Raw genomic sequence first — 115,343 nt, forward strand, 5'->3', positions numbered from 1 at the left:
GGGCCCGAAAAAGAGTCCAACTCAGGCCTGCCTTGGCCAAACGGCCTTCACTCCCGGCTGACTCTTTGCCACCTTGGTCCCATGCGGAATTACCGTTATTCCGGCATCCGGTGCGAGGGAACCTGAAACTGGCTGGGCCGAAACCCTTCCATCACTACATAGCCCTGGTAGGCATCTGCCCCATCGGCCGAAAACTCAAACACATACACCGTATGCCAGTGCCAGCGTCCTTGCGGGTCTTTCAGCTTGTGCGCGCCACGGGCAATGCTGAGCAATTGCAGACCGAGATGTTCGCAGCGTTGCTCGATAAACCGCTGCGCAAACTCGGTCTGGCGGCGCTGTTGCCAGTACAGGTAGCCAAACAGCGCCAAGAGTAAAATTCCCAGTAGATTATCCATTCGTTGTTATTTATCCATCCGTTGATGGCCTTTCGTCCCCGCTAGGGGCTTCAGGCCTTGCCGCGGGCGTGCTGCTGAAGTTTGGTGATGGCCTCAACCAGCGCCGGATCCGCCTGACCGTGGAGAATTTGCAGCATCATACCCCGCAGGGCCGGCAGCATCACCAAGTCGGCAAAGAGTTGGTTGAACAGGGCCTGATCGCCGGTCTGTGCCAGACGGAGCAGGAAGGTCCGAGCAATGTCGGGGTTGGCCAGTCCCTGCCAGCAGCGTCCGGCAATCGCCACCAGAATTTCCGGGTGACACAGGGCCGGGTTAGCCAGCAGTTGCGTCAGCTGGTGTTGTAGCTGGGTTGGCTCGGCACCGGACAGGGCGCGGATCAGCGCCGAGATCAGGAACAGATCCGGCTCGGCTTGCTCGACTTCGCGCGTCAACCGCTCGAGCAGGCGTTGGCTGAGCGCCTCCGGTAGCTCACAATGCTCCAGGCAGCCCAGTAGCGCATAAAGCGGGGTCATCGGCAGGTTATTGACGGCTTTGCGCAGTTGGGTGCTGTTGTTTTCCTGTTTCATCCGGGCACACACATCCGCCAGGCCCTGCAGGCCGACGCCCTGCCACTGGTCCCAGCCTAAATCACCGGTCAGGTAATGCTGGGCATGCTCGTAGTACTGGCTGGCCGGCAGAGCAAGCTGGTGACGTAAATGGGCATGGAACATCGCCATCTTGTCGTCTTTGGGCTTGAAGGTGTACGGGTTGGCGGCCAGTTTTTCCTGCTCTTCTTCCGTTGGCGTGCTGTTGAGCGTCGCGCCCATGGCTTCAATCACATACTTGATGAAATCCCCGACGGCCGCTTGCTTGAGCAGGCCGCGCTCATCGAGCGGCAGGCGCAGAAACCAGATCCACGGTGGGTTGCCGGCTTGCCAGAAAGAGATCGACAGGTGCGCATGTTGCTGCAAAGGCCATGGATAGGGCTGGCGGTTCTCTTCGACCGCTTTGAACTGGTCGATATCGATTTCACTGACACGGCGGCCGAGATCAAAAATTGTATACTGGCAACCGGCGTTATCCAGTAGCTGGGTCAGGGTATGAAATTTATCCATGGACATCATGCTTACTCCTCAATGATGGGCGGATTATAACCTTAACTTCGCTCAAGATGCTCGTCTGCACACGATTTTCTGGGGCCGGGCGGTGCTAGGGGCTGGCGCGTTTCGATGGTATCCTTGCGCGCTTTCTGTAAGGAGAATGGGGCTTTGAGCAGAGTGAATGCGTACTGCGGGGAAAATATGATGGATAAATATCACCAGTGTCAGGCTTTGCTGACGGCACTTGAAGCCGCGTTGCGTCAGGCCGGGTTGTGGGAGACCGACGCGCCGACGCCGACCGCGCTGGCCAGCACCGCACCTTTTGCAGTCGATACCCTGACAGGCGGTCAGTGGTTGCAGTGGATTTTTCTGCCGCGCATGAACGCGCTGATCTGTGCTCAGGCGCCGCTGCCGGACCAGTTTGTCATTTCCCCTTATCTTGAGGAAGCCCTCAATGGGCATGCCGGTTGTGATGCTGTGCTTGCTGTGACCCGTCAATTGGATGCGCTGCTCGGCGCCCGTGAAAAATTGAAAGCGAAGAAGTGATGGAATTAGAAATCCTGTATCAAGATACCGATCTCGTGGCGGTGAATAAACCGGCCGGGATGTTGGTGCACCGCTCCTGGTTGGATCGGCACGAAACACAATTTGTGATGCAAACCCTGCGCGATCAGATCGGCCAGCATGTGTTTCCGTTGCACCGTCTGGATCGCCCGACTTCCGGGGTATTGCTGTTTGCCCTCTCCAGCGAGGTTGCCGCACAAATGATGCCCAAGTTTGCCGGACGCGACATCAAGAAAACTTATCACGCCGTGGTGCGGGGATGGATTCAGGAAGCGGCGGTCCTGGACTACCCGCTCAAAGAAGAGCTGGATAAAATTGCCGACAAGCAGGCGGCTCAGGATAAGGACGCTCAGGAAGCGGTGACGGCCTACGCGCCCCTGGCGCATGTCCAAACGGATATTGCGATCGGCCGCTACCCAACCAGCCGTTATACCCTGGTCGAGATGAAGCCGGAAACCGGGCGAAAACACCAGCTCCGCCGTCATATGCATCACCTCAGCCACCATATTATCGGCGATGTGAATCATGGCGATGGCCGTCATAACCGCAGCTTCCGCCAACATTACGATTGCCACCGGCTGATGTTACACGCTTCCCGATTGCAGTTGGTGCATCCGTGCACCGGCGAAGCGCTGGATATTCGCGCCGGTACGGATGCTGCCTGGGGGCGGGTGATGGGCGCTTTTGATTGGGGCAGGCACCTGATGCAACCCCGCGATTAACGGTCTCAGCGCCGGGTAAGGAGCGCATCCCGCGAGGTGGGTGTCTCTTCGGACAAGGTGTGATAGCCGATTGATTTTTCAGGCGGCTTTGGCCGGCAGTCGGGATTTTCATTTGCATCCGCTGGCGGGAACCTTCACAGTAGGGAGACGTTGGGCAACACGGAGCAGCAATCGATGGCAAAAATCGGCGTATTTGTGGGAACGGTATACGGCGGCGCGGAGGAAGTGGCGCATGACGTGGTTGATCAACTGATTGACAAGGGCCATGCCGCTCAGCTTTATCTCGAACCGCTGCTGGAGGATTTTCTTGAGTATCAGCATGATGTGGCGCTGGTGATCACCTCAACCACCGGTCAGGGGGAGATCCCGGAAAATCTGTTGCCGCTGTTTGTGGCACTCAAGGACCGTTTTCCGTTGATGCCGGCGCTTCAGTATGCCGTGATCGCGATGGGCGATTCCAGTTACGGGGAAGAACGGTATTGCGGGGCCGGTCGGCAGTTTGACGAATTGCTGGCGGAGTTACAGGGCCAATCGCTGGCCGTGCGGCTGGATGTCGATGCCTGTATCCATTTTGACCCGATGGAAGTCGCTCAGCCCTGGCTGGAGGCGCTGGTGGTGGCACTCAGCTAAGTCTGGCGGTCATGGGGCGGTTTTTTTCAGCCGCTCTTCGTTCCGCTCCTTGATGATGGCCCTTTCATCGCACTCCGTTTGCAGCGACCTTATCATCGCGACCTGTTTAGCGAGCTGGAAACTGAGGTGTCAGGGGAGGTTGAGAGAGGAGGCTGCGCCGTCACAGGTTCAGATGACGCAGCCGCTCGGGGATCATTTCAGCTTTTCTAAATCCGCTTCAATTTCGGCAATCTTGTGAGTGACCACCTGCTCCAGATGACGTAAATCCTTCAGGATCTTCTTCTTCAGATCGACCTCGGTGTGCTTGCGCTGGGTGATTTGATCCAGCTCATCAATAATAAACGTCAGGTTGCGGTTGATCTCCGTGATTTCTTTATATTCGCGACTGCCGCTGTTGACCACCACCGACTTGCGCTGGCGCGGGAATTTGAATTTCACGCTTTTGGCGAACAACTCCCCTTTCTGCTTGGCAAAATAGACCTTCAGAATGTCGTTGGCCGCTTCCTGGCGCAGGCTGTAGCGTTCGATGGATTTTGGGTTTTCAATACCGATACTGGTGAGGTGTGGATACATAGGTGCCTCGTTGCTTCTACTGCATGGTTTCTACTGCTTGGATGTTGTTCAATGTAGCAATTACCGCAGAGGCTGTCTTGAAGTCGCGCGTCAGGTTGTGAGGTGGGTGTCATCGCAGCACGAGAAGCTGCCGGACCAGGGGGAGCCGGTCCGGCGGGTGGCTATTTTTTCGCCGCATCAATCCGGGCGATCAGGGCTTCGCGCAGCTGGGTTTGCTGGGCGTCACTGAGCTGGGTACCTTCTTCGTTGACCAGGATAAAAAAGTCTTCGGCGCGCTCGCCAATGGTAGTGATTTTGGCGGCCTGGAGGCTGATTTTCTGGCGGGCAAACACCGAGCCGACCCGGGCCAGTAACCCGGGCATGTCCAGGGCGACCAGCTCCATCAGGGTTTTCTTACCGGTTTTGGTCGGCAGGAAATCGACCTGAGTGTTGACGTTGAAGTGCAGCAGTTTGCGCGGCGGGCGTTTTTTCTTGCGCTCTGATTTCATGTGGGTCAGGGCCTTGGTCAGCGCCCGGCGCACGGTACTGTGGCGGTTGGCGCTGAGGGCCTCGCCGTTGTGATCCAGCACCATAAAGGTATCGAGGGCGAAACCGTCCTTGCTGTTCATGATCTGGGCATCATGGACGCTGAGGTTTTTCTTATCCAGCTCGGAGACCACAATCGCAAACAGTTTGGTTTTGTCTTTGTTGTAGACGAAGACCTCGGTGCCGCCCCGGGTGGCTTTCTCGCTGATCAGGATCAGGGGCTTGTCCGGATCCTCGTGGCTGAGAATCGCCGCGGCGTGCCAGGCGATTTGTTTGTGGGTGTGGCGCAGGAAGTAATCGGCTTTAAAGCGTTGCCACAACACTTCGATCTCGCGCGGGGTAAAGCCCTGGCTGCGCAGCAGGGCCGAGGCCATCTGCTGATTGTGGCGGATCCGCTCCCGCACATCCGGCGGATTTTCCAGTCCGCGGCGCAGAGCTTTCTGGGTGGAGTAATACAGCTCGGCCAGCAGGGTGCGTTTCCAGCTGTTCCATAGCTCCTGGTTGGTGGCGCAGATATCGGCCACCGTCAGGCAAATCAGGTAGTCCAGCCGCTCTTCGTCCCGGACTTTGGTCGCAAAGTCGGCCACGACGTCCGGATCATAGATATCCCGGCGTTGGGCGGTGACTGACATCAGCAGGTGCTGATTGACCAGCCATTTGACCAGGTTGGCTTCCGGCTTTGACAGGCCGTGCTGAAGGCAGAACCGGTAGGCATCTTCACCGCCGAGTTCGGAGTGGTCGCCGCCGCGCCCTTTGGCGATATCATGGAAGATCGCCGCTAAAATCAGCAGCTCTTTCTTGACAATCCGCGGGTAGACTTCGCAACAGATCGGGTGGCGCTCGCGGTTGGCCGGATCGCTGAACTTGTTGAGGTTTTTCAGCAGCCGGACACTGTGCTCATCGACAGTATAAACATGGAACAGGTCAAACTGCATCTGGCCGACAATCTGGCTCCATTCCGGCAAATAAGCCGACAGGACACCGTGGCGGTGCATCAGACGAAAGGCGCGTTGCAGGGCGTTGGGCTCGCGCACCAGATCCATGAATTTTTCCCGGGCCGCCGGAATATCGACCAGAAACCGGTTGAGCCGGCGCCGGGCCGTGCGCAGCTGGCGCAGGGTCGGGGCGGCAATGCCTTCGATGGCGCTGTTGCGTGCCACATGCAGGCACATGTCGAGAATGGTTTCCGGGCGGGCCTGGAACAGAGCGGGCTTGGTCGCCTCGATCAGGTTGCCGCGCAGTTGGAAATCGTCATCGAGCGGGGTGGCCTCGACAATCTGGCCGTTGTTGAGGATGGCCTGATCAAACAGTTGCAGCAGCATTTTGTTGAGTTCGGAGACCCGCCGCAGGGTACGGTAGAACTCTTTCATCATCATCTCGACCGGGCGGTTGCCTTCGCCCTGGTAACCCAGCTGACGGGCGACCGAGGCCTGATGCTCAAACGTCAGGCGGTTGTCGTAGCGGCGCAGCTCGCAATGCAGGGCAAAGCGGATCCGCCACAGGGAGTCCTGGCACTCGACCAGCTCGCGGTATTCGGCATCGGTCAGAAAACCGAAACGGCTCATTTCCAGCAGGCTGGTGGCGCCAAAGTGGCGACGAGCCACCCAGCTCAGGGTATGGATATCCCGCAGCCCGCCGGGGCTGGATTTTATGTCCGGCTCCAGGTTGTAGGTGGTGTCGTGGTAGCGGGCGTGCCGCGTGCGCTGCTCTTGCAGCTTGGCCTGGTAAAACGCTTCGCTGGGCCAGAACTTACCGGAGTTCACCTGCTCTTCCAGGCACTGGTAGGTTTCCGGATTGCCGCACAGCAGGCGGGCTTCCTGCAGGTTGGTGGCCACCGTCAGGTCGGTCAGGCCAATCTGGATGCAGTCATCAATCGTACGGACGCTGTGGCCGACTTCCAGTTTCAAATCCCACAAGAAGGTGAGAAACGCACTGACGGTTTGGCCGCTCTTTTCATCCAGGGGCGTGGCACTGAGCAGTAGGATATCCACATCGGACAGCGGGTGGAGCTCCCCGCGGCCGTAGCCGCCGACGGCCACCAACGCTAATTCGGGGTGGGTGTCGAGGCCAAAATGCAGCCACAGGCGCTGCAGCAGGCTGTCAATAAAACCGGCCCGCGCTTCAACCAGCATGGTGACTGGGGTATGCTCGGCAAACAGTTGCTGCTGCTGGGCACTGAACTGTTCTAGCTCCTGGCGCAGGGCGCTCTGGGTCAGGGGCGTGGCAGTAGGTTGGGGAGAGGCTGAGAATGTATCGGTCATCGCAATCCGTGCCATGTGGTGAAGTGATGGTCTTACTATAACGGTAAAGACTGAAATGAAAAGGTGTAAAAAAGCCGGCGGGATGCCGGCTTAGGGATTCAATCGTTGTGATTAGTTGTGCATGATGCGCGGAATACTTTCTTCCTGGCGCAGGGTCAGTACTTCACAGCCGGTGTCGGTCACCAGCAGGGTATGCTCCCACTGGGCCGATTTCTTGCCGTCGACCGTGTACACGGTCCAGCCATCGTTGTCATCGATGTCACAGCCGAATTTGCCGGCATTGATCATCGGTTCGATGGTGAAGCACATCCCGGCTTTCAGCACGGTGCGGTCGCCGTTTTTGTAGTGCACCACTTGCGGCTCTTCGTGGAACTCGTTGCCGATCCCGTGGCCACAGAAGTCTTTGACGATAGAGAAGCGGCTGTTGCCGTTTTTGACAAACTTCTGGATTGTCGTACCGATTTCGCCCAGCTTGGTGCCCGGCTTCACTTTTTTCATCGCCAGATACAGCGATTCCTGGGCCACGCGGCACAGGCGCTTGTCTTCCAGCGACACTTCGCCCACTTCAAACATCTTCGAAGTATCACCGTGGTACCCGTCTTTGATCACCGTGATATCGATGTTGATGATGTCACCGTCTTTTAATACAGCCGGTTTATTGTACTTGTCACTGACAGCCTCGTCCTGCTCGGCCGGAATGCCGTGACACACGACATGGTTGATCGAGGTGCAGATCGATTTCGGGAAGCCATGGTAGTTCAGCGGTGCCGGGATCGCGCCTTGCTCTTTGGTAATGTACTCATGACAGATGCGGTCCAGCTCTGCGGTGGTCACGCCTGGCTTGACGTGCGGCTCAATCATCTCCAGCACTTCGGCAGCCAAACGACCGGCGACGCGCATTTTTTCGATTTCATCAGCCGTTTTGATCTTGATGGTCATTCAATCTTCTCTACATGGACTGTTGCTCTTGTTTACATGGTAACAGTGAGGGGCCGGGATGGAAACCAAGTTTATCGGCCTCAACTATAATTAGGCTAGATTTTAGCTGGCAAAATATGGTATAAAGCGCGCCGGAATTGTCTGATGTGCGTTTCAGCCCGTCAGTTAATTTCGGTTAACTTTTATATTAAATCACTCACACATATCGACACATTCTCCGGGGTGCCCATCAGCCGAATGGCTGTCCGTTTGCCGAATCTGGCAGGCAATATGGGTCGGTAGAGTGGGGTATGTGGACGCCTAACCCCATAGAGGAATTTTCAATGGCAACTGTATCAATGCGCGACATGCTGAAGGCTGGTGTACACTTCGGTCACCAAACTCGTTACTGGAACCCTAAGATGAAGCCGTTCATCTTCGGTGCTCGTAACAAGGTGCACATCATCAACCTTGAGAAAACTGTACCAATGTTCAACGACGCTTTGGCTGAACTGAACAAAATTGCTGCCCGTAAAGGTAAAGTACTTTTTGTTGGTACAAAGCGCGCAGCCAGCGAAACAATCAAAGAAGCTGCAACCGGCTGTGACCAGTACTACGTAAACAACCGCTGGTTGGGTGGTATGCTGACTAACTGGAAAACTGTTCGTCAGTCTATCAAGCGCCTGAAAGACCTGGAAGTTCAGTCTACTGACGGTACTTTCGACAAGCTGACCAAAAAAGAAGCGCTGATGCGTACGCGCGAAATGGAGAAGCTGGAGAAATCTCTGGGCGGTATCAAGAACATGGGCGGTCTGCCAGACGCAATGTTCGTCATCGATGCTGATCACGAGCACATCGCAATCAAAGAAGCGAACAACCTGGGTATCCCAGTATTCGCGGTTGTTGATACAAACTCTAACCCAGACGGCGTTGACTTCGTTATCCCAGGTAACGATGACGCAATCCGTGCAATTCAGCTTTACACTGGTGCGGTTGCTCAAACTGTGACTGAAGCTCGTAACCAAGACATCGTTGCTCAAGCTGAGCAAGACGGTTTCGTAGAAGCTGAGTAATAGCCGGCTCCTTTGAGCATCTTAAGTTACCTTGTGTAAACTAAGAATGGTTACCAGGGGCCGATCATGGCCCCTGATTTTTACACCAAGTATTCAAAACTGAGGATATAACAATGGCAACAGTTACAGCTGCCCTAGTTAAAGAACTGCGTGAGCGTACTGGCGCAGGCATGATGGAATGTAAAAAAGCGCTTGTTGAAGCGAACGCTGACATCGAGCTGGCGATCGAAAACATGCGTAAGAGCGGTGCTGCGAAAGCTGCTAAAAAAGCAGGTAACGTAGCCGCTGAAGGCGCAATCCTCATCAAAGAAGGTGAAGGTGTAGCTGCACTTCTGGAAGTAAACTGCCAAACTGACTTCGTTGCAAAAGACGGTAACTTCCTGGCGTTTGCAAACGAAGTAGCAGAAGCTGCTGTTGCAAACCAATCTGACGTTGCTGCGCTGCAAGCTGATTTCGAAGAGAAGCGTGTTGCTCTGGTTGCTAAAATCGGTGAAAACGTTTCTATCCGTCGCGTTGAGTACATCCAAGGCGAAAACATTGCTTCTTACCGTCACGGCGACCGCATCGGTGTTGTTGTTGCAGGTAACGGCGACGCTGAAACGCTGAAGCATATCGCGATGCACGTTGCTGCATCTCGTCCAGAGTACGTAAACCCAGAAGACGTACCTGCTGACGTTGTTGCCAAAGAGCGTGAAGTTCAGGTTGAAATCGCGATGAACGAAGGCAAGCCTCAGGAAATCGCAGAGAAAATGGTTGAAGGCCGCATGAAGAAATTCACCGGCGAAGTTTCTCTGACAGGTCAGCCGTTCATCATGGAACCAAAGAAATCTGTTGGTGAGTTCCTGAAAGAAAAAGGCGCAACAGTTTCTAGCTTTGTACGTCTGGAAGTAGGCGAAGGCATCGAGAAACAAGAAGGCCTGAGCTTCGCTGAAGAAGTAGCACTGGCGCAAAAAGGTTAATCCTTAGCGAATTTGCTTATACAGAAGACCGTGGCCTTGGCTGCGGTCTTTTTACAACTCCCTATCTCAAAGTAAGCCTGGAAGGTATCATTAATGACCACGAATCCTAAACCGACTTATCAACGAATTTTGCTTAAGCTGAGCGGTGAAGCGCTGCAGGGCGATGAAGGTTTTGGTATTGACGCAAATGTTCTTGACCGTATGGCGCAAGAAATCAAAGAATTGATCGAACTGGGTGTACAAGTTGGCTTGGTTATCGGTGGTGGTAACCTGTTCCGTGGTGCAGGCCTGGCTGAAGCAGGGATGAACCGAGTTGTGGGCGACCACATGGGCATGCTGGCGACCGTGATGAATGGCCTGGCCATGCGCGATGCGCTGCACCGTGCCTATGTGAACGCCAAGTTGATGTCTGCAATTCCGCTGAACGGTGTTTGTGACAGCTACAATTGGGCTGATGCGATCAGCCAGCTGCGTCAGGGCCGTGTGGTGATTTTCTCTGCCGGTACCGGCAACCCGTTCTTTACCACAGACTCTGCTGCCTGCCTGCGCGGGATCGAAATTGAAGCAGATGTGGTGCTGAAAGCGACAAAAGTTGATGGTGTGTTCACAGATGACCCAGTGAAGAACCCAGAAGCTGTTCTTTATGATAAGCTAGGCTACAATGACGTTCTGGACAAAGAACTGAAAGTAATGGACTTAGCGGCGTTTACGCTGGCTCGTGACCATGGCATGCCAATCCGTGTGTTCAACATGAACAAGCCGGGTGCGCTGCGCCGCGTGGTGATGGGTGAGCAGGAAGGCACGCTCATCTGCAACGATTAAGTGGCCGACGATTAAGTTCTAATCACTCTTTCTGGCCGGGAGCGACTCGCGCTCCCGCGATAGCCGAATCATTAAGGGTATAAACCGTGATTGATGAAATTAAACAAGACGCTAAAGAGCGTATGGGCAAAAGCGTAGAAGCGCTGAAAAACCAACTGAGCAAAGTACGTACCGGTCGTGCGCACCCAAGCCTGCTTGACGGTCTTCAGGTGGAATACTACGGTTCAAACACACCGCTGCGCCAGGTTGCCAACGTGATTGCTGAAGATGCACGTACGCTGGCCATCACTGTGTTCGACAAAGAGCTGACGCAGAAAGTTGAAAAAGCGATCATGATGTCAGATCTGGGCCTGAACCCAATGTCTGCCGGTACCGTGATCCGTGTACCGTTGCCACCGCTGACTGAAGAGCGTCGTCGTGATCTGGTGAAGATCGTGCGTGCCGAAGCGGAGCAGGGCCGTGTTGCCGTGCGTAACATTCGCCGTGACGCCAACGCAGACGTGAAAGGCCTGCTGAAAGAGAAAGAAATCTCTGAAGACGATGATCGTCGCGCGCAGGACGATATCCAGAAGCTGACCGATGCGGCTGTGAAGGAAATCGATGCGATCCTGGAAGCGAAAGAAAAAGAGCTGATGGAAGTATAAGACGCCACGTCTTTGTCATTAGCGAAAGAGAGGTCAGGCGCTGTGCGTGCAGCACAGCGCTTTTTTTTTGAGGAAGCTCTATGGCAGAACCAGAAACAATGCTTTCTGCTGATAAGCTGCCCAAGCATATTGCTGTGATTATGGATGGCAACGGCCGATGGGCGAAATCGAAGGGCAAAGCCCGGGTATTTGGCCACAAAGCCGGTGTGGAAGCAGTACGAAAAACAGTGTCGGCCGCCAGCCGGCTCGGGATCCAGGTGATCACCCTGTTTGCCTTCAGTAGTGAAAACTGGCGGCGTCCGGAAGAAGAAGTCTCCTTGTTGATGGAGCTCTTCATGACGGTACTGGGTCGAGAAGTGAAACGTCTGCACAAGAACAATATTCGCCTGCGCATCATTGGCGACACCACCCGCTTCAGTGCGCGCCTGCAAAAGAAAATTGCGGAAGCGCAAGCGTTAACTGCTGAGAACACCGGACTCGTCCTGAATGTTGCGGCGAACTATGGCGGTCAATGGGATATCCTGCAGGCAGCCCGGCAACTCGCGCAGCAGGTGGCTGAGCAGGCGATGCCGGTCGAGGCCATTACGGAAACGACCCTGGCGCAAGCCCTGTCGACTGCCGGTCTGCCGGACGTCGATTTGTTGATCCGAACCAGCGGCGAGCGGCGGATCAGTAATTTTATGCTGTGGCAGATGGCCTACGCTGAACTGTACTTTACGGAGCAGCACTGGCCGGATTTCGACGAACAGAGTTTGGCGGATGCGATTGCCTGGTATGTGAACCGCGAACGTCGGTTCGGGTGTACCGGCGAACAGATACAGGCTTTATTGGAATCATAGCCACGACGAGAATATCGTGACTCAAGGTGGCTGAAACCAAGGCACAACTGATTCGAGTGTGCCTTGTGCTCCGCTGCCACGGCAGCACTGACAGCAAACGATATGCTGGGCTGTTACCGAATATAATAAACAACGAGAGGACGCAGCTTGCTTAAGCAACGTATTATTACCGCGCTCATCCTCGCGCCGTTAGTCATTGCAGGGATTTTTTACCTTCCTTTCCCTGCTTTTGTTTTTGCACTGGCGGCAGTGACTTTGGCCGGTTTTTGGGAATGGACGCAATTTGTAGACGCTAAATCGCGTTGGGGCGCGATGTTAGTCCCGACTTTGGTACTGGGGGGCTCCATGGCTTGGTTACCCATGGATGTAACCGCCCTGTCTGAACTGGCTCGCTCGCATCAGTACATGCTCGCGGTGGGTGGGATTTGGTGGCTGGTCGCTTCGCTGCTGGCAATCACTTACCCGGCCAGTGCCACATTTTGGTCAAAAGCCACCTCATTAAAATACCTTTTCGGCTTACTGACCCTGATCCCGTTCTTCTGGGGCGTGCTGATGCTGCGTGCCGTCAATTACGCCGAAACGCCGTATCACGGTGCTAAATTGGTCCTCCTGGTCTGTATTCTGGTGTGGGCTGCGGATACCGGCGCCTACTTTACCGGCAAGCGTTTCGGAAAGCGGAAAATGGCGCCGTCTGTCAGCCCGAATAAAACCATTGAAGGCTTGGTTGGCGGCGCAACGCTGGCTGTACTTGTTACCTGGGGCAGTGCCGCCCTGATGGATATTCCATTTGGTAGCCTGGGCAGTCTGTTGCTGATTGCGGTGATCACCGTGGTGGCTTCGGTGCTGGGTGATCTGGTTGAAAGTATGTTTAAGCGGGCAGCCGGTGTGAAAGACAGCGGTAGCCTGCTGCCGGGTCACGGCGGTATTTTGGACCGTATCGACAGCCTGACCGCCGCCCTGCCTGTTTTTGCTTTGCTCTATCTTTGGCTTGTCTGATGCATAGCGCCGGGTCCGCCACAGCGGTGGATCGGGGCTTCGCGCCAAGTCTACCCCCGTGTTTCTGAGCAGCCTGCGGGCTGCTTTTTACAGCTGGATGTAAGTGATTTTATGCGTAAATTAACGATTCTTGGTGCGACCGGCTCCATCGGCGGAAGCACGTTGGCAGTTGCCGCTCAAAACCCGGACCTGTTTGAGGTGGTGGCACTGGCGGCAGGGACAAACAGCGAGAAAATGTTTGAGCTCTGCCGGCAGTGGCAGCCGAAGTATGCGGTGATGGCGTCTGAGCAGGCTGCCGCGACGCTGAGAGGCCAATTGAATCAGCATAATTTACCGACGCAGGTGCTGGCCGGGGTTGACGGGATGTGCCAGGTGGCAGCGCTCGATGAAGTGGATACGGTGATGGCGGCAATTGTCGGTGCGGCCGGGTTATTGCCGACCATGGCTGCAGTTCGTGCCGGAAAACGAATTCTGCTGGCCAATAAAGAAGCCCTGGTGATGTCAGGGCAGCTGTTTATCGATGCCTGCCGGGCCAGCGGCGCCGAATTGTTGCCGGTCGATAGCGAGCACAACGCGATTTTCCAGAGCTTGCCGGCGCAGATTCAACAAACCCTGGGGCATTGCGATCTGGATGCGCACGGGATCAGTAAAATTCTGCTGACCGGCTCCGGTGGTCCGTTCCGCTATACCGAGGTCAGCGAGCTGGCCAGCGTAACCCCGGCGATGGCGATTGCCCACCCGAACTGGTCGATGGGGCCGAAAATTTCGGTTGATTCGGCCACCATGATGAACAAGGGCCTGGAATACATTGAAGCGCGCTGGTTGTTTAACGCCACGCGTGAGCAAATGGAGGTGATCATCCATCCGCAGTCGGTGATCCATTCCATGGTGCAGTATAAAGACGGTTCGGTGCTGGCGCAGATGGGGCTGCCGGACATGCGGACCCCAATCGCCTGTGCGATGGCCTATCCTGAAAGGGTAGATGCCGGTGTGGCAGCGCTCGATTTCAGCAAAGTCGGCGAGTTTACTTTCCTGCAGCCGGATTTCTCCCGTTATCCGTGTCTGAAGCTGGCGATGGATGCCTGTTACAGCGGGCAAGCGGCCACCACCGCGCTCAATGCCGCCAATGAAGAAGCGGTTGCGGCGTTTTTGGATCACCAGCTCACATTTACGGACATTGCGCGGGTCAACCAGCAGGTTCTGGAGCTGGCGCAAATGACGGAGCCCACTGACTTGGAAAGCGTCATTGAGCTGGATAGAATGGCGCGAGTTTTGGCTCGGGAAGTGATTGGTAAGGTATCGTTATGATGGGTATTTTGTGGAACCTGGGCGCATTTCTCGTTGCGCTGGGAATATTGATTGCTGTACACGAATACGGTCACTTTTGGGTCGCCCGCCGTTGTGGTGTCTATGTCGAGCGCTTCTCGATTGGTTTTGGCCGCGCGCTGTGGCGCAAAGTCGGCAAAGACGGCACAGAATATACCCTGGCGATGATCCCGCTGGGCGGCTATGTCAAAATGCTCGACGGCCGGGTGGATGATGTCCCGGTCGAGAAACAGCACCTGGCGTTTAATCACAAGCCGCTGTGGCAGCGCAGTGCGATTGTGGCTGCCGGACCGCTGGCTAATTTCCTGTTTGCGATTTTTGCTTACTGGGTAGTGTACCTGATCGGCGTGCCGGCGGTTCGCCCGGTGGTCGGGGAAGTCGCCCCGCAGTCGATTGCGGCCGAGGCAGGAATTCGCAGCGGGATGGAACTAAAATCCATTTCGGGAATCCAAACCGCTGATTGGGAATCTGCCAATATGGCGATGATCTCCCACATCGGTGATCAGGAAATGGTGATCACGGTTGCAGAGGCGGAAGGTGGTTATGAGATCCGCCGGACGCTGGATTTACGCTCCTGGTCCTTTGACCCGGACCGCGAGCCGGTGCTGACGTCGTTGGGGATCACCCCGTACTCACCGCCAATCACCCTGGTCATTGCCAGACTGGTGGAAGGGGGCGCGGCTCTGACGGCGGGATTACAGCTTGATGATGAGATTGTGGCCATTGCGCAGGTTCCGGTGACCGAGTGGCAGCAAGTGGTGGATGCAGTGCGCGCCCACCCGCAGCAACCGCTGGCACTGACGGTGCGCCGCGATGGCCAGACATTACCACTGACGCTGGTGCCAGACAGTAAGACCCTGGGTGACGGACAAGTGATCGGGTATGCCGGGTTTGCCCCGCAGGTCGAACCTTGGCCGGAGTCATACCGGATCAATTTGCAATATGGCCCGATTGCGGCTGTGGGGAAAGCGGTTGAAAAAACCTGGCAACTGGTCACCCTGACATTCGACATGGTCACCAAGTTGGTGACGGGTGACGTTGCGATTAAAAACCTCAGCGGCCCGATTTCCATCGCCAAAGGGGCGGGAATGACGGCAGATTACGGGGTGGTTTATTTTCTGGGGTTCCTGGCGCTGATTAGTGTCAACCTGGGGATTGTGAACCTGTTACCGCTGCCGGTGCTGGATGGTGGACACTTGATGTTCTTCGCCATTGAAGCGGTAACCCGTCGTCCTGTTTCTGAACGTGTTCAGGAGATAGGCTACAGAGTGGGCTCAGCCATTTTGGTTGCGTTAATGGCCGTTGCGCTATTCAATGACTTTACCCGCCTTTGAACAGTGCTTAAGCGCGATTTTTAGCAAGGAATAATCAGAACACTAATGGCGATAAAAAATTTATTGGTCGCATCACTGATACTCGGTAGTAGTGTTGCGCAGAGCGCGGAACAATTTGTAGTTGAAGACATTCGTTTTGAAGGCTTGCAGCGCGTCACCTTAGGGGCGGCTTTGTTGGCCATGCCGGTCCGCGTTGGCGATGGCGTGGATGAGCGCGATATTTCGGAGGTGATTCAATCCCTTTTTGCATCCGGCAACTTTGAAGATATCCAGGTGTTCCGCGACGGGGACACCCTGTTGGTCAAGGTGCTGGAGCGTCCGACGATTGCCAGTATCACCTTCTCCGGCAATAAGGCGATCAAAGAAGAGCAGCTGAAGGAAAACTTGGATGCCTCGCGCATCTCGGTGGGGGAAGCGCTGGATCGCACCACCCTCAGTAAGATCGAAAAAGGGCTGGAAGACTTCTATTACAGCGTCGGAAAATACAATGCGACGGTTAAGGCTGTGGTCACGCCGTTGCCGCGCAATCGCGCGGACTTGAAGTTTGTCTTTACCGAAGGGGTGTCTGCCAAAATCCAGCAGATTAACTTTATCGGGAACACTGTCTTTACCGACGAAGAGCTGCAGGACAAGTTTAACCTCCAGGCGGAAGTGCCGTGGTGGAACTTCCTGGCGGATGAAAAATATCAGAAACAGGTGCTGGCCGGCGATTTGGAAACCCTGCGCTCGCAGTACCTGAATAATGGTTACCTCAAGTACAAGCTTGAATCGACCCAGGTGGCGATTTCACCGGACAAGAAAGGGGTGTATATCACCCTCAAGATCAATGAAGGTGAGCAGTACCGCGTTCAGGGGGTCAGCTTTCGCGGCAACCTGATGGATAAGGGCGACGAGCTTGAGAGCCTGGTGACCATCAAGGGTGGTGAAGTCTATAACGGCGCCAAGGTGACGGCGCTGGAAGAAGCGGTGAAGCGGAAGCTGGGTGAGTTGGGCTATGCCTACCCGCAGGTGACCACTATCCCGGATTTCGATGATGCCAACCAGCAAGTTTCCCTGATTGTGAATGTCGATCCGGGGAAACGGATTTATGTCCGCAATATCGGTTTCTCCGGCAACGTCTCGACTAAAGATGAAGTGTTGCGCCGGGAAATGCGCCAGATGGAAGGCAGCTGGCTCAACTCCAAATCCGTTGAGCGGGGTAAAGAGCGTCTGAACCGGACCGGTTTCTTTGAAACGGTGGATGTTCAGACGGTTCGGGTACCGGGCACCGACGATCAGGTTGATCTGCAATACTCTGTGAAGGAAGCCAACGCCGGTAACATCAACTTCGGGATTGGCTACGGCACCGAATCCGGGATCAGTTTCCAGGCCGGGATCCAGCAGGACAACTTCCTGGGGACCGGGAATCGCTTCGGCATCAGTGCGATGATGAACGATTACCAGAAAAATATCAGCATGGAGTATCGTGACCCGTACTTCACGCTGGACGGCGTCAGCTTGGGCGGGAAAGTTTACTACAACGAGTTCGAAGCATCGGATGCGAACATTTCGGACTATACCAACCAGAGCTACGGCACCAGCCTGACCTGGGGTTTCCCGTTTGACGAGCTGAACTTCTTCGAATTTGGCCTGGGCTATGATCACAACAAGATCTCCAATACCCAGGAGTATTACCAGATCGAGAAATTCAAGGCGATCCACGGTTTTGACCGTGGTGATAATGTGATCGAGCTCGATGACTTCGACTGGTCGGTTTCCTGGACCCGCAATAACCTCAACCGCGGCTATTTCCCGACGGCGGGGAATCACCAGCGGGCGTCGTTCCGGATGACGATTCCGGGCTCAGATGCGCAATATTTCAAGGTGCAGTACAACGTTCGTCAGTACTATCCTCTGGATGAAGACCATCACTTCAGCCTGCTGCTGCGCGGTAAGCTGGGCTATGGTAACGGTTACGGCACCACGGATAACGGCAGTGATCACCTGCTGCCGTTCTATGAAAACTTCTATGCCGGTGGTTTCTCGACCCTGCGTGGTTTCCGCTCGAACACGGTGGGTCCGAAAGCCGTCTATATCGGCGGTTGTCCATCCGGCGGGATCGGTGGCGGCGGGAATAACAGCTGTGCAACCGGGACCGATGATGCGGCCGGGGGGAACGCCGTGGCGCTGGGAAGCGTCGAACTGATTGTCCCGACCCCGTTTGCATCGGAAGAAGCCCAGAACCAGTTACGCACCAGTGTGTTCGTGGATGCCGGGACGGTATGGGATACTGAATATGATCTGACGGATTCGGATGGGAGATTCTTGAATGACTACTCTGATCCATCCTTGATCCGGGCATCGTATGGTGCTGCATTGCAGTGGATGTCCCCGATGGGGCCGCTCGTATTCTCGGTTGCACGTCCAATCAAGAAATACGAAGGGGATGATGAAGAGTTCTTCACCTTCACCATCGGTCGCACATTCTAATCAATTAAGGAGAGTCTTTTGAAACAGTGGATTAAAGCGGCAGGCCTGAGCCTGGTGATTATTTCTTCATCGATGTATGCCAATGCTGCGGAAGCTGCGCAAAAAGTCGGCTATGTTGCAACTGGTCAGGCTATGGCTCAGCTGGCAAAACGGTATAATGTGCCACAAAAGCTGCGCAATGAATTTAAAGATCGCATCGACGAATTGCGCGGTATTGAAAATAGCATGAAGACGAAAGTCGAAAAGCTCAAGCGTGATGGCGAGCTGATGAGTGCCGCTGATCGCACCAAGCTACAGCGTGAAATGGCTGCCCTGGAATCGGACTATAAGCTGAAAGCCAAGGCTTTGCAGGAAGATCAACGTCGTCGCGGCGCTGAAGAAGAGCAGAAACTGGTTCAGAAAATTCGCCAGGCAATTCAAGATGTTGCCAAGCGTGAAGGCTATGATTTGGTGCTTGATGCCAATGCCGTGCTGCATGCCAGTCCGAAAGATGACTTGTCGTCGAAGGTGATTGCCGCGGTGAAATAAGCAGCGCGCAACATCGGGTTGAGCATGGCAGTAATCAAGTCGAAAGCGGATGGTCATCTCGGGTGGCCATCCCTTTCGCTTTGCTGTTTCTGGGAGACCCTCAGGGGCGCCAATCACCGCTGAACAATGATAAAAAATTTAAGGTAACACATGGCTGGAATTACTCTTGCTGAAATAGCAGCGAAACTGGGGGCAGAGCTACGCGGAGATGGCACTGTCAGCATTGAATCGATCGCGGGCACCAACCAAGCCGGGCAGGGTGACATCACGTTTTTGTCGAGCAGCAAATACCGCAAGCATCTGGCCGAATGCCGGGCTTCGGCGGTGATCCTCAAAGAAGCGGATCTGCCTTATTTTGACGGCAATGCCCTGGTGATGAACGACCCGTACCTGGGCTATGCACTTGTGGCTCAGCTGCTGGATACCACGCCAGCCGCGGCGACCGAGATTGCCCCAAGTGCTTATGTCGCTGATGACGTGGTACTGGGCGAAGGTGTGGCCATCGGCCACAATGCCGTGATTGAATCCGGTGTGACGCTGGGCGATCACGCCCAGATTGGCCCAGGGTGTTTTGTCGGTAAAAATGCAGAGATTGGCGCGCGGAGCAAACTCTGGGCCAATGTGAGCATTTACCACAACGTAGTGCTGGGCACCGATTGTCTGGTACAGGCCGGCACTGTGATTGGTTCAGACGGCTTCGGATACGCCAACAACAAAGGCGAGTGGGTCAAGATCCCGCAACTGGGCAGCGTTCGCATTGGGAGCCGGGTGGAAATCGGTGCCGGGACGACCATTGACCGGGGTGCCCTGGAAGATACCATCATTGAAGATAACGTGATTATCGACAACCAGATGCAAATTGCCCACAACGTGCAGATTGGTTACGGCACCGCGATGGCGGGCGGCACGATTGTCGCCGGCAGTACCAAAATTGGTAAATACTGTATTATCGGCGGCGCGTCCGTGTTGAACGGTCATATCGAGATCGCCGATGGCGTGACCATCACCGGCATGGGGATGGTGATGCGCAGTATCGAAGAGAAGGGGATGTACTCTTCCGGGATCCCGTTGCAGCCCAACAAAGAATGGCGCAAGACCGCGGCCCGCACCATGAAGATTGATGACATGAATAAACGGCTCAAGGCGGTTGAGAAGAAGCTGGACGAAAACAGCTGATCGCCTTCGCCGAATCAACAGGTCCGCACACTCTGCGGATCTTTTTGCGGTAGAATGAGCCCATATTGACTTTTATTTAAGACAGGAATGCAGTTTTGACGAGCGAAAACAAGACGCTAAATATCACAGAGATTCAGGAACTTTTGCCACATCGCTATCCGTTTCTGATGATTGATCGCGTAACCGACTACGAAGAGGGTAAAACCCTGACCGCGATTAAGAATGTTTCTGTGAATGAGCCGCAGTTTACCGGCCACTTTCCGAAGATGCCGGTTTTCCCGGGGGTCATGATCCTGGAAGCCATGGCTCAGGCGACTGGTCTGCTGGCGTTCAAAACCTTTGGCGCGCCATCGGAAAATGAACTGTATTACTTTGCCAGCATTGATAACGCTAAATTCCGCAAGCCGGTGGGCCCGGGTGATCAGCTGATCATTGAAGTGGAATTCCTGAAAGAGCGCCGCGGTATTGCGATGTTTAATGGGGTTGCCAGAGTTGATGGCGACGTCGTGTGCTCTGCCGAACTGAAATGTGCAAGACGAGAGTTTTCATGATTCACGAAACAGCCCAAATCCACCCGTCGGCGGTGGTCGAAGCAGGGGCAATTCTCGGTGCCAACGTGAAAGTGGGTCCGTTTAGCTACATCGGTGCTGATGTTGAAATCGGTGAAGGGACAGAAATTATGTCCCACGTGGTAGTGAAAGGTCCGACCAAGATTGGCCGTGAGAACCGCATCTTCCAGTTTGCTTCCATTGGCGAAGAGTGCCAGGACCTGAAATATGCCGGTGAGCCGACCCGTCTGGAAATTGGCGATCGCAACACCATCCGCGAAAGCGTAACCATGCACCGCGGTACGGTTCAGGACAACGGGATCACCAAAGTCGGCAATGACAACCTGTTCATGATTAACGCCCATGTGGCGCATGACTGTGTCGTCGGCGACCGCTGTATTTTTGCCAATAACGCAACCCTGGCCGGTCATGTGACCGTGGGCAACCATGCGATTGTCGGCGGAATGTCTGCGATTCACCAGTTCTGTACCATTGGCGATCACTGTATGCTGGGCGGTGGCTCGATTGTCGTTCAGGACGTCCCACCGTACGTGATGGCGCAGGGTAACCACTGTGCGCCGTTCGGCATCAACGTCGAAGGCCTCAAGCGCCGTGGCTTTGAGAAAGAAGATATCAAAGCAATTCGTGCGGTGTATAAGGCGCTGTACCGCTCAGGCAAGACCCTGGCGGAAGTGAAGCCGGAAATCGAAGCCCTGGCGCAAACGCATGCCCCGGTGCAACGGTTTGTCGACTTCTTCGAGCAATCAACGCGCGGAATCATTCGCTGAATATGACCAAGCCACTTCGAATTGGAATTGTCGCCGGGGAAATCTCCGGCGATATTTTAGGTGCCGGGTTTATCCAGGCCATCCGGCAACAGTATCCGGACGCGGAGTTCGTCGGTATTGCCGGCCCGCGGATGCAGGCCGCCGGGTGCGAGACCCTGTTTGATATGGAAGAGCTGGCGGTGATGGGGATTGTTGAAGTCCTCGGCCGCCTGCCGCGCCTGCTGAAAGTCAAAGCCGAGCTGGTGAAGTATTTCAGTGACAATCCGCCGGATGTGTTTGTCGGTATTGATGCCCCGGATTTCAACCTGCGTCTGGAGCGCGATCTGAAGCTGCGCGGGATCAAAACCGTGCACTACGTCAGCCCGTCGGTTTGGGCCTGGCGCCAGAAGCGGATCTTCAAGATTGAAGCCGCCACCAATCTGGTGCTGGCGTTCCTGCCGTTCGAGAAGGCTTTCTACGACAAATTCAATGTCCCGTGTGAGTTTATCGGCCATACCATGGCCGATGCGATCCCGCTGGAAACCGATCAGGGGGCGGCCCAAGACCTGCTGGGACTCGATCGCAGCAAACGCTGGCTGGCCGTATTGCCGGGCAGCCGGGGCAGCGAGATGGGCATGCTGGCCGCGCCGTTTATCGAAACCTGCAAGCTGCTTAAGCAAAAGCACCCGGATCTCGGATTTGTGGTGGCGCTGGTCAACCAAAAGCGCCGGGAGCAGTTTGAGCAGGCCTGGCGCGAAACCGCCCCGGAGCTCGATTTTGTGCTGGTGGACGATACGGCCCGCAATGTCATGATTGCTTCGGACACGGTGCTGCTGGCTTCGGGCACCGTGGCACTCGAGTGTATGCTGGTCAAACGGCCGATGGTGGTGGGCTATAAGGTCAAACCGCTGACCGCCTGGCTGGCCAAGCGCATGCTGAAAACCAAGTATGTCTCGCTGGCCAATATTCTGGCCGATCGCGAACTGGTGCCGGAGCTGCTGCAGGACGACTGCGTGCCGGAGAAGTTGTGCCACGAAGTGGATCGCTTCCTCAATGCGGACAACAGCGCGCTGATGGCTGAGTTTGCCCGCCTGCATCAGCTGATCAAATGTAATGCAGACCAACAGGCCGCGGCAGCGGTGCTGAAATTGATAGGCAAGTAAATGGCAACACCTTTGGAACCTTTTGAATACCCGGCAGCACAGTGCATTGCCGGGGTGGATGAAGTCGGCCGCGGGCCGCTGGTCGGCGCGGTGGTCACCGCCGCGGTGATTTTAGACCCGGCCAACCCGATTACCGGATTGACCGACTCCAAAAAACTGAGCGAGAAAAAGCGCAACGCCTTGTTTGATGAAATCAAGGAAAAGGCCCTGGCCTGGTCTTTGGGGCGTTGTGAGCCGGAAGAGATCGACCAGCTCAATATTTTGCAGGCCACCATGGTTGCCATGCAGCGGGCGGTCGCGGGCCTGTCGGTCCAGCCGGATTTTGTCCTGGTTGACGGCAATAAGATCCCGCAGCTGCCGATGGCGGCCCAGGCGGTGGTGAAGGGCGATTTGCGGGTGGCGGAGATCAGTGCCGCTTCGATTCTGGCCAAAGTGACCCGGGATCGGGAAATGGAAGCGCTGGACGCCCAGTATCCGGATTACGGGTTTGCCCAGCACAAGGGCTATCCGACCAAGGCCCATTTTGAAGCCCTGGAAAAACTCGGCGTAATTGAGCAGCACCGCAAGAGTTTTAAACCCGTCAAACGCATTCTCGGGATTGACTGATTTTTCCGCAGGACGGCGCCCCATCGCTGAGGTATTCGCCACGTACGCGTGGCGTTTTGCCCGATTGCATCGCATGCGGTGATGCGCGGCGTCCTTTAGGCTATAATCCTCGCTTAACGATTTAAGTATTTATCAAATCTGGTTAGTCATGGCTGAACCCCGCTTTATTCATCTTCGTGTCCACAGTGATTTCTCAATGGTTGACGGCCTGTCAAAGGTCCCGCCGCTGGTCAAAAAAGTCGCGGCTATGGGCATGCCGGCCATGGCGCTGACCGACTTCACCAACCTGTGTGGTCTGGTGAAGTTCTACAACAACGCGCATGGGGCCGGGATGAAACCGATCATCGGGGCGGATTTCAAAGTCCGCTCGGATGAGATGGGGGACGATCTGACCGAGCTGACCGTACTGGCCGCTGACAATGATGGTTATCGCAACCTGACCCTGTTGATCTCGGATGCGTATCAGCGCGGTCATGTGCAGCATCAGCCGGTGATCGATAAAGACTGGCTGGCTGAGCGCCATCAGGGATTGATCCTGCTCTCTGGTGGTAGGCGGGGTGATGTCGGCCAGGCGCTGCTCAAAGGCAACCAGAAGATGGCCGAGTGTCTGGTGGCGTTCTACCAGACCCATTTTCCCGACCGATATTATCTTGAGCTGACCCGCACCGGCCGACCGGACGAAGAAGCGTATCTGCACTTTGCGATCGAACTGGCGGCGCAAATGGCGTTGCCGGTGGTGGCGACCAACGATGTGCGCTTTATTTCGCCGGATCAGTTCGATGCCCACTCGATCCGGGTGGCGATCCATGATGGCTACACCCTGGCCGATCCGAACCGGCCGCAGCTGTACAGCGCCCAGCAATACCTGCGCAGCGAAGAAGAAATGTGCGAGCTGTTCGCCGACATTCCGGAAGCGCTGGAAAACAGCGTCGAAATTGCCAAGCGTTGTAACGTCACGGTCCGCCTGAATGAATACTTCCTGCCGAACTTCCCGACCGGCGATCTGAGTACCGAAGATTATCTGGTCAAAATGTCCAAAGAGGGACTGGAGCGGCGTCTGGCCTTCCTGTTCCCGGATGAAGCGGTGCGCCAGGAGCGACGTCCGGAATACGATGAGCGCCTCGACATCGAGCTGGAAGTGATCAACCAGATGGGGTTCCCGGGCTACTTCCTGATCGTCATGGAGTTTATCCAGTGGTCGAAAGATAACGGGATCCCGGTCGGGCCGGGCCGGGGCTCCGGTGCCGGCTCTCTGGTGGCTTACGCGCTGGATATCACGGATCTGGACCCGCTGGAATTTGACCTGCTGTTCGAACGTTTCCTGAACCCGGAGCGGGTCTCCATGCCCGATTTCGATATCGATTTCTGTATGGACAAGCGGGATCTGGTGATCGACCACGTGGCTGAAATGTACGGCCGGGATGCGGTATCTCAGATCATCACCTTCGGGACCATGGCGGCCAAGGCGGTGATCCGCGATGTCGGCCGGGTACTGGGGCACCCGTACGGGTTTGTCGATCGCATTTCTAAGCTGGTGCCTGCTGAGCCGGGGATGACGCTGGCCAAGGCGTTTGAGGCCGAGCCGCAGTTGCAGGAGTCGTATGACGCGGACGAAGAAGTCCGGGATCTGATCGACATGTGCCGGGTGCTGGAAGGGGTAACGCGAAACGCCGGGAAACACGCCGGTGGGGTCGTGATTTCACCGACCACCATTACCGATTTTGCGCCGCTGTACTGTGATGCTGAAGGCCATCACCCGGTCACCCAGTTCGACAAGAACGACGTTGAAACTGCCGGGCTGGTCAAGTTCGACTTCCTTGGCCTGCGAACCCTGACCATTATCGACTGGGCGCTGGGGATGGTGAACCCGCGCCTGGAAGCGCAGGGCAAGCCGCCGGTCAATATCGCCGCCATTCCGATGGATGACGCGAAATCCTTCGCCATGCTGCAACGCTCTGAGTCCACCGCGGTGTTCCAGCTCGAATCGCGCGGGATGAAAGATCTGATCAAGCGTCTGCAGCCGGACTGCTTTGAAGATATGATCGCTCTGGTGGCCCTGTTCCGTCCGGGCCCGCTGCAATCGGGCATGGTGGATAACTTTATCGACCGGAAGCACGGCCGCGAGGCGGTGTCGTACCCGGATGAAAAGTGGCAGCACGAATCACTGAAAGAAATTCTTGAGCCGACCTACGGCATCATCCTGTACCAGGAGCAGGTGATGCAGATCGCCCAGGTGCTGGCCGGTTATACCCTGGGCGGCGCGGACTTGCTGCGCCGGGCCATGGGTAAGAAAAAACCGGAGGAAATGGCCAAGCAACGGGCAATTTTCGAAGAAGGGTCGATCAAGAACGGCGTCGACGGCGAGCTGGCGATGCGGATCTTCGACCTGGTAGAGAAATTTGCCGGTTACGGATTTAACAAATCCCACTCCGCGGCTTACGCGCTGGTGTCGTACCAGACTCTGTGGCTTAAGGCGCACTACCCGGCAGAATTCATGGCGGCGGTCATGACCGCCGATATGGATAACACCGATAAGATCGTCGGTCTGGTGGATGAGTGCCACCGGATGAAACTCGAACTGTTGCCGCCGGACGTCAACAAGGGTCTCTATCGCTTCAACGTCGATGACAACGGCGCCATCGTGTACGGTATCGGTGCGGTGAAAGGGGTCGGTGAAGCCCCGATCGAAAATATTATTGCGGCACGCGAGAAAGGCGGCCACTTTAAAGATCTGTTTGATTTCTGCGCCCGGATTGATACTAAAAAAGTCAACAAGCGGGTGCTGGAGCGGCTGATCAAGTGCGGCGCGTTGGATCGCCTGGGTCCGAACCGGGCCGCGATGATGGCTTCCCTGGACGATGCCCTGAAAGCGGCGAGCCAGCACCATCAGGCCGAAGCCTTCGGCCAGACCGACATGTTCGGGGTGTTGACCGAAGCGCCTGAAGAAGTTGAGCATGCTTATGCCAATATTCCGGAATGGCCGGAAAAAGTCTGGTTGGAAGGGGAACGGGAAACCCTTGGCCTGTATCTGACGGGCCACCCGATCAACGTCTATGTGCCGGAGCTGAAACACTACACCACCTGGCGCCTGAAAGATGCCCATCCGACCGGACGGGATAAAGTGGTGACCGTCGCCGGGCTGGTGATCGCCGCCCGGGTGATGACCACCAAGCGCGGCACTCGCATCGGCCTGCTGAGTCTGGACGATCGATCCGGGCGGATGGAAGTGATGTTATTTTCCGATGCGCTGGAAAGATACCTCGATTTGGTCGAGAAAGATCGCATTTTGGTCGTTTCCGGACAGGTCAGCTTTGATGATTTTAACGGTGGCCTTAAAATGTCGGCGCGAGAAGTGCTTGATATCTCAGAAGCCAGAGAAAAGCATTTGCGAGGACTTGCCATCTCTGTGACAGAGAGGCAAATTGATGAACAGTTTTTTGAGCGTTTCAGCAAAGTGCTGGAGCCGCACCGCGCAGGTACTGTGCCGGTAAATATGTACTATCAGCGCTCTAATGCGCGCGCCAAGTTGACCCTCGGGACCGAGTGGCGCGTTACCCCGGCCGATCAGCTGATTTCTGATCTCAAAATCTTGCTGGGTGAAAAGCAGGTAGAGCTTGAGTTTAATTAAATGTGCCCATACTTATTGTGCAATAGCCAATAAGCATGAGCCAAAGGATTGAAGTGGTATGAGCCTGAACTTCCTTGAGTTTGAACAGCCGATTGCGGAACTAGAAGCCAAAATTGAAGCACTGCGTGAAGTGTCGCGCCGTGATGAATCAGCATCGGTTGATCTGGACAAAGAAATTGAACAACTGGAAAAGAAAAGCCTGGAGCTGACCAAGAAGATTTTTGGCGATCTGGGTGCCTGGCAGGTTGCTCAGTTAGCCCGTCATCCACAGCGTCCGTACACTTTTGATTATGTTGAACATATGTTCACCGAATTTGACGAGCTGGCCGGTGATCGCGCGTTTGCCGATGACAAAGCCCTGGTGGGCGGGATTGCGCGTCTGGAAGGGCGTCCGGTGATGGTGATTGGTCACCAGAAAGGCCGTGAAACCAAAGAGAAAGTGCTGCGTAACTTCGGGATGCCAAAGCCGGAAGGGTATCGCAAAGCGCTGCGCCTGATGAAAATGGCGGAGCGGTTTAAGATGCCGATCATCACCTTCATCGACACCGCGGGTGCTTACCCGGGCGTGGGCGCGGAAGAGCGTGGCCAGTCTGAAGCGATTGCGACCAACCTCAAAGAAATGGCTGGCCTGACAGTGCCGGTGATCTGCAACGTGGTCGGTGAAGGCGGTTCCGGCGGCGCACTGGCCATCGGTGTCGGTGACTGTGTCAACATGCTGCAATATTCTACGTACTCGGTGATTTCGCCGGAAGGTTGTGCCTCCATCCTGTGGCGCGACTCGGATAAGGCGCCGCAAGCCGCAGAAGCGATGGGGATGACTGCGAATCGCCTGAAAGAGCTGGAGCTGATCGACAACATTATCGATGAGCCGCTGGGTGGTGCACACCGCAATGTGATCGAAATGTCTGAGAACCTGAAGAAGCAAATTCTGGCGACGCTGGAAGAGCTGGACGGTCTGGATACCGAAGCATTGCTGGAGCGTCGCTACCAGCGTCTGCTGAGCTACGGTTACTGCTAACTGCTAGCTGTTAACGGCTAGCCGCCGCACTGCAACACGATGGACAGAAGAACGGATCACCCAGGTGATCCGTTTTTTTTTATGGGTCACTCTGGTATAAGAGCTTCACTGTTATCGATGTGAGCTGTCCCATGTTGTATTCCCGATTCGCTGCCTTTCTCCAGCCCTATGGCGAACGTCCGCGACGTTTTGTGTTAGCCCTGAGCGGTGGGTTGGATTCGCGCGTGTTGCTGGCGTTGCTGGGGCAGTTTATCCGAAGCCACCCGCAACATCAGGCGCAGGTGGTCCATGTCCATCACGGCTTGAGCCCCAATGCCGATGCCTGGCTGGCGCGTTGCCGCGACTGGAGCGCGCAGGCCGGTCTGGCGTTTGCGGCAGAGCATGTCACGTTAACGCTGGGCGCCCGGATCAGTGTTGAGCAACAGGCCCGCGAGCAGCGTTATCAGGCGCTGGCCCGGCATGTGAACGACGGGGATCTGCTCCTGACGGCCCAGCATGCCGATGATCAGCTGGAGACCTTCCTGCTGGCGCTCAAACGGGGCAGTGGCCCGGCGGGGTTGGCTGCGATGGCGCCGGAGACGCCTTTTAGCAAAGGAAAACATCTTCGGCCGTTGCTCTGGGCCACCCGGGAAGAGATTGAAGCGTATGCCCGCGGTCAGGGGCTGACGTGGATAGAAGATGAGAGCAATCAGGATACCCGGTATGATCGGAACTTCTTACGCCATGAGATCACCCCTAGGTTGGTGGCACGCTGGCCCGGGCTGCGTAAGTCTGTCGCGCGCAGTGCGGCTCTGTGCGGTGAGCAGGAAGCGCTGCTGGCAGAGTTGCTGGCCTCCCGGCTGGCCGAGGCCGTACAGCCGGATGGCAGTTTGGCGATCGCCGCACTGGGCCCGGAACGAACAGGTAAGCAACTGATCCGTTTGTGGCTGCGTCAGCAGGATGTCTTGATGCCGTCTCAGGCACAGCTCAGTCAGATTTGGCACAGTGTGGTGATGGCCCGGGCGGATGCCAACCCGCAGCTTCGCTGGCAGCAGGTTGAAGTACGCCGTCACCGCCAGTGCCTGTATCTGATCCGGCAATGGCCGGCGATCCACCATATTCAGCTGCCATGTACGCTGGGGATGCCATGTCACTTGCCTCAGGCGCTCGGTACCGTGCTGCTTCAGCATACCGGGCGGGGGCAACTTCGATCTCCGACGCCGGATGAGCCGGTGACGGTGCGTTTCAATCCGGAGGGCATCGAAGCCAAACCGGTTGGCCGGATCGGGCGGCGCAAGCTCAAGAAACTGTTTCAGGAATACGGCGTGCCGAGTTGGAATCGCCGCCGGACGCCGTTAATTTTTTATGGCGATCAGTTGGCGGCTGTGGCCGGGTTATTTGTCGTCGATGCGTATCGGGGTCAAGACTGTGACCTGACTTGGCAGAATGATGTATTTGATGTGCAATGTTAGGTTAAAGAGTGCACAATCTAACTTGCTGGTTTTTTTATCGTAAATTGAAAGACCACCTTTAGGATAAACAAAATTATAAGAGGACATGATGAAAAAAGTTCTTGCAATAGCAGTGTTAGCAACCGTGATTTCTGGCCCTTCACTCGCTGCGGATGCAGCCGCAGGGAAAGCGAAAGCTGCGGTTTGTGCCGCATGCCATGGCGCGGATGGTACGGCGATGATCCCGACTTATCCGAACCTCAAAGGCCAGAATGAGCAGTACCTGGTCGGAGCCCTGAAAGCCTACAAAAACAAAGAGCGGACTGGCGGCATGGCGATGGTGATGCAGCCACAGGCAGCGATGCTGAGCGATAGCGATATTGCCAACGTAGCCGCTTATTATGCCTCGCTGAAATAATTTCTCTGTTTGTCTTGCGAGACACAGACAAAAAAGCCGCTTCCTCTCCGGGGAAGCGGCTTTTTTATGCACGTCAGGAATCACTGAAATCAGAATAAACGTGATACTTTTCGCTAGGTGGTTATGTTTTAGCCAGTCGGACGTTCTGGTGTTGATTCGAATACAGGGATGGATTATTGTACTAGCACGCTGATACATCTAGGTAAGGGTCATGGCAGGAAACAGAGAACATTTTGGATCACGGATAGGGTTTATTCTGGCAGCCGCCGGTGCTGCAGTGGGCCTGGGCAATATCTGGGGATTCCCGACGCAGGCCGCCAGCAACGGCGGTGGGGCTTTTTTGCTGGTTTATCTGTTGATGATCCTGGTGGTGGCTTTTCCGATGCTGATTGTCGAAATGGCAATCGGCCGTCACGGCCAGGCGAACCCCATCGACAGTATGCGCAGCTTGTCGGACAACCCGACGGCAAAAAAGGCCGGGGCACTGGTCGGCTGGATTGGTTTGATGGTCCCATCGCTGGTGCTGGCGTTTTATAGCATTGTCGCGGGGTGGTTGATTTGTTTTATGCTGGCTGCCGTCACCGATATGATTGGTCTGCAGGCTGCTTCTGAATGGTTGAAAGGCTTCTCGGTTTCCCGAAATCTGTTCGGTGCCGTGGTGTTTTACCTACTGACGATCCTGATTGTCCAGAGCGGGGTGAAGCAGGGAATTGAAAAATGGTCCACCCGTTTAATGCCGGCGCTGTTTGCACTGTTCGGTCTGCTATTTCTCTACATCATGACCCAAGACGGGGCGATGGAAGGCCTCAAGCACTACCTGGTGCCGGATTTCAGCATGGTGTTTGATCGCCAGCTGCTCCTGGCAGCGATGGGACAGGGGTTCTTCTCGCTGACCATTGGTGGCTGCTCCATGCTGATTTACGGCTCGTACCTGAGTAAGAAAGAAAGCCTGCCGAAAATGGCACTGAGCGTGACGCTGGTAGATACAGCTGTGGCCTTTATTGCCGGCTTGGTGGTCCTGCCTGCGATGTTCGTTGCCATGAACAAAGGCGTGGCAATTTATGCTGAAGACGGTTCGCTGCTGAGCTCGGATACCCTGGTCTTTACCGTGTTGCCGATGCTGTTTGACAGCCTGGGTATTGTCGGCCAACTGGTGGCACTGGTGTTCTTTATCCTGATGACCATTGCTGCGTTGACCTCATCAATTTCGATGCTGGAGTGCCCGGTGTCGCTGGTGAGTGAGCGCTTTGCGCTGGGCCGTAAGCCGACGAGCTGGTTGCTGGGTGGGGTGATTGCGCTGTTCAGTGTGGTGATTATTTTCAACTTCGGCGCCTTGTTCGGCCTGGTGGCGAAAGTGGCGACCCAATACTTCCAGCCGGTCGCAGCACTGCTGTTCACCCTGTTCGGCGGTTGGGTGTGGTCACGTCACTCGAAGCTGAAAGAGCTCAGTGCCGGGAGCCCGGATCTGCAACACAGCCTGTTCTGGAAAATCTGGCCGCTCTACGTCAAGGTGGTGTGTCCGGTGCTGGTGGCGACGGTGCTTTACGCTTCTCTGGGATAAACGGATCTTGAACATCAAAAACGGAAGCCAGGCTTCCGTTTTTGTTTTTAGGTGTCGGGCGTAGGGTACGCTCGCACGGGATCAGCGAAACTGCTTGGCGTCCGGCAGGTAATCAAACCCGGCGGCCGCGAGGCGAGCGACCAGCTTGTCTTTGTCGATCCCGTAGTATTTGACCAAGCTGTCCAGGGTGCCGAATTCATCGCGGATTTTCATGTTGACGATGCTCATCAGCATCACCGGATCCATGGTTTCAAACTTTGTCACATCCATTATTGGTCCTCGTGATCACTCATTAACAGGTTCGCGGCGGCAAATGCAGCCTGCTCACGCAGCGCCTGCGGAACTTGTTCATTGGCGGCAATCTCGTTGAGTGCCTTGACGGCACAATGAATCGCATTGGGGATATATCCCAGTTCACCGCCACCGATCTGGGCATAGGTCATCCGGATCAGCTCGCAGCATTCATAGACTTTCATGGTCTTGTCCTTCTTGATTCGTTCACTTCCGATAGACACCGGAATATCCATGGGAAGTGCGGCTGCGTGCGCCTTGCTTGGCGGTGCGTCAACCCCAGCTATCTTAGCAAAGTTGTAGCACGGCTTGGGGGATGAGATCAAAATCTGGTGCGTTAACGGGCCCGTTTATGGCGGTAAAGCTGGCGGTCGGTGCGGTCAACCAGGGTCGTGCTGGTATCACCTTTCTGGTATCCGGCAAATCCGATCGAGACCCCAATCCGTAAGTTGCGCAGGGTCGGATCTTCCTGCATCAGCTGGTCGACCCGCTCACTGACGTGCATGGCAGATTGGTCCGTAGCAGGCTGGAGCAGGACGGCAAATTCATCGCCGCCGATGCGGTAACAGCGGTCGGAGCTCCGTACGGCTTGTTTCAGCAGACTTGAAAAACGGCGGATCACTTTATCACCGTCCAGGTGGCCGTATTTGTCGTTCACTTGCTTGAAATTATCCAGGTCAAACATCATCAGCACCAGGCCGACATTGCGCCGCTCGCTCATGGCGATGGCATGCTGGATATCCTGCTCGAAGCTGCTGCGGTTGCCGAGGCCCGACAGGTAGTCGCGCAGCGCCATGTTCTTGACCCGGCGATATTCGATGGCATTCGCCAGCGGGCCGGCAAATAACCGGTGGTAGGTGTGCAGCAGGCTGATTTCGTCTTTATCGAGCGGGTAGGGGGTGGCATATTGCAGCTTGCCCAGTTCGTTGTCGCCAAATCGCAGGACAAAGGTTTGCCGGTGTGGGGTCGCCTGGCCCCGGCGGATCAGGGAGGTGGTTTCTTCGTACGCCCAGACCATGCGGCTGACATCAATCTGTTTTTCGACTTCGCGGGCAAAAATCTCAAAAATTAAGCCGAGCTCCAGCTTGCCCTGGAATTTTTGCAGGATCAGCAGGCGTTGATCAGCCCCAAGGGGTTTGGTCCTTGGTTTGCTGCTGTCGGCAAAGATATTACTCCAGACTTTCGGATCCATAAGGGCGTCAAAAAAAGATCAGGGGGTTACTATAGGCAATTATTAAGCCATTTCAACACTTATCATGGGTTTTTATCAATAAATATAAGGATTTATTGCAGGAAATTGCGAAGGATCGTTTCTTTTTCCAGGGCGTCGTGATATCCCAGCTCGATCAGGGCGTGAATATATGCTGGTTCGAACAGGATATAGCTGGTGATGGCAGCATCATCTTTTGGACTCAGGCCGGTCAGACGCATTAATGCCCGGGTCATCGGTGGCATCTGACAGTAATATTTCTGCGCCAGAGGCTCAAAAGATTGGCTGGGATAGAGCAGGAGATGATCGACGATCTTCATCCCCATTTTTTCTTTCTCGGTTGGCGGCAGGGCCTGGATCAACTGATTGGAGCGCGCCAGATGCTCCAGATCCGCGGCCAGAGTATCACTGAAAATGGTGTCCATCAGGTGGCCGCCCAGGGTTGCCAGCCCGGGCGCTTTGGTGTGATCCATTTCATTGATCTTTTGGTTGATCAAATCAATGGTCAGGATCTTGTCGGCGCCCATTTTCAGGGACGGACGTAGGGGAGCGAGTTGGTGGATCGAGCCATCGCCGTAATAGGTCCGGCCGATCCGCACCGCCGGGAAGACCACCGGGATCGCGGCCGAAGCCAGCAGGTGCTCAGTGGTGATCAGGGAGCGGCGGCCCTTGGACTTGGCCCGGTTCCACTCGGAGATTTCCGGCTGGCCCTGAAAAAAACTGACGGACTGGCCGCTTTTGTAGCTCGAGACGGTGACGGACAGGCCGTGCAGGTTACTGGCCAGGATCTGCTTTTCCAGCCGCTCATAATTGTTGACCTGATTGAGCAACTGGCGCAGCGGACGGCTGTCGAGTAACCCAAACGGCGGGCGTTCATGATAGTCGGCCTGCAGACGGGCCAGCCATTGGTGGGCGAGGTAACCGGTCATGCCCAGGGCACTGGCCCGGAACACCCGGCGGCTGTGGAGCCGGGCCCAGATCCATTCCAGCTTTTTGACTCCGAGTCGAAAGCAGGAGGCATAGCAGGCCATGGCGGTGGCATTGATGGCCCCGGCAGATGTGCCGGAGTATATGGTAAACGGGCTGTGGTGAACGCGGGGATACCACTCGGCAATCGCCTTCAGCACGCCAACCTGATAAGCGGCGCGGGCGCCCCCGCCGGGTAGTAGCAAGCTGATCCTGGGCTTATCCTTCGCCATGGGGTTTATCCTTTTCTCTTTCTCGGCTCACTATATACCGGATTTATCTGACATTGGACAGTGGCAGCCTGCTTCTGAGATCTGCGGCAGGTGTCCTGGAGTCCGCCGTGGGTCAGGAAAACGGTCATCAAAAAAGCCTCCGCAAGGGAGGCTTCATTGCATGAGAGTGGTGGATTAAGCCAGCTTTTGCTGAATAAAGTCCACGATTTCAGTCACAGGTACGCCTTCTTTGGTGCCGGCACGACGGTCTTTATATTCCATCTCGCCGTTTTCCAGGCTGCGGTTACCAATGACGATGGTGTGCGGGATCCCGATCAACTCGTGGTCGGCAAACATCACGCCCGGACGCTCTTTGCGATCGTCAAACAGGACTTCGATGCCAGCAGCGGTCAGGTCAGCGTACAGCTTTTCAGCAGCGTCGCGGACTTCGTCTGATTTCGCCATGTTCATCGGCACAATCGACACCTGGAACGGGGCAATCGCATCCGGCCAGATGATACCGTTGTCGTCGTTGTTCTGCTCAATCGCCGCAGCAACCACACGGGTACAGCCGATGCCGTAGCAGCCCATTTCCATGATCACGTTTTTGCCATCCGGGCCCAGTACCGCCGCGTTCATCGCTTTGGAGTAGTTGTTGCCCAGCTGGAAGATGTGGCCGACTTCGATGCCACGCTTGAGCAGCAGGGTGCCTTGGCCGCATGGGCTTGGGTCACCTTCCACCACGTTACGCAGATCTTCGACCTGGCCCAGCGCCACGTCACGATCCCAGTTAATGCCGAAGTAGTGTTTGCCGTCGATGTTGGCACCGGCACCGAAGTCACTCATGACAGCGACAGTGCGGTCAACAATAAACGGTACCGGCAGGTTGACCGGACCCAGTGAGCCAGGGCCGGCATTCACGATGGCACGGATTTCTTCTTCGGTGGCAAACTCCAGTGGCGCAGCAACGCAAGACAGGTTCTCTGCTTTGATTTCATTGAGCTCGTGGTCGCCACGGATGATCAGGGCGATCAGTTCTGCTTCAACGTCGTCCGAAGCTTTCACAAACAGGGTTTTCACGGTCTTGTCGATCGCGATCCCGTGCTGTTCAACCAGCTCGTCGATGGTCTTGGCGTTCGGCGTATCCACCAGCGTCATCTCCTGGGTCGGCGCAGCGCGCTCGGTTGCCGGTGTCAGTGCTTCTGCTTTTTCGATATTGGCCGCGTACTCAGACTCAGTCGAGAAGGCGATCAAATCTTCACCGCTCTCGGCCAGAACGTGGAACTCGTGCGAGCCGGAGCCGCCGATCGAGCCGGTATCAGCCAGTACTGGACGGAAGTCCAGACCCATACGGCTGAAGACGTTGCAGTATGCCTGATGCATGATCTCGTAGGTTTCAACCAGGCTCTCTTTGTCCAGGTGGAACGAGTAAGCATCTTTCATGATGAATTCACGCGAGCGCATTACCCCGAAGCGTGGGCGTACTTCGTCACGGAATTTGGTCTGGATCTGGTACAGGTTCAGAGGAAGTTGTTTGTACGACTTCACTTCGTTGCGAACCATGTCGGTGATCACTTCTTCGTGCGTTGGGCCCAGCACAAACGGTCGGTCGTGGCGGTCAGCGATACGCAGCAACTCAGGACCGAACTTGTCCCAGCGACCGGTTTCTTCCCACAGCTCAGAGGGCTGAACCACGGGCATTAATGTTTCGACTGCACCTGCATTGTTCATTTCTTCGCGAACAATGTTTTCGACCTTACGCAGAACACGCAGACCTGTAGGTAGCCAGGTGTATAGACCTGAAGCCAGCTTACGGATCATACCTGCACGTAGCATCAGCTGGTGGCTGATCACTTCTGCGTCGTTTGGAGTCTCCTTCAGCGTTGAAAGAAGATATTTACTGGTACGCATTGATGGTATCCGTTGGTTAGATGAAATGAATTGGATTCGGGGCCAGCCCCGCCCGCCGTTTTAGGGCGATAACCGCATATATTAACAGCCTATTGCCGGTTCGCCAAAGAGAACAAGCGGTTGGCGGCTGTTATTTTGTGACCGGACGCGCCAGCGTATGGACGGTGATCTGCGCGTCGCTGACACTGAATTTTACATTGTAGTCGAACAGGTGCACGGCGTACTCCTTGGGATCCGGCTTGCCTTTTTTGTAAGCCGGGCGTGGATCCTGCGCCAGTACTTCTTCAATCACCGCCCGTTGACGGGCCAGGTGGCGGCCGTGCAGTTGTGACTCGGCTTTGGGACTGAAGTGTACCGGTAGCGTCGGCGGGCTCTCACTGGCAAACCCGCCGATGGCGTCGGGCAGACTGTCGGAGTAGGGAATATAGGGCTTGATGTCGACTATCGGGGTGCCGTCGACCAGATCCACGCCACCGAGTTCGAGGATCACATCGCCACCATGCTGGCGCACGCCGATCAGTTCAACCGCGGACATCCCGATCCCGTTGGGACGAAAGGTCGCGCGGCTGGCAAATACGCCGATGCGTTCATTCCCGCCGAGGCGCGGCGGCCGAACGGTCGGACGCCAGCCTGCCTCCAGGTTCTGATCAAACAAAAACAGCAACCACAGGTGGCTGAACTGCTCAATGCCCCGGACAGCCTCCAGGGCATTGGCTTCCCCTTGGAGCACCAGTTCCGAGCGGGCGCTGGGGACCAGTCCGGGCTGGCGCGGGACGGCAAATTTTTCTTTATACGGCGAGCGGATCACGCCAATCGGATCAATCTGATAACTCATGATATCGGGCCTTTTTCAGTCTGGCGCTGACGATAGCATAAAAATAGTGCTTGATCTTTTAATGAGAATTGATGTCAAATAATATGTTATAACATAACAATCCGGTTTGTGGTGTTCACTGGCCGGACATTGCTCAAGGAGTTCAAATGAAACCAGGTATTCACCCGGAATATCGCACCGTGGTCTTCCACGACACCAGTGTGGATCAGTATTTTTTGGTCGGCTCGACGCTGAAGACCGAACGCACCATTGAATGGGAAGACGGTAACACCTATCCGTACTACACGCTGGATGTGTCTTCGGCTTCGCATCCGTTTTACACCGGCAAGCAGCGGGTGGTCAGCAGTGAAGGGCGGATGGCCCACTTTAACCGTCGATTCGGTCGCTTCGGCGCCAAGCAGGAGGGGTGATCATGCAAGTACTCAGTTCACTCAAAAGTGCCAAATTGCGCCATCGGGATTGCCAGGTTGTGAAACGGCGCGGACGGATCTATGTGATTTGTAAATCCAACCCGCGGTTCAAAGCGGTTCAGGGACGGGTAAAAAAACGTTAACGAGATAGAGCCGGCAGCAAGCGCTGGTCGGCAGCGATAAAAAAGCCCCTCCGATTGGAGGGGCGAGGCTTGTTTCAGGAAGGAACAGTCGCCTTGAAGTGATCAACTTTGAAGTCATCAACCTTGAAAAAACGGGCCTTGAACTTACCAGCCTTTCACGACGCCGCCCTGGAAGATTTCTTTGGCCGCTTCATACACGGTTTCAGATTGGTAGGCTTTGACGAAAGTCTGCACGTTTTCAGCATTCACGTTGTCTTCGCGGGCCACAATCAGGTTCACGTAAGGTGAATCTTTGTCTTCGACGAATACCCCGTCACGCTCTGGTGTCAGGTTGATGCTGCTGGCATAGGTGGTGTTGATGATCGCCAGTTGCACATCATCCAGTGAACGCGGCAGTTGGGCTGCTTCCAGCTCAACAATCTGCAGATTCTTCGGATTCTCGACAATATCCAGCACGGTTGCCGTCAGGCCAGCCCCGTCTTTCAGGGTCAGCAGGCCCTGCTGTTGCAGCAGCAGCAGTGAGCGGCCCAGGTTGGTCGGATCGTTTGGTAGCGCGACTTGATCGCCTTCTTTCAGCTCATCGATGGATTTGATTTTGCTCGAGTAAGCGGCGATCGGGTAGACAAACGTGTTACCGGCAATTGCAAATTTGTAGCCACGGTCAGTGATTTGCTGATCCAAGTATGGTTTGTGCTGGAACGCATTGATGTCGATCGAGCCTTCTTCCAGTGCTGCGTTCGGTGAGACGTAGTCGGTGAAGGTGATCAGCTCAACATCCAGGCCGTATTTGTCTTTGGCTTCCTTGGCAGCCACTTCAGCCACCTGTGCTTCTGCACCCGCCATGACACCGATTTTAATTTTGCTGTTGTCTACCGCAGCTTCTTTCTCGCCGCAGCCGGTCAGAACCAGTGCCGAGGCCAGGCCGGCAACTGCAAACAGGTTTTTCAGATTAAACGCCATGTTACTTCTCCTTAAAAGCGGGATTTCCATAATCCTAGTCGTAAATTGTTTTGTTGTGCTTACGTTGTGGTTCGTATCGGGTGGACTTAGCGGTGATCGACACGCTTGACCAGATGATCACCGGCAGACTGAATGCATTGCACCAGAATGACCAGCATGACCACGGTGATGAGCATGACGGTGCCGTCGAAACGCTGGTAGCCGTAGCGGATCCCGACATCGCCCAGACCGCCGCCGCCGACAGTGCCGGCCATGGCGGAGTAGCTCACCAGGGTCACCAGCGTAATCGTGATGGCGTTGATAATCCCTGGCAGGGCTTCCGGCAGCAGCACCTTGCTGATGATCTGGCGCGGTGTGGCACCCATCGCCTGGGCAGCTTCGACCAGGCCGCCTGGTACTTCCAGCAGCGCCCCTTCAACCAAGCGGGCGATAAACGGAATGGCGCCAACGGTCAGCGGCACAATTGCCGCGGCGGTCCCAATTGAGCTGCCAACCACAAAACGGGTAAACGGAATGATGGCAACCAGCAGGATAATAAACGGGATCGAGCGGCCGATATTGGTCACGGTCCCCAGAACCTTGTTCAGCGTCGGGTGCTCCAGCAGCCCGCCTTGTTTGGTCAGGTGCAGGGCGACACCGGCCGGGATCCCGATGGCGAAGCCTATCAGGCCGGAGGCAAACACCATCACCAGTGTTTCACCCAGCGCCTCAATCAGTAAATATGTCAGGCGTTCATTGGCCTGCCACCAGTTCGCAATTGTTTCAAGCAACATAACCCAGTACCTCTACATTAACCTTGTGATCGCGCAGGAAGGCAATGGCCAGCTCTGCTGCTTGTTCGGTGCCGAAAAACTCCGCCAGCATCAGGCCGAATTTGACGCCGCCGGCATAATCCATATCGGAGCTCAGAATGCTGATATCGATATTAAATTCGCGGGCCACCTGGCTGATCAGCGGAGCGTCCACGGAAGCGCCGGTAAATTCCAGGCGAACCAGCGGGTAGCTGTTCTCAACCCGGGTGTCGGTGAGCCGGGCGCGGTAGTCTTCCGGGATTGACAGATCCAGGGTTGAGCGAATGAACTCCCGGGCCAGATCCGTTTTCGGATGGGCAAAGATGTCGCCGACCGGACCTTTCTCGACCAGTTCACCATCGCCGATGATTGCCACTTGGCTACAAATGTTTTTCACCACATCCATTTCGTGGGTGATGAGCAAAATAGTCAGGTTCAGCTTGCGGTTGATCTCTTTGAGCAACGCTAGAATTGACTGCGTGGTGGCCGGATCCAGCGCACTGGTCGCTTCATCACACAGCAGGACTTTCGGATCGGACGCCAAGGCCCGGGCGATGGCTACCCGTTGTTTCTGGCCGCCGCTTAGGTTGGACGGGTAGGCACTGCTCTTGTCGGCCAGCCCCACCAGTTGCAGCAGATCAGTAACCTTGCTTTTGAGGTCCGCTTTTTTGGTGCCGGCCAGTTCAAGCGGCAGGGCCACGTTGTCGAACACCGTCCGGGAAGACAACAGATTGAAGTGCTGGAAGATCATCCCGATTTTACGCCGGGCTAACGTCAGCTCCTGGGCGGAAAGCTGAGTCAAATCGACACCATCGACAATCACATGGCCGCTGGTGGGTTTTTCTAACAGGTTCACGCAGCGGATCAGGGTACTTTTCCCTGCACCGGATGAACCGATCACGCCGAAAATTGTGCCTTGCTCAATGGAGAGGTTGATATCACGCAGCGCGTTGATTTCCTTTTCTCCCTGATAGAACACTTTGTTCACTCTATTGATTTCTATCATCGAACTTCCTGAGCTGTTTGCTGCTGCCCAATACAATTCACCGGGCAAAAATGGGTGATAATGGTTTAATTTGTTGCTGTTTATTGTGTTTACACTGTAATTAGTTTGTGCGTAAAGTGTTTCCTAAACGCTTATGTGGTTGATGCTAGGGTGTCTAGACGGCTAAGTCAATAGATATTTTTACGTCTGGACGTCTAAAAGGCTTTCTTGACTTGAGCCAAAATCTGTCGCCCTGGCAGAAACCGGACGGATAAACGGATGAATCCCGGGGTGAGCCGTGTCATAATCGCGCCAGTAATGTAGACAGACAGAGGGCTGACTTTTGGCCAAACCCGCAGTTTTTATTGATCGTGACGGCGTGATTAACGTGGATCATGGTTATGTGCACACCGTCGATGATTTTGAGTATGTCGACGGTGTTTTTGAGGCGTGTAAAAAGCTCAAGGCGATGGGCTATTTGCTGGTCCTGGTCACCAACCAGGCGGGGATTGCCCGTGGCATGTACAGCGAAGATGAATTCCTGACCCTGACCGAGTGGATGGACTGGAACTTTGTCGACAACGGGGTGGAATTTGACGGGATTTATTACTGTCCGCACCATCCGACGGAAGGGAAAGGGGATTACCTGCAGGATTGTAACTGTCGCAAGCCGAATCCGGGGATGTTCATTTCAGCCCGCGATTTCCTGAAAATCGATATGGCCAACTCGGTGATGATTGGTGACAAAACCGATGACATGAAAGCGGCGCAGGCGGCAGACGTCGGCACCAAGATCCTGGTGCGTACCGGTAAACCGATCACCGAAGCCGGCGAAGCACTGGCCGATACCGTGCTCGACAGCGTAGCGGATGTTCCGGCCTGGCTGGCTGCGCGTTAAACCGCAAAACAGTACACCACTTCCAGAGATAAAAAAACAGGTCGCCGAGGCGACCTGTTTGCTTAAGGTTTGAAGAGATTAGCGATTATAAATTGGCAGGATCTCCAGGACATCTTGATAGCGTTGCATCTTTTTCAGCATGGCTGGCTGCTGCGCTGGATCCTCAAAGTCGGCCAAATCAATATACTCTAGTTGTAGCGTATTGTTATCGGTCGCCGGATCGCGCAGTGCCTGGAACTCTTCCAGCGTTTTGATCATCTCAAAGGCCAAGGCATTGTTCGGTGTAGCATAGTAGTAGCGGCCATCCTGACGTTGATAGCGAACGGTCTCTGCCAGGTGGTCGTCATTGCTACGGATGGCGACGTACTGGGCACGTTCATTGCCGCGGGTAAATTCGCCGTTGTCACTGCTGCGGAACTGAACCACCAGGTTGAGCAGGGCTTCGATTTCGCTGTATTCCCCTTTGGCCGGCAGATCAAAATAGCGCTTGATCGAGCGGGCATAATAGGGGGCTGCCTCGACTTTGGTATCCGGGTCAAAGTGGATGAAATCACCTTGCGGTTTTGTGACCTTTCCTTCGCTGTCACGGAACAGATCCGGATAGAAGACCTGGTTCATGATGTTGGTACCCAGCGCGATATCCTGAAGCAGGTATTTGAAGACATCATAGCTGTAGAAGGTACCACCGTCGCCCGGCACGACATACGGGAGATCCGCCAAGGCGGTATCGGTCCGGTCGGTGGTGCGGCGGATGCCGTCCCGCTCTAGCAGGGTTGCCATGGAAGCGAACTTGTCCGGCCAGAATCCGTAGTAGTCGAACATGCCGACGTAGTTGTACTTTGGATTGGTATTTGGCGCTTTGCCGCTGTTGAGCATCTTACCCGCTTCTGCAGTGACGGTCAGGCCTGTTGAGGCCAGATACTTACTAACTTCTGGGTGGAAACAGCTGTGCGGAACCTCGCCTTGCTTGAGGGCGCTGCGCAGTGCACTCTCGTTGATGATGTCGTGCAGGCGCTGGTACTGAACGTCACCGTCTGCATCTTTGACTTCACACACTTGATCCGGCTGGAGCACCACCTGGATCAGGTTATTGCGCAGCTCATCGACAGCTCGGGGCAGGCCACAGTAGAAGTCATAGTTAAAGTCCGACTCCGGCCATAATGGTTTGGCATTACAGGCTGGATCGACTTTATGCAACAGGAGCCAATTATTGGTATTAAACGGAAGGTACTGTTTCATCCGATCGAAGTTTTGCAGTACTTCCCGCCAGCTCATAAAGTCGTTGATCCTACGCTGGGCATAATCTTCCAGGCTGCTTTCGTCAAAGTTCTTTTTACCCATACGGTTGGTCCGCATGTCGTGCTGCTCGTAATAACGCTGCCAGTAGAAACGGTTAATTTCGGCGTGGTTTCGGCCTTCATCGTGGCGGTTACAATCTGTATTCAGGCTGACATTCCCGTCGGTACAGTACTTATACTCGCGCATCACTTTATCGCCCGGGGCTTTGTCGCTCCATTTGTCATCCAGTACACCGTCTACAACGGCTGCGCTGAGGACGCCGTCACTGAGGCGCTCCGGCAGGTACGATCCTGCGGCGAAGAAGGTGTTTTTCAGCTCTTCATCATAATGATTGAGCGTGTAGAACTGAGGCGATGTTTTAGCTTCGGCACCTTCGGCGCTGTCATGTAGGGAATACTCCACCTGGCGCTTGTAGGCAAATCGCAGCGCCGCGGTGTCATACAGACCAAATACGGGCAGTGCATCCAGCAGCGATGGGTTATAGTCCATGATTGAGCTGTAGGCTGGAACATATTCCAGGCCGTGGTTGTGGGCGTGCGCTTCAGAGAAGTAGTTCTGATCATCATTACTGCCTTTGAAATTGTGGCGCAGGCCCAGGTTATGGCCTAGTTCATGCACCAGTGTTTTGGCGTAATAGATCCCGGCAAGTACTTGCCCGACATGATGTTGCTGGCTCAGATCGAGCGCGTCCCAGGTTTTCAGCTGACTATGCGCCTCATCTGCCCAGACATACGATTGCGGGCTGTCAAAGTCGATCGATTGACCGGCGACCACCATTCTCGGCAAGTATTTCTTTGTTGCGCTCGACCACAAGCTGGCGATCGGGTACATATTGTGCTCGCTCCAGACCTGCTGCTCCAGCTCGCGGAGCTGGATAATATCCAGGGCGCTCATATCCTGTTCCGGGACTTGCTGCAGGGCAACGTAATCACGCAGAACCGTTTCAAATGACTCTTGCTCTGGTTGGCTCAGAACTTTTGGCAAAGTATCGGCTGTCGGGTGATAGAGCCCGCTGTTATGTGTCTGGCGCTGTAGCTGGGCTGTGGTGTCCCTTGCTGTATTGATGCTGGTGTCGGACTTGGCAGACGATGTGGTTGTCGTTTGCGCAGTAACGATATTGCCGTTGTTGTACTGATTGGCAATCCGATCCCACAGGACATTGGCGATACTTTCCAATCCGCCGGAGTACTGGTTGACATGGGCGTGAACAATCTCGCCTGTGACCGGGTTCACCGCGGACGGACCATATCCGGCCAGGCCGTTTGCCAGTGGTTCGTCAATCAGGTTAATCACGTTATAACGCAAGTCACCCGAGCGCTTGCCGGAAGGATCGTGCAGTTTAATTTGCGGGACACCAGCTTTGGCTAGCTGTGGGTTAATTCGGGCAATGACATCTTTGGTGATTTGCTTATAAAACGCGGTCGATGCGTTGAGATCGAAGCTATCTGAAAGATGGTAGTCAATTTGTGCCTGGCTGGGATTAAAGCGGTGCATATATTGAACGCGGTTGCCATCCAGGGTGTTATTACCGAGCTGATCCGGGCGGGAAACCTCGGTGGCAAACATACCGAAGGTATCTTCATCGCCTTTCGGGTACAGGATCGGCTCATACTCGGCGCTCCGGATCTCGTTGAGCGGGACAAACGAGTAGTGGTTGGAGACGGTAAAGGTCAGGTTGTTAAAGTCGAGTCCGTCATCGCTTTGGAATAAGGCGTTGATCAAGCAATTCCATTGATTGGTGATCTGGTAGTCCTGTTCAATTTCAATGTTCAGGGAGCCATCAGCTGCCACTTCATAGCCTTGCCAGTCGCGGGCCAGTCGTGCATCACCAACGGGAGTGTAACAACCGGTCGAGTAAGTCAGGAGATCATCAATATCGCGCTCCACCACTGCTAATTTTTTATACTCCGGCGTGAAGAAGGTTTTTTCCTGCCAGGTAACATCATCGTCCTTGTTTTCTTCTTCTTTGTTGACACAGTCGCCGTAGCTGTCTTCTTCACAGCGGTATTCCTGGTAAGTCCCGGGAATCTTAACCAGAGGGCTGTTATCTGTTTCGACATCGGTCCAGCGCCCGAGATCATGGTCGCTTATCTGAGCCTGGCTGATCACATCCGGACTGATTTGGCGGACTTCCAGGCCATCCTGGGTATAAATCAGGCGAACCAGCTTTTCCTGTCCCTGCATAAAGGGCGCCATGCTGACGGCGTAGCGTGGGGCTTTGGCCATCGAAGGCATATACAGGTAAACCTGCTCGGTGTTGAGGTCTGTTTTTTTGATCTGCTCTGCCTTTCTCGGCACGCTTTCATAGGCCTGATCGTCGGCACCGCATCCGGCCAGAATCGCGGTACAGAGCACGCTTAACGTAAAGTGCTTAGGGGTCATACAAGTTCCTTTTGTGTACTTAGAATGTATATCCGAGCGAGAGTGAATACACGGTGGTGTCATCGTTGAAGAGGTCGATGTCGCCGACCGTGCCTTGTTCAGCGTCGAAGTAAACGCCGGAATTGGAAAGAGATAGTCCGGTATAGAAATGTTCAGTTATCTGCCACTGGGCGGACACGGCGCCGGAGTAGGTCCAGTCCTGCCGGGTGTGCTGGTAACTCCAGGATGTCCCACCCAATAGTGAGGCACTGAGGGTTAATTTGTCCCATTGATAGGCAATCCCGGCGTTGAGGGAAACCAGCCATTCAGGAAGTGATTTTTCTCCGGCCGTTTGGTAACGGTGAAAATTCTTCGCCAAACGGGGGCTGATGAAATAGCTGACTTGTCCGGCGTCTGCAGCATAGTTTAGGGCGAGCCGTACTCGGCTTTCGAGTTCATCGTCGCGGGATAGCTCTGACGTTGGCAGGGTCAGTTGGACGTTGTATTTGAGTTTCCCGCTGCCGCCGAGCGTCGCAAGCTGGCGATCCTCGAAGCCAATGACAGTATCGGTGAAGAAGTCTCCGGTTTCATTTTCATAGACTCGGTATCCGCCTGATGTCAGGTAAACAGCGTATGATTCTGTCAACGAATACTTGAGTTTGCCGCTCCAGTTAAGGCTGCGTAAACTATTGTGACTGCTTTTGTCATAGGTGTTTGCTATATAACTTGCTGATAAATCACCCCTCCAGCCAGCATCGTCTGATTCGCTGGCAAACGCGGGCAGGGAAGTGAGTAAACTGAGCCCGATAGCAAGATTGACTATCGGGATCGTGATGGTCTTGTCCTTATTCGTTCTCATTGCGTGTTTCCATACTATTTTTTCTAACTTCCTGTGTTTTATGAAATTATCGCCTGTCTAATAGTGGTTTTTTATAATGTTCTGAATATAAAAGTAAATAGCGATAGATAGGCTGAATGATATTCATCTGGGTGATTGAGTAGAGTTTCATATCAATAAAGCTTCTGGTTCTGGTCATAGATGATCGTTCTTATCTATCTCCTTGGATTTATTTGCTTTTTATTTTTGATTTTATAAATGAAAGCATTTTTTCGAATGTGGTCTGATCTGTAAGCAAAATTGTGATGGCAGTGGGATAAATTTGACACCTTCCTGAGTTGACTGCTTAAACTTTACTCTGGGGTTTGTTCTTTTTTTCCCCAGGGGGCGGCGGATGTCCGTTGTCCCGACAGTCTTCTCTGACTCATCAGCATTGCCTGGATGTCAGTGTTCATTGCCAGGAGCGGGCCGATACATGCTGTCGTATTTATTGCATCGTATGGCGTTGGTCATACCGACATTCTTAGGCATTACCGTGCTGATCTTTGCCATTACCCGGCTGGTGCCCGGCGGGCCGGTCGAGCGGATGCTGGCGAACATGCAGTTTCAGGGCGATGGGGCGGCGGCGATGACGACTGCGGGCGGCAGTACGGCCTTGTCTGACGAGCAATTGGCGCAGCTCAATGCGTTTTATGGCCTGGATAAACCGGTTCACCAAGCGTACTGGGAGTGGCTGAAGAAGCTGGTGCGTTTCGACTTAGGGGAGTCGACCCGGTATTACGAGCCGGTCACCGAGATGATTGCCGAGCGGCTGCCGATCTCGCTGTTCTATGGTGGGATGACCTTCTTTATCAGCTATTTTATTTCCATTCCTTTGGGCTACTTCAAAGCCATCAAGCATGACTCGGCGTTTGATTCCGGCTCTTCCATTCTGATCTTTGTCGGCTATGCTCTGCCGGGGTATGTGGTCGGGGTGTTGCTGATCACCTTGTTCAGTTATCACCTGGAATGGTTTCCAATGGGCGGTTTCGTCAGTGATGACTTTGATGATGATGACACCCTGCTTGAGCAGGTACGAGATGTGCTCTGGCATGCGGTCTTACCGCTGATTTGTTATCTGATCGGGGATTTCGCCACCCTGACCATGACGATGAAAAATAACCTGATGGAGAACCTGTCCTCGGATTATATCCGCACCGCGATTGCCAAAGGCTTGCCATTCCGGACCGCGGTGCGAAAACATGCTCTGCGCAACAGTCTGATCCCGATTGCCAGCCATTTCGGCAATTCCCTTCTTTTCTTTATGACCGGCTCGTTTTTGATCGAGGTGATCTTCAATATCGACGGCATCGGCTTGCTGGGGTATGAGTCGATCATGCAGCGTGACTATCCGGTGGTGATGGGGATTGTGGCCATTAATGCGGCGCTGCTGATGCTGGGCAATATTGTTTCGGATATCTGCGTGGCGGCGGTGGATCCGCGTGTGCGGTTTGGAGCCTGATGATGCTAAGACTCAACCCGCTGACCCGAAAAAAACTGCGACGCTTTCAGGCGATTAAGCGAGGGTACTGGTCATTTGTCCTGCTCTCGGGGTTGCTGATGTTATCGCTGGTGGCGGAGCTGCTGATCAACAGCAAAGCTTTGGTGGTGAAATACAACGGTGAATACAGCTTTCCGGTGTTCAGTGATGTGAAGGCCGGTACCGATTATGGCTTTGATTATCCCAGCGAGCCGGATTACAAAGCGATGCAGCGTCAGTATCAATTGGAGGGCGGCGAGAACTTCGTGATTCTGCCGCTGGTGCCATGGGATCCCTTTGAGCAGGACTTCAGTGGTGATTATCCGCCGACGCCGCCTAGTCTTCAGACTCAGCACTACCTGGGAACCGATGTGATTGGCCGCGATATTCTGGCGCGACTGGTGTACGGGTTTCGCACCGCGATGGGGTTCGCCCTGCTGACCATGACGGTGTCTTACGCCATCGGCACGGCGGTCGGATGCGCGATGGGATTTTTCGGTGGCAAGTTTGACTTGCTGGTCCAGCGTTTGATTGAAGTGTGGTCCATGGTGCCATTTCTGTACGTGATTATGATCCTGGTGTCCGTAACTCAGCCGACGTTCACCCTGTTTGTCGCGATCAATGTGCTCTTTGGCTGGATGGGCATGACCTGGTACATGCGCACCATGACCTATAAAGAGTCTGCCCGTGAGTATGTGATGGCAGCCCGGGCGCTGGGGGCATCGACCGGGCGGATCATCTTTCGTCATATTCTGCCCAATACTACGGTGATGATCGTGACCCTGGCGCCGTTCACCATAGCTGCCAATATCACCGCCCTGACGGCGCTGGATTATCTGGGCTTGGGGCTGATGCCACCCACGCCGAGCTGGGGGGAGTTGCTGCAACAGGGGAAATCGAACCTGGATGCGCCCTGGATCGTCGGCTCAGTCGTGACGGCGATTGTGCTGGTGCTGGTGATGGTGACCTTTATCGGGGAAGCGATCCGGGCGGCGTTCGATCCGAAAAAATTTACCCGTTATATCTGACGCTTTCGACAGGATGTGAACATGAGAAGTCGAGAACTGTGGTTGTTTTGCCTGATGGTTTTGAGTTTCCGGCCTGCTTTGGCGGTGGACTTACCCCAGGATCTGGTCTGGATCTCCAATATGGAAGAGCCATTGTTTGCCTCCGAACAGGCCAAGCATGGCGGCACCCTGCACACGTTTATGGCCAGCTTTCCCCAAACGTTGCGCAGTGTCGGGCCGGATGCCAACTCAGGGTTGCGGCATTACTTTATGGACGGGACGCCGAAGCTGGCAGCCCGGCATCCGAATACCGGCAAGTGGATCCCGCAGTTGGCGCAGGCCTGGGCGTTTGGCGACGACCATCAAACCGTGTACTTCAAGCTCAACCCCGACGCCCGTTGGTCGGACGGTAAACCAATCACGGCAGATGACTATCTGTTTATGCTGACCTATTACCGCTCGAAGGACATCATCGATCCCTGGTATAACGACTTTTTTACCCACTCGATCAAGGCGGTCGAAAAATATGATGATGACACCATCGCGATCGTCTCTGGTACGCCGAAGAGTCAGGATGAGCTGATGGTGCAGATCAACCTGCCCAGTAATGGCCTGCAACCCCGCCCGGCCCATTTTTTCAAACCGAAGAAAGACGCCAACAAAGACGGCATCGATGATGATTTTGTCCGCCGTTATAACTTCAAGAGCGAGCCGACGGCCGGGGCGTATTACCTGTCTGACGTGAAGAAAGGGAAAAGCGTGACCTTCAAGCATGTCGGCGCGGACTGGTGGGGATACGGGAACCGTTATTACCGCAACCGCTATAACGTCGATCAGGTCCGGATTCGGGTGATCCGCGATAACGACATCGCACTGCGATATTTTGAAAAAGGCCAGCTCGATACCTTTGGCTTGATCCTGCCTTCCCTGTGGCATGAAAAGTCGGACAGCGAGCCGTATCGTAAAGGCTACATTCATAAATTTTGGGGCTACAACCAGGTGGCTCAAGGGGCGGGGGGATTGTGGATCAACACGGCCAAGCCGCTACTGGACAATCTGGCGATCCGGCAGGGGATCACCTACGCCACCGACTTTGACGGCATGATTCAGCATGTCCTGCGCGGGGATTATGTCCGTAAGCCTCATGGGCTGGGATTCGGACATGGGGAGTATGACCGCCCGGACAATCGCCCGCCACCATTTGATCCGAAGCTGGCGGCGAAGTACTTCACCGACGCCGGCTTTGACCGCATTGGTCCGGACGGGATCCGGATCAACCAGCAGGGGCAAAGGCTCAGTTTTGCCATTACCTACGGCTATCCGGTGTGGACCCCGCGTATTGCGTACTTAAAAGAGCAGGCCAAACAGGCCGGGCTGGAGTTTACCCTGAATCTGGTCGACGGCTCGGCGGCGTTTAAATACATCCTGGAGAAAAAGCACGATCTGGCTTTTTTGAATATGAGCGGCGGGGAAATCCCGGCTTACTGGGAATATCTGTATTCGGACAATGTGAAACCGCAAACCAATAATCACGCCAGTTACAGTTCGCCGGAGTTAGACCAACTGATTGATGCGTTTAAACGTGAATTTGATGTCCAGAAGCGTTACGAGCTGTCGCGCCGGATCCAGAAACTCGTCGCCGATGCTTTCATTATTGTGCCGGGTTATATGGTGCCCTATACCCGGGAAGCGCACTGGCGCTGGGTGAAATATCCGGATCCGGGCATGACCAAAAGAACCGAAGTGATGTTTTACCCGGTGGAATACGGCACCTTCTGGATTGATGAAGCGGTTAAGCAACAAACCCTTAAAGCCATGGAGGACGGCAAGACCTTTGAGCCAGTCACCGTGATTGACGACCGATTCAAGCTTTGAGGAAGTGCGTATGACGGATGATGTGATCCTGCGTGTCAGTGATCTCCATGCGGCGTTTATGACCGATGACGGTGTGACGCCGGTCTTGCATGGGGTGAATTTCGAGGTGCGCCGGGGCCGGACGCTCGGGCTGGTGGGGGAGTCCGGTTGCGGTAAGAGCGTGACGGCAATGTCCATTATGGGATTGCTGCCCAAGCCTTACGGGCGGATCACCCGGGGACAGGTGCTCTATCGCGGGACGGATCTGGTGACGTTGCCGCCGGGGGAGATGTACGCCATGCGGGGCAATCGGATTTCAGTGATTTTTCAGGATCCGATGACCGCACTCAATCCGGTTTACTCGGTTGGCCAGCAACTGGCTGAAGTATTGGCGCTGCATCGCCCGGAGCTGACGAAGAAAGACAGGCTGCGCCATTGCGTTGCATTGCTGGCGAAAGTGAAGATCCCCGAGCCGGAAACGCGGGTTCATGAGTATCCGCATCATTTATCCGGCGGCATGCGGCAGCGGGTGATGATTGCGATGGCCCTGGCGTGCCATCCCGATATCTTAATTTGTGATGAGCCGACAACCGCGCTGGATGTCACCGTTCAGGCTTCCATTCTGGACTTAATGCTGGATCTGCAACAGGAAACCGGCATGGCGATGATTTTTATCACCCATGATTTAGGCGTGGTGGCGGAGATCTGTGATGACGTTGCGGTGATGTATAACGGACGGATTGTCGAGCAGGCGGATGTCTTTACTTTATTTGATTGCCCTCAGCATCCTTATACGCAGCGGCTGCTTGGCCTGATGCCGGGCTTGGAGAGTGAGCCGAAGCAGCTGATTGACATTAAGCCGATTGATCCCGAGCTGTTTCCGGCGTTCCGGTCGCCGCAATCCGATTGATGGCGTGCTCGCGGCAGGTGAAGGAGAAGCGGGATGAAGACTGTGCTGCACGTAGAAAACCTCAAGCAACACTTTATTTCCGGTAAGGGGATTATTAAGAAAGGCTATACGGTAAAAGCCGTCGATGGGGTGAGCCTCTCGGTGGCCCGGGGGGAGACTCTGGGTCTGGTTGGTGAGTCCGGCTGCGGGAAAAGCTCGTTGGGGCGGGCGATATTGAAACTGCATGAGCCGACGGCGGGGCAGATCTTTTTTGAAGGTCAGGAGATCACCCATTGGACCGCCCGGCAAATGCGTCCCTTACGTCGGGAAATGCAGATGGTGTTTCAAGATCCGATGGAATCGCTGAATCCACGCCATACGGTGGGGATGATCCTAGAAGAGCCGTTTGCCATCCACCAAGTCGGCACGGCGAGCGAGCGGTTGGTATGGATCAAGGCGTTATTGGATAAAGTCGGCTTACCGGCAGCATCGGTTCATAAATATCCGCATGAGTTTTCCGGTGGTGAGCGCCAGCGTATCGGGATTGCCCGGGCGATTGCTTTAAAGCCCAAACTACTGATTTGTGATGAGTCCGTCTCTGCGCTGGATGTCTCCGTCCAGGCCCAGATTTTGAATCTGTTGCTTCAGCTACAAAGCGAGATGAATCTGGCGATGATTTTTATCTCGCATGATTTGTCTGTGGTTCGGAAGGTTTCCGATCGGGTAGCTGTCATGCACTTCGGGCAAATTATTGAGAGTGGAACAGTAGAAGAGCTCTATCATGCACCGCAGGCGGACTATACCAAAACCTTGTTATCTGCGATCCCTGTGACACATCCGAGGGACAGACGGCGAAAAAAGCCCCGAATGCTGGCTAAAGGACGTGCCGAGCATCAAATTTAGCGGATAACTGCATGTTGGGATGACAAAGTATGATGAAAAAACGACGGATTCAAATGATGTTGTTTGCTTTTTGTTCGCTTGGTAGGGGCTTGTCATAAAACCTGAAAAAAAGGATTGCGCTACTCTGAATACTCCCTATAATGCGCCTCCGTTGACACGATAAACGGTTCGCAAGAAACGTTGTGAAAACAAGTTCTTTAACAATTTGACCATGCAATCTGTGTGGGCACTCGTGAAATGATAGTCAAAACTTATTTGTCTTCGCTTTAAAAAGCGAAAGCAAACAGGTTATCAATGAACTGAGTGACCAAAACGACATAGCTTCGGCTATATCGGCACAGTCAATTTATTTTTGCTTCTGCTTTTTCTTAAAAAGCGGAAACAAGAAATCAGTATTCATTGAGCCAAAAAAATCTTTAATTGAAGAGTTTGATCATGGCTCAGATTGAACGCTGGCGGCAGGCCTAACACATGCAAGTCGAGCGGCAGCGACAACATTGACCCTTCGGGTGATTTGTTGGGCGGCGAGCGGCGGACGGGTGAGTAATGCCTGGGAATATGCCCTGATGTGGGGGATAACCATTGGAAACGATGGCTAATACCGCATAATCTCCTGTCTTTTACGAGATGGGAGCAAAGAGGGGGACCTTCGGGCCTCTCGCGTCAGGATTAGCCCAGGTGGGATTAGCTAGTAGGTGGGGTAACGGCTCACCTAGGCGACGATCCCTAGCTGGTCTGAGAGGATGATCAGCCACACTGGAACTGAGACACGGTCCAGACTCCTACGGGAGGCAGCAGTGGGGAATATTGCACAATGGGGGAAACCCTGATGCAGCCATGCCGCGTGTGTGAAGAAGGCCTTCGGGTTGTAAAGCACTTTCAGTCGTGAGGAAGGCGGCTAAGTTAATAGCTTAGTTGTTTGACGTTAGCGACAGAAGAAGCACCGGCTAACTCCGTGCCAGCAGCCGCGGTAATACGGAGGGTGCGAGCGTTAATCGGAATTACTGGGCGTAAAGCGCATGCAGGCGGCTTGTTAAGCCAGATGTGAAAGCCCGGGGCTCAACCTCGGAATCGCATTTGGAACTGGCAGGCTAGAGTCTTGTAGAGGGGGGTAGAATTTCAGGTGTAGCGGTGAAATGCGTAGAGATCTGAAGGAATACCGGTGGCGAAGGCGGCCCCCTGGACAAAGACTGACGCTCAGATGCGAAAGCGTGGGGAGCAAACAGGATTAGATACCCTGGTAGTCCACGCCGTAAACGATGTCTACTTGGAGGTTGGTGTCTTGAACACTGGCTTTCGGAGCTAACGCGTTAAGTAGACCGCCTGGGGAGTACGGTCGCAAGATTAAAACTCAAATGAATTGACGGGGGCCCGCACAAGCGGTGGAGCATGTGGTTTAATTCGATGCAACGCGAAGAACCTTACCTACTCTTGACATCCAGAGAACTTTCCAGAGATGGATTGGTGCCTTCGGGAACTCTGAGACAGGTGCTGCATGGCTGTCGTCAGCTCGTGTTGTGAAATGTTGGGTTAAGTCCCGCAACGAGCGCAACCCTTATCCTTGTTTGCCAGCACTTCGGGTGGGAACTCCAGGGAGACTGCCGGTGATAAACCGGAGGAAGGTGGGGACGACGTCAAGTCATCATGGCCCTTACGAGTAGGGCTACACACGTGCTACAATGGCGCATACAGAGGGCTGCAAGCTAGCGATAGTGAGCGAATCCCAAAAAGTGCGTCGTAGTCCGGATTGGAGTCTGCAACTCGACTCCATGAAGTCGGAATCGCTAGTAATCGTGGATCAGAATGCCACGGTGAATACGTTCCCGGGCCTTGTACACACCGCCCGTCACACCATGGGAGTGGGCTGCACCAGAAGTAGATAGCTTAACCTTCGGGAGGGCGTTTACCACGGTGTGGTTCATGACTGGGGTGAAGTCGTAACAAGGTAGCCCTAGGGGAACCTGGGGCTGGATCACCTCCTTAACGATATGACACATTGTTTGATGCAGTGTCCACACAGATTGCCTGGTTAAAATGTGAAGAGCGGAACGATGCTGGGTCTGTAGCTCAGGTGGTTAGAGCGCACCCCTGATAAGGGTGAGGTCGGTGGTTCAAGTCCACTCAGACCCACCACTTCCTGCCCAAGGGAAGCTGGTGAGGCATCGGAATCGTCGGGGCTATAGCTCAGCTGGGAGAGCGCCTGCCTTGCACGCAGGAGGTCAGCAGTTCGATCCTGCTTAGCTCCACCACTCTTTAAAAACATTCTGATGAGTGTGTTTAGAAAGTGGTTATCTGACGATAAACACATGCTCTTTAACAATCTGGAAAGCTGACTAGTAATTCGATTTTTAGGAATCGAAATTATTGTTTCTCGAAAGAGAAACGAGTTCTCAAACAATACACATTCAAGTGTCTTGTGTAAGTTTGTCTTCACTTTTCAAAGTGAAGACAGACAAAGAGTCCGGCAAAACAAACTAATCCATCTTTTACTCAGATGGAAACCTTGGTTGTTTGAACATATGAAACCTCTTGGGGTTGTATGGTTAAGTGACTAAGCGTACACGGTGGATGCCTGGGCAGTCAGAGGCGATGAAGGACGTACTAACTTGCGATAAGCGCAGATGAGGCAGTAAGAGCCACTTGAGTCTGCGATTTCCGAATGGGGAAACCCAGCTGCAGAAGCAGTTATCATTAAGTGAATACATAGCTTAATGAGGCGAACCGGGGGAACTGAAACATCTAAGTACCCCGAGGAAGAGAAATCAACCGAGATTCCGGCAGTAGCGGCGAGCGAAACCGGATTAGCCCTTAAGCTTTTTATGCGTCAGGTGAAGGCTCTGGAAAGTGCCGCGATACAGGGTGATAGCCCCGTAGCCGACAACGCATTTAAAGTGAAAACGAGTAGGACGGGACACGTGTTATCTTGTCTGAAGATGGGGGGACCATCCTCCAAGGCTAAATACTCCTGACTGACCGATAGTGAACCAGTACCGTGAGGGAAAGGCGAAAAGAACCCCTGTGAGGGGAGTGAAATAGAACCTGAAACCGTGTACGTACAAGCAGTAGGAGCACCTTCGTGGTGTGACTGCGTACCTTTTGTATAATGGGTCAGCGACTTAATTTCAGTAGCAAGGTTAACCATCTAGGGGAGCCGTAGGGAAACCGAGTCTTAACTGGGCGTGCAGTTGCTGGGATTAGACCCGAAACCAGGTGATCTAGCCATGGGCAGGTTGAAGGTGCGGTAACACGCACTGGAGGACCGAACCGACTAATGTTGAAAAATTAGCGGATGACTTGTGGCTAGGGGTGAAAGGCCAATCAAACCTGGAGATAGCTGGTTCTCCCCGAAAGCTATTTAGGTAGCGCCTCGGACGAATACTACTGGGGGTAGAGCACTGTTAAGGCTAGGGGGTCATCCCGACTTACCAACCCTTTGCAAACTCCGAATACCAGTAAGTACTATCCGGGAGACACACGGCGGGTGCTAACGTCCGTCGTGGAGAGGGAAACAACCCAGACCGCCAGCTAAGGTCCCAAAGTTATCGCTAAGTGGGAAACGATGTGGGAAGGCTCAGACAGCCAGGATGTTGGCTTAGAAGCAGCCATCATTTAAAGAAAGCGTAATAGCTCACTGGTCGAGTCGGCCTGCGCGGAAGATTTAACGGGGCTAAGCGATACACCGAAGCTGCGGCAATGCAATTTATTGTATTGGGTAGGGGAGCGTTCTGTAAGCCGTTGAAGGTGGTCTGTAAGGGCTGCTGGAGGTATCAGAAGTGCGAATGCTGACATGAGTAACGATAAAGGGGGTGAAAAACCTCCTCGCCGGAAGACCAAGGGTTCCTGTCCAACGTTAATCGGGGCAGGGTGAGTCGACCCCTAAGGCGAGGCCGAAAGGCGTAGTCGATGGGAAACGGGTTAATATTCCCGTACTTCTTACTATTGCGATGGGGGGACGGAGAAGGCTAGGTGGGCCTGGCGACGGTTGTCCAGGTTCAAGGGTGTAGGCTGATGGTTTAGGCAAATCCGGACCATCTCAAGGCTGAGACCCGATGTCGAGGTGCTACGGCACTGAAGTCATTGATGCCATGCTTCCGGGAAAAGCCTCTAAGCTTCAGATAGTAAGGAATCGTACCCCAAACCGACACAGGTGGTCGGGTAGAGAATACCAAGGCGCTTGAGAGAACTCGGGTGAAGGAACTAGGCAAAATGGTACCGTAACTTCGGGAGAAGGTACGCTCTTGACGGTGAAGTCCCTCGCGGATGGAGCTATTGAGAGTCGCAGATACCAGGTGGCTGCAACTGTTTATTAAAAACACAGCACTGTGCAAAATCGAAAGATGACGTATACGGTGTGACGCCTGCCCGGTGCCGGAAGGTTAATTGATGGGGTTATCTTCGGAGAAGCTCTTGATCGAAGCCCCGGTAAACGGCGGCCGTAACTATAACGGTCCTAAGGTAGCGAAATTCCTTGTCGGGTAAGTTCCGACCTGCACGAATGGCGTAATGATGGCCACGCTGTCTCCACCCGAGACTCAGTGAAATTGAAATCGCAGTGAAGATGCTGCGTACCCGCGGCTAGACGGAAAGACCCCGTGAACCTTTACTACAGCTTGGCACTGAACATTGACCCTACATGTGTAGGATAGGTGGGAGGCTTCGAAGCAGGTACGCCAGTATCTGTGGAGCCGTCCTTGAAATACCACCCTTGTAGTGTTGATGTTCTAACGTCGCCCCCTTATCGGGGGTGCGGACAGTGCCTGGTGGGTAGTTTGACTGGGGCGGTCTCCTCCCAAAGCGTAACGGAGGAGCACGAAGGTGGGCTAATCACGGTCGGACATCGTGAGGTTAGTGCAATGGCATAAGCCCGCTTGACTGCGAGAATGACGGTTCGAGCAGGTGCGAAAGCAGGTCATAGTGATCCGGTGGTTCTGAATGGAAGGGCCATCGCTCAACGGATAAAAGGTACTCCGGGGATAACAGGCTGATACCGCCCAAGAGTTCATATCGACGGCGGTGTTTGGCACCTCGATGTCGGCTCATCACATCCTGGGGCTGAAGTCGGTCCCAAGGGTATGGCTGTTCGCCATTTAAAGTGGTACGCGAGCTGGGTTTAGAACGTCGTGAGACAGTTCGGTCCCTATCTGCCGTGGGCGTTGGATGATTGAGAGGGGCTGCTCCTAGTACGAGAGGACCGGAGTGGACGAACCGCTGGTGTTCGGGTTGTGTCGCCAGACGCATTGCCCGGTAGCTAAGTTCGGAATCGATAACCGCTGAAAGCATCTAAGCGGGAAGCGAGCCTCAAGATGAGTCATCCCTAAGGCTTTAAGCCTTCTGAAGGGTTGTCGTAGACTACGACGTTGATAGGCAGGGTGTGTAAGCGCTGTGAGGCGTTGAGCTAACCTGTACTAATTGCCCGTGCGGCTTAACCATACAACACCCAAGGGGTTTTACGGACTCCACGAGCACTTGAATGCAGTGTTTGAGAAACTAGTTAACTTTTCCAGATTTAGTGTAGGGTCACATCGCTCCTTGCCATCCATGGCATCGCGATATTAGTGAATCCCTTCACGTCGAATTTGCTTGGCGACCATAGCGTTGCGGACCCACCTGATCCCATGCCGAACTCAGTAGTGAAACGCAGCAGCGCCGATGGTAGTGTGGGGCCTCCCCATGTGAGAGTAGGACATCGCCAGGCTTTGAACATCAACTTGATTGAAGCATCAACAGTAAGACTTCGATTAGGTGCCGTGTGGAGCGGTAGTTCAGTTGGTTAGAATACCGGCCTGTCACGCCGGGGGTCGCGGGTTCGAGTCCCGTCCGCTCCGCCACTCTTTCTAGGGGTGTAGCTCCAATTGGCAGAGCAGCGGATTCCAAATCCGCGTGTTGGGAGTTCGAATCTCTCCACCCCTGCCATATTTGAAACCTCAGCAGAAATGCTGAGGTTTTTTTGTATTTGCGCTGATTGGCAGAGCAGCGGATTCCCCTGATATTCAAAACAGCGCGTGTTGGGCGTTCGAATCTCCGGAATGCCGGCCCAGTCCCCCCAGCCACCTTTGAAACCTCAGACTGCGCGTCCCGGCAGAAATGCTGAGGTTTTTTTGTATTTGCGCTGATTGGCAGAGCAGCGGATTCCCCTGATATTCAAAACAGCGTGTGTTGGGCGTTCGAATCTCCGGAGTGCCGGCCCAGTCCCCCTGCCATCTTCTGAAGCCTCAGACTGCGCGTCCCGGCAGAAATGCTGAGTTTTTTGTTTTCGCGCCTAACGGCAGAACAGCGGATTCTCCTGATACTAAAAACAGCGCGTGTGGGCGTTGAATGTCCGGAATGCCCAGTCCACCCCGCCATATACGAAGCCTCAGAGTAGCGTCCCGGAGAGAGACTGGCGCTTTTTTGTGTCTAGCGTGATGAAAAATAGTACCTTTCCGATCTCATACCCATACCACCCATAGAAATTCGAAAATTCTCATCAAAATCGCTTCATACAGCTATCCAAATTAGCCTCTGGTACATATTTGTCTCTTCTGGTTTCATACCAATCACAGTAAGTCAGTGATCTGAAATAGCGCCGGAAAAACATTTGAGATCAAGGCAGGGTTTTTCGATAAGTAGCAAAAATTCTAACGCAGCTATCGAGTGTTTTAACAGGCTAGGATGACCAGTTTTTTACTACGATTGGTATCACTCCGTCGTGAGCTCAAACTGTGCTTGTGTACATCTAGGGCAAATATTGCCAACAAACACCCGGCATGGAAATTTGATACTTGGTGAGATCTGCTCATGATGAATTATATGCACAGTAGTTGATACTTTCTGCGCAGCTGGTACGATGAGGTTAATTTTGTAACAATTTCATAACAAGGGGTAGCATGGATATCGACACGCTGATTTCAAAAGCCAGGGAAATCGTAGGCACAGAAAAAACGATGGCACTTCCTCAATCTTGGGGACAAGGCAGAACAGTATTTGGGGGTGTTTCCGCCGCATTACTTTATACGGCAATGAAAAGTAAGATTCGTGATGGGAGACCTATACGGTCATTGACGACCAACTTTGTTGGCCCGCTGTTACTCGATACTCCTTTTTTGTTTGAAGTCGAAGTACTCAGAGAGGGGAAGAATGTAACTCAGGTAACAGCCAGAATCATCCAGGATGGTATGGTTGCCGTTATTCAACAGGGTTGCTTTGGCAATGAACGTTTTTCAAACATAGAAGTCCAAAATCATGCAAGCCATGACATAGACTTACCCGCCAAATGCCAAGGGGTACCTTTTATTGAGGGAGTTACACCTAATTTCCTGACGAATATTGATTTGTCTATTGCGAAAGGCGCGATGCCGTATAGTGGTGCAAATACCTCGCAGTTAGATGGTTGGATGCGCTTTAAAAATGAACCCGATAAAATGACGGATGCCCACTTAGTTTGCTTGATCGATGCTTGGCCACCAGCGGTGCTTCAAATGATGAAGAAACCCTCACCTGCAAGCACCATGATGTGGAATTTAGAATTTATTTATCCACATGATCAGTTTTCTACGAGAGATTGGTTTGCATATAAAGTTCAAACCAGGCAGGCAGCGGGAGGTTATGCTCACCTTGAGGCTGATATATGGGATGCGTCTGGAAATTTAGTTGCAATTAGTCGGCAGAGTGTCGCTATATTTGAGTAGCTAAAGGGACTGAATAAGAAAAAATATCCGTAACACATACATCTACCAATATCTATGAAGACTCTGATGTTACCCGCAGAGGAGTCTACATCTTCATCTGACGAAGCAAATGATTAACCTTTTGGGTTATCAAACACTCCCACAACAAGGCGCGGATATCGAGCATGAGATGTGGAAGCTGAGCAGGTTCTGCAACCTGCAGAGCCTGCTCCCTCAACAATGAGGTCAGTTCTTAGAGATGGGAGTTCCGTAGAAATGAATTAACGACTGCTTGGAGTAAGTGTTCAGTAGCTCGTTGAATCGCTTAATCTCTGTTGGTTGTATCGTTTGTGCTGGTATTTTTAAGCGAGTTAGTATCGTCAGTTTGGTTGGAGACACACGTTCAACCGTTCTTTCCATGGAGCCGAATGGATGATCGAAGTTCAGGGATGGCGGTAGATCCGTGAACTCCCATAAACCATTGGTATCATAATTGAACTCGGAGACGACATTGAGGCCGGGAAAGACTTCTTCATACCTTTCGTTACTGAGCCGGAGATCTGATAACTCGTCACGAATCCAGGCATCGTTTTCCATATAATTCAATGCTTCCTCTACTTTCAAAAAGGATGGCAAGGTTGCTTCAGAGGTAATGCTCAGGGTTTCGGCCATTTCGTCAAGCTGATCAATATTAAATGCCGGTTCCGCGAGTTCAGAGACGACATTGCGGTACTGTTTTTGCAAATATGCTTGCCGATCCGATTCATTATCTTGATAGAGATTGGAGCGGAGTGTGGATGCGTATTCGCCCGAGTATGTACGTTGTTGGATCTCTTCTTGTCCCCCCTGAGCATTGAATACAATATCAGTGCGGGTACCGAGTCGCCAGCGATAACGGCTTGTCTTCATGGGATGCGGAATATATCCACTTTCTAAAGGCAGGATGACTTTACCTTGAATCCAGGCCGGTGTGTGCTTCCAATGAGTTTGGGTATCTGTAGGATCCACACAGTATTCCTGGCCTTCCAAATTGAAACACACAATGACGTGGTTATATGCATTCATGGTCGGTACTAAGAATTTTCGGTCATCGGTCCTTTGGGTTGAAACGAGTACCAGCCTGGGGCTTAGCCCGCTTTTTTGCAATAAGGCTTTGAGTAAGACTGATTTGTCCTTACAGTCACCAAAACGATTTTCAATCGTTTCAGCAATCGTATGAGGCGTCATAGCATTACCATGCTCCGACATCGAGACGTAGCGAATATCTCTGGAGACAAAATCTAAAATATTGGCGATGTTTTCCTCGATTGAACGTGTTCCCCTGGTCAGCGAATCAGCGAGCGATACTAAACCGTCGGTGTTATTATTTGCCTCAGCCATCGCCTGAGATGCTTTTTCAATAACTTGTTTCCAGCTATCCAACACCCCGACAGAGACTCGACCAATATGATCGCGCCAGTACGCTTGATAGTCACCTTGATAGGCGGGCAGGTCGTCACCATGACAGGTCAGAGAGCGACCTTGCTGTTCGCAATGTACGCTTTCGGAGTCGGTTGCCCAGTTGATCTGCTGCGAGCTGTCCCAAGAGATATTTAGCCGGTAATGCTGAATTGGGTAATTGCCCTGCGTGTAAAGTTCTTCAGACCAGTCCGACTCCATCAGCCCACGTTGGGTAATCACTTCGTACTCCAAAACCGCGAAGCTGCCTTCGGCTAAACCTGGGAGAGCGAGAACGACTTCCTTGTCACTACTGAATGTATTGTATTCGTTTGTATCCAGTACTTGTGCCCGAGAAGGATCGATTTGCTTGATTTTGCCCTCTCGAGTGATCGAGGCCGCTGAGATTACCCGGAGGTTTTGAAAGCGAGGGTTGTAGTAAATACTCTGTGAGCCGTAATTTTCCGCATCGACGAACCTCGGGAAATAGTTCACGATCTTCTTGCGCATGGTGACGCTATCCGGCCCAATGTGGAATTGCGTATCCCGCAGCAGTTGCGTCATTTCCGTTGGCAGTTGATTGCTGGACAACAAATCAATGGCTTGCGATAGGTTGTTATCGGTAAGAGTCCAGCGTATATCCTCTTTATTTTCCGCATGTACATCAGCTGTAGATATACCAATCAGTATGAATAGCGTATGAATAAGTGTTACTTTCATTGTGCGGTGAACTCCCTGGCCATCGCCTGATAAGAATCAAGCCATTGCTTATACGTGTTATTGGGCGCAGATAAGACACCCAGCAGCTCATAGTTATGATCCTTGGTCTGGAGCAAAGTAATGAGTGCGGCTGATGGCGCTAAAGTCATGCTCCCTTTACACACGAGTTCAATTTTGAGGTTCATTGAACCTGGCACAAAACTTCGCGCTTCAGTACAGTGCGCGTCAGTGACGTTTTCCTTTACCCAGTCACGGCGTTGCCTCATGTGCTCATCAATGTCCTGGATATTATTGTTTTTAAATAGCAAGAAATAAGAGTTCGGGACGCCGTTCGTAAATTCGGTTAACGCCGTGCCATCGCTGTAACTGCCGGGCTCTACGCGATACCAGCCGTCTCCCCTGAAGGTCAGTGAAAAGCCTTCATTGTTCAAGCGATAAACTGAACCGCTGCTATGGTGTTCCAGTTTATCGACGAGAAATGGAGAGACTGAAGCGTAGGTGAATATACCCAATACTGTTGGAAATAAGATGATCACCAACACCCACTCGATGAAGGAGTAGCCACTTTGTTTTCCCTTGAACTCGACGTTATTCAAGCTGCGCTTTACATCGTTCATTCGGCTGGTGATTAAGACGAAAGAGAAGGTATAAACGAAGAAGAAAACGAACTCTAACCAAGAAGCCACAGCCCACTTAGATGACACAGAAAAAAAGAGTATCGAGAGAACAAAGCCCCAGGAACCAATGAAATAGCGGCGTCGGCTCCGTAGCGCAGTTTCTTGGTGTTCAAATTCTTCCAGCGTTTTTCCCAGCTTTTTCAGGGCAAATATTTGGAAAACTGCGATTAGCGGGGCAAAAAGCCATAGCCAGGGGATGAACTTGGATTTGGAAATTTGATTGAGTTCCTTAGCCCGACCGTAAAACCAAAAATTTGAATAAAATCCCAACGTACTGAACATCAGAAACCAGTCCCAGATCGCTGCTCTTGGCGCTCTGATGGTAACCGGCTCATGTCTTTCCGATTGGGATTCGGCTTCCTTGTTTATTTCGTAAGGCGTCGTGCTTATCTCTTGCATAGACGGGATCCAAGTCGATCTAAATGACTAAAAATAAAAAACATGCGTACCGACGGGCTGCTTTGAACAGACACAATCACACTGATGAACAAGGTTCTGGCGTGTGTTTTGAAGAAAGCATGATGAACAGAACAATAATCCTGAACAGCCCGCTAACTTGATGAAATATCAGGGAAGCTATATTAGCAAAGGTGCATCAAAACAGGAATCATATGGCATGCAAAGCTTGAGATTTGAAATCAATTGTCGAGCGGAGTGATTGATTGTAGCTGATCTGTCCCGGTCAACCTTCAGGTTGCTGTATATGAGCGAATGGGTTGAAGAACCTCAACATGGGGATGCGGTGGACACTTATCTTGGATCATTGGAGTTAAGCCCGTCCAGTACGTAATAATTTGCCCAAAGTGTGATCTTGGTTCAGGTTGTCGATTTCCTCCAGTCATCAAATCATTAGCGCCGGAACTACACCGCAGCGCCGAGTTTTGGCGGGAAATTTACCGGAGCAGGGGGAGAAATTACTGCGCTTGCGCTTATTTCGATGGTATCTTGTGGACTTTTAAGAGTCAGTGATTTGGGAGTCACCATGCCGCATCTGCGTTTTCGTGCCGTTGAATTTGATAATGTGAAGGCGATGTCCACCGCGTTGGTGGATGAACTTCAACCCTTGATGGCGTGTCCTCGAGAAGATTTCACCGTGGAGCATGTGTCAACCACCTTTATTTTTGATGGTGAAGTGTCTGATGCTTACCCATTTGTGGAAGTGCTGTGGTTTGACCGCGGCCAGGAAGTCCAGGATCAGGTCGCAGAGGTGATCACCCGGCAAGTCCGTGAGGAGCTGGAAGATACGGAATTAGATGTGGCGGTCATTTTTACCCCGCTATCGCCAGCCGCCTATTACGACAACGGAACTCACTATTAATTGATGATGTTCACGTCAGGGATGACGTTGATGGCCTGCGGGCCGTTTTGCTCTCTTTGCCTTTAAGCTGTAGGTCTTTGTGATGTCTCGATATTCTAAGGTTATTGCTGGTGTTGGTGTGGTCGCTGGTGCGTTGGGGGTCAGTGCGTTGAATCTTTCCTTCGACGTCTCTGAGGTGCCGGAGGTCAGCCAGAATGTGCTGGCGCCGCAGTTCTCCTACCAATGCATCGAGAGTGATATCGCCCTGCCGTTGGATCGGGATGGCCAACTGTCGGTATCCGTCTGGAATATCTATAAGCAACAGCGAGAGAGCTGGCGGGATGCCCTGGAGCAGTTCAGCCAGCGCAGCGAGCTGGTCCTCCTGCAGGAGGCAAGCCTGACGGCCGGACTCAAAGCCTATCTGGACGAGGCGCAATGGAAAGTCAGAATGGCGAATGCCTTCAAGTTTCTCAATACCCCGGCGGGGGTGATGAACCTGTCGACCGTGAATGCCAGAACCACCTGTGCTTACCTGGCCATGGAGCCCTGGCTGCGTCTGCCGAAGTCGGCCTTGCTGTCGGAGTTTAACCTCAGCAACGGCCAGACCCTGGTTGTGGTCAATTTACACGGGGTGAACTTTGCGCTTGGCCTTGAGGAGTATAAAGCGCAATTTCGCGCGTTAAAGAAAGTGCTGGATAATCACATCGGTCCGATTATTCTGGCCGGGGACTTTAATACCTGGCGTCAGGCGCGCCTGGATGTGGTTAATGCATTTGCGCAAAGTCTGGGGTTGGTGGATGTGACGCTCCGCCGGGATCAGCGGGTTAAGATCCTCGGCAAGCCGTTGGATCATTTGTATTATCGCGGGCTGGAGTTGGTTGATGCTCAGGCGCCGCAAACCAACGCATCGGATCATAACCCGATTATTGCCGATTTCAGATTACAGTAACGTCAGTCGCTCCGGTGATGGTAGGCAGGCTATCGAAAGCCATGGAATCGAAAAAGAAAAGGCTCAGCGTTTGGCGCTGAGCCTTTTTGTTGGGCTATAGAACGAGACGGAGCGATTAAGCGCTGACTTTGGTCACGTCAATGTAGAGTTTCAGCTTTTGTCCCGGCTTGAGGTATTTCTGATCCTGGATCTGGTTCCACTTCACGACATCAGATACTTTGACTTTATAACGCTGGGCAATGGCGCTCAGGTTATCACCGGAGCGAACCTGGTAGTACACCGTGCGGATCACTGCGCCGGCCTGGCTGTCTTTCCATAAAGTCAATTTCTGGCCGGCCCGGAGTGCTTTGCTTTTGCTGATGCCGTTCCATTTGGTGATCTGATCGATTGTCACCTTCTGGTTCCGGGCAATCGTCCACAGGCTGTCACCCGGCTTCACGGTGTAAGTCACCCGATAGCCGTTGCCATGGGTATTCCGGCTCCGGGATGCCAGGCGGTTGGCCAGCAGCTGCCCGTTGTCAGCCATAGCGACCGGGATCAGCAGGTGACGGCCGACCCGGATATTGGTGCCGGTCATATTGTTGGCCCGCTGGATCAGCTTGGTGGTGGTTTGGTGTTTCTGCGCCAGGACGCTGAGCGTGTCGCCGTTTTGGACTTGATAGCGCACCACCTTCATCCCTTGTTTGCCGTTGTCGACAAAGTTGGTCTGAAACTGCGCGGCGTGCTCGACAGGCAGCAGCAAATGATTCGGGCCATCCGGGGCGGTGGCCCAGTGGTTATAGGCCGGGTTCAAGCTTTGCAGCTCACTCAGTTTCAGGCCGGCGTACTGGGCGGCCATGGCCAGATCCATCTGCGTCCCGGGTTGGATCAGCTTGACGGCAGGTTTGTTGGCAACCTGAGGGATCTCGATCCCGTATTGCTCCTGATTGCGGATCACGTCGGCCACAGCCAGCAGTTTCGGCACATAGCCGCTGGTTTCTTTCGGCAGATCCAGCGACCAGAAGTCGGTTGGCTTACCGGCGCGCTTGTTGTTGCGAATGGCACGGAATACACGGCCTTCACCGGTGTTGTAGGCGGCCAGGGCATGCAGCCAGTTGCCATCAAATTTGCGATGGAGGTATTCCAGTAAGTCCAGGGCAGCCTCCGTTGAGGCGACGACATCACGACGGCCGTCATACCACCAGTTCTGTTGCAAGCCAAAACGGCGACCGGTATCGGGAATAATCTGCCACAAGCCTGCGGCCCGGCCATGGGAGTAGGCAAACTGATCAAAGGAGCTTTCGACTATCGGCAGCAGCGCGAGTTCCAGCGGCAGGTTACGCTTTTCAACTTCTTCGGTGATGTAGTACAGGAAAGGTTCGGCACGGTTGGCGACGGTTTTCAGGTGACCCGGATAGCGGAGGTACCAGTTCCGGTAATGGCGAACCTGCTGGTTATCCGGGATCGCCGTGGTGATCTGCATGGTGATCCGTTGCCAGAGATCGGCCTGCTCCTGAGGTGTCGGTACTTTGACCGGTGGCTTGACCGCTACCGTTGTACTGTCAGGTATTGGGGATGGCGTCGGGGTGAGCGGGACCTGCACTTGGGCAGGGGACTCATTGTTATTCGTGCCGTTGGTTTGCTCTTCTTCTGTATTTGTCGTATTTAAAATTTGGCAACCAGCCAGTAATAGCGCACTTGCTACAAAAAATCGGGACTTCATGGAACCTGCCTATAGCCAAAATAGTTGGAGATGATACTTGTCCAACGACCTTGGTTACAAGTGATGCAGGTTCAAAATTCATCTTTCCAGCGGCGCAGGGCAGCGAAGGTTTCCAGGTCGCTGTCATCAAATGCTTTATCTGCAACGGATTTTTTGATACTGGCCTGATCGCAGCGCAAGAAAGGATTGATCAGTTTTTCCTGGCGCAAGGTCGACGGGATGGTGCTGATCCCCTGGGCACGCCGGCGGCTGACGTCTTCCCGGTAACGTTGCAGGTGCGGATTGTCCTGCTCAGCGACCAGCGCAAAGGCCAGGTTACTGCTGGTGTATTCGTGCGCGCAGTACACTTCGGTTTCATCCGGTAGTGCGGCCAGTTTTTGCAGGGATTGAAACATTTGCTGTGGGGTACCTTCAAACAGGCGGCCGCAACCGGCGGAAAACAGGGTATCGCCGCAAAAGAGCTTGCCGTCGCCGACGTAGGCCACATGGCCGGCGGTATGGCCCGGCACGCCCAATACCATGAAGCGCTCTCCGAAAATTTCGACCTGGTCGCCGTCTTCGACCGTCTGGGAGACGCCCGGGATCGGTTCATTGACCGGGGCGACAATATTGGCATGCGGGAAGCGGCGTTTCAGCTCGCTGATCCCCCCGATATGATCGTGGTGGTGGTGAGTTACCAGAATGGCATCCAGGATCAGTTGCTCTTCCTCTAACACCTTGATAGCCGGGGTGGCATCCCCTGGGTCGACGAGCACGCAGTGATTCTCCGGACTGTGAATCAGCCAGATGTAATTGTCATTAAATGCAGGTATGCTTTTTACAGTCAGCATGAAAATGTCTCCAGCCTTGAAGGTGTTGAGCGATAACGTATGAAGCCTGCCCGTGTACTCACAGAGATAGATCCCCCATCTTCCTGGTCCCAGATCACCAATGGCGAATGGGCGGCTGAGCTACTTCAAGCGCAGCTTGATGAATGGTGGCCCAAGCTGTTTGGGTACCATATGCTCAAGCTGGGCGGGTTAAGCTGCGAGCTTGCCAGCGGCCATTGTAACATCCAGCATCAGATTTGCATTGATAAGTTCAATCCGCTTCATAACGTGATTGCGGAGCATTTAGCCTTGCCTTTCGTGGAGAAGTCCTTTGATGCCTGCGTGATCGCCCATCAATTTGATTATTGTCCGGATCCCCACGGTTTGCTGCGTGAGATTGACCGGGTGATGGTCGACGATGGCTATCTGTTGATCAGCGGTTCAAACCCGCTCAGCTGGCTGGGAGCGCGTGGTTTGCTGCCCTGGAATCGCAAGCGCTTCCCGTGGAAAGGGCGGATGTTTATGCCGATGCGGGTGAAAGACTGGCTGGGCGTCCTGAATTACGAAGTGGTGTTTCATGAAAATTTTGCGGTGTTGCCAGCCACCCGGCACCAGGCCTGTGCGGCCTGGGCAGAGAGTCTGCTGTCAGAGAACCTGGCGTCATTCGGCAGCCAGTATCTGATTGTCGCCCGTAAACGAACCTTTCCGCTCAAACCGATTAAGCCGACCTGGAAGCTTCGCCGGCAGCTGACCCCGTTGGGACTGAACTGCCGGACCAAAGCGAGCCAGAAGACGCAGAGCCAATAACAATAAACTAAACGTTTGTTCCGCTCGGTAGTCAGGACGCGGCTTGGTAGCCGGTATCGTCCTGGGTTGGTGATTCCGCTGCCGCTCGGGCCAGTTCATCACAGCGTTCATTTTCCGGATGTCCGGCATGCCCTTTGACCCAGTGCCAGCTGACTTGGTGGCGTTGCGTTTCCGCATCCAGGCGCTGCCAGAGATCGGCATTTTTGACCGGTTTCTTGTCGGCCGTTTTCCAGCCGCGTTTTTTCCAGTTATGGATCCACTGGGTGATCCCCTGGCGCACATACTGGCTGTCGGTGGTGAGATCAACCTGGCACGACTCTTTCAGGCTTGCCAGGCCAACAATCGCGGCCAGCAGCTCCATCCGGTTGTTGGTGGTCAGAAAAAAGCCTTCGCTGAGCTCTTTTTCATGTTGCTTGTAGCGCAAAACGGTCCCGTAGCCGCCGGGTCCCGGATTGCCCAGGCAGGATCCGTCGGTGAAAATTTCTACCTGCTTCGTCATCTTTGGTAGTATTCGCTTTAGGAAAAACTTTAGTCTGACACAATCGATACTATGAAAGCTACTAACGACCGCATTATTGTATTCGATACCGAAACAACCGGTATGAATATGACCGGCCCTCATTATGAAGGGCACTGTATTATTGAGATCGGCGCGGTTGAAATTATCAACCGCAAGCTGACCGGGAACAGTTTCCACGTCTATATCAAACCGGATCGCACGATTGATGCCGAGGCGATCGATGTCCACGGGATCACCGACGAATTCTTGCAGGATAAGCCGACCTACGCGGAGGTCCATGATGAATTTATGGACTTCATCCGGGGGGCCGAGCTGGTCGCCCATAACGCGCCCTTCGATATCGGCTTTATGGATTATGAATTCGGCAAGCTGAACCGGGGGCTCGGCAAAACCGAAGACTTCTGCAAAGTCACCGATACTCTGGCGATGGCCAAGCGGCTGTTCCCGGGTAAACGGAATAACCTGGACGTGCTGTGTTCCCGTTACGGGATTGATAACTCGCACCGAACCCTCCACGGCGCATTGCTCGATGCCGAAATTCTGGCTGATGTCTATCTGATGATGACCGGTGGCCAGACATCACTGGCACTGAGCTCTGGCGAGGAAGAAAGTGATGCGGGTGCCGAAAATGCCATCCGACGTCTGGCATCGGGCAGAAAATCGCTAAAGATCATCCGACCATCGGCCGATGAATTACAAGCGCATGATGCGCGTCTGGATTTGATCGAAAAAAGTGGTGGCGCCCCGATGTGGCGTCAGTAGAGGTTTTATGCGGCGGTTATTACTCATCGGGTTGTTGTTACCTGTGCTGTCTTGGGCGAAAGACAGCACGGTAATGTCGTGGCTGGATAACCGCTTTAGAATTGACCCATCGGTCGAGCAGGCCTCGTTTATGGTGAAGCGGGCTGAGAACAGCCAGCCGATTGTTCTGGTGCGGCCGGATGGTAAAAAGTATTACTCGATTCGCCATCCCAAGCACGTGTCTTGGTATGAAGAGCCGGGGATGGACATTATCTCGATTGAAAATCCGATGCCCGGGCCATGGCAGGCGGTGGGGCAGGTGACCCCGACCAACCGGATTGTGGTGCTCTCGAATCTGACACTGGAAGTGGCCGACATGCCCGCGCGTCTCTATCAGTCAGAGACCCTCAAATTTACCGCGCGACTGTTTGAAAACGGCCAACTGCTGCACAACCGGGATTTTATCGACCGGGTGAAAATGTCGGTGGTGTTTTACGAATTTATCGAAGGCAGTGAAGACTTACCTCGTGAAGCCTGGCCCAGCCCGATCCCGCTGGGCGAGTTCGCCGATGACGGCCACAATTACGATGAGGTGCCGGGCGACGGGGTGTTTACGGTGGCGATGCCGATCACGGTTCAGCCGGGGAAATACCGGGTCAGAATCACGTCCGGCAACGGCATTTTTCTACGTACCGTCGAGCAGGAAGTCCTGGTGTATCCGACCCCGATGACCGCCAGTTTTATTCAGGGGCGGGGACACAATGAATCGCATCAGGTGGTGGTGGAAACCGAAGCCGGATCTCTGAAGCCGGGTTCACTGGCGGCGCATATTGTGCAGACCAACCCGGAAGGGAAAATGCGCATCAGTCAGCAGCATGCGATGCCGGATGAAGACGGTTTGACCGTGCGTCTGCCCAATGGCGAAGCGCCGGGCCGCTACTCCTGGTCGGGGTGGCTGTACGGCACCGATAATTTCAATGAGCGTGAGCTGATTTTCCAGCTGCCGGAAACCAATTTTGCGGTGATGGCGGAGCTGCAACTGGATCGCAACCTCGAAGACTTCCGGGCACAGCAGGAAGCCAGAGCAAGGCAGGAAGAGCTGCTGAGACAGGCTGAGGAAAGGCAGGCCGCCCGGGATAAGGCAGTGAAGATCGTGCTTGGTGCGAACCTGCTCATTGTGGTGCTGGTGGTTGCCGGCGTCTTTTTGTGGCGTAAGCGGAAAATGAAGAAAGTGCTGGAAGAAGACTCTTTGGTTGTGCCGGCAACCTAGGGAAGCTGTCCGGCTTCTATGGCATCTGCCATAAGGCAGCAAGACCAGCCATGAAAAGGGATCCATGAACACGAAAAAGGGAAGCGGTTGCTGCCCTTTTTCGTGTTCATGAGGCGGAGGCTCGCTGAGGTTGCCAGCATGTGGCAGTCGTGGACCACTATCGCTTCATCCCAGTAGCCGATGCTTGAGCCTGCGAGGATCTGCTCAGTCACATTCGCCACATGACCAAAGCATCAGTCGATAATAATCCCAATCACAGTAAGTAAGTGATCAGACATCGCGTCGGAAAAACGCAGTTATCAGGCGTTTTAACAGGCTAGGATGAGCAGTGATTGACGACGATTGGTAGAACGAACCCAAGAACAAAGGGAAGCCGAGGCTTCCCTTTGGACGTTGTGGCGGTCTGCTTAGGCCGCGATATCGTTTTTCTCGGCCGGGTACGCTTTGGCAGCCAGCTCATCCGAGTCAAAGTCGTCGACATTGATGGTGCGCAGACGGCCTGCTTCGGCACGGCGCAGCAGCTCGGCTTCACTGTCATTGATCGCATTCAGCTCCAGGCCAACCGCGGCAATCTTATCCAGTTGCATGAACGGATACTTCTTACCGGCCGCCTGGCAGATGCGGTCATAGACCGGCTCGGCAGCCAGGATATCTTTCAGGGTTTCCTCAATCATTCCAACCGCATTGTTCTCGCAGGCTTCCAGGAACTGGCCGCGACCAATCCGCGAGCGGGTTTCGCTCGGCGTCTGGATGATCCGGGCCAGCTGATGATCCAGCTTATCGGACGGTTTCACGCGACCCTGGCCCAGCGGGAAGATCACGGCACGCATCAAGGCGGCAATCGGGCGATTCGGGAAGTTACGCAGGAACTCATCGAGCGCGACCTGAGTCTGATACAGCGAGTCTTGCAGGCCCCAGTGAACCAACGGCAGATCGTCTTGCTTACAGCCTTCATCGACATAACGTTTCAGGGTTGCCGAAGAGAGATACAGCTGGCTCAGTACATCCCCCAGACGAGCCGACAGACGTTCTTTGCGCTTCAGTGAGCCGCCCAGAACCGCCATGGAAATATCAGCCAGCAGCGCCAGGTTGGCACTGTAGCGGTTCAACTGCTGGTAGTAGCGGGCGGTGGCATCTTTGCGCGGGGCAGCGGAGCCGCGACCGTCCGTCAGACCCAGCCAGAATGAACGTACCATATTGCTGATCACGAAGCCGACGTGGCCGAACAGCGCATTGTCAAAGCCGATCAGCGCCTGGTTGGCATCTTCCTGGTAAGCCGCTTCCATTTCTTCCAGCACATAAGGATGGCAGCGGATCGCACCCTGACCAAAGATGATCATCGAGCGAGTCAGAATATTGGCCCCTTCCACGGTCACCGCAATCGGTGCGCCCTGGTAGCCGCGGGCCAGGAAGTTGCTCGGCCCCATACAGATCCCTTTGCCGCCGACGATGTCCATGGCATCGATCACGCCGCGCTGGCTACGGTGGGTACAGTGGTATTTGACGATGGCGGAAATCACTGAAGGTTTCTCACCCAGATCGATCCCGGAGACGGTCAGACTGCTGGCCGCATCCATCACATAGGCGTTGCCGGCAATGCGCGCCAGCGGCTCTTCGATCCCTTCCATCTTTCCGATCGGGAGTTTGAACTGACGGCGGATCCGGGCATAGGCGCCGGTTGCCATCGCAGCGGTTTTCAGACCGCCGGTTGAGTTGGACGGCAGGGTGATCCCGCGGCCTACCGACAGACATTCAACCAGCATCCGCCAGCCCTGGCCGGCCATCTCCTGGCCACCAATGATGAAATCAATCGGCACAAAGACTTTCTCGCCTTGGGTCGGCCCGTTCTGGAACGGCACGTTGAGCGGGAAGTGACGGCGACCGATTTCCACCCCGTCGATATCTGTCGGGATCAGGGCACAGGTGATCCCCAGCTCTTCTTCATCACCCAGCAGGTGATCCGGATCCGACAGTTTAAAGGCCAGACCCAGTACCGTGGCAACCGGAGCCAGGGTGATGTAGCGCTTGTTCCAGGTCAGCTCCATCCCCAGTACTTCTTCACCTTGCCAGAGGCCTTTTTTCACGATCCCGAAATCCGGGATTGAGCCGGCATCAGAGCCCGCTTCCGGGCTGGTCAGGGCGAAACACGGGATCTCTTTCCCTTCGGCCAGGCGAGGCAGGTAGTGCTCTTTCTGGGCTTTGGTACCATAGTGTTGCAGCAGCTCACCCGGACCGAGTGAGTTCGGCACGCCGACGGTTGAGGACAACACGCCGGACACCCCGGTCAGCTTCTGCAGCACCAGGGACTGGGCATAAGCCGAAAATTCCAGACCGCCATATTCTTTTTTGATGATCATGGCGAAGAATTTGTGATCTTTCAGGTACTGCCATACTTCCGGCGGCAGATCGGCCAGCTCGTGGGTGACGCGATAGTCGTTGACCATCCGGCACACTTCATTGACCGGGCCTTCGAGGAATGCTTTTTCTTCCGCGCTCAGACGTGGCGCCGGAATATCATGCAGTTTGTTCCAGTTCGGCGCCCCGCGGAACAGATCCGCTTCCCACCAGACGGTCCCGGCATCAATTGCTTCTTTCTCGGTGCGGGACATCTCCGGCATCACGCCCTTGAAGGCTTTCAGCGCCGGCTTACTGAGCAGGTTTCTGCGCAATGAGATGAGGTTGAGCGGAACAGCAATCAGGACAAAAGCCAGCCAGCTGTATTGGCCGATGACATCCAGCAGTGAGCCCAGTGCCAATGCGGCCGCCAGGGTCACGGTAAAGGTTTTGAGGTTGGCTCGGTGGTAGGCGAGCACACCTGTGATACCAATGAGCCCTAGCAGGTACACGAGTGTTACCATGTTGATTCTCCTTATCGGGGCATGAATGTTGTTATTCTTGGGTACAGTTTATGCAAGGTAAGAGGTCTTACCACTTGTGGTAAGTGTAAGGTGTTTTTTAAGGAAATGTAAAATAATTTTCTGGTCTGAAAGCGGTCCGTTATCGCGAAGTATCGTTGTAATCCTTGTGAAATCAGGGATTGCGCCAGATCATCAAGCAAGAAAAATGAGGTTGCGAAAATAACTCATACAATTAATATGGTTTAATCCTGTGACCGAGTTCACGCTCTCGGGTGTGCTGACACGAGAGTGCGCGATCGGCTCACAGCTGCGTTAGCTGAACTCCCCCCGACTTCCGACTGACAACTGCCCGCCGGATCCCGCTTTCGGGGATGACAGCCAAGTGAAATTCATTTCTTTTGTACGTCGGTACAGGGGTAAGTCGTGTTGATATTTGATGCATTAAAACAGGCGTGGCGGGAAGGCTATTCTTTTGCTGCGCTCCGGGCTGATCTGGTGGCGGGGATGACCGTCGGGGTAGTCGCAATTCCGTTGGGAATGGCACTGGCGATTGCGATCGGGGTGCCGCCTCAGCACGGTTTGTACACGGTGATCGTCGCGGGGCTACTGGCGGCCCTGTTTGGCGGCTCGCGCTTTAACATCAGTGGGCCGACAGCGGCATTTGTGGTGATCCTGTTGCCGATCACCCAACAATATGGACTCTCCGGCCTGATGCTGGCGACCTTGATGTCCGGGCTCATCCTGTTACTGATGGGCGTGTTGCGGCTGGGGCAGTTGGTTGCCTATGTCCCGTACCCGGTGACGACCGGCTTCACCGCGGGGATCGGTCTGGTGATCGCTTTCCTTCAGCTGAAGGATCTGTTGGGGCTGCAGGTGAGCGGCAACCCGATTCATTTCCCGGAAAAAGTGATGGCTTTCGGCTGCGCCTTACCGAGCGTGAACTGGGCCGATGCCGGTGTGGGCGTGGCGACCATCGCCGTGTTTATCGGCTGGTCGCGGTTGAAACAACGGATACCGGCTCATGTGGTTGCCCTGGTGGCTGGCACGGTGGCGGCGCTTGCGCTCAATCAGTCAGACCGTTTGCATGTTGCTTTGTTGGGAGAGCGGTTCCAGTACCAGATTGGCGATTTGATCGGCCAGGGGATCCCACAGGTACTGCCGTCTCTGATGCTACCGTGGCAAGAGACGCCGATCACCACCGAGCTGGTGGTGGCCCTATTGCCGGCGGCATTTACCATTGCCTTGCTCGGTTGCATCGAGTCGCTGTTGTGTGCCGTGGTGGCTGACGGGATGACCGGGACCAAGCATAACCCGAATGGCGAGCTGGTGGGTCAGGGCCTTGCCAACCTGGTGGTACCATTTTTCGGCGGGATCCCGGCCACTGCTGCGATTGCCCGGACGGCAACCAACATTCGCGCCGGGGCTTTTTCGCCGGTATCGGCAATTGTGCATGCCCTGTTTGTCCTGGCGGCCATGTTGCTCCTGGCGCCGGTGCTGGCCTACATCCCGATGAGTGCGCTGGCCGGGCTGCTCATCATGGTGGCCTGGAATATGTCGGAGGCCCCGCACTTTGTCCATACCATGAAGGTGGCCCCGAGACGGGATGTGGCGGTTCTGCTGGTTTGTTTCAGCCTCACCGTGGTGTTTGATATGGTGATTGCGGTCGCGGTCGGGCTACTGTTGTCCGGAATTTTGTTTATTCAGCGCATGGCTTCGCTGACGTCTGTCACGGTGGTGGCACAGACGCACCCGCATCTGGATTTTGGCGAGGATGTGGTGGTGTATGATATTAACGGCCCGCTGTTCTTTGCTGCCAGCGAGAAAGCGCTGAGCGTGATTGGCCGTCTGCCGCAGCCGCCCCGTGCGCTGGTATTGGATTTTACCGATGTGACGACCATGGATATTACGGCGATTCGGGCCCTGGATATGGCCCTGGCCAGGGCCGGGGATTATCCGGTGTATCTGCTGGGGGTTGCGGCGCACGTTGAGCGGAAGCTGGCGGCCGCCGGGGTCCTTGCCGCCACGCAAGTTCAACTTTACTCATCTCCGCAGTCATTACGTGAGCATTTGAGCACAAAGCGTCACAATGTGGCGCCTCAGGAGTCGACACCTTCTGTGGTTTCTATGTACACTGCGGGCTAGGGCAGAGAAGCCTCTGCCGGGCGGGATAGCTGCCTGGCCGGGGCTCAGAACCGTAAATCAATAATAGAGATGAGCCTATGTACCAAGACCTGATCCGTGCAGAGCTGACAGAAGCTGCTGACGTACTGAACCGCTTTCTGAGCGATGAGAAGAACCTTGCTGATATTGAAGCGGCGGCGAAGCTGCTGGCAGCATCGTTTAAGCAGGGTGGTAAGGTATTGTCCTGCGGAAACGGCGGGTCCCACTGTGATGCAATGCATTTTGCCGAAGAGCTGACGGGTCGTTACCGTGAAAACCGTCCGGGGTATCCGGGCATCGCCATTTCTGATCCAAGCCACCTGTCTTGCGTCAGTAATGACTTTGGCTACGAGTACGTCTTTTCGCGTTACCTGGAAGCCGTCGGTGCCGCAGGCGACGTGCTGTTCGGTCTGTCCACTTCTGGAAACTCAGGCAATATCCTGAAAGCGATTGAAGCGGCAAAGGCCAAAGGCATGAAAACCATTGCCCTGACCGGCAAAGATGGCGGCCAGATGGCTGGTTTGGCCGATGTGGAAATCCGGGTTCCTCACTTCGGATTTGCTGATCGTATTCAGGAAGTTCATATTAAAATTATCCATATTTTAATTATGCTGGTTGAAAAAGAAATGGCTTCGGCGTAAGTCCGACCATCGAGACAACCGGGTCAATGAGAGTATAAAGGACTATGTGTGAGCTACTTGGCATGAGTGCCAATGTGCCGACGGATATTTGTTTCAGCTTTACCGGGCTGATGCAGCGGGGCGGTAAAACCGGCCCGCACCGGGACGGGTGGGGGATCACGTTCTACGAAGGACGGGGGTTTCGCACGTTTAAAGATCCCAATCCCAGCTGTTACTCGCGAATTGCCGAACTGGTTCAGGAATACCCGATCAAAAGTTGCGCCGTGATCAGCCATATTCGCCAGGCCAACCGCGGCGGCGTCAGCCTGGAGAACACCCATCCCTTTACCCGGGAATTGTGGGGCCAGTATTGGACGTTTGCCCATAATGGTCAGCTGACCGGCTATGACGCGCTTGATACCGGGCGTTTCAAGGCGGTGGGCGATACCGACAGTGAAATTGCATTTTGCTGGTTGCTGAATCAACTGGAAGCCCGCTTTCCGGAGCAGCCTGAGCAGATGGAGCCGTTCTACGCATTCGTGGCGACGTGCTGTGATCAACTGCGCCAGCTTGGTGTGTACAATATGTTGCTCAGTAATGGTGAGTATGTCTTTACCTACTGTACCAACAATCTGCACTGGATCACCCGCCGGGCGCCGTTTGGCCGGGCATCGCTGATTGATGAAGACGTGACGATCGACTTTCAGCAGGAAACCACGCCGAATGACGTGGTGACGGTGATTGCAACCCAGCCGCTGACCAATGATGAAAGCTGGCATAAGATGCAGCCCGGCGAGCTCAGTGTGTTTTATCTGGGTGAGCAAATCTTTAACCGGGTGGTGACGTCGACCTGAGTGGCTCGCCGCAATCCAACGGTCGTGCCCGAAGCACAAAGATAAAAAAACGCGACCCGGAGGTCGCGTTTTTTATGTTTTATTATCCATGCGGTTCCGGCCAGCGGTTTAGGACTCGTCCGTGGCATAGCCGGTCGGTGGCAGGATTTGACCGTCAAGGATCGCGTGCTCATCGGCCATACTCAGACGCCCTTCGGTAAACCAACGGGTGACGAGTGGGTAGATGCGGTGTTCCTGCTCCTGAACCCGGGCCATCACTTCTTCGGCGGTATCCCCGGCGAAAATCGGCACCTTGGCCTGGAGGATCACCGGTCCGCCGTCGAGCTCCTCGGTCACAAAGTGAACGCTGGTGCCATGCTCCGAGTCACCAGCATCAATGGCGCGCTGATGGGTATGCAGTCCGGTATATTTCGGCAGCAGAGATGGGTGAATATTCAGCATCCGGCCCCGGTAGTGGCGAACGAACTCATCACTGAGAATCCGCATGAAACCCGCCAGGATCACCAGATCCGGGGCAAAGGTGTCCATCTGCTCGGCCATCGCGCGGTCGTAACTGTCGCGATCGCTGAATGTGGCTGCCGAGAGGTGCACGGTCTCGATCCCGGCCAGGCGCGCACGCTCCAGACCATAGGCATCTGCTTTGTTGGAAAGCACCGCCGCGATCCTGGCATTGGGAAGACGACCTTCCGCGCAGGCATCAATCAAAGCCTGAAGGTTGGAGCCGCTCCCGGAGATCAGGACAACGATGTTTTTCATCGTTATTTGATCTCCACTTGCTCTTCACCCGCGTCAGCGGCCGCGATTTCACCCAGCAGCCAGGCATTTTCGCCTTCCGCGTTCAGGATCTCAATTGCCTGCTGCGCCTGGGTTTGCGGCAGAGCAATCACCAGGCCGACACCACAGTTGAAGGTGCGGTACATCTCGTAAGTGTCGACGTTCCCGGCTTGTTGAAGCCAGCTGAACACTGCCGGCCATTCCCAGCTGTTGCCGTCAACCACCGCTTTGGTGCCTTGTGGCAGAACGCGTGGGATGTTTTCCCAGAAACCGCCGCCGGTGATATGAGAGATCGCATGCACCTCGCAGCTTTCCATCATTTTCAGGGTCGATTTCACATAAATTTTGGTCGGCTCCAGCAGGTGCTCTGCCAGAGGTTTACCGTTCAGGTCCTGGTTCAGATCGGCTTGTGAGACTTCAATAATTTTGCGGATCAGCGAGAAACCGTTCGAGTGCGGACCGCTTGAAGCCACGGCAATCAGGGCATCACCCGCCTGGACTTTGCTGCCGTCAATGATCTCGGATTTCTCAACCACGCCAACACAAAATCCGGCGACATCATAGTCTTCACCGTGGTACATGCCCGGCATTTCTGCAGTTTCCCCGCCAATCAGGGCACAGCCCGATTGTACGCAGCCTTCACCGATCCCGGCCACCACGTTAGCCGCGGTGTCGACGTCCAGTTTACCGGTGGCGTAATAGTCCAGGAAGAACAGCGGCTCGGCGCCCTGAACAATCAGATCATTGACGCACATCGCGACCAAATCGATCCCAATCGTGTCATGTTTGTTCAAGTCCATCGCCAGGCGAAGCTTGGTCCCAACCCCGTCGGTACCAGAAACCAACACTGGCTCTTTGTACTTGGTCGGCAGTGAGCAAAGCGCTCCGAATCCCCCGATGCCGCCCATGACTTCCGGACGGTGGGTGCGCTTGACAACCCCTTTAATACGATCAACTAAGGCATTGCCCGCATCAATATCCACACCAGCATCTTTGTAACTAAGAGAAGAGTTGTTGCCGCTCACAAGAGATCCCTCATCGCATTAAAGTAAAAAAGCGGGGCTATGATAACAGCAGTCAAACCAGAAAGGAAAACGTTTGCGTCAATAAATTTGCCTGGGTAAAACCTGAGCAAACGCAATGCATACCCCTACACGACAAGATGTAGTCTAGTGTATAATAGTGCGATTTTTTGAAAATTTGCTTGCTTAGGAGCCAGACATGAAAGTCGTTGAGGTAAAACACCCACTGGTAAAACATAAGATTGGTCTTATGCGCGAAGGTGACATCAGCACGAAACGTTTCCGTGAATTGGCAACGGAAGTTGGTAGCCTGCTGACTTATGAAGCGACTTCAGACTTCGAAACAGAAAAGGTTACTATCGAAGGCTGGAACGGTCAAGTTGAGATCGACCAGATTAAAGGTAAGAAAGTAACGGTTGTTCCGATCCTGCGTGCAGGTCTGGGGATGATGGACGGCGTGCTGGAGCACATGCCAAGTGCCCGTATCTCAACGGTGGGGATCTACCGCGACGAGGAAACGCTGGAGCCGGTTCCGTATTTCCACAAGCTGGCTTCTAACATTGATGAGCGCATGGCGCTGGTGGTTGACCCGATGCTGGCAACCGGTGGCTCGATGATCGCCACAATTGACCTGCTGAAAGAGCACGGCTGTAAATCCATTAAAGTGCTGGTTCTGGTTGCTGCACCAGAAGGGGTTGAGGCTCTGGAAAAAGCGCACCCGGATGTTGAGCTGTACACTGCGGCAATCGATCAGAAGCTGAATGACAAAGGATACATCGTTCCGGGTCTGGGCGATGCCGGCGATAAGATCTTCGGTACCAAGTAAGCATCAACATCAGTGACACAAGAACCGGGCCCTGCCCGGTTTTTTTCTGTCTGAGATCTGCCGAACCCTTATCCGGTGCGGGACATGTCTCTGACTCCAACCTCTGAATCTTCACCGTGCGCCCGGCTGTTTTGAACCAATCAGGTCAATCAGGGAGTAACGGATTGACCTGGGCTAACTTAACCGACGCGGCCTGATGGGCTGGCCATAAAAAACGCAGAAGCGGGGGCTTCTGCGTTTTGGGGGATCTTGCCTATTGTTTGCGAGAGGCTGGGACTTAGCGCGTGGACTCTTCCATTTGCGCGTTGTCGACCACGTGGTTCTCGCCCAGATTGTCCGGCAGAACCAGGTTCAGCACAATGGCGACAATGCCGCACAGGCTGACGCCTTGCAGGCTGAATTCACCGATGCCGAATGCCATGCCGCCGATGCCGAAGACCAGGGTTACCGCGACAATCACCAGATTACGTGCTTTGTGCAGATCCACTTGGTTCTTGATCAGGGTGTTGAGGCCAACGGTGGCAATGGAGCCGAACAGCAAAATCATGATCCCGCCCATCACCGGCACCGGGATGGTTTGCAGCGAAGCGCCCAGCTTGCCGACAAAGGCCAGCACCAGCGCGGTAACGGCAGCCCAGGTCATAATCACCGGGTTGAAAGCTTTGGTCAGCATCACCGCACCGGTGACTTCTGAATAGGTGGTATTTGGCGGCGCGCCGAATAAAGAGGCAGCCATGGTTGCGACCCCGTCACCCGCCATGGTCCGGTGCAGGCCCGGCTTTTTCAGGTAGTCTTTCCCGGTGACGTTGGAGATGGCCAGCATATCGCCGACGTGCTCTACCGCCGGGGCAATGGCGACCGGGATCATAAACAGGATGGCATTGATGTTAAATTCCGGGAACGTGAAGTTCGGCAAAGACAGCCAACTGGCCTGGGCCACTGGCGTAAAGTCGACCACACCGAAGAACAGGCTGGTGGTGTAACCGGCAACAATCCCGCCCACAATCGGGACCAGCTTCAGGAAGCCTTTGGCGAAGACGCTCAGCACAATGGTGACCAGCAGAGAGATCGTCGAAATCCACAGCGCAGCATCACCATCGATCAGCTGTACGGCACCGTCTCCGGTTTTCCCCAGCGCCATATTGACCGCAACCGGTGCCAGACCCAGACCAATCACCATGATCACCGGGCCAACCACCACCGGTGGCAGCAGTTTATGAATAATGGCGACACCGCGCACTTTGATCACGGCACTCATCAACACGTAAACAACCCCGGCAGCCATCAGGCCACTCATGGTCCCGGCAACACCCCAGGTTTGGACGCCATACATAATCGGAGCAATAAACGCAAAAGAGGAAGCGAGAAAGATGGGAACGGAGCGTTTGGTGATGAATTGAAAAAGAAGGGTACCAATACCTGCGCCAAATAGCGCCACACTCGGATCCAGCCCGGTTAATAGTGGTACCAGAACCAATGCACCAAACGCGACAAACAGCATTTGAGCGCCCTGTACAACCTGCATCATTGTTGTTTCCACCCTGTCTGAAAAAAAATCGCGGAATGCTATCACGGATGTAATCGTTTGCCCATTTGCCGGACAGGAAAAAACCACTTGCTCATCAGGGATGTTGAAAAGTTTAATTTTGGTCACCTTTTAATGTAACGATTGTATTTCGTTGCATGCATTGGTGCGGTTGTTTCGGTCGTCTGAGGCGGCTCAGGTTACGGGAGTTGGAAGAAAGCGCACGCCTGGCGTGGATTTTCTCACGCTAGCAGTTGCCGATACTGGCTGGTTCATTCTATGATCGGGCATTAAGTCAATGATGATATGAGTCTTCTAATGCTGCGTATTGCTCTACTCCTGTGCGCTTTCCTGGCCTGGCCATTGAAAGCTGCAACAGTGACCAATCTGTATCAGGCGGAAGTGGTGTTGCCGGATACTGATCGGGCGTCTGAAACGAAAGCGCGGGAAGCTGCGCTGGCGCAGGTGCTGGTCAAAGTGTCGGGTCAAAGTACCATTACCGAGAATGAAGTGATCCAAAAGGCGATGGCCAACAGCCGCGTGTATGTCAGCCAGTTTGGTTATGGTAGCCAGGATGGCCAGCAAACCCTGGCGCTGGCGTTTGACCGGGGGCAAGTGCGTAATCTGCTGACCCAGGCGAATGCCACTCTGTGGCGGGAAGAGCGGCCGAGCGTGTTGGTGTGGCTGGTGAAAGATGCCAATCGCAATCGGGACATTGTCTGGGATCAGTCCGGCAGTGTGCTGACCGCCCAACTGAAACGGGCTGCTGACCAACGCGGGGTGCCGGTGATGGTGCCGATTGGCGACTTTGAAGATGTTACCGCGATTAATATTCCGGATCTGTGGGGCGGTTTTGTGCAGCCGATTGCAGGCGCCAGTGCCCGATATCAGCCGGACGCCATTCTGGTGATCCGCATGCGCCAGTCTGCGGCTGATAATGTCGATCTTGGTTGGCAGCTGTTTGCCGATACTCCGGAGCAGTTGGCGAATTCGCAAACCATGCCGGCAGAAGGTCGCGCGGCGGGCAGTACGGCAGATGCCCTGAAGCAGATGATGGATCAGGTCGCCGACACGCTGGCGGCCAAGTATGCGGTACCGCTGGGCGGCGCGGCCAGTGATGCTTTCGCCATTGAGGTGGCCAATATTCGCACCACGGAAGACTTCTTTGCCCTGGAGCGGTTGCTGACCAATCTCACGTCGGTCGCTTCGGTTAATGCCAGCCGTGTGCAAGGGGACAGCGTGATCTTTGCCGTGAACCTGTTGAGCACAGAAAACGCGTTTTATCAGGAGCTGGGCCGGGATACCCGCCTGAGCCGGGCAGCGGCGGCGTTGCCGGGTACTGAGCCGGGGGGCATGTCTCCGGAAGAGAAGCTGCAGGTGTTGTACGCCGGTGTTGAATCGGACACGGCTCTCGACCCGGATGCGGTGGATGTGTCAGCGACCCTGGCTCAGCCTCGGATCGAGCGGAACCAGTTCTACTGGCGCCCTTAGTCCGCTCCCACGTAGCGGCACCGTGAATGATAAAAAAACCGGCCCTCTCTGAGAGGCCGGTTTTTGTTTTTGTCAGCTGCCGAGGTGACGTCGGGTTACTTTTCTTGTTTCTCGTGGGCTTCCCGCTCTTCTTTTTCGACCTGGGACAGTCTTTTCAACTTAATGCCCAGCTCCCGGCCACGCTGACGGGCAAACAGGATGTTGGCGATAAATGCGCTGGCGGTAATGCCCAGCTCAATGAGGGCCAGCAGGCGTTCTCCATCGTCAATCCACAAAATCGTCAGGGCGTGGAGGAAGTAGAACATCAGAATGAAATTGGCCCAGGCGTGGGTGTAGGGCTTCCCTTCCAGGATCCCTTTGAGCGGCAACAGCATCGGCAAGACCCACATCCCGGCCACGACCAGATTGTTGAGGTGCGGGTGCGGGGAGATCGCACTTTGCCACAGGCCAACCCAGAGGATCAGCGACAGGTTGGCGGTCAGCGCGAAGTAACGCAGGTTTTGCGTTGAAGGGCTCATTGGTGTCATGCATTGATCCTTTTATGCCTGATGTAGCTTTTTGGCCGTGTCAGCCAGGCGCTTGCCCAGGGCCTGTGCCAGGGCGGTTTCATCTTGATCCAGCCCGAGGCTCGGACTGTGGTTGAGGTGCGACGCGCCGTAGGGGGTGCCTCCGGAGCGGGTGGTATGTAGCTGGGGCTCCGAGTAGGGCAGGCCGACAATCAGCATACCATGGTGCAGTAAAGGCAGCATCATCGACTGCAGCGTGGTTTCCTGTCCGCCGTGCATGGAAGATGAGGCGGTAAAGACGCAGGCGGGCTTGCCGATTAAGGTGCCCGAGAGCCAGTGCGCACTGGTACTGTCGATAAAATGCTTGAGCGGCGCGGCCATGTTGCCAAAGCGGACCGGGCTCCCCATCGCCAGACCAGCACAGGTTTTCAGATCGTCCAGGGTCACACAGGGATCGCCTTCGGCGGGCGATCCTGTGGTTTGACCCTGGCTGTCGATGTCCGCCACCGTGCGCAGGACCGCTTCGCAGCCGGCTACTTGCTCAATCCCGCGGGCAATGTGCCGGGCCAACTGGCGGGTGCTGCCGTGGCGGCTGTAGTAAAGCACCAGGAGTTTCAGCATTACAGAATTTCCAGCACTTGCTCTGGTGGGCGGCCCATGGCGGCTTTGTCGCCATTGACCACGATCGGGCGCTCAATCAGTTTCGGGTGAGCGGCCATAGCCTCGAACAGCTGTGCTTCGGTGATCCCGGCCTCGCCCAGTCCCAGCTCTTTATACAGCTCTTCTTTGGTCCGCATCATGTCACGGGCAGAAGTGTAGCCCAGCTGGCTGAGCAGGGTTTGCAGCTGCGCGACACTCGGGGTTTGCTCCAGGTATTTGACAATCTCCGGGGTGATCCCTTTCTCTTCCAGTAGGGCCAGGGTCTGGCGGCTCTTTGAACAGCGCGGGTTATGGTAAATAGTTACGGCCATGAGATCTCCAATCGATGAGGTGCATCCTGCTGAACCGGTGGGTTAGCAGGATGGAAAATAAATGTTGCAGCCCTATTGTAGTGGAACTGCAACCTGGAATAAAAGTGAAGTGGCTCAGAGATCTGCGACTCTGGCGCGGGCGAGGCGCAGCTGATCGATACGGGCATCATAGCGGGCCTGATCCAGGGAATTGATTTCCACCAGTTGGCTGGCCTCGATGTAATACTTGATGGCTTTATCCCATTGGCCACGCAGGGCCATCAGCTCGGCCCGCGCCGCCAGCTCAGCATCGCGGCGTCCGCTGTGTGCATAGGCCTGGGCCAACAGGTACCAGCCATTGGTATCGTCGGGATGATCATGGCTGTAGCGGTTCAGGATCGGGATGCTCTCGCCCGGACGTCCGGCTTCTTGCAGGGCGTTGGCCAGGTTCAGGCGCAGTACCTGATGTTCCGGATTGGCCTTGAGAGCTTTTTCCAGTCGTGAAATTGCTCGATCGAACTGTTTCTCGTACAGATCAAGATCGGTGGCGGCATCAATATAAAAGCGGTTGTTCGGATCGCCGGTCAGCAGGGGATCCAGCAGCGCATGGGCTTGCTGATACTGGCGGGCATCGATATACACCAGTGCCTTGCCGTAGTTCAGCGCGTCTTTGCGGGCGCCGCGGGCTTTTTTCAGCTGGCGATCAAACCAGTCCTGGGCGGCATCGCTGTCGATCCCGGCGTAGCGGGCAACGATTCGGGCCCGGGCCAGCTGGTAGCGGGCTGAGGTTTCGTTTTTTTGAACCGGATACTGATTGGCCCGGCTGCGGGAGTCGGAAATCCGGGATTCCGGCAGGGGGTGAGTCAGCAACATGGCCGGCGGTGTGCTGGCATAGCGGTACTGATCGGCCAGACGGCCGAAAAAGCGCGGCATGGCCTGAGCCTCAAAGCCGGATTTGACCAGCGTGGCAATGCCGATTCGATCCGCTTCTTTCTCGTTACTGCGGGTATAGTTGATTTGCCCTTGGGCCGAGGCTGCTGTGGTGGCGTGAATTGCCGCTATTCCGGCTTCCGGGGAAGCAATGGCCAGCATCATTGAGCCGACCAGGGCGGCCAGGGTCACCGGCGATTTGCGGGCCTGATCTTCCATGCTGCGCGCCAGGTGGCGCTGGGTCACGTGGGCAATTTCGTGGGCCACGACCGAGGCCAGCTCGCTTTCGGTATTGGCGTGCAGATATAACCCACTGTGGATGGCGACATGACCGCCGAAAAAGGCGAAGGCATTGATTTCGCGGTTTTGGATCAGGAAAAAATTAAACGGGGTGCGCACATCATTGGCATTGGCAACTAAGCGGTGGCCGAGGTCCTGAATATACTCTGAGAGCAAGGGGTCGCTGATCACCGGCATGCTGGCTCGCAGCATGCGCATGTAGGCGTCGCCATAGACCATTTCTTTCTCGATGGTCAGGGTCGAGGCCGCGGTGGTCCCGATCTCCGGCAGGGCATTGAAATTATCTGCCCGGGCTGCCTGACCCGGACCCAGCAGGGCGGCCAGCAACAGGCAGAGAGGTGCTTTGGTCAATCGAATCATATCTTTAATACAGCCACCTGTCTGAGGTCCTTTTTTGCATTCCGGCAAGGCTGGCAACGGCGCTCAGTCGCCGTGCAAACCTCTCGGGAAAGGTATAACTTACAGAGATATGACAGCAAAACCACTGTCAGGTTTCTTTTTTGTGGTGACAATGTCCATTACAATACTCCGATGGATAATAACTGTCAGCATACCGGAATGGAAATCCCATCGCTCGATTTGACGGCGGAACGTTGCCCCATGGCTTTATTATTGGCGAAGCGGGCGACGAAAGCACTCCGATACGGTCAGCGTATGAAAATACATCTCTCTGACACGGGGGCCAGGCAAGATATTCCCCGATATCTGTTAAACCACGGATTTACTCTCGAAGAGTTGGTTGCCGATGCGCAATCGCTCGTAATTATTGTGACCAGAAGGCAGTAACGAATTTATGCTGGAAATGCTAAACCGCTGGTATCAGCGCCGATTCTCTGATCCTCATGCCGTCAGTCTGGTGGCCATTCTGCTGTTTGGCTTTCTGACGATATATTTTTTCGGCAACTTGATCGCCCCGTTGCTGGTCGCGATTGTGCTGGCTTACCTGCTGGAATGGCCGGTGATGATGCTGGTCCGGTTGCGGGTGCCCCGTCTGCTGGCGGTGATCCTGGTGTTACTGCTGTTTGTCGGCCTGATGGTGATGGCCGTGTTCGGGTTGGTGCCGACGATTTGGCATCAGGTCGGGAATCTGATTGCCGATGTGCCGACCATGTTTAACGGCTTGCAGCAATACGTCTCCAGCCTGCCGGAGCGTTATCCGGATTTTGTGCAGCCGCATCAGATTGACACCTTCATGAACACCCTGCGCGAAAACGTGCTGGGGATGGGGGAGCGCGTGGTGAAAAGCTCGCTCTCTTCGCTGGTCAGCCTTGCGACGCTGGCAGTGTACCTGATCCTGGTGCCGTTGCTGGTCTTTTTCCTGCTCAAGGACAAGGATGAAATGCTGATCACCTTTAAGGGCCTGCTGCCGAAGAATCGCCGTCTGGCGAGCAAGGTGGGGGTCGAGATGAACCAGCAAATCTCGAACTATATCCGCGGTAAGGTGACGGAGATCTTTATCGTCGGGATTGTCAGCTACATCACCTTTGCGGTGATGGATTTGCGCTACGCCGTGTTGCTCGGGGTGCTGGTGGGCTTCTCGGTGTTGATCCCGTATATCGGTGCCGCTGCGGTGACCTTGCCGGTGGCCATGGTGGGCCTGTTCCAGTGGGGGATCAGCCCGGATTTCTGGTGGCTGCTGGTGGCGTACGGCATTATTCAGGCGCTGGACGGCAACGTGCTGGTCCCGATCCTGTTCTCTGAAGCGGTAAACCTGCACCCGGTGGCGATCATTGTTGCGGTGCTGGTCTTCGGTGGTCTGTGGGGATTCTGGGGCGTATTCTTCGCGATCCCGCTGGCGACGCTGGTGAAAGCCGTGTGGAATGCGCTGCCGTCGACGGAAATTCAGGAGCCGACGGATCACAGTGCGTCCTAAGCGCTGTCAGTCTGCCCATACAACAAAGGCCGCGTGATGCGGCCTTTTTGATCGGACGATAAGATGCGGGCGATACTGAAATCTGGGGATAGCCTCCAGAGCAGACCGGGCAACAATCAATCGTTCTGGTTCAGGTAATTCAGCACCACCTCGTGGTGGTCTTTGGTTTTGAACTTGTTGAAGACGTGTTCAATCGTGCCGTTTTCGTCAATCAGGAAGCTGATGCGGTGCAGGCCGTCGTACACTTTCCCCATGAATTTTTTCTCGCCCCAGACACCGAACTGGTCGGCCACGGCATGGTCTTCGTCTGACAGTAGGGTGAAGTTCAGGTTGTCGCGCTCGATAAACTTCGGCAGGCGTTTTACCGGATCGATACTGATCCCCAGCACTTCGACATTCAGCGCATCCAGCTCAGCTTTGCTGTCCCGCAGGGCACAGGCCTGCGTGGTGCAGCCCGGCGTCATCGCCTTGGGATAAAAATACGCCAGGACTTTTTTCCCCCGGAAATCAGACAGCGCGACAGGCTGGTTGTCTTGGTTCAGCAACGTGAAGTCTGGCGCAGGCGTACCGGCGGTCAAGGTCTTCATAGCGGTTTTCCTTATTGATTATGGCCGATAAAAGTCACGTTGCCGGTGACCAGCAGGTCCTGGCAAAGTGCTTCATATTCTTCTTGTAAGGTCATCAGGTTACAGCCTTCAGGCAGGTTGGTGCTGATCTGTAACTGGAAGCGGCTCGGGCCGCCGGCCTGCTCGGCCTCGTGGGTATGGGCGCTGAGCGAGGCAATGTCCACCGCTCGGGTGGCAAAGAAATGGGTGAACTGTTCAATCAGCCCCGGGCTGTCATCGGCCTCGATATGGAAATCTGCGGTGTAAGGGAAGTAGCGGTACTCATGCTTGGTCGTTCGCTTCATTACCGTGAGCAGATCATGTTCCTGCGCCTTGAGGGGCAGGGTCGACTCCACCCGGGAAATGGCGTTGCTGTTGCCGCACAACAGCATGATGAGGGTAAACTCACTGCCGAAAATGGCAATCCGGCTATCGACGATATTACAGCCGCAATGGGTAATAAGCCGGGTGATTTCGTCTGAGATGCCCGGGCGATCCGTACCAACGGCCGTGATGACTAGGTAATGTTCCATATTTATACACATCGTATTTTTGATTATCTTCAGCATGGTAGCACAGTCATTGCAACTCAAGCCAATGGGGGGACCCGCGTTTCTCGGATCCTGTGTCAGCGCAGACACAGTTGGGGAAATCTCCTGCAAAATGTAGAAAATCCAGCAGATTACCGAGTGCCGAAACCGCGGCTTTACTTCACTGATTTACATACTTCTGTCTTGTGTTTGCGGTCACTGAAAAGTACCATGAAAGCTTACAGATATAGGGGAGATGGACATGTTTTCAGGAAGCATGGTAGCGCTAGTGACGCCGCTGGATGAAGCCGGTGAAGTGGATTACGCCAGCCTGGCATCATTAGTGGAATACCACATTGCAGCAGGGACCGATGCAATTGTGGCAGTTGGCACGACAGGTGAATCAGCCACCTTAACGGTTGATGAGCACGTGAAGGTCGTCAGGAAAACCGTTGAGTATGCCAACGGCCGAATTCCGGTGATTGCCGGGACGGGTGCCAATGCGACGCATGAAGCCATCACCTTCAGTAAATTGTTCTCAGGAACCGGTGTCGCCGGTTGCCTGAGTGTCACACCGTATTACAACAAGCCGACTCAGGAAGGCTTGTACCAGCATTACAAAGCCATTTCAGAGTCGACGGATCTGCCGCAGATTCTCTATAACGTGCCGGGCCGTACCGCCGTGGACATGCTGCCGGAAACCGTTGCCCGTCTGGCGAAGCTGAAAAATATCGTCGGGATCAAAGATGCGACCGGTGATTTGACACGCGTTCAGAAAACCCGGGAACTTTGTGGCGAAGACTTTATCCAACTGAGCGGTGATGATGCGACCGGGTTGGATTTCGTTTTTGCCGGCGGCCACGGGGTGATTTCCGTGACCGCGAACATTGCGGCGGCGGATATGGCTACCATGTTCAAGTTGGCTCTCAACGGTCAATTGGAAGCTGCGCAGGAGATCAATGCGCGATTGATGCCGCTGCACAAGCATCTGTTTATCGAATCCAATCCAATCCCGGTGAAGTGGGCAGCACACCAATTGGGACTGATTGAGCACGGCACCTTGCGTTTGCCGCTGACAGAGCTGAGTGAGTCGGCGCAATCTGTCGTGGCTGAAGCGCTGAAAGATGCCAATGTGCAGCTGTAATTTGCGAGCGTAGGTAGGAGCGCAGAAACTGAATGAAGAATCAATACAGGCTGGCAATCACGGCCGTGATGGTTGCGACGCTGGCTGGATGCTCGGGTGGTGCGGAGCAGCGCCGTCAGGCGAACCAGGATTTTAACTATCTGAACACCAAGCCATTGCAATCCTGGAATGTTCCGGCGGGGGCACAGCTGTCTCAGGTCGACGATTACCGGATCCCGGTACAGACCTTCCCCGGCGCGCTGGGGCGTGAGGTCGATATTCGTCCGCCGCAGCAAGTGCTGACGTTGATCCCCGGCACGCGTGTTGTCAATGACAGTCAGGGCGTGACGCTGGTGCTGGCCAAACAGGCCGATCAGGCCAAGCTGTGGCGGATGACGCAAAACGTGCTGACCGAGCGTAATGTGCCGCTGTTGAGCCAGTCGGAAAATCGGATAGAAACGGACTGGGTGAGCTGGGAGCAGAGCGACGAAGATGTCGTCGTGAGCAGCCGCTACCGGATTGAGACGTCGGAGGTGAACAACCAGCCGACCTACCGGATTATTCTGACCGATTGGCGTGAGGGCACGACGGATATCCCGGTTTCTGCGAGCAACAAAGAGCGTTACAGTATTCTGATGACCAACCTGATGATGGCGCGTTATGATCTTCAGGAGCGTGAGCTGGCCCGTCAACGGGCACAGGAGCTGGTGAAGCAGATCCCGATCTCGATGGGTAAAGATCGCAGCGGCTTACCGGTGATTATTGCCCGGGCGCCATACAATGTGTTCTGGGAGCGTTTGCCGAGTCTGTTGACGCAACTGGGCTTTACGGTCGAAGGCCGAAACCGTTCGCAGGGGATTGTTGATGTGGAGTTCCGTGCGCCGGACGATGAGTTCTGGACCGAGTTGGGCACTCTGCCAATCCAGCTCAATAACCGCTCGTACCGCCTGCAACTGGGCGATCTGGGCAACCGGACGTCGATTAACGTGACCAACACTGATGGCAAGCCGGTGACTGAAGCGGCGCTGGAAAGCCTGGCCCCGGTGTTTGCTGCAGCTGTTGAGCGCGAGAATCAGAACAAGGGCTAACCAGCCATTTGGTTGCCGGATCAAAAAAACCGCCGCGGTAAGCCGGGCGGTTTTTTTATCCTTGTGCTGCTGAGCAAGGTGGTTGAAACGAGCCTGTAGGAATCAGGGCTCGCCGCAACGCAGGAAGCGGGTCTTATTTGACCTCTTCCCCTTTGGCCTGCAGATCGGCATGGTATGAAGAGCGTACGAACGGACCACAGGCGGCGTGGGTAAAGCCCAGCTCCAGTGCAATCTCTTTCAGCTCTTCAAACTCAGAAGGTGGGACATAACGCTCGACCGGCAGGTGGTGGCGGCTTGGGGCCAGGTACTGACCCAAGGTCAGCATGGTCACGCCGTGGGCTCGCAGATCCTTGAGCACTTCAACGATCTCTTCTTTGGTCTCGCCCAGGCCCATCATCAGACCGGACTTGGTCGGCACTTCCGGGTGCATTTCTTTGAATTTCTTCAGCAGATCCAGCGACCACTGGTAGTTGGCACCCGGGCGGGCCTTACGGTACAGGCGCGGTGCGGTTTCCAGGTTGTGGTTGAAGACATCTGGCGGACTGTCACGCAGGATTTCCAAGGCGCGATCCATCCGGCCGCGGAAATCCGGGACCAGGGTCTCGATCTTGATATCCGGGTTCTTGGCACGGATTTCGCGGGTACAATCCGCAAAGTGCTGGGCACCGCCGTCACGCAGATCGTCACGGTCGACCGAGGTGACGACGACGTAGCGCAGTTTCATGTCGGCAATGGTCTGGGCCAGTTGAGTCGGCTCTTCGGCATTCGGTGGCAGCGGACGGCCATGGGCAACATCGCAGAACGGGCAGCGGCGGGTACAGATGGCACCCAGGATCATAAAGGTGGCAGTACCGTGGCTGAAACACTCGGCCAGGTTCGGACAGGAGGCTTCTTCACACACCGAGTGAAGATTGTTCTTGCGCATAGCGGACTTGATGTCACGGATACGCTGACTGTCTGCCGGCAGCTTGATTTTCATCCATTCCGGCTTACGCAGAACCGCTTTCGGCGCTTCTTCCGCAACATTGCGGACAGGGATCAGCGCCATTTTATCGGCATCGCGGTATTTGACACCTTGTTCGATTTTGATTGGTTTGCTCATGAATTGCTTTCCGTTATCCACTCAACGCTCTGGTATTGGAGCAGTTTGACAAGCTCTTCTATTAGTACAGGCTGAACGTCTGCCAGTTCAGATGGGCCATTTAAGGATGCTGTCTGGGTCATTTCCATCCCCTGATACCCGCATGGGTTGATCCGTAAAAAAGGCGCCAGGTCCATGTTGATATTGAGTGCCAGACCATGAAAAGAGCAACCACGCCGGATGCGCAGCCCGAGAGAGCATATCTTCTTGCCGTCGACATACACACCGGGGGCATCCGGGCGGGCGTTTGACTCGATCCCGAAATGGGACAGAGTATTAATGACCGTGTTTTCAATATGTGTGACCAGCTCGCGCACACCGATTTTCTTGCGGCGCAGGTCAATCAGAAAGTAAGCGATTTGCTGACCGGGACCGTGATAGGTCACCTGGCCGCCGCGATCACTTTGCACCACAGGAATGTCGCCGGTGTTGAGCAGGTGCTCAGCCTTTCCCGCCTGACCCTGGGTAAAGACCGGGTGGTGTTCAACCAGCCAGACTTCGTCTGTGGTGTCGGTCCCACGCTGATCGGTGAAATCGTGCATGGCTTGCCAAGTCTGTTCGTACGCTCGGCGGCCAAGGTTCCGAATGATGATGTTCTGTTGCAATGTTACACCCATATTGTCGCCAGGCTCTGCCTGGTTCAATGCACCCAACCGGGGTGCATTCTGAGACTTGGCAGGCGATGAATCAGCTGCCACAAAGTCGGGGCTTTCGGGATGAATTAAAGCACGACACGAACGATATCGATTTCACCCAGCTCTTTATACAGCGTTTCGACCTGCTCAATCGAGGTGGCCGTGATGGACACGGAGACAGCGCTGTAAGTGCCTTTGCCGCTTGGTTTCACGTTCGGGGTGTAGTCCCCCGGTGCATGACGCTGGATCACTTCCACAACACGATCCGGCAGCTCAGGCTTATTGTAACCCATGACCTTGTACGTGAATTTGCACGGAAACTCCAGCAGGTCTTTTAGTTTTGGCTGTTCTTGCGGTTGCATTCTGAACTCCAGGAATTGTATTCGGTACGACTGTGGTTTAGCCGAGCATATTAATGGCTCAACCGGGAGAACACAAGCATCGACCGGGCCGCCGAATGGCAAAAGAGGCAACCGCGGTTGCCTCTTTGTTTGTGTTTTCAAGCGACTGGATTAGCTCAGCCAGCCTTTGAACAGCAGCATAATATAGTCGATCAAACGACTGAACAGGCCACCTTCGTTGACATCGTTCAGGGCCAGCAGCGGGTACTCGGCAATATCTTCCTCACCAACACGGTAGTACAGCTTGCCGACGACATCGCCCTTGGCGATTGGCGCTCTGAGCTCTTTTTCCAGCACGAAACTGGCCTTGAGATCTTTGGTCTGACCGCGTGGCAGGGTGACAAAGGTATCTTCGCTCACACCCAGTGAGACTTCATCGCTGTTGCCCATCCAGACTTTCTCGGTGACGAATGTAGCGTTGGCCTTGTGCGGAGAGACGGTTTCAAAGAAACGGAAACCGTAGTTCAGCAGCTTCTTACTTTCGGCCTTGCGGGCATTCGGGCTGTTGGTGCCCATCACCACGGCAATCAGGCGCATCTGGCCTTCGGTCGCGGTGCTGACCAGGCTGTAGCCGGCATTGTTGGTGTGACCGGTTTTCAGGCCGTCGACATTCAGGCTTTTATCCCACAGCAGGCTGTTGCGGTTGTACTGGGTGATGCCGTTGTAGGTGAACGATTTTTCCTTGTAGATGGCAAACTCGTCCGGAACGTCGCGGATCAGGCCCTGTGCCAGCAGCGCCATGTCATTCGGCGTGGTGTACAGGTCCGGGTTATCCAGGCCGTGCACGTTAGCAAAATGGGTCGAATCCATCCCCAGGGTCCGTGCCCAGGCATTCATCAGATCGACAAACGAGTCTTCCGAGCCCGCGACGTGTTCAGCCATGGCGACGCAGGCGTCGTTCCCGGACTGGATCACGATGCCGCGGTTGAGGTCCGACACCTTCACCTCACTGCCCACCTCGATGAACATTTTTGAAGAGCCCGGGAAGTTCTTGGCCCAGGCATTCTTGCTGATCACCACAGTGTCATCCATGGAGATGTTGCCGCGGTTGATCTCCTGGCCGATGACATAGCTGGTCATCATTTTGGTCAGGCTGGCCGGGGGGATTTTGTCGTGTTCTTTGTTGCCGGCCAGAATTTTGCCGGAATGATAGTCCATCAGGACATAGCCTTTCGCAGCAATTTGAGGCGCTTCAGGCACAACTGCCGGCGCCGCAGCAACACAAGCTGAAGCGAGCAGCGTCGCAGAGACAGCCACAGAACGAATGAGTGCAGCAGATTTTTTCATGATAGTTGTAACTTAGTTTGTCGAGTGCAAAAAACTGTACACACTATATCAGATTGAACCTTGAGCACCAGTTTTGCGGCCGGATGGTCTTGCGGACGCATAAGCGGAGCGGCTGATAAGCGTGTGTCAGACCGTACAGGGCTGCCTGCGCTCAGAGCGTTTGCTCTGACTGGCGCTGGGCAGAAATGATAAATGCCTGCGGGTAGCTGCCGGACTGGGCTTTATCCCGCTGGGCAATGGCTTCATCGCGGTCCACATAAGGACCGAGTCGCAGCCGGTAGACCTCAGCCGCCTCGGCTTTAACCATATCGACCGGGGTTGCAAAATCCTGTGCCAACTGTTTGGCCATGGCTTGTGCCCGGGCCGGGTCGGTGACGGCGGCCAGCTGAACGAAATACACGTTCAGGTTGGCGCTTTGCCATTCATCGCTGTTGGCCGGCTTCGGCACCTGGATCAGCTCGATTCTGACCGGCGCAGTGCCGTGCTTCACCACATCCAGCTTAGTCGCGGCGGCCATGCTTAAGTCGATGATCCGGCCGTCATGGAACGGGCCGCGATCATTGACCCGGACCACGGCGGTTTTGCCGTTGCGGGTATTGGTCACTTTGACATAACTTGGCAGCGGCAGGGTCTTATGGGCGGCTGTCATGGAATACATGTCATAAATTTCGCCGTTCGAGGTCTTGTGGCCGTGAAACTTCTTGCCGTACCAGGAGGCAAATCCTTCCTCGCTGAACGGCTGGCGGGCATCGACGATCTGGTAGTCTTCGCCCCGCAGGGTGTAATTCTTGTTCCCGGCCAGGCTCAGCGGCTCGTAACGGGGTTGGGCATCTTCAATATGATCCAGGGTCGGCGATGACTCCGGGGCGGTATCGTCGGCCAGATCATAGCGCTTGTGATCGGAAACCGAGCTACAGCCCGCCAGGAGGAGAACAATGAAAACAGGAATTACGCGCATTAGGTCGCCTTAGACAACATTTTTCTGTGAGTGTGGATAGACATCAGGATCCCGAATCCAGCCATCAGGGTGACCATGGAGGTCCCGCCGTAGCTGACCAGCGGCAGGGGCACCCCAACCACTGGTAACAGGCCGCTGACCATGCCGATGTTTACGAAAATATAAACAAAGAAACTCAATACGACACTACCGGCCATCATCCGGCCGAAGGCGGTCTGGGCCCGGCTGGCCAGCAGCAGGCCGCGGCCGATAATGAACAGGTACAGGGCCAGCAGGCAGACGACGCCGATCAGGCCCCATTCTTCGGCGATCACGGCGAAGATAAAGTCGGTGTGGCGCTCGGGCAGAAATTCTAACTGGGACTGGGTGCCTTGCATCCAGCCTTTGCCGGCCAAGCCGCCAGAGCCGATGGCAATCTTGGACTGAATAATATGGTAGCCGGCCCCGAGTGGGTCGGATTCCGGGTTAAACAGGGTCAGTACCCGGGTGCGCTGATAGTCGTGCATCAAAAACAGCCACAGCACCGGGATAAAGGCGCCGAGCAGCACCGCGGCGGCCCCGATGATTTTCCAGCTGATCCCGGACAGGAACAACACGAAAATCCCGGAGGCGGCGATCAGGATCGAAGTGCCGAGATCCGGCTGCTTGGCAATCAGGATTGTCGGCACAAAAATCATGGTCAGCGCGATGATGATATTGCGAAAGCTCGGCGGCAGCGGCTGGTTGCCGATAAAGCGGGCAACCATCAACGGCACTGCCAGCTTGATCAGCTCCGAGGGCTGGAAACGGACAAAGCCCAGGTTGAGCCAGCGCTGGGCACCTTTGGAGACCTCCCCGAAGGCCAGGACCCCGATCAGCAGCAACAGTCCGACCCCGAACAGGTAGGGCGCCCAGGTTTCATAGTGGCGCGGCGCTATCTGGGCCAGGATGAACATCACGCCCAGCGACAGACACATTCGCACTGCCTGGCGTTCCATCATGGCCAGGTTTTGGCCACTGGCGCTGTACATGACGACCAGGGCAAAGCCCATCAGGGCCAGGATCCCCAGCAGCAGCGGCATATCCAGGTGTAAGCGATCACTCAGGGTACGTTGATTGCCGGTGGCAGCCATCACATTCATCGGTTTACCTCGACTAACTTGGGATCGGTGACGGACAAGGGCGGCGTCGCGGGTTTGAGCAGCATATGGTCGAAAATTTTTCGCGCCACCGGGCCGCCGTTGGACGAGCCGCCCCCGGCGTTTTCCAGCACCATGGACACGACAACGCGCGGATCCTCATAAGGCGCGAAGGCGGTGAACAGGGCGTGGTCACGCAGGTGCTCTTCCAGTTCATCGGCGTTGTATTCTTCGTCTTCAGCCAGGCCGAACACCTGGGCCGAGCCGGATTTCCCCCCCGCTTTGTACTCGGCGCCGTAGAACGCACGCCGTGCGGTGCCGCGCTGGCCGAACAGGACCCGCAACATGCCGTCTTTGGCGATTTGCCAGTGCTTGGGGCTCACATTGTCAATGGGCGGATACTCATCGAAAATCGCCGGCATTTCCGTTTCATTGTCGATGATATCTTTCAGCAGATGCGGGGCACGGACCACGCCGTTGTTGACCAGCACCGTGGTGGCCTTGGCGATTTGCATCGGTGTTGCGGTCCAGTAGCCCTGGCCGATCCCGACCGGGATGGTATCGCCCTGATACCACGGCTGGCGGAAACGGGCCTGCTTCCATTCGCGGGTCGGCATGTTGGCCTTGCTCTCTTCATGAATATCGATCCCGGTGTATTCACCGAAACCAAAGCGGCTCATCCACGACGACAGGCGATCAATCCCCATGTCGTAGGCAATCTGGTAGAAGAAGGTATCGACCGATTCCTCGATGGCCTTGTGAATACTCACCTTGCCGTGGCCCCAGCGGAGCCAGTCCCGGAACGGCCGGCTCTTGGAGTTCGGGATTTTCCAGTAACCGGGATCGTTGCGGGTGGTGCGTGGGGTGATCACCCCTTCGGTCAGGGCCGCGACCGCGATCATCGGTTTGACCGTCGATGCCGGCGGATAGATCCCGAGGGTGACCCGGTTGACCAGTGGACGGTTTTTATCGTGCAGCAGCGCCCGGTACGCTTTCCCGGAGATCCCGTGGACAAACAGGTTCGGGTCGTAGCTCGGACTGGAAACCATCGCCAGCACGGACGAGTCACGCGGATCCAGCACCACCACCGAGCCACGCTTGTGGCGGACGATCTCCTCGCCGGTATCCGGATCCTGTTTACGTTCGGTCAGCAGCTCCTGTACGTAGAGCTGAAGCTCGATATCCAGATTGAGGCGGATATCTTTGCCCGGGATCGGCGGCACGTACTTCAGGGTCCGGATCACCCGGCCGCGGCTGTTGACTTCGACTTCCTGGTAACCGGATGTGCCGTGGAGCAGATCTTCGTAGTATTTTTCGACCCCCAGTTTGCCGATATCCCGGGTTGCCTTGTAATTGTTGAGTTTGTCGTCGTCTTCCAGACGGCGCAGATCCCGGTCGTTGATCTTGGCCACGTAACCCAGAACATGGGTCAGGGCTTCGCCGTACGGGTAGTAGCGTTTAAGGTACGCCTTGACCTCCACCCCGGGGAATTTGTGCTGGTTGACCGAAAACAGGGCCACCTGATGCTCGGTGAGCTGGCTCAGGACGGGGACGGACTTAAAGCGGCGGGTACGACGGCGCTCTTTCTGAAACCGCTCGATGTGCTCCTCGGTCAGTCCCATCAGCGGCGTGAGCCGAGCAAACATGGCGTCGAGGTCCGGGACTTTCTCGGTGGTGATTTCCAGGGAATAGACCGGCCGGTTTTCGGCCAGCAGAATGCCGTTCCGATCGTAAATCAGGCCACGGTTGGGCGCGACCGGGACAATTTTGATCCGGTTGTCGTTGGAGCGGGTCTGGTAGTCGTCGTGCTGGCTGACCTGAATGCGGTACAGGTTGGTGAGCAGCACGCCGACCAGCACGATGATGCCGGCAAATGAGACAAGAGCCCGGCGAAAAAACAATGCCGATTCAGCGCGATGGTCGCGGATCTGGGTTCGCTTTTGTCTCATTGGCACCTATTCTCTGTGGTAAGGGTGATTGGCGGTGATACTCCACGCACGGTAGAGGCTTTCAGCCATTACAATCCGTACCAGTGGATGCGGCAGGGTGAGCGGTGAAAGCGACCAGCTTTGTTCGGCAGCAGCTTTACAGGCCGGCGCCAGCCCTTCCGGACCGCCGATCAGAATAGACACGTCGCGTCCGTCCAGTTTCCAGCTTTCCAACTGGCCGGCCAGTTGGTCGGTATCCCAGCGTTTGCCCGGAATGTCCAGCGTGACAATGCGGTTGCCCTTGGCCACCGCAGCCAGCATGGCTTCGCCTTCTTTTTGCAAGATGCGTGCAATGTCGGCATTTTTACCGCGTTTTCCCGCCGGGATCTCAATCAGTTCCAGGGGCATGTCTTTCGGGAAGCGGCGGCTGTATTCCTTATAGCCTTCCTCGACCCATTTCGGCATTTTGGTGCCAACCGCAATCAGTTGAAGCTTCATGGTGACGTTAGGCCCAAAGTTTCTCCAACTGGTACAGGTTGCGCGCATCTTCCTGCATGATGTGCAGGATCACGCTGCCCATGTCGACAATCACCCACTCGCCGTCTTCTTCGCCGCTGATGCCATACGGTGGGAAGTCGATCAGCTTGGATTCTTTGTTGACATGATCCGCAATCGAGTTGACGTGACGGTTGGATGTCCCGGTGCAGACCACCATGAAATCGGTGATGCTGGATTTACCGCGTACGTCCAGGGTGACGATGTCCTGAGCCTTGATATCGTCAACTTTGTCAACAATGAAATCGTGTAGTTCTTGTACCTGCAAAGGAATCCCCTCATGTGAGTAACTGGTGTAATTTCTGTGGCTTCAGGCAGATCTGAGTCACAATTTAGCGGCGCAGTATAGCATGCACAACCCTGTTCGCGACAAGTTGGCAATAACTTTACATTTTTGGCGACGGCGTGTGCATGTGAGTGGCAATGCCGCACATTTCGGCACAGAGCGCCGCCAGCGCCGGCCAGGGCTGCGTCTCAAAATCAGTCTTGACCTGTACTTCAAGCATAGCCAGTTGCCGCAGGAGTCGGAGCAGGGTCTTGAGCGGCAAGCGGTGCAGGGCGCCGGTATACAGATCACGTCGGCTCTGCCACACCCGGAACTGCTCGAAAATGAGGTTGAGCGGTGTGCCTTTGCTTCCCATTTCCTGCATTTTATACAGTTGGGTCAGCTCACGCTGCAGGGTGCGTAGCAGAATCACGGCTTCCACGCCTTCGCCTTCAAGTTGACGCAGCACCCGCTGGCTGCGCTTGCTTTGGCCGGCCAGGAGGGCATCGACCAACTGGAACGGGGTGTAATGGTTGTGGCGGCTCAGAGCGTCTTCCAGGCGAACCACAGTCAGCGCGCCGTCCGGATAGAGCAGGACCAGCTTTTGCAGGCTTTGTGCCAGAGCCAGCAGGTTGCCTTCATGCCACTGGGCCAGCATTTGCACCGACTCATGATCGGGCTTGAGGCCGAGCTGTTGGCAGCGGGCCTGGATAAACCGCGGCAGGTGGCGGGCATCCGGGGTATTACACGGCACGTACAGGCCGAGTGCCAGCAGCGACTTGAACCACTTGGTGCCTTCCTGCTTCTTGTTCAGCCGCGGACCGTGCATCAGCAGCAGGATATCCTCGTGCAAGGTGGCGATCACTTCCTGCAACGCCTTGGTCTGGTTAGCGTTGAGGCCGGTCTCCGGCACCTCCAGCTCAATGATCTGCCGGGCCGAAAACAGGCTCATAGCCTGGGTACAGTCCAGCACCTGGTTCCAGTCCAACTGGGCATCGATGGTGAATGCATGGCGCTCGTCAAATCCATGCGGCTGGGCGGCCTGGCGGATCTGCAACTGACACTCCTGTTTCAGCAACGGCTCGTTGCCAAACAGCAGGTAGGTTTGACGCAGCCCTTTGGCCAGCTGCTGCGTCAGTTGTTCCGGGTAGACTCTCATGGTGTGGCGGTACCTGGCTCGGTGATCTGTGTGGTGCTGCCGGCGCCGTCATTGAGCATGGCTTCGAGCTCAGCTTCTTCGAGTTTGTTGAATACTGCGGTCAGTCGGGCCAGCTGGCGCATGATCTGGCGCGCCGCCTGCTGGCGCATTTCATCTTCGATCATGTCGCGCTCGACGGATTTCGCCAGCGCCGTCAGCGGGTTGTCGAGGAACGTCCGGTTGACGCGGGTGGTGTAGGTTTGCGAGCCTTTCTCCGGCACCACGATGCTGTAGTTGACGGTATAGGTCAGCTCATACTCGGCCGCACGGCTGTTCTGGTACAGCGACAGGGTACGCTCGCCGACCGATTCGCTGATCAGGTGCAGGTTCGGGACGGTTTCTGACGGTGGGACGGCTTCAATCCCGTGCATTTCGAACTGGGATTCGACCTGGCGCTTGAGCTGGCCGTATTCGTCGAAACTGGTCAGGGAGAGTTTGGCGATGTCGTCCGGCAACATGTAGTTCCCGCGCAGGTGGAAGCCGCAGGAGGCCGTGGCCAGGGCCAGCAGGCTGACCAGAAGAAACCGGATGGTGTGTGTAAGGGAAAAGACAGCTTTCACCGTGTCTGCTCCATGAAAATTAAGTGGCAACGGACCGGTCTGGGATGTCAAACCGGTAAAATGAGGATGGACCGGTCGGGGCCATCCAGGGCCCCCGCCAGGCGGGGACCACTGGTTAGGCAAGAGGATATTGTTTTAGTTCGCAACAATATTCAGCAGTTTACCCGGAACATAGATGACCTTGCGGATCGTCTTGTCTTCGGTGAACTTGGTCACGTTCTCATCGCTCAGCGCCAGTGCTTCGACCTGATCTTTGTCGGCATCAGCCGTGACCGTCAGTTTCGCACGCAGCTTGCCGTTGACCTGAACAATGATCAGCTTCTCGTCTTCAACGAGCGCTTTCTCATCAGCAACCGGCCATTCGGCGCTGTCGACATTGTGCTCACCCAGGGCTTCCCACATGGTGAAACTGATGTGCGGGGTCATCGGGTACAGCATGCGAACAATCGCTTTCAGGGCTTCGTCCAGCAGGGCACGGTCTTGCGCGCTGTCCTGAGATGCTTTGGCCAGCTTGTTCATCAGCTCCATGATCGCCGCGATCGCGGTGTTGAAGGTCTGACGACGGCCGATATCATCGCTGACTTTGGCAATGGTCTTGTGAACGTCACGGCGCAGCGCTTTCTGATCAGAGCTCAGCGCGGCGACATCCAGGGCTTCCACAGCACCTTTTGACGTGTGCTCGTGTACCAGTTTCCAGACGCGTTTCAGGAAGCGGTTGGCCCCTTCTACGCCGGATTCCTGCCATTCCAGCGTCATGTCGGCCGGAGAAGCAAACATCATGAACAGGCGCACGGTGTCGGCACCGTACTTGTCGACCATTTCCTGCGGGTCGATGCCGTTGTTTTTCGACTTCGACATTTTGGTCATGCCGGAGTGGACCACTTCGTTGCCGTCGTTATCGACGGCTTTGGTGATGCGGCCTTTCTCGTCACGCTCGACGGTGACATCCGTCGGTGAGACCCAAATCTTGGCGCCTTTGTCGTTGTTGTAGTAGTAAGCATCGGCCAGCACCATGCCCTGGCACAGCAGCTGCTTGAACGGCTCGTCGCTGGTGACCATACCGCTGTCGCGCAGCAGTTTGTGGAAGAAGCGCGAGTACAGCAGGTGCATACAGGCATGTTCAATCCCGCCGATGTACTGGTCAACCGGCAGCCAGTAGTTGGCCGCATCAGAATCCAGCATCTCGTCTGCTTGTGGTGAGCAGTAACGCGCGTAGTACCAGGAAGACTCCATGAAGGTGTCGAAGGTATCGGTTTCACGCAGGGCAGGCTCGCCGTTGAACGTGGTTTCCGCCCAGGATTTGTCTGCCTTGATTGGGCTGGTGACGCCGTCCATGACCACATCTTCCGGCAGGATCACCGGCAGTTGGTCGGCTGGAACCGGATGCACTTCGCCGTCGGCGGTAGTCACCATCGGGATCGGTGCGCCCCAGTAACGCTGGCGGGAAACACCCCAGTCGCGCAGGCGGAAGTTGACGGTTTTCTTACCTTTGCCTTCGGCTTCCAGTTTGGCGGCAATCGCGTCGAATGCGTCCTGGAAGTTCAGGCCGTCGAATGCACCAGAATCGAACAGCACACCTTTCTCGGTGTAAGCGGCTTGCGAGATATCGAGGTCGCTGCCGTCTTCCGGCTTGATCACCGGGACAATGTCCAGGCCGTATTTGGTGGCGAATTCAAAGTCACGCTGGTCGTGGGCCGGAACGGCCATCACGGCGCCGGTGCCGTAGTCCATCAGGACGAAGTTCGCGACGTAAACCGGGACTTCACGGCCGTTTAGCGGGTGAATAGCGGTCAGGCCGGTCGCCATGCCTTTTTTCTCCATCGTCGCCAGCTCAGCTTCGGCAACTTTGGTGTTGCGGCACTCGTCGATAAACGCAGCCAGCTCCGGATTGTTCTCGGCCGCTTTTTCTGCCAGTGGGTGACCGGCAGCAATCCCCACATACGTCACGCCCATCAGGGTGTCCGGACGGGTGGTGTAGACTTCCAGATTGGAATGGCCTTTGACTTCAAAGCTCAGCTCAACCCCTTCAGAGCGGCCGATCCAGTTGCGCTGCATGGTTTTCACCATTTCAGGCCAGCCTTCCAGTGTGTCCAGATCGTCCAGCAGCTCCTGAGCGTATTCGGTGATCTTGATAAACCACTGCGGGATTTCTTTCTGCTCAACCGGGGTGTCACAGCGCCAGCAGCAGCCGTCTTCGACCTGCTCGTTGGCCAGCACGGTCTGATCGTTCGGACACCAGTTCACGGAAGAGGTTTTCTTGTAAACCAGGCCCTTGTTGTACAGCTTGGTGAAAAACTCCTGCTCCCAGCGGTAGTATTCCGGGGTACAAGTGGCGAACTCACGGTTCCAGTCGTAGCCGAAGCCCAGCAGTTTCAGCTGGTTCTTCATGTATTCGATGTTTTCGTAGGTCCATGGCGCCGGCGCGGTCTTGTTCTTCACCGCGGCATTCTCCGCCGGCAGACCGAAGGCATCCCAGCCGATTGGCTGCATCACGTTTTTGCCCTGCAGGCGCTGGTAACGGGAGATCACATCACCGATGGTGTAGTTGCGAACGTGACCCATGTGCAGTCGACCACTCGGGTACGGGAACATGGAGAGACAGTAGAATTTTTCTTTATTTGGGTCTTCACTTACAACAAAGGTCTTGTTGTTGTCCCAGTGTTCTTGAACTTTCTGTTCAATGTCCTGTGGGCGATATTGTTCTTGCATCGATGACATCCAGGATTTTGTGAGTTGAGTACAAACACATTCAATATAATCGACATAGAATAACCAAAGGGAGAGACGTCAACAATAGCTGAGGCCATTTCGGCCGGGAAATGTGGCGATTGTGCTGGTGTTGGCCGGTAAGGCCGGGTCAGTGTGGTCGTTGGTGCGGGTGTGCTGATGACGGTGAGTAGGAGGTGTTCGATGGCGACACAGAAAAAGGACTATGAAGCCCTGCTGGAGCAAGTAACAGAAGCCCTGAAGCACAGCCCGGATGAGCTGAAGCACTGGGGCGAGGTCACGGCAAAATACCGGGAAGCGGCGAGTGATATGACCAAAGATGAGCTGGCACTGATTTCGGCTTATCTGAAGCGGGACTTGCAGGAATTCGGTCAGAACGTCGAGGAGAGCCCGGCGCCGTTCAGTGAAAGTCCGTTTTACCAGGTGGTGAAGGAAACCATCTGGGAAGGACTGGCGGAGATCACTGATAAAACTCAGATCGAATGGCATGAGATTATGGACGACCTGCAGCATCAGGGCGTGTACCAGGCCGGAGAAATCGTGGCGCTGGGAAATTTGGTGTGTGAAAAGTGCGGTCACCGGGAGTTGATCACCCATGTGAAAAAAATTGAGCCTTGCCTCAAGTGCGGTCATACCCAGTTTACCCGCCAGCCCCTGTCTCCCTGACGCAACGGTGACGGCGGCATCACGCTTGCGTTGGATTGCTGGCACAGGCTTCCGCTTAATTCTGGCCTGGGGGTTCGGGTTCGGCGTTTCGTTTGGGGCGCAACATTCGCTGAGCGATATCACTTGCTCGAGCTACAAAAAAGGCGAAGTAGGTACTTCGCCTTTGTCGTTTTCAGGGGGGGCCGGTTAGTCGTGGTAGTTGATCTCGGGCTGGTGATCGCGAAAGCGCCCGGCCTGGCGGCGGATCAGGATCCACGACAGGGTGGCGGACCACAGGATGTAGAGATACAGCGGCCAGCTGCCCAGCGTGGTATACGGGGTCAGACCGTTAGTCGGCACGACGGTGGCCTTGAGGACCGCAGTTTCAAATTGCGGGATTTGCGCCGTGATCTGGCCGGTATGGTCAACCACGCCGGTGATCCCGTTGTTGGTCGAGCGCAGCAGGGGTTTGCCGAGCTCAAGGGCGCGCATCTGGGCAATTTCCATATGCTGGAACGGGCCGATAGAGTGGCCGAACCAGGCATCATTGGACAGGGTGAGCAGCAGATCGGTTCCGAGTCCGACGTTCTGGCGCACCTGCTCGCTGAAGGCGATTTCATAACAGAGCGCCGGCGCGATGGCATATCCGTTGGCCTGCAGGTTGGACTGGATGAAGGTGCCGCGGCTGAACGAAGACATCGGCAGGTTGAAAATCGGTGCCAGCGGACGCAGCAGCTCGCCAAACGGGACAAACTCGCCAAACGGCAGCAGGTGATGCTTGCTGTAGCGGGTCGCGGCCTCATACTGGTAAGGGCCGTCGGCATTGACGCCCAGCGCCAGAATATTATTGAAATATTCACCGCTGTCCGTTTGATCCAGGACCCCGGTGATCACCGTGCTGTTGTTATAGCGGGCAGCGCTGTCGAGGTTTTGCAAAAAGCTCTGCACTTGGGTTTCCAGCGCCGGGATCGCCGCTTCCGGCCAGATGATTAAATCTGCATTCCAGTTCTCACGAGTCAGGTCGGTGTATTTCATCAGGGTTGGCCAGCGCTGGCTCGGCAGCCATTTGAGTTCCTGCGGCACGTTGCCCTGGATCAGGGCGACATCCAGGCTTTTCTCCGGTGCCGGGGTGACCCACTGCAGCTGACTCAGACCATAGGTGAAGCCGGTCAGCAAGAGTGGCACCAGCAGTGGCTTCCAGGTCCGGTAAAACAGGGCGGCGGTCAGGGCAGCACTGCCCAGTACCAGCACCAGAGTGATCCCTTCAACGCCGAAGACCGGTGCTAGTGCGGTTAATGGGCTGTTGATTTGGCTGTAGCCCAACCACAGCCAGGGAAAGCCGGTCAGGAACCAGCCGCGGAACCAATCCAGCAGCAGCCAGATCACCGGACCGCTCAGCATCAGCTGGTGGAACGGGCGGCCGCGGTTGATGCGGTTGAACAGGGCACCGAAGGCGGCCGGAAACAGGGCCAGATAGCCAATCAGCAGGGCCATCAGAAACAGGCTGGCGATTTTCGGCATCCCGCCGAAGGTGTCAATGCTGACGTGGACCCAGCTGATCCCGGTGCCGAACAATCCTAAGCCCCATCCCAGACCGATCAGGGCAGCGCGTTTCGGGGTTTGATGGAGGAGCAGGGAGAAAAAGAGGATCAGGGAGACTGGTGCGAGGTACCAGTGCTGATAGGGGGCAAATGCCAGGGTAGCAAGTGCACCCGCCGGGGCGGCGATTGCCAGCCGCCCCAACGTTGATAATGAAATACGCTTCATTCGTTATGATGTCGCCGTCTGTTGATGGACTTCGCTCGGCACGGTTACCTGTAACTGAATGACCCGACGGTTGTCGGCAGAGGTCACCTTGAAGGAATAGCCATCCAACTCGACGATTTCGCCCCGGGTCGGCAGGTGGCCGAAGCTGGTCATGACCAAACCGCCGACGGTGTCGACTTCTTCATCGCTGAAGCGGGTCTGGAACATGGTGTTGAAGTCTTCAATGGTGGTCAATGCTTTGACCGAGAAGGTATGTTTACTTAATTGGCGAATATCCTGCTCTTCCTGATCGTCGAATTCATCTTCGATTTCACCGACAATCTGCTCCAGGATGTCCTCAATGGTGATAACACCGGATACCCCGCCGAACTCATCGACGACAATCGCCATATGGTAGCGCTCTTCGCGGAACTCCTTGAGCAGGCGATCCACGCGCTTGCTTTCCGGCACCACGACGGCCGGGCGTAGGATTTCATCCAGATCGAACGGCTCGCTGTCCGGGCGCAGGTAGCGCAGCAAATCTTTGGCCAGCAGAATGCCTTCGACATGGTCTTTGTCGTCACTGATCACCGGGTAGCGGGAGTGTTGGGCGTCCACAATTAAATCAATCAGGTCTTCCAGCTTCTGAGAACGTTCGATGGTGACCATTTGCGAGCGGGGGATCATGATGTCCCGGACCCGCATTTCTGATATTTCCATGACCCCTTCGAGCATGTCGCGGGTATCGTGGTCAATCAGGTCATTTTCTTCCGAATCACGGAAAACTTCGACCAGATCCTCGCGGTTTTGTGGTTCACCCTGGAACAACTGGCCTAAACGTTCAAAGAAGGACTTTCTACTCGGACCTTCAGAATTTTGTGAGTTATCTTCGTTCATTGATTTAAGAAAAACATCTTTCAGTTATGTGGCCACGGCCACGGGATGGGTTTACGTGCCCCAGCACAATACTGGGGTACGTATTGGACAACGGTTTTGCGGAAATATTACCGTTTTTCGTCGGCATAAGGATCGGTGAAGCCCATTTTTTCCATGATTTCGGTTTCCAGCGCTTCCATTTCTTCGGCTTCGTCATCCTCAATGTGATCATAACCTAGCAAATGAAGGCTGCCATGTACAACCATATGGGCCCAATGGGCATGGAGCGGCTTTTGCTGCGCCTGGGCTTCCTGCTCGACGACCTGACGGCAGATGATGAGATCGCCCAGCAGATCCAGCTCGATCCCCGGTGGGGCATCAAACGGGAACGACAGGACATTGGTCGGTTTGTCCTTGCCCCGGTACTCATGGTTCAGGGCATGGCTTTCGGCATTGTCGACCAGGCGAACGGTCACTTCGGCATCGGGCTGGAACGGGGTAATTGCCGCATCCAGCCATTGTTGAAATTCAGCTTCGCTCGGCATGCCGTCCGGGTCGTCTGTCGCGACCTGGAGATCAAGGTAAATGGCCATCAGTCTGTGTTTTCCGTTGCTGTTTCTGTCATGACAGGGGCCGGTGCGACTGCGGCCTGTCGGGCAGCCTGCTCATCCCGGCGACGCTGCTCGGCGAGCTTGCGCTGTTTTTGATCTTCGGTTTCCCACACTTCGTAGGCCTGGACGATCCGGGCCACGACCGGGTGACGGACGACGTCATCGGCCTGGAAGAAGTTGAAGCTGATTTCATCGACGTCAGACAACACTTCAATGGCGTGGCGCAGGCCGGAGCGGGCACCGCGCGGCAGGTCGATCTGGGTGACGTCACCGGTGATCACTGCCCGGGAGTTGAAGCCGATCCGGGTCAGGAACATTTTCATCTGTTCGACGGTGGTATTCTGGCTCTCGTCAAGGATGATAAACGCATCATTGAGCGTCCGGCCGCGCATGTAAGCCAGCGGCGCAACTTCAATCACGTTACGCTCGATCAGCTTCTCGACGCGCTCAAAGCCCAGCATTTCAAACAGGGCATCATAGAGCGGGCGCAGGTACGGGTCGACTTTCTGGCTCAGATCACCCGGCAGAAAGCCCAGCTTTTCACCGGCTTCGACGGCCGGGCGGGTCAGCAGGATCCGGCGGATTTCCTGGCGTTCCAGGGCGTCAACTGCCGCAGCGACGGCCAGGTAGGTTTTCCCGGTCCCGGCCGGACCGATGCCGAAGGTAATGTCATGGCGTACCATGTTGGCAATGTACTGGGCCTGGTTCGGCGTCCGCGGCTTGATCACCCCTTTCTTGGTTTTGATCGTGACTTCTTTACCATAGGGGATGTTACTTTCGGTATGTTGCTCCAGCACGCCGGATTCTTTAATCGCAAGGTGGATCTGCTCGGGCTCAATATCCGGGATGGTATTGTGGACCGGGGCGGTATCGACGTACAGGGTTTTGATAATGTGCGCTGTGGCCTGGGCCGTATGCGGTTGGCCAACCACGCTGAAACTGTTGCTGCGATGGTTAATTTCGACACCCAGACGGCGTTCAAGTTGCTTGATGTTATCGTCGAAAGGGCCACAAAGGCTGGAAAGGCGCTGGTTGTTGGCGGGTTCCAGATTGAATTCTACAGTAATAACTTTGCTCAAGATTTGCCTCTCAGTGCGGCTGCCCGGTGTGCGGGCAGCCAATAGTTCAGGGCGCGTCAGACGTGGTGTTCAGACGGGCGTCTTACTATGGAGTATATACGCCAACACCCAATTCATCTTCCTTGCGTGTTTTCTCCATCACTTCGCTTGGCGACATGGCAACACGCAGATTCATTTCGGCTTCGGTCCGGAGCAGCTCGCCACGCAGGGAGTTGCTGAAGACGTCGGTAATTTTCACATCGACGAACTGGCCGATCAGGTCAGCAGAGCCTTCGAAGTTCACTACGCGGTTGTTCTCGGTGCGGCCGCGCAGCTCCATGATGTTTTTCTTCGACGGGCCTTCGACCAGAATGCGTTGCTCGGTATCCAGCATCTGGCGGGAATAGCGCATCGCCTGAGTATTGATCTGCTGTTGCAGTTCATACAAGCGTTGCTTCTTCACTTCTTCAGACAGATCACACGGATAGTCGGCTGCCGGGGTGCCTGGACGCGCGGAGAAGATGAAGCTGAAGCTCATGTCGAAGTCGACATCGCGGATCAGTTTCATGGTGTCCTGGAAGTCCTGATCGCTTTCCCCCGGGAAGGCCACGATAAAGTCGGAGCTGATGGTAATGTCCGGACGGGCTTTACGCAGCTTACGGATTTTCGACTTATATTCAATCGCGGTGTGCGGACGCTTCATCATCGCCAGGATGCGATCGGAGCCGCTTTGGACCGGCAGGTGCAGGAAGCTGACCAGTTCCGGGGTATCGGTGTACACGTCGATGATATCGTCGGTAAATTCAATGGGGTGGCTGGTGGTGTAGCGAATACGGTCAATGCCGTCGATCGCTGCAACCAGGCGCAGCAGCTCAGCAAAGGTGGCAATGCCGCCGTCGTGGGTTTCGCCACGGAATGCGTTCACGTTCTGGCCCAGCAGGTTGACTTCCCGGACGCCTTGCTCTGCCAGCTGTGCAATTTCGAACAGTACGTCATCCAGCGGACGGCTGACTTCTTCACCACGGGTGTAGGGCACCACGCAGTAAGTACAGTACTTCGAGCAGCCTTCCATGATCGAGACGAATGCAGTCGGGCCTTCGGCACGTGGCTCCGGCAGGCGATCGAACTTCTCGATTTCCGGGAATGAAATATCCATCACCGGCGCATCAGTCGATTGGGACTGCTTGATCATTTCCGGCAGGCGGTGCAGGGTTTGCGGGCCGAAGATCACGTCGACATACGGAGCGCGATCGCGGATAGAATCGCCTTCCTGCGTTGCTACACAACCCCCGACGCCGATCACCAAATCAGGCTTTTTGTCTTTGAGTGTTTTCCAGCGACCCAGCTGATGGAACACTTTTTCTTGCGCCTTTTCACGGATCGAGCAGGTGTTAAGCAGCAGAACATCTGCTTCTTCTGGTTCTTCCGTTAACTCGAAGCCATTGGCTGCATTGAGAAGATCGGCCATTTTCGATGAATCATACTCGTTCATCTGGCAACCCCAGGTTTTAATAAGCAGTTTCTTAGCCATGTTTAACTCTTCACTCGTAGTGTATTTTCATTGCATTCAACAGTGCTGCACTCGGCTAACAGGGCGCGCAACGGGCCGTTAGCGGTAGCAAGCCGCGTATTGTACTGCTTTCGGTCCTGCCTGACCAGATCATCACCACCCCGAATCAAGTGTGGTTTTTCCGCTACAGCCGATCAAGGGTTGGTAAGCCCAGTTGGCGCATTTGCTGGCGGATCCAGCGGCTGCGCCGGGCGACGTAGTCGCTCATCGGAGTCGGGCGGATCTTGTACGGGTTGGGCAGCACCGCCGCCAATTGGGCGGCTTGCTGGGCAGACAACCTTGCCGCCGGGACGCCAAAGTAAGTTTGGCTGGCCGCTTCGATGCCGTACAGTCCGGGACCGAATTCAGCAATATTGAGATAGACTTCGAGAATGCGTGACTTATCCCACAGGGCCTCCATCCACAGGCTGAAATACAGCTCAATCCCTTTGCGCCAGAACGTGCGCGAAGGAAACAGGAACAGGTTCTTGGCGGTCTGCTGGGTGATGGTGCTGGCGCCCCGGCGCGGGCCGTCCGTACCGCTTTGTTTCATCAGGGTCAGGACAGCATTGATATCCAGGCCGAAATGATCCGGGAAATGCTGGTCTTCCGAGGCGATCACCGCCAGCTGAGCATGACGGGAAATGGCCGACAGCGGCTGCCAGTCATGGATGGCCCGGGCCGGATAACCGGTGGGCGGAAACAGGCTGCGGTGGATCTGCCAGCCCCAGTTCGGCGGATTGAGCACCTTGCCGGCAGCCACCAGAACGGGCGGGAGAAGCAACAGGATCAGGAGCAGCGTGAGCAGTGCACGTTTCAGGCGGGTGAACAGATTCAAGCGGATAAACATCGAGGATGGGTCTCCATCGTGGCCGACTGCTGCCATGTTGCGATTAAGCACTGATTGCGTTGTCAAAATTAGGTAAAATGAACGCAAAACAGGTCACAGGACCTGGCAACCCTAGAGTAGTGAGCATAACAAATGGAAACCGGAATGGAACAGTTTGATGTGGTCGTCGCCGGTGGCGGCATGGTCGGGGCTGCGACGGCTATCGGCCTGGTGCAGCAGGGATTACAGGTTGTCGTGCTTGAGGGCACGGCGCCACCGGCGTTTGCAGCGGATCAGCCGATGGATCTTCGGGTTTCTGCCATTTCACCGAACTCTGTGGCGTTGCTGGAGCGCCTGGGGGCTTGGGACCATGTGCGGGCGATGCGTCTGTGTCCTTACAAGCGACTGGAAACCTGGGAGCATCCGGAGTGCCGGACCCGCTTCAGCGCAGAGCAGATGCACCTGGCGCAACTGGGCTTTATTGTCGAAAACCGGGTGATCCAACTGGCGCTGTGGCAGCAGTTTGAGCACTACCCGAATCTGACGCTTCGTTGCCCGGCCCGGATGGCGACCGCGACGGCCACCGATGCCGGATATACAATTCAACTGGCCGATGGCGAAAGGCTTCAGACCCGCTTGTTGATCGGGGCGGACGGAGCCAATTCTCAGGTGCGCCAGCAAGTCGGGATTGGGATCACCGCCTGGGACTACCGCCAGCACTGTATGCTGATTAATATTGCCTCGGCCCTGCCGCAACAAGACATTACCTGGCAGCAATTTACCCCGCAGGGACCGCGATCGTTTTTGCCGTTGCCGGGCCACCAGGGCTCTTTGGTCTGGTATGACAGCCCGTCTCGCATCAAGCAGCTTTCGGCAATGGGCCCCGAGCAACTCAAAGCGGAGATTCAGGCCCATTTTCCGCCGGAGCTGGGGGATTTTACCGTGCTGGGGCAGGGGAGCTTTCCATTGACCCGACGCCATGCCCAGCGCTATTGCAAGCCGGGCGTGGTGTTGCTGGGCGATGCCGCCCATACCATTAATCCACTGGCCGGGCAGGGCGTAAACCTGGGCTTTAAAGATGTTGATACCCTGCTGCATGAGATTGAAAAAGCGGGCAGCGACTGGGCTGACAACCGGGTACTGCGTGCTTACGAGCGCCGTCGCCGGCCGGATAATCTGTTGATGCAAAGCGGAATGGATTTTTTCTATACCACCTTCAGCAATGATCTGCTGCCGTTGAAACTGTTGAGAAATGCCGGACTGAAACTGGCGGAGCATGCCGGGCCGATGAAACAGCAGGTGCTGAAATACGCGATGGGGATGTAGCGCGCTCGTTGAGCAGGAATGGATCACTGGAATGGATCAAGTGTGGGCTGCGGCCCACTTTTTGTATCTGAGGTTGAATTTCTGCGTCGCCAGGGGATTTCCGGCTCTTTGCCGATAGGGGCCGTCGGAGATTAAAAAAGAAAAAGCCGAATGCGATATCGACATTCGGCCGTACAACCAGAGAGATACGATCATTGGGTAGGTTGTGAAATCGGTATGGTCCAAACACAAGAAAACCCACCAAAGGTGGGTTTTCTGAATAATGGTGCGGAGGGAGGGACTTGAACCCTCACGTCCTTGCGGACACTAGCACCTGAAGCTAGCGCGTCTACCAATTCCGCCACCACCGCACGTGGTATTTGTTGCCCAGCTCTGATATTCAGAACTGTTTTAAAATGGCAGGGCTACCTGGATTCGAACCAGGGAATGGCGGCATCAAAAGCCGCTGCCTTACCGCTTGGCGATAGCCCTACAGGGTGTTGCTTTCACAACGGCTTCAATTGAAGCTCAGAATCATGGTGCGGAAGGAGAGACTTGAACTCTCACACCTTGCGGCGCCAGAACCTAAATCTGGTGCGTCTACCAATTCCGCCACTTCCGCATAATTCTATGTCATCGAACTGAAGATTGGCAATTCAGATCGAATTTGTATTGGTGCGGAGGGAGAGACTTGAACTCTCACGTCCTTGCGGACACTAGCACCTGAAGCTAGCGCGTCTACCAATTCCGCCACCACCGCACGTGGTATTTACTAACCGGTCCTGAAACATTCAAAACCGTGTTAAAATGGCAGGTCTACCTGGATTCGAACCAGGGAATGGCGGCATCAAAAGCCGCTGCCTTACCGCTTGGCGATAGACCTGCAGATGCTCTTTTCAGAGACTTGAATCATGGTGCGGAAGGAGAGACTTGAACTCTCACACCTTGCGGCGCCAGAACCTAAATCTGGTGCGTCTACCAATTCCGCCACTTCCGCATGATTTTTCTATCAACCTGAACATTGGTAATTCAGATTGAATTGTATTTGGTGCGGAGGGAGAGACTTGAACTCTCACGTCCTTGCGGACACTAGCACCTGAAGCTAGCGCGTCTACCAATTCCGCCACCACCGCACGTGGTTTATTTTTACATTCTCGCGGGGAGAATGGTGGCTACGACGGGATTCGAACCTGTGACCCCATCATTATGAGTGATGTGCTCTAACCAACTGAGCTACGTAGCCATTTCAGAGATGATGATTCAAAATCAACATCTGCAAATGATGGCAGGTCTACCTGGATTCGAACCAGGGAATGGCGGCATCAAAAGCCGCTGCCTTACCGCTTGGCGATAGACCTGCAGTTGCTCTTTTCAGAGACTTAAAACATGGTGCGGAAGGAGAGACTTGAACTCTCACACCTTGCGGCGCCAGAACCTAAATCTGGTGCGTCTACCAATTCCGCCACTTCCGCATCAGAAATGTTGCAACAACATCTCTTGAAATAATGGCAGGGCTACCTGGATTCGAACCAGGGAATGGCGGCATCAAAAGCCGCTGCCTTACCGCTTGGCGATAGCCCTACAGGGTGTTGCTTTAACAACGGCTTCAATTGAAGCTCAGAATCATGGTGCGGAAGGAGAGACTTGAACTCTCACACCTTGCGGCGCCAGAACCTAAATCTGGTGCGTCTACCAATTCCGCCACTTCCGCATGATCTTTTATATCAACCTGAACATTGGCAATTCAGACTGAATTGTATTTGGTGCGGAGGGAGAGACTTGAACTCTCACGTCCTTGCGGACACTAGCACCTGAAGCTAGCGCGTCTACCAATTCCGCCACCACCGCACGTGGTTTATTTTTACATTCTCGCGAGGAGAATGGTGGCTACGACGGGATTCGAACCTGTGACCCCATCATTATGAGTGATGTGCTCTAACCAACTGAGCTACGTAGCCATTTCAGAGATGATGATTCAACATCACCACCTTCAAAAGGTGGCAGGGCTACCTGGATTCGAACCAGGGAATGGCGGCATCAAAAGCCGCTGCCTTACCGCTTGGCGATAGCCCTACAGCGTTGCTTTCGCAACTGGCTTGTTCGAGTCTGCTCATATTGAGCGGATTCTACATCAGCCGAAAATCATGGTGCGGAAGGAGAGACTTGAACTCTCACACCTTGCGGCGCCAGAACCTAAATCTGGTGCGTCTACCAATTCCGCCACTTCCGCATGATCTTTTATATCAACCTGAACATTGGTAATTCAGATTGAATTGTATTTGGTGCGGAGGGAGGGACTTGAACCCTCACGTCCTTGCGGACACTAGCACCTGAAGCTAGCGCGTCTACCAATTCCGCCACCACCGCACGTGGTTTATTTTTACATTCTCGCGGGGAGAATGGTGGCTACGACGGGATTCGAACCTGTGACCCCATCATTATGAGTGATGTGCTCTAACCAACTGAGCTACGTAGCCGCTTTAGGGTTGCCGACTATACCGATAATCCACAACCTTGTAAAGATGGCAGGTCTACCTGGATTCGAACCAGGGAATGGCGGCATCAAAAGCCGCTGCCTTACCGCTTGGCGATAGACCTGCAGGGGTTACTCTTCGTAAAGAGTGAAACCAAAATTTGGTGCGGAGGGAGGGACTTGAACCCTCACGTCCTTGCGGACACTAGCACCTGAAGCTAGCGCGTCTACCAATTCCGCCACCACCGCACGTGGTTTATTTTTACATTCTCGCGGGGAGAATGGTGGCTACGACGGGATTCGAACCTGTGACCCCATCATTATGAGTGATGTGCTCTAACCAACTGAGCTACGTAGCCGCTTTAGGGTTGCCGACTATACCGATAATCCACAACCTTGTAAAGATGGCAGGTCTACCTGGATTCGAACCAGGGAATGGCGGCATCAAAAGCCGCTGCCTTACCGCTTGGCGATAGACCTGCAGATGCTCTTTTCAGAGACTTCAATCATGGTGCGGAAGGAGAGACTTGAACTCTCACACCTTGCGGCGCCAGAACCTAAATCTGGTGCGTCTACCAATTCCGCCACTTCCGCATGATTTTTCTATCAACCTGAACATTGGCAATTCAGATTGAATTAATTTTGGTGCGGAGGGAGAGACTTGAACTCTCACGTCCTTGCGGACACTAGCACCTGAAGCTAGCGCGTCTACCAATTCCGCCACCACCGCACGTGGTTTATTTTTACATTCTCGCGGGGAGAATGGTGGCTACGACGGGATTCGAACCTGTGACCCCATCATTATGAGTGATGTGCTCTAACCAACTGAGCTACGTAGCCATTTTTCTATTCCCGGCGGGCGCTTAGCGCAAGCCGCTGTGTCGGGAACGGGGCGCATTATGCTTACCGTAGTCAAAAGCGTCAATAGTTTTTTTTAATATCTGCATAAAATCCGCTTGTTCGATGGATATTTGGACGAAATGCATGAATGGCGGACGGAAACGGGCGAGGAAGGGCACAAAATCGAGTCTTGGCTGTCACAGCCGGGCAAAAAATAAGCCAGCTGGCAGGCTGGCTTATCGAAAATTCACTGTGAATTATGGGTGAAAATTACACATTGAAACGGAAGTGAACCACATCGCCGTCCTGAACGATGTAATCTTTACCTTCCAGACGCCACTTACCGGCTTCTTTGGCGCCGCTTTCACCGTTGAATTCGATGAAATTGTCGTAGCCGACGACTTCGGCCCGGATGAAGCCTTTTTCGAAGTCGGTGTGGATTTTACCAGCGGCTTGCGGTGCGGTTGCCCCGACAGGGATGGTCCAGGCACGCACTTCTTTGACGCCAGCGGTAAAGTAAGTTTGCAGGTTCAGCAGCTCGTAACCGGAACGGATCACGCGGTTCAGGCCCGGCTCTTCAATGCCCATATCTGCCAGGAACTCTTCGCGGTCGGCATCATCCAGCTCGGCGATTTCAGACTCGATGGCTGCGCACACTGCCACGACAACCGCATTTTCTTTGGCGGCGTGTTCACGAACCAGGTCCAGGAACGGGTTGTCTTCGAAACCGTCTTCGTTGACGTTGGCAATGTACATGGTTGGTTTCAGCGT

The 115,343-nt window shown here is 54.8% G+C and carries 98 protein-coding genes, 29 tRNA genes and 3 rRNA genes (1 of these 130 running past the window's edge); 55 read left to right on the forward strand and 75 right to left on the reverse strand.

What is annotated here, in order from left to right:
* Positions 1–95: 95 nt before the first annotated feature.
* The gene (locus tag NH461_RS03110) at positions 96–398 is read right to left on the reverse strand and encodes a DUF3301 domain-containing protein (protein ID WP_261601849.1); all 303 of its coding nucleotides are present in this window, start codon (positions 396–398) and stop codon (positions 96–98) included.
* Between the two features lie 50 nt (positions 399–448).
* Positions 449–1,498, reverse strand: a complete 1,050-nt coding sequence (locus NH461_RS03115) for a DUF3549 family protein (RefSeq protein ID WP_261602816.1) — start codon at positions 1,496–1,498, stop codon at positions 449–451.
* 156 nt (positions 1,499–1,654) lie between these two features.
* On the opposite strand from NH461_RS03115, the gene NH461_RS03120 reads away from it, so the two are divergent.
* From NH461_RS03120 to NH461_RS03130, 3 genes are all read left to right on the forward strand, one after another.
* Positions 1,655–2,023 carry a YqcC family protein gene (locus tag NH461_RS03120; RefSeq protein WP_261602817.1) on the forward strand — a complete coding sequence of 123 codons (369 nt, stop codon included), beginning with the start codon at positions 1,655–1,657 and terminating at the stop codon, positions 2,021–2,023.
* Positions 2,023–2,763, forward strand: a complete 741-nt coding sequence (gene truC / locus NH461_RS03125; RefSeq protein ID WP_261601850.1) for a tRNA pseudouridine(65) synthase TruC — start codon at positions 2,023–2,025, stop codon at positions 2,761–2,763. The genes NH461_RS03120 and truC overlap by 1 nt, the downstream gene beginning before the upstream one ends.
* A 174-nt stretch (positions 2,764–2,937) precedes the next feature.
* Positions 2,938–3,393, forward strand: coding sequence for a flavodoxin (locus NH461_RS03130; protein ID WP_261601851.1), 456 nt, complete (start codon positions 2,938–2,940; stop codon positions 3,391–3,393).
* Between the two features lie 192 nt (positions 3,394–3,585).
* Here NH461_RS03130 and NH461_RS03135 read toward each other — a convergent pair whose 3' ends face one another.
* The 3 genes from NH461_RS03135 to map all read right to left on the reverse strand — a co-directional run bounded on the left by NH461_RS03135 (position 3,586) and on the right by map (position 7,691).
* Positions 3,586–3,966 carry a DUF3461 family protein gene (locus NH461_RS03135; RefSeq protein ID WP_261601852.1) on the reverse strand — a complete coding sequence of 127 codons (381 nt, stop codon included), beginning with the start codon at positions 3,964–3,966 and terminating at the stop codon, positions 3,586–3,588.
* A gap of 161 nt (positions 3,967–4,127) precedes the next feature.
* Positions 4,128–6,752 carry a bifunctional uridylyltransferase/uridylyl-removing protein GlnD gene (gene glnD, locus NH461_RS03140; protein ID WP_261601853.1) on the reverse strand — a complete coding sequence of 875 codons (2,625 nt, stop codon included), beginning with the start codon at positions 6,750–6,752 and terminating at the stop codon, positions 4,128–4,130.
* Between the two features lie 111 nt (positions 6,753–6,863).
* Positions 6,864–7,691 (reverse strand): type I methionyl aminopeptidase, encoded by an 828-nt coding sequence (map, locus tag NH461_RS03145; RefSeq protein ID WP_261601854.1) that lies wholly within the window; start codon positions 7,689–7,691, stop codon positions 6,864–6,866.
* 323 nt (positions 7,692–8,014) lie between these two features.
* Here map and rpsB point away from each other — a divergent pair, with 323 nt between their 5' ends.
* From rpsB to NH461_RS03245, 20 genes are all read left to right on the forward strand, one after another.
* Entirely contained in the window at positions 8,015–8,743 is a 729-nt protein-coding gene (gene rpsB / locus NH461_RS03150; protein WP_261601855.1) for a 30S ribosomal protein S2, read from the forward strand.
* A 113-nt stretch (positions 8,744–8,856) separates the two neighbouring features.
* Positions 8,857–9,702, forward strand: coding sequence for a translation elongation factor Ts (gene tsf, locus NH461_RS03155; RefSeq protein WP_261601856.1), 846 nt, complete (start codon positions 8,857–8,859; stop codon positions 9,700–9,702).
* 93 nt (positions 9,703–9,795) lie between these two features.
* Positions 9,796–10,524, forward strand: a complete 729-nt coding sequence (gene pyrH, locus NH461_RS03160) for a UMP kinase (RefSeq protein WP_261601857.1) — start codon at positions 9,796–9,798, stop codon at positions 10,522–10,524.
* Positions 10,525–10,610: 86 nt separating this feature from the next.
* Positions 10,611–11,168: a ribosome recycling factor gene (frr, locus tag NH461_RS03165; protein WP_261601858.1), complete on the forward strand. Its 558-nt coding sequence runs from the start codon at positions 10,611–10,613 to the stop codon at positions 11,166–11,168.
* A gap of 80 nt (positions 11,169–11,248) precedes the next feature.
* Positions 11,249–12,007 carry an isoprenyl transferase gene (locus tag NH461_RS03170; protein ID WP_261601859.1) on the forward strand — a complete coding sequence of 253 codons (759 nt, stop codon included), beginning with the start codon at positions 11,249–11,251 and terminating at the stop codon, positions 12,005–12,007.
* A gap of 147 nt (positions 12,008–12,154) precedes the next feature.
* Positions 12,155–13,003 carry a phosphatidate cytidylyltransferase gene (locus NH461_RS03175; RefSeq protein ID WP_261601860.1) on the forward strand — a complete coding sequence of 283 codons (849 nt, stop codon included), beginning with the start codon at positions 12,155–12,157 and terminating at the stop codon, positions 13,001–13,003.
* Between the two features lie 111 nt (positions 13,004–13,114).
* Positions 13,115–14,311: a 1-deoxy-D-xylulose-5-phosphate reductoisomerase gene (ispC, locus tag NH461_RS03180; RefSeq protein ID WP_261601861.1), complete on the forward strand. Its 1,197-nt coding sequence runs from the start codon at positions 13,115–13,117 to the stop codon at positions 14,309–14,311.
* Positions 14,308–15,663, forward strand: coding sequence for a sigma E protease regulator RseP (rseP, locus tag NH461_RS03185; protein ID WP_261601862.1), 1,356 nt, complete (start codon positions 14,308–14,310; stop codon positions 15,661–15,663). Before ispC ends, rseP begins: the two co-directional genes overlap by 4 nt.
* A 45-nt stretch (positions 15,664–15,708) precedes the next feature.
* On the forward strand, positions 15,709–18,132 hold the full coding sequence (gene bamA, locus NH461_RS03190; RefSeq protein ID WP_261601863.1) for an outer membrane protein assembly factor BamA: 2,424 nt from the start codon (positions 15,709–15,711) through the stop codon (positions 18,130–18,132).
* A gap of 18 nt (positions 18,133–18,150) precedes the next feature.
* Positions 18,151–18,660 (forward strand): OmpH family outer membrane protein, encoded by a 510-nt coding sequence (locus tag NH461_RS03195; RefSeq protein ID WP_261601864.1) that lies wholly within the window; start codon positions 18,151–18,153, stop codon positions 18,658–18,660.
* 150 nt (positions 18,661–18,810) lie between these two features.
* Positions 18,811–19,836, forward strand: a complete 1,026-nt coding sequence (gene lpxD / locus NH461_RS03200) for a UDP-3-O-(3-hydroxymyristoyl)glucosamine N-acyltransferase (protein WP_261601865.1) — start codon at positions 18,811–18,813, stop codon at positions 19,834–19,836.
* 95 nt (positions 19,837–19,931) lie between these two features.
* Positions 19,932–20,387: a 3-hydroxyacyl-ACP dehydratase FabZ gene (gene fabZ, locus NH461_RS03205; protein WP_261601866.1), complete on the forward strand. Its 456-nt coding sequence runs from the start codon at positions 19,932–19,934 to the stop codon at positions 20,385–20,387.
* Complete coding sequence (gene lpxA, locus NH461_RS03210) at positions 20,384–21,172, forward strand: acyl-ACP--UDP-N-acetylglucosamine O-acyltransferase (RefSeq protein ID WP_261601867.1); 789 nt, start codon at positions 20,384–20,386, stop codon at positions 21,170–21,172. The genes fabZ and lpxA overlap by 4 nt, the downstream gene beginning before the upstream one ends.
* Positions 21,173–21,174: 2 nt before the next feature.
* Positions 21,175–22,314, forward strand: a complete 1,140-nt coding sequence (gene lpxB, locus NH461_RS03215; protein WP_261601868.1) for a lipid-A-disaccharide synthase — start codon at positions 21,175–21,177, stop codon at positions 22,312–22,314.
* Entirely contained in the window at positions 22,315–22,920 is a 606-nt protein-coding gene (rnhB, locus tag NH461_RS03220; protein ID WP_261601869.1) for a ribonuclease HII, read from the forward strand.
* Positions 22,921–23,068: 148 nt separating this feature from the next.
* On the forward strand, positions 23,069–26,548 hold the full coding sequence (dnaE, locus tag NH461_RS03225; RefSeq protein WP_261601870.1) for a DNA polymerase III subunit alpha: 3,480 nt from the start codon (positions 23,069–23,071) through the stop codon (positions 26,546–26,548).
* A 58-nt stretch (positions 26,549–26,606) separates the two neighbouring features.
* Positions 26,607–27,566 carry an acetyl-CoA carboxylase carboxyl transferase subunit alpha gene (gene accA / locus NH461_RS03230; RefSeq protein WP_261601871.1) on the forward strand — a complete coding sequence of 320 codons (960 nt, stop codon included), beginning with the start codon at positions 26,607–26,609 and terminating at the stop codon, positions 27,564–27,566.
* 131 nt (positions 27,567–27,697) lie between these two features.
* Positions 27,698–29,017, forward strand: coding sequence for a tRNA lysidine(34) synthetase TilS (gene tilS, locus NH461_RS03235; RefSeq protein ID WP_261601872.1), 1,320 nt, complete (start codon positions 27,698–27,700; stop codon positions 29,015–29,017).
* Positions 29,018–29,102: 85 nt separating this feature from the next.
* Positions 29,103–29,414 carry a c-type cytochrome gene (locus tag NH461_RS03240; RefSeq protein WP_261601873.1) on the forward strand — a complete coding sequence of 104 codons (312 nt, stop codon included), beginning with the start codon at positions 29,103–29,105 and terminating at the stop codon, positions 29,412–29,414.
* 211 nt (positions 29,415–29,625) lie between these two features.
* Positions 29,626–30,975: a sodium-dependent transporter gene (locus tag NH461_RS03245; RefSeq protein WP_261601874.1), complete on the forward strand. Its 1,350-nt coding sequence runs from the start codon at positions 29,626–29,628 to the stop codon at positions 30,973–30,975.
* A gap of 81 nt (positions 30,976–31,056) precedes the next feature.
* Here NH461_RS03245 and NH461_RS03250 read toward each other — a convergent pair whose 3' ends face one another.
* From NH461_RS03250 to tsaA, 6 genes are all read right to left on the reverse strand, one after another.
* Positions 31,057–31,245: a DUF4250 domain-containing protein gene (locus tag NH461_RS03250; RefSeq protein ID WP_261601875.1), complete on the reverse strand. Its 189-nt coding sequence runs from the start codon at positions 31,243–31,245 to the stop codon at positions 31,057–31,059.
* The gene (locus NH461_RS03255) at positions 31,245–31,451 is read right to left on the reverse strand and encodes a YaeP family protein (RefSeq protein WP_261601876.1); all 207 of its coding nucleotides are present in this window, start codon (positions 31,449–31,451) and stop codon (positions 31,245–31,247) included. Before NH461_RS03255 ends, NH461_RS03250 begins: the two co-directional genes overlap by 1 nt.
* Positions 31,452–31,603: 152 nt before the next feature.
* On the reverse strand, positions 31,604–32,458 hold the full coding sequence (locus NH461_RS03260; protein WP_261601877.1) for a GGDEF domain-containing protein: 855 nt from the start codon (positions 32,456–32,458) through the stop codon (positions 31,604–31,606).
* 92 nt (positions 32,459–32,550) lie between these two features.
* On the reverse strand, positions 32,551–33,675 hold the full coding sequence (locus tag NH461_RS03265) for a patatin-like phospholipase family protein (protein ID WP_261601878.1): 1,125 nt from the start codon (positions 33,673–33,675) through the stop codon (positions 32,551–32,553).
* 174 nt (positions 33,676–33,849) lie between these two features.
* On the reverse strand, positions 33,850–35,565 hold the full coding sequence (locus NH461_RS03270; protein ID WP_261601879.1) for a proline--tRNA ligase: 1,716 nt from the start codon (positions 35,563–35,565) through the stop codon (positions 33,850–33,852).
* Positions 35,566–35,695: 130 nt separating this feature from the next.
* Positions 35,696–36,400 carry a tRNA (N6-threonylcarbamoyladenosine(37)-N6)-methyltransferase TrmO gene (gene tsaA / locus NH461_RS03275; protein ID WP_261601880.1) on the reverse strand — a complete coding sequence of 235 codons (705 nt, stop codon included), beginning with the start codon at positions 36,398–36,400 and terminating at the stop codon, positions 35,696–35,698.
* Positions 36,401–36,546: 146 nt separating this feature from the next.
* Here tsaA and NH461_RS03280 point away from each other — a divergent pair, with 146 nt between their 5' ends.
* Positions 36,547–36,810 (forward strand): type B 50S ribosomal protein L31, encoded by a 264-nt coding sequence (locus tag NH461_RS03280; RefSeq protein ID WP_261601881.1) that lies wholly within the window; start codon positions 36,547–36,549, stop codon positions 36,808–36,810.
* 2 nt (positions 36,811–36,812) lie between these two features.
* Complete coding sequence (ykgO, locus tag NH461_RS03285; protein ID WP_255389608.1) at positions 36,813–36,953, forward strand: type B 50S ribosomal protein L36; 141 nt, start codon at positions 36,813–36,815, stop codon at positions 36,951–36,953.
* Positions 36,954–37,097: 144 nt separating this feature from the next.
* Here the strand turns inward: ykgO and NH461_RS03290 are convergent, their stop codons facing one another.
* The 3 genes from NH461_RS03290 to metN form a co-directional block, all read right to left on the reverse strand.
* On the reverse strand, positions 37,098–37,913 hold the full coding sequence (locus NH461_RS03290) for a MetQ/NlpA family lipoprotein (RefSeq protein WP_261601882.1): 816 nt from the start codon (positions 37,911–37,913) through the stop codon (positions 37,098–37,100).
* Positions 37,914–37,999: 86 nt separating this feature from the next.
* On the reverse strand, positions 38,000–38,686 hold the full coding sequence (locus tag NH461_RS03295; protein ID WP_261601883.1) for a methionine ABC transporter permease: 687 nt from the start codon (positions 38,684–38,686) through the stop codon (positions 38,000–38,002).
* Positions 38,676–39,710, reverse strand: coding sequence for a methionine ABC transporter ATP-binding protein MetN (metN, locus tag NH461_RS03300; protein WP_261601884.1), 1,035 nt, complete (start codon positions 39,708–39,710; stop codon positions 38,676–38,678). The genes NH461_RS03295 and metN overlap by 11 nt, the downstream gene beginning before the upstream one ends.
* 322 nt (positions 39,711–40,032) lie before the next feature.
* Between metN and gmhB the strand changes: the two genes are divergently transcribed.
* Positions 40,033–40,587: a D-glycero-beta-D-manno-heptose 1,7-bisphosphate 7-phosphatase gene (gmhB, locus tag NH461_RS03305; RefSeq protein ID WP_261601885.1), complete on the forward strand. Its 555-nt coding sequence runs from the start codon at positions 40,033–40,035 to the stop codon at positions 40,585–40,587.
* A gap of 78 nt (positions 40,588–40,665) precedes the next feature.
* Here the strand turns inward: gmhB and NH461_RS03310 are convergent, their stop codons facing one another.
* Positions 40,666–44,268: a zinc-dependent metalloprotease gene (locus NH461_RS03310; protein WP_261601886.1), complete on the reverse strand. Its 3,603-nt coding sequence runs from the start codon at positions 44,266–44,268 to the stop codon at positions 40,666–40,668.
* Between the two features lie 19 nt (positions 44,269–44,287).
* Positions 44,288–45,106 (reverse strand): hypothetical protein, encoded by an 819-nt coding sequence (locus NH461_RS03315; RefSeq protein WP_261601887.1) that lies wholly within the window; start codon positions 45,104–45,106, stop codon positions 44,288–44,290.
* 454 nt (positions 45,107–45,560) lie between these two features.
* On the opposite strand from NH461_RS03315, the gene NH461_RS03320 reads away from it, so the two are divergent.
* From NH461_RS03320 to NH461_RS03380, 13 genes are all read left to right on the forward strand, one after another.
* A complete protein-coding gene (locus tag NH461_RS03320; protein ID WP_261601888.1) occupies positions 45,561–46,586 on the forward strand; it encodes an ABC transporter permease subunit in 1,026 nt (341 codons plus the stop codon).
* Between the two features lie 2 nt (positions 46,587–46,588).
* Positions 46,589–47,632 (forward strand): ABC transporter permease, encoded by a 1,044-nt coding sequence (locus NH461_RS03325; RefSeq protein WP_261602818.1) that lies wholly within the window; start codon positions 46,589–46,591, stop codon positions 47,630–47,632.
* 21 nt (positions 47,633–47,653) lie between these two features.
* The gene (locus NH461_RS03330; RefSeq protein ID WP_261601889.1) at positions 47,654–49,486 is read left to right on the forward strand and encodes an extracellular solute-binding protein; all 1,833 of its coding nucleotides are present in this window, start codon (positions 47,654–47,656) and stop codon (positions 49,484–49,486) included.
* 10 nt (positions 49,487–49,496) lie between these two features.
* Positions 49,497–50,375, forward strand: a complete 879-nt coding sequence (locus tag NH461_RS03335; protein ID WP_261601890.1) for an ABC transporter ATP-binding protein — start codon at positions 49,497–49,499, stop codon at positions 50,373–50,375.
* A 33-nt stretch (positions 50,376–50,408) separates the two neighbouring features.
* Positions 50,409–51,257: an ATP-binding cassette domain-containing protein gene (locus NH461_RS03340; RefSeq protein WP_261601891.1), complete on the forward strand. Its 849-nt coding sequence runs from the start codon at positions 50,409–50,411 to the stop codon at positions 51,255–51,257.
* 417 nt (positions 51,258–51,674) lie between these two features.
* Positions 51,675–53,240, forward strand: a 16S ribosomal RNA gene (locus tag NH461_RS03345).
* A gap of 73 nt (positions 53,241–53,313) precedes the next feature.
* A tRNA-Ile gene (locus NH461_RS03350) sits at positions 53,314–53,390 on the forward strand.
* 40 nt (positions 53,391–53,430) lie between these two features.
* Positions 53,431–53,506, forward strand: a tRNA-Ala gene (locus NH461_RS03355).
* 292 nt (positions 53,507–53,798) lie between these two features.
* A 23S ribosomal RNA gene (locus tag NH461_RS03360) occupies positions 53,799–56,687 on the forward strand.
* A 149-nt stretch (positions 56,688–56,836) separates the two neighbouring features.
* Positions 56,837–56,952: ribosomal RNA gene (gene rrf, locus NH461_RS03365) — 5S ribosomal RNA — on the forward strand.
* The 16S, 23S and 5S rRNA genes sit together here with 4 tRNA genes alongside, the layout of an rRNA operon.
* Positions 56,953–57,008: 56 nt before the next feature.
* Positions 57,009–57,085 (forward strand) — tRNA-Asp (locus tag NH461_RS03370).
* An 8-nt stretch (positions 57,086–57,093) separates the two neighbouring features.
* Positions 57,094–57,170, forward strand: a tRNA-Trp gene (locus NH461_RS03375).
* Between the two features lie 953 nt (positions 57,171–58,123).
* Positions 58,124–58,924: a thioesterase family protein gene (locus NH461_RS03380; protein WP_261601892.1), complete on the forward strand. Its 801-nt coding sequence runs from the start codon at positions 58,124–58,126 to the stop codon at positions 58,922–58,924.
* A gap of 225 nt (positions 58,925–59,149) precedes the next feature.
* On the opposite strand, the gene NH461_RS03385 is transcribed toward NH461_RS03380, so the two are convergent.
* A complete protein-coding gene (locus tag NH461_RS03385; protein ID WP_261601893.1) occupies positions 59,150–61,060 on the reverse strand; it encodes a DUF3857 domain-containing transglutaminase family protein in 1,911 nt (636 codons plus the stop codon).
* Positions 61,057–62,136 (reverse strand): hypothetical protein, encoded by a 1,080-nt coding sequence (locus tag NH461_RS03390; protein WP_261601894.1) that lies wholly within the window; start codon positions 62,134–62,136, stop codon positions 61,057–61,059. The genes NH461_RS03385 and NH461_RS03390 overlap by 4 nt, the downstream gene beginning before the upstream one ends.
* Positions 62,137–62,719: 583 nt before the next feature.
* Between NH461_RS03390 and NH461_RS03395 the strand changes: the two genes are divergently transcribed.
* Positions 62,720–63,055 carry a DUF1904 domain-containing protein gene (locus NH461_RS03395; RefSeq protein ID WP_261601895.1) on the forward strand — a complete coding sequence of 112 codons (336 nt, stop codon included), beginning with the start codon at positions 62,720–62,722 and terminating at the stop codon, positions 63,053–63,055.
* A gap of 82 nt (positions 63,056–63,137) precedes the next feature.
* Complete coding sequence (locus tag NH461_RS03400) at positions 63,138–63,983, forward strand: endonuclease/exonuclease/phosphatase family protein (RefSeq protein ID WP_261601896.1); 846 nt, start codon at positions 63,138–63,140, stop codon at positions 63,981–63,983.
* Positions 63,984–64,098: 115 nt separating this feature from the next.
* Here NH461_RS03400 and NH461_RS03405 read toward each other — a convergent pair whose 3' ends face one another.
* Both NH461_RS03405 and gloB read right to left on the reverse strand, forming a co-directional pair.
* Positions 64,099–65,685, reverse strand: coding sequence for a LysM peptidoglycan-binding domain-containing protein (locus NH461_RS03405; protein ID WP_261601897.1), 1,587 nt, complete (start codon positions 65,683–65,685; stop codon positions 64,099–64,101).
* Positions 65,686–65,756: 71 nt separating this feature from the next.
* Positions 65,757–66,515: a hydroxyacylglutathione hydrolase gene (gene gloB / locus NH461_RS03410; protein ID WP_261601898.1), complete on the reverse strand. Its 759-nt coding sequence runs from the start codon at positions 66,513–66,515 to the stop codon at positions 65,757–65,759.
* 39 nt (positions 66,516–66,554) lie between these two features.
* Here gloB and NH461_RS03415 point away from each other — a divergent pair, with 39 nt between their 5' ends.
* Positions 66,555–67,301, forward strand: a complete 747-nt coding sequence (locus NH461_RS03415; RefSeq protein ID WP_261601899.1) for a class I SAM-dependent methyltransferase — start codon at positions 66,555–66,557, stop codon at positions 67,299–67,301.
* Positions 67,302–67,332: 31 nt separating this feature from the next.
* Here NH461_RS03415 and rnhA read toward each other — a convergent pair whose 3' ends face one another.
* Positions 67,333–67,800, reverse strand: coding sequence for a ribonuclease HI (rnhA, locus tag NH461_RS03420; protein ID WP_261601900.1), 468 nt, complete (start codon positions 67,798–67,800; stop codon positions 67,333–67,335).
* Between the two features lie 51 nt (positions 67,801–67,851).
* Between rnhA and dnaQ the strand changes: the two genes are divergently transcribed.
* On the forward strand, positions 67,852–68,583 hold the full coding sequence (dnaQ, locus tag NH461_RS03425; protein WP_261601901.1) for a DNA polymerase III subunit epsilon: 732 nt from the start codon (positions 67,852–67,854) through the stop codon (positions 68,581–68,583).
* Between the two features lie 7 nt (positions 68,584–68,590).
* Positions 68,591–69,832 (forward strand): TIGR03503 family protein, encoded by a 1,242-nt coding sequence (locus tag NH461_RS03430; protein WP_261601902.1) that lies wholly within the window; start codon positions 68,591–68,593, stop codon positions 69,830–69,832.
* A gap of 407 nt (positions 69,833–70,239) precedes the next feature.
* On the opposite strand, the gene fadE is transcribed toward NH461_RS03430, so the two are convergent.
* Complete coding sequence (gene fadE, locus NH461_RS03435) at positions 70,240–72,690, reverse strand: acyl-CoA dehydrogenase FadE (RefSeq protein ID WP_261601903.1); 2,451 nt, start codon at positions 72,688–72,690, stop codon at positions 70,240–70,242.
* Between the two features lie 423 nt (positions 72,691–73,113).
* On the opposite strand from fadE, the gene dauA reads away from it, so the two are divergent.
* The 3 genes from dauA to NH461_RS03450 all read left to right on the forward strand — a co-directional run bounded on the left by dauA (position 73,114) and on the right by NH461_RS03450 (position 76,324).
* Positions 73,114–74,832: a C4-dicarboxylic acid transporter DauA gene (gene dauA, locus NH461_RS03440; RefSeq protein ID WP_261601904.1), complete on the forward strand. Its 1,719-nt coding sequence runs from the start codon at positions 73,114–73,116 to the stop codon at positions 74,830–74,832.
* A 77-nt stretch (positions 74,833–74,909) separates the two neighbouring features.
* The gene (lpcA, locus tag NH461_RS03445; protein ID WP_261601905.1) at positions 74,910–75,491 is read left to right on the forward strand and encodes a D-sedoheptulose 7-phosphate isomerase; all 582 of its coding nucleotides are present in this window, start codon (positions 74,910–74,912) and stop codon (positions 75,489–75,491) included.
* Between the two features lie 44 nt (positions 75,492–75,535).
* On the forward strand, positions 75,536–76,324 hold the full coding sequence (locus NH461_RS03450; RefSeq protein ID WP_261601906.1) for a class II glutamine amidotransferase: 789 nt from the start codon (positions 75,536–75,538) through the stop codon (positions 76,322–76,324).
* A 108-nt stretch (positions 76,325–76,432) separates the two neighbouring features.
* Here NH461_RS03450 and purN read toward each other — a convergent pair whose 3' ends face one another.
* A complete protein-coding gene (gene purN / locus NH461_RS03455; RefSeq protein WP_261601907.1) occupies positions 76,433–77,080 on the reverse strand; it encodes a phosphoribosylglycinamide formyltransferase in 648 nt (215 codons plus the stop codon).
* A gap of 2 nt (positions 77,081–77,082) precedes the next feature.
* The gene (gene purM / locus NH461_RS03460; RefSeq protein ID WP_261601908.1) at positions 77,083–78,123 is read right to left on the reverse strand and encodes a phosphoribosylformylglycinamidine cyclo-ligase; all 1,041 of its coding nucleotides are present in this window, start codon (positions 78,121–78,123) and stop codon (positions 77,083–77,085) included.
* Between the two features lie 196 nt (positions 78,124–78,319).
* Here purM and upp point away from each other — a divergent pair, with 196 nt between their 5' ends.
* Positions 78,320–78,946: a uracil phosphoribosyltransferase gene (upp, locus tag NH461_RS03465; RefSeq protein WP_261601909.1), complete on the forward strand. Its 627-nt coding sequence runs from the start codon at positions 78,320–78,322 to the stop codon at positions 78,944–78,946.
* 277 nt (positions 78,947–79,223) lie between these two features.
* Here upp and NH461_RS03470 read toward each other — a convergent pair whose 3' ends face one another.
* Complete coding sequence (locus NH461_RS03470; RefSeq protein WP_261601910.1) at positions 79,224–80,474, reverse strand: uracil-xanthine permease family protein; 1,251 nt, start codon at positions 80,472–80,474, stop codon at positions 79,224–79,226.
* 303 nt (positions 80,475–80,777) lie between these two features.
* On the opposite strand from NH461_RS03470, the gene NH461_RS03475 reads away from it, so the two are divergent.
* Positions 80,778–81,962 carry a DUF2066 domain-containing protein gene (locus NH461_RS03475; RefSeq protein ID WP_261601911.1) on the forward strand — a complete coding sequence of 395 codons (1,185 nt, stop codon included), beginning with the start codon at positions 80,778–80,780 and terminating at the stop codon, positions 81,960–81,962.
* A gap of 95 nt (positions 81,963–82,057) precedes the next feature.
* Here NH461_RS03475 and NH461_RS03480 read toward each other — a convergent pair whose 3' ends face one another.
* The 4 genes from NH461_RS03480 to NH461_RS03495 all read right to left on the reverse strand — a co-directional run bounded on the left by NH461_RS03480 (position 82,058) and on the right by NH461_RS03495 (position 85,008).
* The gene (locus tag NH461_RS03480; protein ID WP_261601912.1) at positions 82,058–82,489 is read right to left on the reverse strand and encodes a DUF2069 domain-containing protein; all 432 of its coding nucleotides are present in this window, start codon (positions 82,487–82,489) and stop codon (positions 82,058–82,060) included.
* Positions 82,490–82,501: 12 nt separating this feature from the next.
* Complete coding sequence (wrbA, locus tag NH461_RS03485) at positions 82,502–83,089, reverse strand: NAD(P)H:quinone oxidoreductase (protein WP_261601913.1); 588 nt, start codon at positions 83,087–83,089, stop codon at positions 82,502–82,504.
* Complete coding sequence (arsC, locus tag NH461_RS03490; RefSeq protein ID WP_261601914.1) at positions 83,089–83,439, reverse strand: arsenate reductase (glutaredoxin); 351 nt, start codon at positions 83,437–83,439, stop codon at positions 83,089–83,091. Before arsC ends, wrbA begins: the two co-directional genes overlap by 1 nt.
* A 114-nt stretch (positions 83,440–83,553) precedes the next feature.
* On the reverse strand, positions 83,554–85,008 hold the full coding sequence (locus tag NH461_RS03495; protein WP_261601915.1) for a M48 family metalloprotease: 1,455 nt from the start codon (positions 85,006–85,008) through the stop codon (positions 83,554–83,556).
* A gap of 198 nt (positions 85,009–85,206) precedes the next feature.
* Here NH461_RS03495 and NH461_RS03500 point away from each other — a divergent pair, with 198 nt between their 5' ends.
* Together NH461_RS03500 and NH461_RS03505 are read left to right on the forward strand one after the other, a co-directional pair.
* A complete protein-coding gene (locus NH461_RS03500; protein WP_261601916.1) occupies positions 85,207–85,434 on the forward strand; it encodes a sulfurtransferase TusA family protein in 228 nt (75 codons plus the stop codon).
* A gap of 7 nt (positions 85,435–85,441) precedes the next feature.
* Positions 85,442–86,521 carry an AI-2E family transporter gene (locus NH461_RS03505; protein WP_261601917.1) on the forward strand — a complete coding sequence of 360 codons (1,080 nt, stop codon included), beginning with the start codon at positions 85,442–85,444 and terminating at the stop codon, positions 86,519–86,521.
* A 116-nt stretch (positions 86,522–86,637) separates the two neighbouring features.
* Here NH461_RS03505 and bcp read toward each other — a convergent pair whose 3' ends face one another.
* Both bcp and NH461_RS03515 read right to left on the reverse strand, forming a co-directional pair.
* Positions 86,638–87,108, reverse strand: a complete 471-nt coding sequence (gene bcp / locus NH461_RS03510) for a thioredoxin-dependent thiol peroxidase (protein ID WP_261601918.1) — start codon at positions 87,106–87,108, stop codon at positions 86,638–86,640.
* Between the two features lie 11 nt (positions 87,109–87,119).
* Positions 87,120–87,659 (reverse strand): ACT domain-containing protein, encoded by a 540-nt coding sequence (locus NH461_RS03515; RefSeq protein WP_261601919.1) that lies wholly within the window; start codon positions 87,657–87,659, stop codon positions 87,120–87,122.
* Positions 87,660–87,918: 259 nt separating this feature from the next.
* Between NH461_RS03515 and dapA the strand changes: the two genes are divergently transcribed.
* Together dapA and bamC are read left to right on the forward strand one after the other, a co-directional pair.
* A complete protein-coding gene (gene dapA, locus NH461_RS03520) occupies positions 87,919–88,800 on the forward strand; it encodes a 4-hydroxy-tetrahydrodipicolinate synthase (RefSeq protein ID WP_261601920.1) in 882 nt (293 codons plus the stop codon).
* 32 nt (positions 88,801–88,832) lie between these two features.
* Positions 88,833–89,867, forward strand: a complete 1,035-nt coding sequence (bamC, locus tag NH461_RS03525) for an outer membrane protein assembly factor BamC (RefSeq protein ID WP_261601921.1) — start codon at positions 88,833–88,835, stop codon at positions 89,865–89,867.
* 133 nt (positions 89,868–90,000) lie between these two features.
* Here bamC and lipA read toward each other — a convergent pair whose 3' ends face one another.
* The 12 genes from lipA to leuS form a co-directional block, all read right to left on the reverse strand.
* Positions 90,001–90,969 (reverse strand): lipoyl synthase, encoded by a 969-nt coding sequence (lipA, locus tag NH461_RS03530; RefSeq protein WP_261601922.1) that lies wholly within the window; start codon positions 90,967–90,969, stop codon positions 90,001–90,003.
* Entirely contained in the window at positions 90,966–91,613 is a 648-nt protein-coding gene (gene lipB, locus NH461_RS03535) for a lipoyl(octanoyl) transferase LipB (protein WP_261602819.1), read from the reverse strand. Before lipB ends, lipA begins: the two co-directional genes overlap by 4 nt.
* A gap of 116 nt (positions 91,614–91,729) precedes the next feature.
* Positions 91,730–92,005 (reverse strand): DUF493 family protein YbeD, encoded by a 276-nt coding sequence (ybeD, locus tag NH461_RS03540; protein ID WP_261601923.1) that lies wholly within the window; start codon positions 92,003–92,005, stop codon positions 91,730–91,732.
* A 150-nt stretch (positions 92,006–92,155) separates the two neighbouring features.
* Positions 92,156–93,331, reverse strand: a complete 1,176-nt coding sequence (locus NH461_RS03545; RefSeq protein WP_261601924.1) for a serine hydrolase — start codon at positions 93,329–93,331, stop codon at positions 92,156–92,158.
* A 151-nt stretch (positions 93,332–93,482) separates the two neighbouring features.
* Positions 93,483–94,289 (reverse strand): septal ring lytic transglycosylase RlpA family protein, encoded by an 807-nt coding sequence (locus NH461_RS03550; protein ID WP_261601925.1) that lies wholly within the window; start codon positions 94,287–94,289, stop codon positions 93,483–93,485.
* A complete protein-coding gene (gene mrdB, locus NH461_RS03555; RefSeq protein WP_261601926.1) occupies positions 94,289–95,410 on the reverse strand; it encodes a peptidoglycan glycosyltransferase MrdB in 1,122 nt (373 codons plus the stop codon). Before mrdB ends, NH461_RS03550 begins: the two co-directional genes overlap by 1 nt.
* Positions 95,407–97,356, reverse strand: coding sequence for a penicillin-binding protein 2 (gene mrdA, locus NH461_RS03560; RefSeq protein ID WP_261601927.1), 1,950 nt, complete (start codon positions 97,354–97,356; stop codon positions 95,407–95,409). The genes mrdB and mrdA overlap by 4 nt, the downstream gene beginning before the upstream one ends.
* A gap of 6 nt (positions 97,357–97,362) precedes the next feature.
* A complete protein-coding gene (rlmH, locus tag NH461_RS03565) occupies positions 97,363–97,833 on the reverse strand; it encodes a 23S rRNA (pseudouridine(1915)-N(3))-methyltransferase RlmH (RefSeq protein ID WP_261601928.1) in 471 nt (156 codons plus the stop codon).
* 7 nt (positions 97,834–97,840) lie between these two features.
* Positions 97,841–98,158, reverse strand: coding sequence for a ribosome silencing factor (gene rsfS, locus NH461_RS03570; RefSeq protein ID WP_261601929.1), 318 nt, complete (start codon positions 98,156–98,158; stop codon positions 97,841–97,843).
* Positions 98,159–98,276: 118 nt separating this feature from the next.
* Positions 98,277–99,314: a DNA polymerase III subunit delta gene (gene holA / locus NH461_RS03575; protein WP_261601930.1), complete on the reverse strand. Its 1,038-nt coding sequence runs from the start codon at positions 99,312–99,314 to the stop codon at positions 98,277–98,279.
* A complete protein-coding gene (lptE, locus tag NH461_RS03580) occupies positions 99,311–99,913 on the reverse strand; it encodes an LPS assembly lipoprotein LptE (RefSeq protein ID WP_261601931.1) in 603 nt (200 codons plus the stop codon). Before lptE ends, holA begins: the two co-directional genes overlap by 4 nt.
* A gap of 135 nt (positions 99,914–100,048) precedes the next feature.
* Complete coding sequence (gene leuS / locus NH461_RS03585; protein ID WP_261601932.1) at positions 100,049–102,622, reverse strand: leucine--tRNA ligase; 2,574 nt, start codon at positions 102,620–102,622, stop codon at positions 100,049–100,051.
* Positions 102,623–102,823: 201 nt separating this feature from the next.
* Here leuS and NH461_RS03590 point away from each other — a divergent pair, with 201 nt between their 5' ends.
* Positions 102,824–103,306: a zinc ribbon-containing protein gene (locus NH461_RS03590; RefSeq protein ID WP_261601933.1), complete on the forward strand. Its 483-nt coding sequence runs from the start codon at positions 102,824–102,826 to the stop codon at positions 103,304–103,306.
* Between the two features lie 186 nt (positions 103,307–103,492).
* On the opposite strand, the gene lnt is transcribed toward NH461_RS03590, so the two are convergent.
* From lnt to mtgA, 6 genes are all read right to left on the reverse strand, one after another.
* Positions 103,493–105,052, reverse strand: a complete 1,560-nt coding sequence (lnt, locus tag NH461_RS03595) for an apolipoprotein N-acyltransferase (RefSeq protein WP_261601934.1) — start codon at positions 105,050–105,052, stop codon at positions 103,493–103,495.
* A 3-nt stretch (positions 105,053–105,055) separates the two neighbouring features.
* On the reverse strand, positions 105,056–105,928 hold the full coding sequence (gene corC / locus NH461_RS03600; RefSeq protein WP_261601935.1) for a CNNM family magnesium/cobalt transport protein CorC: 873 nt from the start codon (positions 105,926–105,928) through the stop codon (positions 105,056–105,058).
* 107 nt (positions 105,929–106,035) lie between these two features.
* Positions 106,036–106,500, reverse strand: a complete 465-nt coding sequence (gene ybeY / locus NH461_RS03605; RefSeq protein ID WP_261601936.1) for an rRNA maturation RNase YbeY — start codon at positions 106,498–106,500, stop codon at positions 106,036–106,038.
* Complete coding sequence (locus NH461_RS03610) at positions 106,500–107,597, reverse strand: PhoH family protein (RefSeq protein ID WP_410000091.1); 1,098 nt, start codon at positions 107,595–107,597, stop codon at positions 106,500–106,502. The genes ybeY and NH461_RS03610 overlap by 1 nt, the downstream gene beginning before the upstream one ends.
* Before the next feature lie 85 nt (positions 107,598–107,682).
* Complete coding sequence (gene miaB, locus NH461_RS03615) at positions 107,683–109,107, reverse strand: tRNA (N6-isopentenyl adenosine(37)-C2)-methylthiotransferase MiaB (RefSeq protein WP_261601937.1); 1,425 nt, start codon at positions 109,105–109,107, stop codon at positions 107,683–107,685.
* Between the two features lie 163 nt (positions 109,108–109,270).
* Positions 109,271–109,975 carry a monofunctional biosynthetic peptidoglycan transglycosylase gene (gene mtgA / locus NH461_RS03620; RefSeq protein ID WP_261601938.1) on the reverse strand — a complete coding sequence of 235 codons (705 nt, stop codon included), beginning with the start codon at positions 109,973–109,975 and terminating at the stop codon, positions 109,271–109,273.
* 144 nt (positions 109,976–110,119) lie between these two features.
* Here mtgA and NH461_RS03625 point away from each other — a divergent pair, with 144 nt between their 5' ends.
* A complete protein-coding gene (locus NH461_RS03625; protein WP_261601939.1) occupies positions 110,120–111,280 on the forward strand; it encodes a 2-octaprenyl-3-methyl-6-methoxy-1,4-benzoquinol hydroxylase in 1,161 nt (386 codons plus the stop codon).
* A gap of 263 nt (positions 111,281–111,543) precedes the next feature.
* Here the strand turns inward: NH461_RS03625 and NH461_RS03630 are convergent.
* The 26 genes from NH461_RS03630 to ychF all read right to left on the reverse strand — a co-directional run.
* Positions 111,544–111,630: transfer RNA gene (locus NH461_RS03630), tRNA-Leu, on the reverse strand.
* 46 nt (positions 111,631–111,676) lie between these two features.
* A tRNA-Gln gene (locus tag NH461_RS03635) sits at positions 111,677–111,751 on the reverse strand.
* Positions 111,752–111,796: 45 nt separating this feature from the next.
* Positions 111,797–111,881: transfer RNA gene (locus NH461_RS03640), tRNA-Leu, on the reverse strand.
* Between the two features lie 51 nt (positions 111,882–111,932).
* A tRNA-Leu gene (locus NH461_RS03645) sits at positions 111,933–112,019 on the reverse strand.
* Between the two features lie 48 nt (positions 112,020–112,067).
* A tRNA-Gln gene (locus tag NH461_RS03650) sits at positions 112,068–112,142 on the reverse strand.
* Between the two features lie 29 nt (positions 112,143–112,171).
* Positions 112,172–112,256: transfer RNA gene (locus NH461_RS03655), tRNA-Leu, on the reverse strand.
* 49 nt (positions 112,257–112,305) lie between these two features.
* Positions 112,306–112,392, reverse strand: a tRNA-Leu gene (locus NH461_RS03660).
* A 33-nt stretch (positions 112,393–112,425) separates the two neighbouring features.
* A tRNA-Met gene (locus NH461_RS03665) sits at positions 112,426–112,502 on the reverse strand.
* A 40-nt stretch (positions 112,503–112,542) separates the two neighbouring features.
* Positions 112,543–112,617 (reverse strand) — tRNA-Gln (locus tag NH461_RS03670).
* 29 nt (positions 112,618–112,646) lie between these two features.
* Positions 112,647–112,731: transfer RNA gene (locus NH461_RS03675), tRNA-Leu, on the reverse strand.
* A gap of 34 nt (positions 112,732–112,765) precedes the next feature.
* Positions 112,766–112,840: transfer RNA gene (locus NH461_RS03680), tRNA-Gln, on the reverse strand.
* Between the two features lie 45 nt (positions 112,841–112,885).
* Positions 112,886–112,970 (reverse strand) — tRNA-Leu (locus NH461_RS03685).
* 50 nt (positions 112,971–113,020) lie between these two features.
* Positions 113,021–113,107: transfer RNA gene (locus NH461_RS03690), tRNA-Leu, on the reverse strand.
* 33 nt (positions 113,108–113,140) lie between these two features.
* Positions 113,141–113,217: transfer RNA gene (locus NH461_RS03695), tRNA-Met, on the reverse strand.
* Between the two features lie 40 nt (positions 113,218–113,257).
* Positions 113,258–113,332 (reverse strand) — tRNA-Gln (locus NH461_RS03700).
* 72 nt (positions 113,333–113,404) lie between these two features.
* Positions 113,405–113,489, reverse strand: a tRNA-Leu gene (locus tag NH461_RS03705).
* 50 nt (positions 113,490–113,539) lie between these two features.
* Positions 113,540–113,626: transfer RNA gene (locus NH461_RS03710), tRNA-Leu, on the reverse strand.
* 33 nt (positions 113,627–113,659) lie between these two features.
* Positions 113,660–113,736 (reverse strand) — tRNA-Met (locus tag NH461_RS03715).
* 46 nt (positions 113,737–113,782) lie between these two features.
* Positions 113,783–113,857, reverse strand: a tRNA-Gln gene (locus tag NH461_RS03720).
* A gap of 37 nt (positions 113,858–113,894) precedes the next feature.
* A tRNA-Leu gene (locus tag NH461_RS03725) sits at positions 113,895–113,981 on the reverse strand.
* A 33-nt stretch (positions 113,982–114,014) separates the two neighbouring features.
* Positions 114,015–114,091 (reverse strand) — tRNA-Met (locus tag NH461_RS03730).
* A gap of 46 nt (positions 114,092–114,137) precedes the next feature.
* Positions 114,138–114,212: transfer RNA gene (locus NH461_RS03735), tRNA-Gln, on the reverse strand.
* 29 nt (positions 114,213–114,241) lie between these two features.
* Positions 114,242–114,326 (reverse strand) — tRNA-Leu (locus tag NH461_RS03740).
* Positions 114,327–114,375: 49 nt separating this feature from the next.
* Positions 114,376–114,462, reverse strand: a tRNA-Leu gene (locus tag NH461_RS03745).
* Positions 114,463–114,495: 33 nt separating this feature from the next.
* Positions 114,496–114,572 (reverse strand) — tRNA-Met (locus tag NH461_RS03750).
* A gap of 270 nt (positions 114,573–114,842) precedes the next feature.
* Positions 114,843–115,343, reverse strand: partial view of a redox-regulated ATPase YchF gene (gene ychF / locus NH461_RS03755; RefSeq protein ID WP_261601940.1) — the end only. Its footprint extends 591 nt past the window's final position; 501 of the gene's 1,092 nt are visible here — the last part of the coding sequence; the start codon falls outside the window, past its right edge; its stop codon occupies positions 114,843–114,845.

This window comes from Photobacterium sp. TY1-4 (assembly GCF_025398175.1).
Classification (GTDB): domain Bacteria; phylum Pseudomonadota; class Gammaproteobacteria; order Enterobacterales; family Vibrionaceae; genus Photobacterium.

Coding starts and splice junctions, on each gene's coding strand:
- NH461_RS03110 (WP_261601849.1), bottom strand. CDS start 398: ATGGATAATCTACTGGGAATTTTACTCTTGGCGCTGTTTGGCTACCTG.
- NH461_RS03115 (WP_261602816.1), bottom strand. CDS start 1,498: ATGTCCATGGATAAATTTCATACCCTGACCCAGCTACTGGATAACGCC.
- truC (WP_261601850.1), top strand. CDS start 2,023: ATGGAATTAGAAATCCTGTATCAAGATACCGATCTCGTGGCGGTGAAT.
- NH461_RS03130 (WP_261601851.1), top strand. CDS start 2,938: ATGGCAAAAATCGGCGTATTTGTGGGAACGGTATACGGCGGCGCGGAG.
- NH461_RS03135 (WP_261601852.1), bottom strand. CDS start 3,966: ATGTATCCACACCTCACCAGTATCGGTATTGAAAACCCAAAATCCATC.
- glnD (WP_261601853.1), bottom strand. CDS start 6,752: ATGACCGATACATTCTCAGCCTCTCCCCAACCTACTGCCACGCCCCTG.
- map (WP_261601854.1), bottom strand. CDS start 7,691: ATGACCATCAAGATCAAAACGGCTGATGAAATCGAAAAAATGCGCGTC.
- rpsB (WP_261601855.1), top strand. CDS start 8,015: ATGGCAACTGTATCAATGCGCGACATGCTGAAGGCTGGTGTACACTTC.
- tsf (WP_261601856.1), top strand. CDS start 8,857: ATGGCAACAGTTACAGCTGCCCTAGTTAAAGAACTGCGTGAGCGTACT.
- pyrH (WP_261601857.1), top strand. CDS start 9,796: ATGACCACGAATCCTAAACCGACTTATCAACGAATTTTGCTTAAGCTG.
- NH461_RS03170 (WP_261601859.1), top strand. CDS start 11,249: ATGGCAGAACCAGAAACAATGCTTTCTGCTGATAAGCTGCCCAAGCAT.
- ispC (WP_261601861.1), top strand. CDS start 13,115: ATGCGTAAATTAACGATTCTTGGTGCGACCGGCTCCATCGGCGGAAGC.
- rseP (WP_261601862.1), top strand. CDS start 14,308: ATGATGGGTATTTTGTGGAACCTGGGCGCATTTCTCGTTGCGCTGGGA.
- bamA (WP_261601863.1), top strand. CDS start 15,709: ATGGCGATAAAAAATTTATTGGTCGCATCACTGATACTCGGTAGTAGT.
- lpxD (WP_261601865.1), top strand. CDS start 18,811: ATGGCTGGAATTACTCTTGCTGAAATAGCAGCGAAACTGGGGGCAGAG.
- lpxA (WP_261601867.1), top strand. CDS start 20,384: ATGATTCACGAAACAGCCCAAATCCACCCGTCGGCGGTGGTCGAAGCA.
- lpxB (WP_261601868.1), top strand. CDS start 21,175: ATGACCAAGCCACTTCGAATTGGAATTGTCGCCGGGGAAATCTCCGGC.
- rnhB (WP_261601869.1), top strand. CDS start 22,315: ATGGCAACACCTTTGGAACCTTTTGAATACCCGGCAGCACAGTGCATT.
- dnaE (WP_261601870.1), top strand. CDS start 23,069: ATGGCTGAACCCCGCTTTATTCATCTTCGTGTCCACAGTGATTTCTCA.
- accA (WP_261601871.1), top strand. CDS start 26,607: ATGAGCCTGAACTTCCTTGAGTTTGAACAGCCGATTGCGGAACTAGAA.
- tilS (WP_261601872.1), top strand. CDS start 27,698: ATGTTGTATTCCCGATTCGCTGCCTTTCTCCAGCCCTATGGCGAACGT.
- NH461_RS03240 (WP_261601873.1), top strand. CDS start 29,103: ATGATGAAAAAAGTTCTTGCAATAGCAGTGTTAGCAACCGTGATTTCT.
- NH461_RS03245 (WP_261601874.1), top strand. CDS start 29,626: ATGGCAGGAAACAGAGAACATTTTGGATCACGGATAGGGTTTATTCTG.
- NH461_RS03250 (WP_261601875.1), bottom strand. CDS start 31,245: ATGGATGTGACAAAGTTTGAAACCATGGATCCGGTGATGCTGATGAGC.
- NH461_RS03255 (WP_261601876.1), bottom strand. CDS start 31,451: ATGAAAGTCTATGAATGCTGCGAGCTGATCCGGATGACCTATGCCCAG.
- NH461_RS03260 (WP_261601877.1), bottom strand. CDS start 32,458: ATGGATCCGAAAGTCTGGAGTAATATCTTTGCCGACAGCAGCAAACCA.
- NH461_RS03265 (WP_261601878.1), bottom strand. CDS start 33,675: ATGGCGAAGGATAAGCCCAGGATCAGCTTGCTACTACCCGGCGGGGGC.
- NH461_RS03270 (WP_261601879.1), bottom strand. CDS start 35,565: ATGCGTACCAGTAAATATCTTCTTTCAACGCTGAAGGAGACTCCAAAC.
- tsaA (WP_261601880.1), bottom strand. CDS start 36,400: ATGAGTTATCAGATTGATCCGATTGGCGTGATCCGCTCGCCGTATAAA.
- NH461_RS03280 (WP_261601881.1), top strand. CDS start 36,547: ATGAAACCAGGTATTCACCCGGAATATCGCACCGTGGTCTTCCACGAC.
- ykgO (WP_255389608.1), top strand. CDS start 36,813: ATGCAAGTACTCAGTTCACTCAAAAGTGCCAAATTGCGCCATCGGGAT.
- NH461_RS03290 (WP_261601882.1), bottom strand. CDS start 37,913: ATGGCGTTTAATCTGAAAAACCTGTTTGCAGTTGCCGGCCTGGCCTCG.
- NH461_RS03295 (WP_261601883.1), bottom strand. CDS start 38,686: ATGTTGCTTGAAACAATTGCGAACTGGTGGCAGGCCAATGAACGCCTG.
- metN (WP_261601884.1), bottom strand. CDS start 39,710: ATGATAGAAATCAATAGAGTGAACAAAGTGTTCTATCAGGGAGAAAAG.
- NH461_RS03310 (WP_261601886.1), bottom strand. CDS start 44,268: ATGACCCCTAAGCACTTTACGTTAAGCGTGCTCTGTACCGCGATTCTG.
- NH461_RS03315 (WP_261601887.1), bottom strand. CDS start 45,106: ATGAGAACGAATAAGGACAAGACCATCACGATCCCGATAGTCAATCTT.
- NH461_RS03320 (WP_261601888.1), top strand. CDS start 45,561: ATGCTGTCGTATTTATTGCATCGTATGGCGTTGGTCATACCGACATTC.
- NH461_RS03325 (WP_261602818.1), top strand. CDS start 46,589: ATGCTAAGACTCAACCCGCTGACCCGAAAAAAACTGCGACGCTTTCAG.
- NH461_RS03330 (WP_261601889.1), top strand. CDS start 47,654: ATGAGAAGTCGAGAACTGTGGTTGTTTTGCCTGATGGTTTTGAGTTTC.
- NH461_RS03335 (WP_261601890.1), top strand. CDS start 49,497: ATGACGGATGATGTGATCCTGCGTGTCAGTGATCTCCATGCGGCGTTT.
- NH461_RS03340 (WP_261601891.1), top strand. CDS start 50,409: ATGAAGACTGTGCTGCACGTAGAAAACCTCAAGCAACACTTTATTTCC.
- NH461_RS03380 (WP_261601892.1), top strand. CDS start 58,124: ATGGATATCGACACGCTGATTTCAAAAGCCAGGGAAATCGTAGGCACA.
- NH461_RS03385 (WP_261601893.1), bottom strand. CDS start 61,060: ATGAAAGTAACACTTATTCATACGCTATTCATACTGATTGGTATATCT.
- NH461_RS03390 (WP_261601894.1), bottom strand. CDS start 62,136: ATGCAAGAGATAAGCACGACGCCTTACGAAATAAACAAGGAAGCCGAA.
- NH461_RS03395 (WP_261601895.1), top strand. CDS start 62,720: ATGCCGCATCTGCGTTTTCGTGCCGTTGAATTTGATAATGTGAAGGCG.
- NH461_RS03400 (WP_261601896.1), top strand. CDS start 63,138: ATGTCTCGATATTCTAAGGTTATTGCTGGTGTTGGTGTGGTCGCTGGT.
- NH461_RS03405 (WP_261601897.1), bottom strand. CDS start 65,685: ATGAAGTCCCGATTTTTTGTAGCAAGTGCGCTATTACTGGCTGGTTGC.
- gloB (WP_261601898.1), bottom strand. CDS start 66,515: ATGCTGACTGTAAAAAGCATACCTGCATTTAATGACAATTACATCTGG.
- NH461_RS03415 (WP_261601899.1), top strand. CDS start 66,555: ATGAAGCCTGCCCGTGTACTCACAGAGATAGATCCCCCATCTTCCTGG.
- rnhA (WP_261601900.1), bottom strand. CDS start 67,800: ATGACGAAGCAGGTAGAAATTTTCACCGACGGATCCTGCCTGGGCAAT.
- dnaQ (WP_261601901.1), top strand. CDS start 67,852: ATGAAAGCTACTAACGACCGCATTATTGTATTCGATACCGAAACAACC.
- NH461_RS03430 (WP_261601902.1), top strand. CDS start 68,591: ATGCGGCGGTTATTACTCATCGGGTTGTTGTTACCTGTGCTGTCTTGG.
- fadE (WP_261601903.1), bottom strand. CDS start 72,690: ATGGTAACACTCGTGTACCTGCTAGGGCTCATTGGTATCACAGGTGTG.
- lpcA (WP_261601905.1), top strand. CDS start 74,910: ATGTACCAAGACCTGATCCGTGCAGAGCTGACAGAAGCTGCTGACGTA.
- NH461_RS03450 (WP_261601906.1), top strand. CDS start 75,536: ATGTGTGAGCTACTTGGCATGAGTGCCAATGTGCCGACGGATATTTGT.
- purN (WP_261601907.1), bottom strand. CDS start 77,080: ATGAAAAACATCGTTGTCCTGATCTCCGGGAGCGGCTCCAACCTTCAG.
- upp (WP_261601909.1), top strand. CDS start 78,320: ATGAAAGTCGTTGAGGTAAAACACCCACTGGTAAAACATAAGATTGGT.
- NH461_RS03470 (WP_261601910.1), bottom strand. CDS start 80,474: ATGATGCAGGTTGTACAGGGCGCTCAAATGCTGTTTGTCGCGTTTGGT.
- NH461_RS03475 (WP_261601911.1), top strand. CDS start 80,778: ATGAGTCTTCTAATGCTGCGTATTGCTCTACTCCTGTGCGCTTTCCTG.
- NH461_RS03480 (WP_261601912.1), bottom strand. CDS start 82,489: ATGACACCAATGAGCCCTTCAACGCAAAACCTGCGTTACTTCGCGCTG.
- wrbA (WP_261601913.1), bottom strand. CDS start 83,089: ATGCTGAAACTCCTGGTGCTTTACTACAGCCGCCACGGCAGCACCCGC.
- arsC (WP_261601914.1), bottom strand. CDS start 83,439: ATGGCCGTAACTATTTACCATAACCCGCGCTGTTCAAAGAGCCGCCAG.
- NH461_RS03495 (WP_261601915.1), bottom strand. CDS start 85,008: ATGATTCGATTGACCAAAGCACCTCTCTGCCTGTTGCTGGCCGCCCTG.
- NH461_RS03500 (WP_261601916.1), top strand. CDS start 85,207: ATGGAAATCCCATCGCTCGATTTGACGGCGGAACGTTGCCCCATGGCT.
- NH461_RS03505 (WP_261601917.1), top strand. CDS start 85,442: ATGCTGGAAATGCTAAACCGCTGGTATCAGCGCCGATTCTCTGATCCT.
- bcp (WP_261601918.1), bottom strand. CDS start 87,108: ATGAAGACCTTGACCGCCGGTACGCCTGCGCCAGACTTCACGTTGCTG.
- NH461_RS03515 (WP_261601919.1), bottom strand. CDS start 87,659: ATGGAACATTACCTAGTCATCACGGCCGTTGGTACGGATCGCCCGGGC.
- dapA (WP_261601920.1), top strand. CDS start 87,919: ATGTTTTCAGGAAGCATGGTAGCGCTAGTGACGCCGCTGGATGAAGCC.
- bamC (WP_261601921.1), top strand. CDS start 88,833: ATGAAGAATCAATACAGGCTGGCAATCACGGCCGTGATGGTTGCGACG.
- lipA (WP_261601922.1), bottom strand. CDS start 90,969: ATGAGCAAACCAATCAAAATCGAACAAGGTGTCAAATACCGCGATGCC.
- ybeD (WP_261601923.1), bottom strand. CDS start 92,005: ATGCAACCGCAAGAACAGCCAAAACTAAAAGACCTGCTGGAGTTTCCG.
- NH461_RS03545 (WP_261601924.1), bottom strand. CDS start 93,331: ATGAAAAAATCTGCTGCACTCATTCGTTCTGTGGCTGTCTCTGCGACG.
- NH461_RS03550 (WP_261601925.1), bottom strand. CDS start 94,289: ATGCGCGTAATTCCTGTTTTCATTGTTCTCCTCCTGGCGGGCTGTAGC.
- mrdB (WP_261601926.1), bottom strand. CDS start 95,410: ATGAATGTGATGGCTGCCACCGGCAATCAACGTACCCTGAGTGATCGC.
- mrdA (WP_261601927.1), bottom strand. CDS start 97,356: ATGAGACAAAAGCGAACCCAGATCCGCGACCATCGCGCTGAATCGGCA.
- rlmH (WP_261601928.1), bottom strand. CDS start 97,833: ATGAAGCTTCAACTGATTGCGGTTGGCACCAAAATGCCGAAATGGGTC.
- holA (WP_261601930.1), bottom strand. CDS start 99,314: ATGAGAGTCTACCCGGAACAACTGACGCAGCAGCTGGCCAAAGGGCTG.
- leuS (WP_261601932.1), bottom strand. CDS start 102,622: ATGCAAGAACAATATCGCCCACAGGACATTGAACAGAAAGTTCAAGAA.
- NH461_RS03590 (WP_261601933.1), top strand. CDS start 102,824: ATGGCGACACAGAAAAAGGACTATGAAGCCCTGCTGGAGCAAGTAACA.
- lnt (WP_261601934.1), bottom strand. CDS start 105,052: ATGAAGCGTATTTCATTATCAACGTTGGGGCGGCTGGCAATCGCCGCC.
- corC (WP_261601935.1), bottom strand. CDS start 105,928: ATGAACGAAGATAACTCACAAAATTCTGAAGGTCCGAGTAGAAAGTCC.
- ybeY (WP_261601936.1), bottom strand. CDS start 106,500: ATGGCCATTTACCTTGATCTCCAGGTCGCGACAGACGACCCGGACGGC.
- miaB (WP_261601937.1), bottom strand. CDS start 109,107: ATGGCTAAGAAACTGCTTATTAAAACCTGGGGTTGCCAGATGAACGAG.
- mtgA (WP_261601938.1), bottom strand. CDS start 109,975: ATGTTTATCCGCTTGAATCTGTTCACCCGCCTGAAACGTGCACTGCTC.
- NH461_RS03625 (WP_261601939.1), top strand. CDS start 110,120: ATGGAACAGTTTGATGTGGTCGTCGCCGGTGGCGGCATGGTCGGGGCT.